This window comes from Psychrobacter celer (genome assembly GCF_016107555.1).
Lineage (GTDB): Bacteria > Pseudomonadota > Gammaproteobacteria > Pseudomonadales > Moraxellaceae > Psychrobacter > Psychrobacter celer.
This window is the reverse complement of the sequence record NZ_JABASU010000001.1, coordinates 115343-230685: the sequence shown is the minus strand read 5'-3', so window position 1 is coordinate 230685 and position 115343 is coordinate 115343. Positions and strand designations below refer to the sequence as shown.

The 115343-nt window shown below is 47.8% G+C and carries 100 protein-coding genes, 1 tRNA gene and 1 pseudogene (2 of these 102 running past the window's edge); 43 read left to right on the top strand and 59 right to left on the bottom strand.

From position 1 onward, the window contains the following. The 7 genes from fghA to ispH form a co-directional block, all read right to left on the bottom strand. Positions 1-812: the 5' portion of an S-formylglutathione hydrolase gene (fghA, locus tag JFC05_RS00955; RefSeq protein WP_198335378.1), read on the bottom strand. 79 nt of this gene lie to the left of the window's left edge; only the first 812 of its 891 coding nucleotides appear in the window; the start codon lies at positions 810-812; the stop codon falls past the left edge of the window. Between the two features lie 94 nt (positions 813-906). Beyond that, the gene (locus tag JFC05_RS00950) at positions 907-2376 is read right to left on the bottom strand and encodes a C13 family peptidase (protein ID WP_198335377.1); all 1470 of its coding nucleotides are present in this window, start codon (positions 2374-2376) and stop codon (positions 907-909) included. Between the two features lie 327 nt (positions 2377-2703). After that, positions 2704-4683, bottom strand: a complete 1980-nt coding sequence (gene htpG, locus JFC05_RS00945) for a molecular chaperone HtpG (protein WP_198335376.1) — start codon at positions 4681-4683, stop codon at positions 2704-2706. Positions 4684-4986: 303 nt separating this feature from the next. Further along, the gene (locus tag JFC05_RS00940) at positions 4987-6513 is read right to left on the bottom strand and encodes a catalase (protein WP_276511250.1); all 1527 of its coding nucleotides are present in this window, start codon (positions 6511-6513) and stop codon (positions 4987-4989) included. A gap of 367 nt (positions 6514-6880) precedes the next feature. After that, on the bottom strand, positions 6881-7696 hold the full coding sequence (locus JFC05_RS00935) for a thioesterase family protein (RefSeq protein ID WP_198335374.1): 816 nt from the start codon (positions 7694-7696) through the stop codon (positions 6881-6883). A 152-nt stretch (positions 7697-7848) separates the two neighbouring features. Beyond that, positions 7849-8100 (bottom strand): hypothetical protein, encoded by a 252-nt coding sequence (locus tag JFC05_RS00930; RefSeq protein WP_198335373.1) that lies wholly within the window; start codon positions 8098-8100, stop codon positions 7849-7851. A 1-nt stretch (position 8101) separates the two neighbouring features. Continuing rightward, positions 8102-9058, bottom strand: a complete 957-nt coding sequence (gene ispH / locus JFC05_RS00925; protein WP_198335372.1) for a 4-hydroxy-3-methylbut-2-enyl diphosphate reductase — start codon at positions 9056-9058, stop codon at positions 8102-8104. 328 nt (positions 9059-9386) lie between these two features. On the opposite strand from ispH, the gene gmk reads away from it, so the two are divergent. From gmk to JFC05_RS00885, 8 genes are all read left to right on the top strand, one after another. Further along, complete coding sequence (gmk, locus tag JFC05_RS00920; protein WP_198335371.1) at positions 9387-10010, top strand: guanylate kinase; 624 nt, start codon at positions 9387-9389, stop codon at positions 10008-10010. A 191-nt stretch (positions 10011-10201) separates the two neighbouring features. Continuing rightward, positions 10202-10462, top strand: a complete 261-nt coding sequence (gene rpoZ, locus JFC05_RS00915; protein WP_068403827.1) for a DNA-directed RNA polymerase subunit omega — start codon at positions 10202-10204, stop codon at positions 10460-10462. A 406-nt stretch (positions 10463-10868) separates the two neighbouring features. Next, positions 10869-13067 (top strand): RelA/SpoT family protein, encoded by a 2199-nt coding sequence (locus JFC05_RS00910; RefSeq protein WP_198335370.1) that lies wholly within the window; start codon positions 10869-10871, stop codon positions 13065-13067. Positions 13068-13347: 280 nt separating this feature from the next. Continuing rightward, a complete protein-coding gene (locus JFC05_RS00905; RefSeq protein WP_075100471.1) occupies positions 13348-13728 on the top strand; it encodes a RidA family protein in 381 nt (126 codons plus the stop codon). A 483-nt stretch (positions 13729-14211) separates the two neighbouring features. Beyond that, the gene (locus JFC05_RS00900) at positions 14212-16488 is read left to right on the top strand and encodes a primosomal protein N' (RefSeq protein ID WP_198335369.1); all 2277 of its coding nucleotides are present in this window, start codon (positions 14212-14214) and stop codon (positions 16486-16488) included. Between the two features lie 311 nt (positions 16489-16799). Continuing rightward, complete coding sequence (locus JFC05_RS00895) at positions 16800-17981, top strand: cation diffusion facilitator family transporter (protein ID WP_198335368.1); 1182 nt, start codon at positions 16800-16802, stop codon at positions 17979-17981. A gap of 402 nt (positions 17982-18383) precedes the next feature. After that, the gene (locus JFC05_RS00890; protein ID WP_192996077.1) at positions 18384-19088 is read left to right on the top strand and encodes a hypothetical protein; all 705 of its coding nucleotides are present in this window, start codon (positions 18384-18386) and stop codon (positions 19086-19088) included. A gap of 73 nt (positions 19089-19161) precedes the next feature. Continuing rightward, the gene (locus JFC05_RS00885) at positions 19162-21048 is read left to right on the top strand and encodes a monovalent cation:proton antiporter-2 (CPA2) family protein (RefSeq protein WP_198335367.1); all 1887 of its coding nucleotides are present in this window, start codon (positions 19162-19164) and stop codon (positions 21046-21048) included. A 115-nt stretch (positions 21049-21163) separates the two neighbouring features. On the opposite strand, the gene JFC05_RS00880 is transcribed toward JFC05_RS00885, so the two are convergent. Further along, positions 21164-22093 (bottom strand): DUF2628 domain-containing protein, encoded by a 930-nt coding sequence (locus JFC05_RS00880; protein WP_198335366.1) that lies wholly within the window; start codon positions 22091-22093, stop codon positions 21164-21166. Between the two features lie 275 nt (positions 22094-22368). Between JFC05_RS00880 and trmB the strand changes: the two genes are divergently transcribed. The 3 genes from trmB (at position 22369) to JFC05_RS00865 (ending at position 26408) form a co-directional block, all read left to right on the top strand. Then, positions 22369-23202, top strand: coding sequence for a tRNA (guanosine(46)-N7)-methyltransferase TrmB (gene trmB, locus JFC05_RS00875; protein ID WP_198335365.1), 834 nt, complete (start codon positions 22369-22371; stop codon positions 23200-23202). Between the two features lie 1064 nt (positions 23203-24266). Then, positions 24267-25325, top strand: a complete 1059-nt coding sequence (gene recA, locus JFC05_RS00870) for a recombinase RecA (protein ID WP_198335364.1) — start codon at positions 24267-24269, stop codon at positions 25323-25325. A 30-nt stretch (positions 25326-25355) separates the two neighbouring features. Then, positions 25356-26408 (top strand): regulatory protein RecX, encoded by a 1053-nt coding sequence (locus JFC05_RS00865; RefSeq protein WP_198335363.1) that lies wholly within the window; start codon positions 25356-25358, stop codon positions 26406-26408. Positions 26409-26437: 29 nt separating this feature from the next. On the opposite strand, the gene JFC05_RS00860 is transcribed toward JFC05_RS00865, so the two are convergent. The 7 genes from JFC05_RS00860 to JFC05_RS00830 form a co-directional block, all read right to left on the bottom strand. Continuing rightward, positions 26438-27895 carry an anion permease gene (locus tag JFC05_RS00860; RefSeq protein ID WP_105244060.1) on the bottom strand — a complete coding sequence of 486 codons (1458 nt, stop codon included), beginning with the start codon at positions 27893-27895 and terminating at the stop codon, positions 26438-26440. A gap of 227 nt (positions 27896-28122) precedes the next feature. Next, positions 28123-28833: a YidB family protein gene (locus tag JFC05_RS00855; RefSeq protein WP_198335362.1), complete on the bottom strand. Its 711-nt coding sequence runs from the start codon at positions 28831-28833 to the stop codon at positions 28123-28125. Between the two features lie 273 nt (positions 28834-29106). Continuing rightward, positions 29107-29565 carry a hypothetical protein gene (locus JFC05_RS00850; protein WP_198335361.1) on the bottom strand — a complete coding sequence of 153 codons (459 nt, stop codon included), beginning with the start codon at positions 29563-29565 and terminating at the stop codon, positions 29107-29109. Positions 29566-29602: 37 nt separating this feature from the next. Continuing rightward, complete coding sequence (locus JFC05_RS00845) at positions 29603-29893, bottom strand: FAD assembly factor SdhE (protein WP_198335360.1); 291 nt, start codon at positions 29891-29893, stop codon at positions 29603-29605. 28 nt (positions 29894-29921) lie between these two features. Next, the gene (gene folP / locus JFC05_RS00840) at positions 29922-30869 is read right to left on the bottom strand and encodes a dihydropteroate synthase (protein WP_198335359.1); all 948 of its coding nucleotides are present in this window, start codon (positions 30867-30869) and stop codon (positions 29922-29924) included. Between the two features lie 197 nt (positions 30870-31066). Beyond that, a complete protein-coding gene (gene ftsH / locus JFC05_RS00835) occupies positions 31067-32962 on the bottom strand; it encodes an ATP-dependent zinc metalloprotease FtsH (protein ID WP_198335358.1) in 1896 nt (631 codons plus the stop codon). Between the two features lie 305 nt (positions 32963-33267). Then, positions 33268-33900 carry an RlmE family RNA methyltransferase gene (locus tag JFC05_RS00830; protein ID WP_075100456.1) on the bottom strand — a complete coding sequence of 211 codons (633 nt, stop codon included), beginning with the start codon at positions 33898-33900 and terminating at the stop codon, positions 33268-33270. Between the two features lie 332 nt (positions 33901-34232). Between JFC05_RS00830 and JFC05_RS00825 the strand changes: the two genes are divergently transcribed. Both JFC05_RS00825 and JFC05_RS00820 read left to right on the top strand, forming a co-directional pair. After that, on the top strand, positions 34233-34544 hold the full coding sequence (locus JFC05_RS00825; RefSeq protein ID WP_075100455.1) for a YhbY family RNA-binding protein: 312 nt from the start codon (positions 34233-34235) through the stop codon (positions 34542-34544). A 311-nt stretch (positions 34545-34855) separates the two neighbouring features. Beyond that, the gene (locus JFC05_RS00820; RefSeq protein ID WP_198335357.1) at positions 34856-35548 is read left to right on the top strand and encodes a DOMON domain-containing protein; all 693 of its coding nucleotides are present in this window, start codon (positions 34856-34858) and stop codon (positions 35546-35548) included. A gap of 124 nt (positions 35549-35672) precedes the next feature. Here JFC05_RS00820 and JFC05_RS00815 read toward each other — a convergent pair whose 3' ends face one another. Next, positions 35673-36401 carry a CHAP domain-containing protein gene (locus JFC05_RS00815; RefSeq protein ID WP_198335356.1) on the bottom strand — a complete coding sequence of 243 codons (729 nt, stop codon included), beginning with the start codon at positions 36399-36401 and terminating at the stop codon, positions 35673-35675. A gap of 240 nt (positions 36402-36641) precedes the next feature. Between JFC05_RS00815 and JFC05_RS00810 the strand changes: the two genes are divergently transcribed. Then, complete coding sequence (locus tag JFC05_RS00810; RefSeq protein ID WP_105244068.1) at positions 36642-37157, top strand: DciA family protein; 516 nt, start codon at positions 36642-36644, stop codon at positions 37155-37157. 298 nt (positions 37158-37455) lie between these two features. On the opposite strand, the gene lpxC is transcribed toward JFC05_RS00810, so the two are convergent. The 12 genes from lpxC to JFC05_RS00750 all read right to left on the bottom strand — a co-directional run bounded on the left by lpxC (position 37456) and on the right by JFC05_RS00750 (position 52982). Then, positions 37456-38373 (bottom strand): UDP-3-O-acyl-N-acetylglucosamine deacetylase, encoded by a 918-nt coding sequence (gene lpxC, locus JFC05_RS00805; RefSeq protein WP_075100744.1) that lies wholly within the window; start codon positions 38371-38373, stop codon positions 37456-37458. A gap of 298 nt (positions 38374-38671) precedes the next feature. After that, positions 38672-39871, bottom strand: coding sequence for a cell division protein FtsZ (gene ftsZ / locus JFC05_RS00800; RefSeq protein WP_198335355.1), 1200 nt, complete (start codon positions 39869-39871; stop codon positions 38672-38674). 275 nt (positions 39872-40146) lie between these two features. Continuing rightward, positions 40147-41439 (bottom strand): cell division protein FtsA, encoded by a 1293-nt coding sequence (gene ftsA, locus JFC05_RS00795; protein ID WP_198335354.1) that lies wholly within the window; start codon positions 41437-41439, stop codon positions 40147-40149. 222 nt (positions 41440-41661) lie between these two features. Continuing rightward, positions 41662-42453, bottom strand: a complete 792-nt coding sequence (locus JFC05_RS00790) for a cell division protein FtsQ/DivIB (RefSeq protein ID WP_075100450.1) — start codon at positions 42451-42453, stop codon at positions 41662-41664. A 405-nt stretch (positions 42454-42858) separates the two neighbouring features. Further along, entirely contained in the window at positions 42859-43827 is a 969-nt protein-coding gene (locus tag JFC05_RS00785; protein WP_227697353.1) for a D-alanine--D-alanine ligase, read from the bottom strand. 168 nt (positions 43828-43995) lie between these two features. Continuing rightward, positions 43996-45435 (bottom strand): UDP-N-acetylmuramate--L-alanine ligase, encoded by a 1440-nt coding sequence (gene murC, locus JFC05_RS00780; RefSeq protein ID WP_198335353.1) that lies wholly within the window; start codon positions 45433-45435, stop codon positions 43996-43998. 97 nt (positions 45436-45532) lie between these two features. Continuing rightward, complete coding sequence (gene murG / locus JFC05_RS00775; protein ID WP_198335352.1) at positions 45533-46618, bottom strand: undecaprenyldiphospho-muramoylpentapeptide beta-N-acetylglucosaminyltransferase; 1086 nt, start codon at positions 46616-46618, stop codon at positions 45533-45535. A 466-nt stretch (positions 46619-47084) separates the two neighbouring features. Then, entirely contained in the window at positions 47085-48056 is a 972-nt protein-coding gene (gene gshB, locus JFC05_RS00770) for a glutathione synthase (protein WP_198335351.1), read from the bottom strand. A 101-nt stretch (positions 48057-48157) separates the two neighbouring features. Next, positions 48158-48865 (bottom strand): orotate phosphoribosyltransferase, encoded by a 708-nt coding sequence (gene pyrE, locus JFC05_RS00765; protein WP_075100446.1) that lies wholly within the window; start codon positions 48863-48865, stop codon positions 48158-48160. Positions 48866-48923: 58 nt separating this feature from the next. Further along, entirely contained in the window at positions 48924-49928 is a 1005-nt protein-coding gene (locus JFC05_RS00760) for a hypothetical protein (protein WP_198335350.1), read from the bottom strand. Between the two features lie 105 nt (positions 49929-50033). Then, complete coding sequence (locus tag JFC05_RS00755) at positions 50034-50870, bottom strand: SDR family oxidoreductase (protein ID WP_198335349.1); 837 nt, start codon at positions 50868-50870, stop codon at positions 50034-50036. Positions 50871-50879: 9 nt separating this feature from the next. Then, positions 50880-52982: an Lnb N-terminal periplasmic domain-containing protein gene (locus JFC05_RS00750; protein ID WP_227697335.1), complete on the bottom strand. Its 2103-nt coding sequence runs from the start codon at positions 52980-52982 to the stop codon at positions 50880-50882. A 151-nt stretch (positions 52983-53133) separates the two neighbouring features. Here JFC05_RS00750 and ampD point away from each other — a divergent pair, with 151 nt between their 5' ends. The 3 genes from ampD (at position 53134) to JFC05_RS00735 (ending at position 56152) form a co-directional block, all read left to right on the top strand. After that, on the top strand, positions 53134-53733 hold the full coding sequence (ampD, locus tag JFC05_RS00745; protein WP_198335348.1) for a 1,6-anhydro-N-acetylmuramyl-L-alanine amidase AmpD: 600 nt from the start codon (positions 53134-53136) through the stop codon (positions 53731-53733). Positions 53734-53880: 147 nt separating this feature from the next. Further along, positions 53881-55431, top strand: a complete 1551-nt coding sequence (gene murJ / locus JFC05_RS00740; protein WP_198335347.1) for a murein biosynthesis integral membrane protein MurJ — start codon at positions 53881-53883, stop codon at positions 55429-55431. Between the two features lie 109 nt (positions 55432-55540). Then, positions 55541-56152, top strand: coding sequence for a hypothetical protein (locus JFC05_RS00735; RefSeq protein ID WP_198335346.1), 612 nt, complete (start codon positions 55541-55543; stop codon positions 56150-56152). A 9-nt stretch (positions 56153-56161) separates the two neighbouring features. Here the strand turns inward: JFC05_RS00735 and JFC05_RS00730 are convergent, their stop codons facing one another. Then, on the bottom strand, positions 56162-56803 hold the full coding sequence (locus JFC05_RS00730) for a GNAT family N-acetyltransferase (RefSeq protein WP_198335345.1): 642 nt from the start codon (positions 56801-56803) through the stop codon (positions 56162-56164). A 301-nt stretch (positions 56804-57104) separates the two neighbouring features. On the opposite strand from JFC05_RS00730, the gene ribF reads away from it, so the two are divergent. Further along, positions 57105-58145, top strand: coding sequence for a riboflavin biosynthesis protein RibF (gene ribF / locus JFC05_RS00725; protein WP_198335344.1), 1041 nt, complete (start codon positions 57105-57107; stop codon positions 58143-58145). A gap of 127 nt (positions 58146-58272) precedes the next feature. Here the strand turns inward: ribF and JFC05_RS00720 are convergent, their stop codons facing one another. The 4 genes from JFC05_RS00720 to JFC05_RS00705 all read right to left on the bottom strand — a co-directional run bounded on the left by JFC05_RS00720 (position 58273) and on the right by JFC05_RS00705 (position 63297). Beyond that, the gene (locus JFC05_RS00720) at positions 58273-58512 is read right to left on the bottom strand and encodes a DUF2789 domain-containing protein (RefSeq protein WP_105244085.1); all 240 of its coding nucleotides are present in this window, start codon (positions 58510-58512) and stop codon (positions 58273-58275) included. 222 nt (positions 58513-58734) lie between these two features. Continuing rightward, positions 58735-59724, bottom strand: a complete 990-nt coding sequence (locus tag JFC05_RS00715; protein WP_172953122.1) for a malate dehydrogenase — start codon at positions 59722-59724, stop codon at positions 58735-58737. Between the two features lie 396 nt (positions 59725-60120). Next, positions 60121-60750 carry a T2 family ribonuclease gene (locus JFC05_RS00710; RefSeq protein WP_227697334.1) on the bottom strand — a complete coding sequence of 210 codons (630 nt, stop codon included), beginning with the start codon at positions 60748-60750 and terminating at the stop codon, positions 60121-60123. Positions 60751-61284: 534 nt separating this feature from the next. Further along, on the bottom strand, positions 61285-63297 hold the full coding sequence (locus JFC05_RS00705; protein WP_420850541.1) for a lytic transglycosylase domain-containing protein: 2013 nt from the start codon (positions 63295-63297) through the stop codon (positions 61285-61287). 451 nt (positions 63298-63748) lie between these two features. Between JFC05_RS00705 and miaB the strand changes: the two genes are divergently transcribed. Then, on the top strand, positions 63749-65242 hold the full coding sequence (gene miaB, locus JFC05_RS00700; protein ID WP_192996141.1) for a tRNA (N6-isopentenyl adenosine(37)-C2)-methylthiotransferase MiaB: 1494 nt from the start codon (positions 63749-63751) through the stop codon (positions 65240-65242). A gap of 126 nt (positions 65243-65368) precedes the next feature. On the opposite strand, the gene JFC05_RS00695 is transcribed toward miaB, so the two are convergent. From JFC05_RS00695 to JFC05_RS00685, 3 genes are all read right to left on the bottom strand, one after another. Continuing rightward, positions 65369-66106: a LysE family translocator gene (locus JFC05_RS00695; protein ID WP_198335341.1), complete on the bottom strand. Its 738-nt coding sequence runs from the start codon at positions 66104-66106 to the stop codon at positions 65369-65371. Positions 66107-66334: 228 nt separating this feature from the next. Next, positions 66335-67570 (bottom strand): acetylornithine deacetylase, encoded by a 1236-nt coding sequence (gene argE, locus JFC05_RS00690; protein WP_198335340.1) that lies wholly within the window; start codon positions 67568-67570, stop codon positions 66335-66337. 57 nt (positions 67571-67627) lie between these two features. Beyond that, on the bottom strand, positions 67628-68281 hold the full coding sequence (locus tag JFC05_RS00685) for a UPF0149 family protein (protein ID WP_198335339.1): 654 nt from the start codon (positions 68279-68281) through the stop codon (positions 67628-67630). A 227-nt stretch (positions 68282-68508) separates the two neighbouring features. Between JFC05_RS00685 and JFC05_RS00680 the strand changes: the two genes are divergently transcribed. Further along, entirely contained in the window at positions 68509-68949 is a 441-nt protein-coding gene (locus JFC05_RS00680; protein WP_192996149.1) for a hypothetical protein, read from the top strand. 65 nt (positions 68950-69014) lie between these two features. After that, the gene (locus JFC05_RS00675; RefSeq protein WP_198335338.1) at positions 69015-69428 is read left to right on the top strand and encodes a cell division protein ZapA; all 414 of its coding nucleotides are present in this window, start codon (positions 69015-69017) and stop codon (positions 69426-69428) included. Positions 69429-69554: 126 nt separating this feature from the next. Here the strand turns inward: JFC05_RS00675 and JFC05_RS00670 are convergent, their stop codons facing one another. The 4 genes from JFC05_RS00670 to JFC05_RS00655 form a co-directional block, all read right to left on the bottom strand. Beyond that, complete coding sequence (locus JFC05_RS00670; protein ID WP_227679921.1) at positions 69555-69869, bottom strand: hypothetical protein; 315 nt, start codon at positions 69867-69869, stop codon at positions 69555-69557. A 323-nt stretch (positions 69870-70192) separates the two neighbouring features. After that, on the bottom strand, positions 70193-72286 hold the full coding sequence (glyS, locus tag JFC05_RS00665; RefSeq protein ID WP_198335337.1) for a glycine--tRNA ligase subunit beta: 2094 nt from the start codon (positions 72284-72286) through the stop codon (positions 70193-70195). A 9-nt stretch (positions 72287-72295) separates the two neighbouring features. Beyond that, positions 72296-73342: a glycine--tRNA ligase subunit alpha gene (gene glyQ, locus JFC05_RS00660; RefSeq protein WP_075100430.1), complete on the bottom strand. Its 1047-nt coding sequence runs from the start codon at positions 73340-73342 to the stop codon at positions 72296-72298. Positions 73343-73848: 506 nt separating this feature from the next. Further along, entirely contained in the window at positions 73849-74061 is a 213-nt protein-coding gene (locus JFC05_RS00655; protein ID WP_198335336.1) for a PspC domain-containing protein, read from the bottom strand. Between the two features lie 709 nt (positions 74062-74770). Between JFC05_RS00655 and nadR the strand changes: the two genes are divergently transcribed. From nadR to JFC05_RS00640, 3 genes are all read left to right on the top strand, one after another. Next, on the top strand, positions 74771-75817 hold the full coding sequence (gene nadR, locus JFC05_RS00650; protein ID WP_198335335.1) for a multifunctional transcriptional regulator/nicotinamide-nucleotide adenylyltransferase/ribosylnicotinamide kinase NadR: 1047 nt from the start codon (positions 74771-74773) through the stop codon (positions 75815-75817). A gap of 166 nt (positions 75818-75983) precedes the next feature. Next, positions 75984-76715: a nicotinamide riboside transporter PnuC gene (gene pnuC, locus JFC05_RS00645; protein WP_198335334.1), complete on the top strand. Its 732-nt coding sequence runs from the start codon at positions 75984-75986 to the stop codon at positions 76713-76715. A 216-nt stretch (positions 76716-76931) separates the two neighbouring features. After that, positions 76932-77378: an Mpo1 family 2-hydroxy fatty acid dioxygenase gene (locus JFC05_RS00640; RefSeq protein WP_198335333.1), complete on the top strand. Its 447-nt coding sequence runs from the start codon at positions 76932-76934 to the stop codon at positions 77376-77378. 205 nt (positions 77379-77583) lie between these two features. On the opposite strand, the gene JFC05_RS00635 is transcribed toward JFC05_RS00640, so the two are convergent. Both JFC05_RS00635 and JFC05_RS00630 read right to left on the bottom strand, forming a co-directional pair. After that, positions 77584-78195 carry a nitroreductase family protein gene (locus JFC05_RS00635; protein WP_100750009.1) on the bottom strand — a complete coding sequence of 204 codons (612 nt, stop codon included), beginning with the start codon at positions 78193-78195 and terminating at the stop codon, positions 77584-77586. A 200-nt stretch (positions 78196-78395) separates the two neighbouring features. After that, positions 78396-79334, bottom strand: coding sequence for a pirin family protein (locus JFC05_RS00630; protein ID WP_198335332.1), 939 nt, complete (start codon positions 79332-79334; stop codon positions 78396-78398). A gap of 212 nt (positions 79335-79546) precedes the next feature. Between JFC05_RS00630 and JFC05_RS00625 the strand changes: the two genes are divergently transcribed. After that, on the top strand, positions 79547-80155 hold the full coding sequence (locus JFC05_RS00625; RefSeq protein WP_227697333.1) for a YceI family protein: 609 nt from the start codon (positions 79547-79549) through the stop codon (positions 80153-80155). Between the two features lie 123 nt (positions 80156-80278). Continuing rightward, positions 80279-80416, top strand: a pseudogene (locus JFC05_RS00620) (transposase); the annotation flags it as partial. Between the two features lie 235 nt (positions 80417-80651). On the opposite strand, the gene JFC05_RS00615 reads toward JFC05_RS00620, so the two are convergent. After that, positions 80652-80726, bottom strand: a tRNA-Gly gene (locus tag JFC05_RS00615). Between the two features lie 378 nt (positions 80727-81104). On the opposite strand from JFC05_RS00615, the gene JFC05_RS00610 reads away from it, so the two are divergent. The 4 genes from JFC05_RS00610 to JFC05_RS00595 all read left to right on the top strand — a co-directional run bounded on the left by JFC05_RS00610 (position 81105) and on the right by JFC05_RS00595 (position 83600). Next, the gene (locus tag JFC05_RS00610) at positions 81105-81917 is read left to right on the top strand and encodes a M48 family metallopeptidase (RefSeq protein WP_198335331.1); all 813 of its coding nucleotides are present in this window, start codon (positions 81105-81107) and stop codon (positions 81915-81917) included. Positions 81918-82199: 282 nt separating this feature from the next. Continuing rightward, a complete protein-coding gene (locus JFC05_RS00605; protein WP_198335330.1) occupies positions 82200-82520 on the top strand; it encodes a BolA family protein in 321 nt (106 codons plus the stop codon). Positions 82521-82623: 103 nt separating this feature from the next. Next, complete coding sequence (locus JFC05_RS00600; RefSeq protein ID WP_192996170.1) at positions 82624-82983, top strand: SirB2 family protein; 360 nt, start codon at positions 82624-82626, stop codon at positions 82981-82983. 215 nt (positions 82984-83198) lie between these two features. Then, a complete protein-coding gene (locus tag JFC05_RS00595; RefSeq protein WP_192996172.1) occupies positions 83199-83600 on the top strand; it encodes a hypothetical protein in 402 nt (133 codons plus the stop codon). A 279-nt stretch (positions 83601-83879) separates the two neighbouring features. Here JFC05_RS00595 and trxC read toward each other — a convergent pair whose 3' ends face one another. Continuing rightward, a complete protein-coding gene (gene trxC, locus JFC05_RS00590) occupies positions 83880-84323 on the bottom strand; it encodes a thioredoxin TrxC (RefSeq protein WP_198335466.1) in 444 nt (147 codons plus the stop codon). Positions 84324-84408: 85 nt separating this feature from the next. Next, positions 84409-85278 (bottom strand): MBL fold metallo-hydrolase, encoded by an 870-nt coding sequence (locus JFC05_RS00585; RefSeq protein WP_198335329.1) that lies wholly within the window; start codon positions 85276-85278, stop codon positions 84409-84411. A 502-nt stretch (positions 85279-85780) separates the two neighbouring features. On the opposite strand from JFC05_RS00585, the gene JFC05_RS00580 reads away from it, so the two are divergent. The 4 genes from JFC05_RS00580 to JFC05_RS00565 all read left to right on the top strand — a co-directional run bounded on the left by JFC05_RS00580 (position 85781) and on the right by JFC05_RS00565 (position 89131). Beyond that, positions 85781-86194, top strand: coding sequence for an ArsR/SmtB family transcription factor (locus tag JFC05_RS00580; RefSeq protein ID WP_420850533.1), 414 nt, complete (start codon positions 85781-85783; stop codon positions 86192-86194). Positions 86195-86296: 102 nt separating this feature from the next. Then, a complete protein-coding gene (locus JFC05_RS00575; protein ID WP_198335328.1) occupies positions 86297-88006 on the top strand; it encodes a SulP family inorganic anion transporter in 1710 nt (569 codons plus the stop codon). A 259-nt stretch (positions 88007-88265) separates the two neighbouring features. Then, a complete protein-coding gene (locus tag JFC05_RS00570; RefSeq protein ID WP_198335327.1) occupies positions 88266-88592 on the top strand; it encodes a protein tyrosine phosphatase family protein in 327 nt (108 codons plus the stop codon). Positions 88593-88798: 206 nt separating this feature from the next. Then, positions 88799-89131 carry a protein tyrosine phosphatase family protein gene (locus tag JFC05_RS00565; RefSeq protein WP_100750024.1) on the top strand — a complete coding sequence of 111 codons (333 nt, stop codon included), beginning with the start codon at positions 88799-88801 and terminating at the stop codon, positions 89129-89131. Positions 89132-89308: 177 nt separating this feature from the next. On the opposite strand, the gene ahpF is transcribed toward JFC05_RS00565, so the two are convergent. Further along, complete coding sequence (gene ahpF / locus JFC05_RS00560; RefSeq protein WP_198335326.1) at positions 89309-90886, bottom strand: alkyl hydroperoxide reductase subunit F; 1578 nt, start codon at positions 90884-90886, stop codon at positions 89309-89311. A gap of 69 nt (positions 90887-90955) precedes the next feature. On the opposite strand from ahpF, the gene JFC05_RS00555 reads away from it, so the two are divergent. Both JFC05_RS00555 and JFC05_RS00550 read left to right on the top strand, forming a co-directional pair. After that, on the top strand, positions 90956-91168 hold the full coding sequence (locus tag JFC05_RS00555; protein WP_198335325.1) for a hypothetical protein: 213 nt from the start codon (positions 90956-90958) through the stop codon (positions 91166-91168). A 128-nt stretch (positions 91169-91296) separates the two neighbouring features. Then, positions 91297-91545 carry an HP1242/YdcH family protein gene (locus JFC05_RS00550; protein ID WP_075100410.1) on the top strand — a complete coding sequence of 83 codons (249 nt, stop codon included), beginning with the start codon at positions 91297-91299 and terminating at the stop codon, positions 91543-91545. 106 nt (positions 91546-91651) lie between these two features. On the opposite strand, the gene JFC05_RS00545 is transcribed toward JFC05_RS00550, so the two are convergent. Both JFC05_RS00545 and ahpC read right to left on the bottom strand, forming a co-directional pair. Further along, complete coding sequence (locus tag JFC05_RS00545) at positions 91652-92518, bottom strand: glucose 1-dehydrogenase (protein WP_198335324.1); 867 nt, start codon at positions 92516-92518, stop codon at positions 91652-91654. A gap of 280 nt (positions 92519-92798) precedes the next feature. Then, positions 92799-93365, bottom strand: a complete 567-nt coding sequence (gene ahpC / locus JFC05_RS00540) for an alkyl hydroperoxide reductase subunit C (protein WP_075100409.1) — start codon at positions 93363-93365, stop codon at positions 92799-92801. 293 nt (positions 93366-93658) lie between these two features. Here ahpC and JFC05_RS00535 point away from each other — a divergent pair, with 293 nt between their 5' ends. After that, a complete protein-coding gene (locus tag JFC05_RS00535) occupies positions 93659-94567 on the top strand; it encodes a hydrogen peroxide-inducible genes activator (protein WP_198335323.1) in 909 nt (302 codons plus the stop codon). 6 nt (positions 94568-94573) lie between these two features. Next, complete coding sequence (locus tag JFC05_RS00530) at positions 94574-95233, top strand: HD domain-containing protein (protein WP_198335322.1); 660 nt, start codon at positions 94574-94576, stop codon at positions 95231-95233. Here JFC05_RS00530 and JFC05_RS00525 read toward each other — a convergent pair. The 7 genes from JFC05_RS00525 to JFC05_RS00495 form a co-directional block, all read right to left on the bottom strand. After that, entirely contained in the window at positions 95214-95816 is a 603-nt protein-coding gene (locus JFC05_RS00525) for a methyltransferase domain-containing protein (RefSeq protein WP_198335321.1), read from the bottom strand. The genes JFC05_RS00530 and JFC05_RS00525 overlap by 20 nt on opposite strands. Positions 95817-95945: 129 nt before the next feature. Further along, entirely contained in the window at positions 95946-96572 is a 627-nt protein-coding gene (locus tag JFC05_RS00520) for a M48 family metallopeptidase (protein WP_244658150.1), read from the bottom strand. Between the two features lie 70 nt (positions 96573-96642). Next, positions 96643-98217 (bottom strand): DUF1513 domain-containing protein, encoded by a 1575-nt coding sequence (locus tag JFC05_RS00515; protein ID WP_198335320.1) that lies wholly within the window; start codon positions 98215-98217, stop codon positions 96643-96645. A gap of 3 nt (positions 98218-98220) precedes the next feature. Next, positions 98221-99369: an imelysin family protein gene (locus JFC05_RS00510; protein ID WP_198335319.1), complete on the bottom strand. Its 1149-nt coding sequence runs from the start codon at positions 99367-99369 to the stop codon at positions 98221-98223. Between the two features lie 95 nt (positions 99370-99464). Then, positions 99465-101126, bottom strand: a complete 1662-nt coding sequence (locus tag JFC05_RS00505; RefSeq protein WP_198335318.1) for a di-heme oxidoreductase family protein — start codon at positions 101124-101126, stop codon at positions 99465-99467. Between the two features lie 272 nt (positions 101127-101398). Next, positions 101399-102859, bottom strand: a complete 1461-nt coding sequence (locus tag JFC05_RS00500; protein WP_198335317.1) for an imelysin family protein — start codon at positions 102857-102859, stop codon at positions 101399-101401. Positions 102860-103160: 301 nt separating this feature from the next. Further along, positions 103161-103817 carry a YiaD family glycine zipper/OmpA-like lipoprotein gene (locus JFC05_RS00495; protein ID WP_198335316.1) on the bottom strand — a complete coding sequence of 219 codons (657 nt, stop codon included), beginning with the start codon at positions 103815-103817 and terminating at the stop codon, positions 103161-103163. A gap of 455 nt (positions 103818-104272) precedes the next feature. On the opposite strand from JFC05_RS00495, the gene JFC05_RS00490 reads away from it, so the two are divergent. The 5 genes from JFC05_RS00490 (at position 104273) to minE (ending at position 109247) form a co-directional block, all read left to right on the top strand. Further along, positions 104273-105238, top strand: a complete 966-nt coding sequence (locus JFC05_RS00490) for an acyltransferase (RefSeq protein ID WP_198335315.1) — start codon at positions 104273-104275, stop codon at positions 105236-105238. A gap of 310 nt (positions 105239-105548) precedes the next feature. After that, a complete protein-coding gene (locus JFC05_RS00485) occupies positions 105549-106646 on the top strand; it encodes a hypothetical protein (protein WP_198335314.1) in 1098 nt (365 codons plus the stop codon). Between the two features lie 135 nt (positions 106647-106781). Next, positions 106782-107618 carry a septum site-determining protein MinC gene (gene minC / locus JFC05_RS00480; protein ID WP_198335313.1) on the top strand — a complete coding sequence of 279 codons (837 nt, stop codon included), beginning with the start codon at positions 106782-106784 and terminating at the stop codon, positions 107616-107618. A 523-nt stretch (positions 107619-108141) separates the two neighbouring features. Further along, positions 108142-108954 carry a septum site-determining protein MinD gene (minD, locus tag JFC05_RS00475; protein ID WP_075100396.1) on the top strand — a complete coding sequence of 271 codons (813 nt, stop codon included), beginning with the start codon at positions 108142-108144 and terminating at the stop codon, positions 108952-108954. Positions 108955-108956: 2 nt separating this feature from the next. Beyond that, positions 108957-109247, top strand: a complete 291-nt coding sequence (minE, locus tag JFC05_RS00470; RefSeq protein ID WP_198335312.1) for a cell division topological specificity factor MinE — start codon at positions 108957-108959, stop codon at positions 109245-109247. A gap of 211 nt (positions 109248-109458) precedes the next feature. Here the strand turns inward: minE and JFC05_RS00465 are convergent, their stop codons facing one another. From JFC05_RS00465 to JFC05_RS00450, 4 genes are all read right to left on the bottom strand, one after another. After that, positions 109459-109986 (bottom strand): cytochrome b, encoded by a 528-nt coding sequence (locus tag JFC05_RS00465; protein ID WP_105244124.1) that lies wholly within the window; start codon positions 109984-109986, stop codon positions 109459-109461. Between the two features lie 121 nt (positions 109987-110107). Continuing rightward, the gene (locus tag JFC05_RS00460) at positions 110108-110614 is read right to left on the bottom strand and encodes a hypothetical protein (protein WP_192994930.1); all 507 of its coding nucleotides are present in this window, start codon (positions 110612-110614) and stop codon (positions 110108-110110) included. A gap of 17 nt (positions 110615-110631) precedes the next feature. After that, the gene (locus tag JFC05_RS00455) at positions 110632-111633 is read right to left on the bottom strand and encodes a chemotaxis protein CheB (RefSeq protein WP_198335311.1); all 1002 of its coding nucleotides are present in this window, start codon (positions 111631-111633) and stop codon (positions 110632-110634) included. Next, positions 111623-115343 carry the 3' portion of an Hpt domain-containing protein gene (locus JFC05_RS00450; RefSeq protein ID WP_198335310.1) on the bottom strand. 3266 nt of this gene lie beyond the right edge of the window, so only the last 3721 of its 6987 coding nucleotides appear in the window; its start codon lies beyond the right edge, outside the window; it ends in the stop codon at positions 111623-111625. Before JFC05_RS00450 ends, JFC05_RS00455 begins: the two co-directional genes overlap by 11 nt.

The following is a 115343-nucleotide window of genomic DNA, read 5'->3' as shown; positions in this document are numbered from 1 at the left end:
TGCCCTGCTTGATAACGTAATGTTAAGGGCTGTTTGGCTTTTTCACAAGCGTCAAGCAACTTATTGGTCTGTAATTGGCCGTCTGCCAAAAAATTGTCCGCCGCGCCTTGATCGACCAAAATACTTGTATACTGCTGACCGACTTTTTCTATCGTTTTTGCTACATCTGCTTGCGCCCACTGCGCTTTATCATCACCAAAGTACTCTGTAAAAGCAGCCTCGCCCCATGCCGACTCGCTGGCGGCGCATACTGGCGACAGCGCTGATACGCTGACAAACTTACTCGGGAATTTAAACCCCAATAGCAGTGCCCCATGACCACCCATCGAGTGCCCTGTCACACCGATGCTATCGATAGGAAACTCTGAGCGTAGTAAGTCATATAGCTCATCTACGATATAACTTTGCATATTAAAATGCTCGGACCACGGTGCCTGTGCAGCATCGACATAGTAGCTGGCGCCCTGCCCGACAAAATAACGCTCATCATTTGGCACATCCACCGACTCACTACTTCTCGGCGAGGTGTCTGGCGCGATAAATATCATCCCAAGCTCGCTGCATTTTTGTTGAAAATGCGCTTTGTGCGTGACGTTATCGGCATTACACGTCAAACCTGATAAATACAAGACAGCTGGACAGCGGCGACCTGCAAGCGCCTCATCTGGCAAGTAGATACTAAATGTCATCGCAGTCTTTGTCGCTGTCGACTGATGGCTATAATAGTGCTGCTCGCCATCAAAACAGCGATTGACACTAAGCTGCGTGAGCTGTGAGCTGGCAGAGAGGCTATGATGATAGGAGTTATTCATAAGTCAGATCCTTTTTATCTAAAATAAAATACTGGTCAAATATATGACGCTTAACGAGAGAATACATGGGCCATGCTGTTTTATATTGATAAGATCAACGTATCTCATCAATAGGGGCGACTGCTGGACGGGCAGCGTTTTTAGGTGCGGTATCGATGCCAGCCCTGTCTATAATGCGTGCCACTGGCGGCCGCGTTTTATCAAACAGCACTTGCTCAAAGGCTGGCAGCGCCGTCTCCATTAGACTACCGATGGCCATTTGCGGCTCAGAGGGCTCAAAGCCCATCAGGTTTTCGCGCTTACTAACCCGCCGCCTTGCGTCTTTAAAGGCCGCCGCAAAGCTGGTATTGCTACGCAAGCTCTCGGCAAAAAACGCCTGCCCAAAGTAAGTCATCTCAGCGGTGTTGGTACAACCAAACGACATCTTGTCAGCAGCTGAGGCGGTAATCACCACTGTAGTCGGCGACGCCAGCTCGTCGATAAATGAGCCTGAGTAACAAGCCGAGAGCACAATCACTCGCCAGCGAATACCAGACGCATCCAGTGCCTCACGCAGCCATGCCGCGTCGAGGTTTTCCATGGCGAGCGGCGGGTTGGCCAATTGTATCAGGTCTTCGGTGCCGTGTGATGAGAGCGTCATAAACAGCACATCTTCATCGGTATTCATCTGTTGGCCAATTTTTTTTAGCCCGCGCAAGATACTAGTCTTGGTCGCCACCGGCTCATCTAGCCAGCTATAAGTATTATTAATCAAAGCAAGCGAGCGACCACTGGTACCAAACCGCACATCAAACAGCTCACGGACTTTATTGATCTCCGAGCGAAATACATTTTGCTCAGAAAACCCCGCCACACCCATAAAATACCAGTCGGTTTTGCCCGTGATACCCGGATCGATACTGTTTAGAGCGTTTTGGAGCAAACGCGGCTGCTTATAGAGCGCCGCCTCCTCTAGCACAGGCTCGATAGGGATTTGTTTAAATATTGGCTGATCAGCGACGTTACGCTGCCAGATAGTCAAAAGCGCCACCGCACCGAGCAGCACAAGGATACGCTCCCACCACGGAATACGCAGACGCCGCGAAAATATCCAAAGCAATGCCAATGTCTGCCACAAAAAAAGCAGCAAAAATAAAATAGGTAAAAACGAATAGCTCCAGTCAGGTAGCCAGCCATGACCGCCCAAAAACTGTACCAAGCTTTGTAGCAGCGCCGATAACGTATCCGCGACCAGCCATAGCACCACGGGCACAAACACCAAGGCTTGATTGCTCGCTCGTCGCGCCAAGATGATACCACCGAGCAAAATAATCATCGGCCAAATAAGATAGCTGACCAGTCCTTGCTCATTAAACACGCTGCCATTTTCGGCTGCCAGCCACGAAAACAGCACATTACTGCCCAGCGCCAATAGCGCAAAAACAGCAAACTGTATAAACGTAGGCTTGACCCAAGAAAACGCCCGCGTTGAGCCTACTAGCATCCATAAGGTTGCAATGATATTGGCCGCGAAATTGAGCGAAAAACGCTGAAGCGATACGGTTTTTAACGACGCAAGTGACAAAGACTTAGACCTCTAGCCAGTCGAGAGAAATAACGCAAATCAAGGATAGCACGCTTTACTGTCAGTGCCACAGTTGAATGTTCAACACGCCCTAATGTTTGTACGGTGTACCGACAGCAGTTTTATTCCTAATTGACGATAAAACAGGGTTAAAAATAAAAAACCCAGCCAAACAGCTTAGCGCGCTAATCTATCGCGATTGTAACGAATTGTCGCCTAAGAGGATAAGGCTGATTTGTAAAATTCGGCTATATTTACATAAAAACATATAAAAAAAGAGGCCTTGAGTACAAGACCTCCTTTATTAGTCACTGATATCAGTCGTGTTTACTTCATCAATAGCTCGTTGACGCGTTTTAGATACGCGGCTGGGTCGTCAAGTTGACCACCGTCGGCCAATAGTGCTTGATCAAAAATCACTTGCGCCAGCTCATCAAACTGCTCGCTGGTTTCTAGTTTTTTGATCAATGGATGCTCTGGGTTGACTTCAAGCGTGGGCTTACTCTCTGGCACCTCTTGACCCATTTGCTTGAGCATCTGAATCATCTGCGGGGAGAGCTCACCTTCGCCGACCACTAAACACGCTGGGCTGTCGACCAGACGCGTTGAGACTTTGACGTCTTTAGCACGTGCGCCTAGGGTCGTTTTTAGTTTGTCAACGACTGGCTTCATGGCCTCTTGCGCCTTTTCCGCTTCCGCTTTTTCTTCTTCGTCTTGCAAATCGCCCAAATCTACCGCACCTTTGGCGATGTTTTGTAGCGGCGTGTCATCAAAGTGGGTCAAGAAGTTCATCGCCCACTCATCAACACGGCTGGTCATCAAGATCACTTCGATGCCTTTTTTCTTAAACAGCTCAAGCTGCGGGCTGTTTTTGGCAGCAGCGAGGTTGTCTGCCGTGAGATAGTAGATGGCTTTTTGCCCATCTTTCATACGCGCTTTATAGTCCTCAAAGCTGGTCTCGACCTTGTCATTGGTGCTGGTGGCATAGCGCAGCAGCTTGGCAATACGCGCTTGGTTGCCCATGTCCTCGCCTAGACCTTCTTTGATGACATCGCCAAACTCGCTATAGAACTGCGCAAATTTTTCTTGCTTGTCGCTGTCCTCGCTGTTGGCAAGGCTCGCCAGCAAAGTCAGTACGCGGCGCGCGTTACCATCACGGATAGATTTTACATCGCGTGACTCTTGCAACAGCTCACGGCTGACGTTCAGTGGTAAGTCAGCAGAGTCGATCACCCCTTTGACAAAGCGCAGATACATCGGTAGTAGCTGCTCTGCTTCATCCATGATAAAGACGCGTTTGACATACAGCTTTAGCCCGTGCTGCTGCTCGCGTGTGTACAAATCCATCGGCGCTTTTTTAGGAATATATAACAGCTGGGTATACTGCACGCGGCCTTCGACACGGTTGTGTGTCCATGTGAGCGGATCGTCCATGTCATAAGTGATGTTTTTATAAAAATCGACATATTCATCATCTTCGATTTCAGATGCTGAGCGTGTCCACAGCGCACTGGCTTTGTTGATGGTTTCCCACTCATCGGTCAAGACCATCTGGCCGCCGGCTGGTGCGTCGCTACTATCATTTTCGTCCGCACCTTCCTCTTTGACATCTTCTTGCCAAACTTCTTTACGCATCTGAATCGGCAAGCTGATGTGATCTGAGTATTTGTTGACCAAACGCTTGATCTTTCCGCGGTCTAGGTAGTTGTCTTCACCTTCACTGTATTCTTCTTTTAAGTGCAGCGTGATACGGGTGCCGCGAGTGTCTTTTGTGATGGTCTCAACCGTAAAGCTTCCCGTGCCATCAGATACCCAGCGAACGCCTTGATTGGCAGGCTCACCAGCTTTGCGCGACTCAACGGTGATGGTGTCGGCCACGATAAACCCTGAATAAAAACCCACCCCAAACTGACCGATCAGCTGACCGTCTTGTTTTTGCGACTCAGATAGCTTATCTAAGAAAGCTTTGGTGCCTGATTTGGCGATGGTACCTAGGTTTTCGATGGCATCGGCTTCATTCATACCGATACCATTATCGATAAAGCTGATGGTTTTGGCCTCGGTGTCGATATCGATGCGAATTTTAAGCTCACCGTCGTCTTCATAAAGGCTGTCATCGTTGGTGGCTTCAAAGCGCAACTTATCACAAGCGTCCGAGGCGTTAGAGACCAGCTCACGAACGAAAATATCGGCATTAGAATATAGCGAATGGGTCACCAAGTGCAGTAGCTGGGCGACTTCTGCTTCAAAACTGTGTTTTTTTACATCAGCGGAACTTTGATTGTCCACTTGGGTCTGCTCACTCATAAAAACTCCTATTATTCATACCAAAGATGCTGTCATCAGCAGCGGTGAATCACAAATTTCCAATACCAACAGTATGGCATCTCTGGCCATAAAGGCTGGGCGATAAATACTGTTAGGCTGGTTAATCAGATAGGGGCACAGGCAAAAATTTCAAGCCAAAATACCGCAAAAACCAAGATTGGCCATAAAAATCGTCCACAAAAAAACCGCCTAAGTTGACTTAAGCGGTTTTTATGATTTTTTAGCATTGAGTGGCATTGCCTCGCTTGCCACCTCTAGGCGCGCCAAGCGATGCGTCGCGGCTTATAGACAGCTTGGCAGATGACGCGCTGGATCAGCGTCACGGGCAGCCATCGCATCTTCGACGCTCAAGCCCAAAGCCTTGGCCACGCCCTCGCCATACGCAGGGTCACACCAGTGGCAGTTGCGAATATGACGATACTGGATAAAGTCTGGCACGCCTGCCATGTTTCTGGCGGTATTATCAAACAAGACCTGCTGCTGCTCAGCACTCATCAAATGAAACAACGCGCGTGGCTGGCTAAAGTAGTCGCTGTCGTCTTCGCGAAAATCATAGTGCGCCGCATCGCCATCAATCTTTAAGGGTGGCTCGGCATAATCAGGCTGCTCCTGCCACTGGCTAAAGCTGTTTGGCTCATAGTGTGGGCGGCTGCCATAGTTGTCATCGACGCGGCCTTGACCATCACGGTGGTTGCTCATCACAGGGCAACGCGGTTTGTTGACAGGGATCTGCTGATGGTTGACACCGACACGGTAACGCTGGGCATCAGCGTAGTTTACCAAGCGGTTTTGGAGCATTCTGTCTGGTGAGACGCTGATACCTGGGACTAGGTTGCTAGGTGCAAACGCAGCTTGCTCGACATCGACAAAATAGTTGTCAGAGTTTTTGTTAAGCTCAAACTCACCCACTTCGATAAGCGGATAATCCCCTTTCGGCCATACTTTGGTCAAGTCAAACGGATGATAAGGGACGGTATCTGCCTCAGCTTCTGGCATGATTTGCACGTACATTTTCCACTTCGGAAAATCGCCTTTTTCGATAGCATCGTATAAGTCTTTTTGATTACTTTCGCGGTCCATACCGACGACTTCACGAGCTTCGTCATCGGTTAAGTTTTTGATGCCTTGCTGCGTACGGAAATGAAACTTCACCCAATAGCGCTCGCCCGCTTCATTCCAAAAGCTGTAGGTGTGCGAGCCAAAGCCATGCATGTGTCTGTACGAGGCTGGGATGCCGCGATCACTCATGACGATGGTGACTTGGTGAAAGGCTTCTGGTAATAAAGTCCAAAAATCCCAGTTGTTGGTCGCTGAGCGCATGTTGGTACGTGGATCGCGTTTGACCGCTTTGTTTAAATCTGGGAATTTGCGTGGGTCGCGCAAAAAGAACACAGGCGTGTTGTTACCGACCATGTCCCAGTTACCCTCTTCGGTATAAAACTTCAAAGCAAAGCCGCGAATGTCACGCTCTGCGTCGGCCGCGCCGCGCTCGCCTGCCACAGTACTAAAGCGCGCAAACATCTCGGTTTTTTTGCCCACTTCGCTGAAAATAGCCGCGCGGGTATATTTGCTGATGTCGTTGGTCACGGTAAAGGTACCAAACGCGCCTGAGCCTTTGGCATGCATACGGCGCTCTGGAATCACTTCGCGGGCAAAATTGCCAAGCTTTTCATTGAGCCAGATATCTTGAGCCAATAATGGGCCGCGCTTGCCTGCGGTCATGCTGTTTTGGTTGTCAGCGACTGGTGCGCCATTACCCATGGTCAATTGGGTTGGGGCGTAAGGACATTTTTTATCACTCATGGTCATACTCCTGTAAAAACAAATGAAAGTGCCAAACTTATACTGAATACGCTTCTAGCAGTACGTCTAGAATCCTCGTCAGTTTGTTTGAAAATCGGTGATTCTTGTTCAGATAAATTTTGTTCATAGTAACCTGCCTGTGCAGTTATCTTACCTAGCCTTTGCTTGATTACTATTACAACTGATTTATATTGTTTTGTATAATCAATTAATCACATTATTTCATTTTATTTTTCAGAACTATGGAAGGCTTTGCGATAATCGGCATGGTTCTGGCTCTGCCTTGCCTTCGTTAATATGATCAGCATAGTTAGCATGGTCGCGAATGCGGCGTATATGCTCGCTTACCTATGCTCGCTTACCTTCCTTTATACTAGCGCGGCATCGGGCGGATGGTCAGTATTTGCTCGCTACGACCAAAGGGACCATGCACATCGTGGAGCACAGCACTGGTCAGCCCGATACCATCAGCGCCATACTGCTGTACCGCCTCGATACCGAGCCAGCGACCTTTAGGGACACGGTACATATGGATTTGCAGGTCTGTATTGGGAAACATCCACTCTAGTTTTGACAGCCCTAAACCCAGTCTTGGTACCACGCCATTGGCAGTATCGACCATGCCCAGCAGATGCACCATATCATCAGTGGGTACGCCCTCTACCATCTCGACCTCGTTGGTTATCCAAACCATGCCGCGACCTTCTCGGCGATCTGGAGCGGCCACCAAGCGCACACTTTCGATAAAGCCGCCCGGCCAGCCTTTCATATCCTCCCAAGCAGGCAACGTTTCAGGCTTATGCTGTGCTGGTTGATCCTCAATGCCAGCGATGGCGCTGGTGTCTTGCGTCAGCAGTCGCCATGCCCTAGCAATAATGGCATCTCGACCACGGCTGCTCATTACCGCCTCGACAAGCTCGATGGTCTTACCTGGGCGAATACAGCGCGTGGTGATGGTAAACTCATCAAGCGGTATCAGCCCCAAAATATCTAAGCTAATACGAGCAATACGCATGTTTTTTTGCGGCGCATACCCTTGCAGCTCAGCGCTCAGTACCCCAGTGGCTGGTGCCATATGTTGCTCGTGCTCATTCCACGCGCCTTGGGCATGCTGGGTCGGCTGATAATGCGCGACACTGACGCCCTCTGCCAATGGTTCGCGTTTGACCAATTTGTAATACGCTGACATAATTTTCCTTAATATTTTCGATTCTCTTTTTTATTTAAAGTACACTATTTATGACCCCAAACTGTCTGGCTGATCTTGCCTGACTTATCGTCGACGTATACCTTATATGAGCTTGGTTGGAGTAACGTGTTGCCGGATTCGATAAGCATACGTTATTTGCTCAATCGTTGTTTTTGCATGGTCAGCAGTATACGACTCTTGACCATGATAAATAGAAAAAACGCCATCACCGCAATCAGTACGCCATATAAGACGCTATAACCCTTTATAAACTGAGCGGTATTGAGTAGCAGCATCAGCACCAAGACGATGGTGACAAAGGTATTGATTTTTAGCTGCTTGTTGATCTCATCTAGCGTGGCTTCTGCTAAGACAAACTTTGTTTTTGGCTGCTGTTGACTCATATCACTTGCCTACTTGAGTGACCGGAATGCGCAGTGCTTTTGGCAGGCTAAACGTCACGTTTTCTTCGATACCCGATAGCTCGCTTGGCAAATCGCCACCCCAGTCTTGTAGCTGCTTTAGTACTTCTTGGATCAGGACTTCCGGCGCTGAGGCACCAGCCGTCACCCCGATACTCTGCACACCCTCCAGCCAGCTTTTGTCCATCTCGCTGGCATTGTCTATCAGATACGCTCGGCAATCCATACGTTCGGCCAGCTCGCGCAGACGGTTGGAGTTTGATGAGTTTGGTGAGCCAACGACCAACACCACTTCACAGCGGCTCGCCAAGTCTTTGACCGCATCTTGGCGGTTTTGGGTGGCGTAGCAGATATCGTCTTTGCGCGGGCCTTGAATACTTGGAAACTTATCGCGCAGTGCATCGATGACGCGCGCGGTATCATCCATCGATAGTGTGGTTTGGGTGACAAACGCTAGGCGCTCAGCGTCTTGGACATTGAGTGCAGCCACATCACTTTCGTTTTCGACCAGATGAATCTGACCGCCATGCCCACGGTTAAATCGCCCCATAGTGCCTTCGACTTCTGGATGTCCAGCATGGCCGATCAGCACAGCATCCATGCCCTCTTGTGCAAACTTTGCCACTTCGATATGCACTTTGGTGACGAGCGGACAAGTGGCGTCAAATACCGTCAAATCGCGGCGCTCAGCCTCATCCTCGACCGCCTTTGATACCCCGTGTGCTGAAAAGATAACGATGGAGCCATCTGGTACTTCATCCAATTCTTCAACGAATACCGCGCCGCGATTGGCCAAGTCTGAGACCACAAATTTATTATGTACCACCTCGTGGCGGACATAAATGGGCGGCTCAAAACGTGTCAATGCTTCGTTGACAATCGCAATAGCGCGATCGACACCAGCACAAAATCCCCGCGGATTGGCAAGATAAATTTGCATAAAAAGGCCTATCATTAGATAATTTGTATTTCAGACTATATAAAACGTCTCACAACAGCTTGGAGTAAGCTTTGATTGAAGGTTTGGGATAAAACCCATGCGTTACTGTAGCATAATTTGCTTTTATTGCCTTTGAAATTCCTGCGCCGGTCACAGTTAGTAGGTGGTAGTCATGTGACTACCGCCTACTGATGGGCAGGTGCTTTATTATGCGTAACAGCTGTTTATCACGGTACCAATCAACCCTGCTATCGCCATAAATGATGGCGATTTTTCTTTTTACCAGCTTTTTATATTTATTAGGGCACTCGCTACTAGGACACACTGTATGACAGGTTCACTATTTATCATCACCGCCGCTTCAGGTACTGGCAAGACCTCACTGGTAAAACAGCTATTGGCTACCACCAATGACTTGACTGTCAGTGTGTCACATACCACGCGCGCGCCGCGTCCAGGCGAGGTCGATGGTCAGCATTACCACTTTACCGATGTCGACAAATTCGTCGCCGCCATCCATGACAATCAGTTTTTGGAGCATGCCGAGGTGTTTGGCAACTATTATGGCACCTCAGAGCAAAGCGTACGGGCGCAGTTAAACGCAGGTGTCGATGTCATCTTAGAGATTGACTGGCAAGGGGCGCTACAAGTCAAAAAAATCTTTACGGACGCGGTGATGATTTTTATTTTACCGCCTAGTATCGACACCCTACGTCAGCGTCTATCGACACGCGCGCAAGACTCGATGGAGGTCATCGAGCAGCGTTTGGCCGGTGCAGTGACGGAAATGGCGCAGTACGTCCATTTTGATTATGTGGTTATAAATGACAACTTTGAGGTGGCATTGACTGAGCTAAAGGCCATTATCGTCGCTGACAGGCAGACCCTAAGCCGCCAGCAGCAGCGCTACCATCGCACCATTGCCAATTTGCTCGGCACTCAGGCAGACTAAAACGTCAGACAAATTAACACATTAAAAGGGCGGCGTGCCAGATTTTATGATGTAGAGATAAAAAAGCAACGACGCGGCGGGGCAAAAAATGCTATAATGTCTAGCTATCCCCCTTTATATATTTTTGATATTATTTTTATTGAGTGGCGGCCATCCTCGCCGCTTAATAAAAACAACCGAGGTAGCTATTTATGGCACGAGTGACGATTGAAGATTGTTTAGATAACGTAGATAATCGCTTTGAGCTGATTTTAGTCGCAAGCAAGCGCGCCCGTCAATTGGCCAAAGGTATCGCTGAGCCAATGGTTGATGTCGATAATGACAAACCAACGGTTTTGGCATTACGTGAGATTGCTGCTGGCAAAATCACCCGCGATATTTTAAATCAGCCAGAGCATAACTTTGCAACCAGCTCATTAGACTTAGCCCTGTCAGGTGATCATAGCTTTTAATCTTTAATCATGGTTTGTTAGACCAACCAGATTAAGGTGGGCTATATATACCCCAAAAGCCGTCATATCATCATGACAAAAGAGACCACAGCATAGGCTGTGGTTTTTTGGTTGTATCAGTTGTAATAACCACTGAGACCCCAAAATATACCACTGAGTGGGAATTTTTAGATTTTTTGCCGCGCGATTTGCTTAGCTGTTGACATTGAATGCGATTTACGATTAATTAGAAGGTGCACGGCGTTCACTCACGTTTTCTATAGCGAGTTCATATTTTGTCAGCCGCCGCTTATCTTGATCGATGATTGATTGTTATCGCAGTTGCCTAGTCATAAAAACTGGCCATAAAAAGCAGCCATAAAAACTGGTCATAAAACCCCGTCATCAAATATAGGATCGTCACTTTATGATTCAAACCTTGCCCAAACTCAGTCATCACCTAGTCGATGATGCTCAATATAACTTATTTCGCTCAGTAGGCTACCTCACTGCCGACGAGCGCCGTGATGTTATTGATGCCTGTGAGTTTGGTGACATCGCCCATATCAAGGATAAGCGCAAATCAGGGGAGCCTTATATCACCCACCCTATTGCAGTCGCTGAGATATTGGCAGGTTTTCGCTTGGATCGAGATACCATCATTGCGGCGATTTTGCATGATACGGTGGAGGATACTGAGGTCACTGATGAGCAGATCGCCGAGCGCTATGGCAAAGCCGTAGCCAGATTGGTCGATGGTGTCACCAAGCTCAAATCCTCGGCACACAATAAACAAGAAAACAAAGCCGCCACTTTTCATAAGATTTTGACCGCGACCCTCGCAGATCCACGAGTATTGATCATCAAGCTGGCAGATCGCCTGCATAACATGTCGACATTGGATGCGGTACGCCCAGAAAAACAGCGCACCACCGCACAAGAAACGCTGGATTTTTATGTGCCCTTTGCGCGGCTAATGGGTCTCAATGACATCGCCGATTATATCGAGGTACTGTGCTATCGCAATCTTGACTCTGAGATGTACAACAAGCTCTCAGATAAGCTGTTGCAGCACGGCTTGGGGCGCAATTTTCAACGAGAAGCCATTCATCGCTATCTGAGTATCGTGTTAAATAACTTAGATCTAAACGGTCTGGTCAAGGTCTTGGACAACCGCGTGGTGATTTACCGACAGTTTTTTCGCAACCGCGGCGAAATCAGTGCGCTATTGCGTCATTATGCGTTTGAGATCGTACTCGACAATATCGAAGCTTGCGATAAGCTCGCCTATTATCTGATCAAAAAATACCAAATCGACGACACCCATATTGCTGATAATATTCGCCGCCCGCTGCCAGGTGGCAATCAGTCGCTGACGCTCATCTACGAGCGCGACAATGACGTGGTCAAAGTTACGATTTTGACCAAGCAAATGCAAAGCGCGGCAAGGCTTGGAGTCATCGGTGCTGAGCACGCCTCTGATGTCAGTCAATCGGTCATTCAAGCGTCCTTGCGTAACATGAAGGACTTGGTCGAAGAAGACAGCTTAAATGATGGCAGTCCTGACTTTTCGGCGGCCGTCTCTACCATTAACGAGCTGATGGATTATCTACACTCTAGCAAAATCATTTGTTATAGCCCCAAAGGCCGAGCCTACGAGCTGCCGCAAGGCGCCACCGCCCTAGACTTTGCTTATGCTGTCGGCCCGATGGTCGGCAACGTCGCTGTCGGTGCCAACATCGATGGCAAAAAAGCCAAACTGGGCACGGTGGTCAAAAATGGCCAACTGGTTGAAATCGAGGTCGATAACCACTCAGAGCCAAAAGCAGAGTGGCTTGGGTTTGTAGCCACCAACAAGGCCCGTGAAGAGATATTGCGCTGGTTTAAGGACTTGTCCGCCGCTGACAAACAGCATCACGGAAAGCAAGCCTTAGATCGCGCGCTTAAGACTTATCAAAAAAGCCTTGACGATCTGACAGACAGCGACTGGAAAAACCTAACTGAATGGCGCGGTTTGACAGAAAAAAACACCTTATTTGAGCAAATCAGCTCTGGCACATTGCTGCCGCAGCTGGTCGTTACCCGTTTATTTAGTGACGAAGTCAACGACCTACACGCGAAAGAGAATAGCGATGACATGACCCAGCCGCAGCAGCTGATCGTCAACGCCTCAGGGGTTGAGATCAACTTTGCCAACTGCTGTCATCCGATCTACGGCGACCCTATCGTCGGTCATTTATCGCGCCACGGTCTGGTCGTCCATCGTCATAAGTGTTTTTCACTTGATGACATTCGTAAAGACAATCCTTATCAGGTCATTCAACTGCGTTGGCGCAGCGATAAAGCTGTCAACCAAAGCGAGGCGGGCGAGACGGGGATCAAAAATAACGGTAAAGTTCGTTTCCCCGCTTATCTTAAACTCTCTATCGCCTTGAGCGATGAGCAAATCAGTGAAGTGATTTATCACTTGCGCCAGCTCAATATAGGCGTCGAAAAAATCGATGTTCGCAGCAGCGATACCATCCTCCATATCGTGGTACGTAGCCGCAACCACTTAGCGCAGGGTATCCGCGAGCTGCGCTCATTACTCGGCTTCCCCAATATTATCCGTCTATATCAGCTATAGCGCTGAGTAGCGGCCAGATGTGTCGCTCTGTCGTCAATCCAAATAAATCAGACACATGGCTATCAAGTCGTGTTTATATTGGATTGACGATCGCACAAGCAGCTTTTGACGGCTTTTGATGACGCGGCAAATTATAAAACGCGGCGCGATGCTCAGAGGTTTTTAGAAAGCAGTAAACAATGCTAAACTGGGCAGCTTGCAGCAAGACAGTACAGGCTGCCACTGTATGCTCAAAACCCAACTGATAAACCCATCTAACAACAGATAACAAGGATATCCTATGACTCGTCAAACCATCCAGACAGACAAAGCACCTGCCGCCGTTGGCACTTACTCACAAGCCGTCAAAGTTGGCAACACTGTCTATGTCTCAGGTCAGCTGGGTTTTGACCCAGACACCATGGAGCTAAAAGAAGGCTTTGAAGCACAAGCCAAGCAAGTATTTGCCAACCTAAAAGCCGTTTGTGAAGCTGCTGGCGGTAGCTTAAGTGACGTGGTGAAGTTCAACGTTTCTTTGACCGATCTAAGCGACTTTGCCGTGCTCAACGATGTGTTTGCCGCCAACCTAAGCGAGCCATACCCAGCGCGCGCAGCGGTACAAGTCGCCGCATTGCCAAAGGGCGGCGTGGTTGAGATCGAAGCCATCATGTATATTGAGTAAGCCTACCTCTCAGATCTGTGTTGTAACGATAAGCTTAGCACCCTGCTAAGCTTATTGGTTTTTAGCAGTGAATAGCTGAATAGAGTCTAGGGCGTGTTGAACATTCAACCATGGCACTGACAGAGACTATTTTTTAGACGATTCGAAGGTAAAAATAGTAAGCTTAGTCGCTCTAAGCGTCTATTTTTACCAAGGAAGCGGCAAAAAAGAGTCCTGTCCCTACGGCTGATGCTAAAATTGCGCCATACTGCGTTGCAAATCTAGCTAAGGCATCTGCATTATCGTCGCTTTGCGCCTTGTCTGGAACAATTTTAGCGATCAGCAGTGCCTATTTGTGAATGTTCAACACGCCCTATTAAATATTCAAATATTTTTGGTTAATGCGGCGTTATTTCGACTTTAGTACCTAACGCTGCCTATGCCGACCATGTAAATCATCGTCTGTGGCAATGATATTTCTCTAATAAGACGGCGACGCCTTTTATGTTGGTACAAGTTGCTCTACCTGTGCCCCTTTACCGGGTATTTGACTATCGTCTGCCAGCAGCTACGCAGGCCACCGCTGAGCCTAGCGCGCGTCCAGCAATCGGTAGCCGTGTCGAAGTTCCTTTCGGTCGCCAGACACTTATCGGTATCGTGGTTGCTCATATCGCTGCCGCCGATAGCAGCGTACCACTAAATAAGCTCAAATCTATCTATCGATGCTTGGATGACGAGCCTATCTTAAACGCGGCGATGCTAAAGCTTGCTTACTGGCTGGCACGCTACTATCACTATCCACTGGGCGATGTGTTTGGCGTGATCTTGCCGACGCTGGTGCGTCAAGGCAAACCGCTAGACCTTTTGATCACGCACTGGCGCATACTGCCGAACATCACTGATGACGACTTTCATCCCAATGCCAAAAAACAAAAACAGCAGTTTGATATGCTCAAATTGCACGGCGAGCGCGGTGCCAGCGAAGACGTTTTATTATTAGAAGGCATGCAGCGGCCTTTTTTAAAAACACTGGAAGAAAAAGGACTCATCGAGCGCTATATCGAGCCAAAACAAGCACCGACGCCTGTCAAACTGGCCAAACTGCCACTTGATCTCAATGACGAGCAACAACAGGCGGTCAGCACCATCATCGCCGCTCACAAAGCTGGCCATTATACTGGTTTTTTATTAAACGGCATTACTGGTAGTGGTAAGACCGAAGTGTATTTACAAGTCATGCAAGCGGTACTTGAGGCGGGCAAACAGGTTTTGATTTTGGTGCCAGAGATTGGCTTGACACCGCAGACGCGCGCCCGTTTTGCCAGCCGTTTTGCCGCAGATATCGTGCTGCTACACTCTGGCATGAACAACACCCACCGCCTGCAGGGCTGGCAAGACTGCCGCATAGGACACGCTCAAATCATCATTGGTACACGCTCAGCAGTGCTCTATCCTTTTGCCGATTTAGGGTTGATTGTCGTTGACGAGGCACATGATGGCTCGTATAAGCAGCAAGACACCCTGCGCTACCACGCCGCAGATGTCGCGCTTTATCGAGGCGTGCAATACAACATCCCTGTCATACTCGGCACCGCCACCCCTTCGCTTGAGCACCTAAAATTGGTCGATGATGGCAAACTCATAGAATGTCAGCTATCGACACGGCCAGGCAATGCCAAACCTGCGCCCATGCAGCTTATCGATGCGCGTCTGCAAAGTACGCACCAGCAGACAACGGACGACGGCGCCCGCTACGATACTGGACTGACAGACGCCATGATTGGGGCAATACGGCAAACCCTAGAAGCTGGCGATCAGGTGCTGGTGTTTTTAAATCGGCGCGGCTACGCACCTGTCTTATTGTGCGAAGCTTGCGGCTGGCAAGCAGATTGTCCACGCTGTGATGCGCATTTAACAGTACACTATAGCCGCCAAAACAGCAGTAATGCCTATCTCAAATGCCACCACTGCGACTGGCAAGCTTACATTCCAGCGGTGTGCCCTGACTGCGGCAGTCAAAACTTGGATGCCAAAGGTATAGGCACGACCAGGCTTAGCGAAAACTTGCACGCGATTTTTGCCAATCCGCAAACCAGCAAAGTCCTATACCCGATTATTCAAATCGATCGTGATACCACAAGGCGCAAAGACAGCTGGGAAAATATTTATCAGCGTATCAATCAAGGTGATCCTGCTATCTTGGTTGGCACGCAGATGGTCGCCAAAGGTCATCACTTTCCAAACGTTACCTTGGTGTGCTTGCCCAACGCCGATCGCGGCTTTTTGTCCGCGGATTTTCGCTCGCCTGAGCATACCGCGCAGCTGATGATTCAGGTCGCCGGTCGAGCAGGACGCGGCGACAAGGCTGGACGCGTGCTGATCCAGACGCTACAGCCTGACAACGCGCTACTGCTAAAGCTGGTAAAAGACGGCTATCTGTCATTTGCGCGGGATCTACTACAAGAGCGCAAAATGATGGGACTGCCGCCTTATACCCATGCCGCGCTGATTCGCTGCGAAGGCAAAACCCTAGCCGCCACCATGCAAGCGCTTAAAGATGCCATCGCTATCTTGCCCAGTAACCACAATTTGGCCGTGCTCGGGCCCATCGATGCCCCTATGAGCAAAAAAAACAGCCGCTACCATGCCCAGCTACTCCTCATCGCCAAAGAGCGCGGACAGCTCCACCAAGTACTGAACCACTGGTGGCAACCCGTACTGGGGCTACCCAGCGCTAAATATCTAAAACTGACTTTAGATATCGACCCTGTCGGCTGGTAGGCTGACACCTCAAACCTATCACCGTTTCCTCTTATTATTCTTAGGCTCCTAAACGTATATATAGTCAGTTCAAAATAACATGGTGATAAATTGAAGAGTGCTACTGGAATGAATGTTGCGCAGCCTCTGTAATAACAGCACACAAGGAAAATTTATACCAGTAGCACGATGTCATTTTTGCAGTGAATCGACCATAGCTTACTGGCTGCATTTTTACCTCGTCGTTACAGCTTCTAATACGCGGCTATGTTAGATTTATCATTAATCCTTGAAGTTATTTACCATAAGTCTTAATAAATTTGAGTAACGTTATGAGTCAAGAAGATGCCAGTCATAAGCAAAATAAGCATTTGCCTCCAAGTGAGCCTATTGATGTCTATAAAAACAACGATAGTAACTATACTGCTGGCAATCAAGACGCTCATGATCATGACACTCACCTAGAGCAAAACACCGCGCCAAGAGATACCAAAGGCTATCAGCGTACGTTACTGATTAGCTTTGTGATCATCACAGGCTATATGTTTATCGAGGCGATTGGTGGCTTACTGACAGGCAGCTTGGCGTTACTCTCTGATGCAGGACACATGCTCAGCGACGCCATCGCCCTTGGTGCGACGTTGATGGCATTTAAAATCGGCGAAAAAGCCGCCACTCATCAAAAGACCTTTGGCTATAAACGCTTTGAGATTATCGTGGCCACCGTCAATGGTGCAACGCTGGTAATTATCGCTTTGATGATTTTTTATGAAGCGATCAAACGTTTTAACTCACCGCCTGAGATTGCTACCCAAGGTATGCTGATTGTGGCAACGGTCGGTATGCTGGTTAATATCTTGGTCGCTTGGCTGATGCATCGTGGTAGTAGCGGCAGCGATGGGCACACCCACAGTCATGGAGCAAATGAAGATAAAGTAAATAAAGAAAAAGCAAATAAAAGCAATGATTCCAAAGAGCCTGTCAACCTCAATATGCAAAGCGCTTACTTGCATGTATTAAGTGATTTGATGGGCTCTGTCGCCGCTATTGTCGCCGCTTTACTGATGATGGGGTTTGGCTGGGTTTGGGCCGATGCCGCAGCGTCGGTGATCGTCGCCATACTTATCTTAGTAAGTGGTTATCGCGTGGTGCGCGACTCAGTACATATCTTGATGGAGGGTACGCCAGAAGGCATATCGCTGGTAGATGTCGAAGACAAGCTGCTTGCTCATCCACAAGTAAAACAAGTTCACGACCTGCATGTCTGGAGCATCACCAGCGGGCTAAATGCGCTATCTTGCCATGTGATGGTCGATGGGGATATGAGAATCTCGGATGCCAGCGTATTGATTGCCAATCTTGAGCAAGGTTTGCTTGCGCTTGGTATTCATCACGCCACCATTCAGGTTGAAAGCTTGCCACACCCGCAGACCAGCGCCCATAGCGATGCATTGGTCTGCGACATATCAGAGCAGCAAAGCTCTGTGAATAACCATATCGGGCACAGTCACTAGGCCGTGTTGAACCTTCAACCATGACACTGACAGAGACTATTTGTGAATGTTCAACACGCCCTAGTTAAAAAAAACAGAAAACGGCGTCAATTAACGATGGTATTTAGACAGTGAGCAAATACCACCGCCAGCACGATCCATTCGAGACATGCCCTCCATTTAATCGACAATCACCTAAATGGGTTAAAAATAACCTACTCTGCTTATCACTTACCCATTACCTCCACCACCGCCAACCCATCTCAACAATTTCTAGCAAAACTTTACTTATCCTATTTAAAAAAAACCTTTTATTGGCGTTTATATGGTTATAATAATTATAAACTGCTATTTACTGATTAATTTGCCATGGCAGATACACTGAGTTGTACTTTTTAACCGATTCCTTGACGATGTGATCTTATGTCTAGACGTTCCGCGCCCTTTGTCGCCCCAGACTATATTGACAACCCAACGTCAAAAGAGGGCAAAAAACACGCCAAAGTTTTGCTATCGACGCTGCAAGACGATATTGCTCAGTTTCGTGACGAGCAGTTTCCACCTGATATCTTGCGTCAGATCCGCGACATGCCCATTTACGAAGGTAACTTAGCCGAGGTACAGGCCTACCAGCAGCGTTGGCAGCCCCTACTTGAGCGCGCGATGGCTTTTTATCCTGCAGCCAACCTACCGCCCGATTATCTGCCACTGCCAGCCAGCCTTGAGATACCGCAGTTTATTTATCATGTACAGCGCCTGCATCTGACCAAAACCCGAGCCAAAGAATCCAAAAGCTTTGGCTCGGTCGGTGCCCTGATTGATAAATGCGGCGATTATAGTGCCGAGGAGACTGCGCGCATGTCAGCAGTATTTGATAACGATGACGAGGCAAGATTGGTGGCGCATCGTGAGTTTATTGACCTACGTGCTTATGTATTTTGCCGCGATAGTAAGGGTGAGATGATGGAGCCTGAGCGCGTACGCTTTTATCGTACCGGTCTTATCGTCCATGCGTTGCCTGATTTTAAAGTGGTCGATAGCAGACAGACTCCGCGTAAGCGCCGTAACGATGCTTACAACAACCCCATCGCCGACAATGGCGTTTGGAAAATTTACCGCAAAAAATAACGCAGGTTTCTGATATTTTTTTGACCACGTTTTTGATTATGTCTTTGACCTTGCCACTATTTGAGGATACCAGATGTTCGCTGCCGCCGCCGGCTCACCAAATTTGATGTTACAAGCTACAATCTTCTTAGGAGCAGCGCTGCTGTTTGTACCCCTTGGTAAACGATTTGGTATCGCGACAGTTTTAGGGTATCTCATTACTGGTTTGATTTTGGGGCCGAGCGGCTTGGATGTGGCAGGTGACGCTGAGAGCTTGCTGCATTTCTCTGAATTTGGCGTGGTCATGCTGCTGTTTATCATTGGCCTTGAGCTACAACCATCGCGGCTTTGGGCACTACGGCGCTCGATCTTTGTCCTCGGTGGTCTGCAAGTTGGCCTCACTGGCATGCTGTTAATGTGGCTTTTGCACCACTTTTTTTCTTTGGCATTAGATACTGCCTTTATCGTCGGTTTTGGCCTTGCGCTCTCCTCCACCGCTTTTGTCTTACAGATACTGACCGAAAAGCAGCAGCTCTCTAGCACTCATGGCCGTGAAGCCTTTACTATTTTATTGTTTCAAGACATCGCCGTCATTCCTTTATTGGCGGTCATTCCGTTTTTGTCAGGGGTGCGCGAGCAAAGCTACGACCTGCTGTATTTTGGTAAAGTGTTTGCCGTATTTGCGGGTCTGATTTTTGCCAGCCGTTATGTGGTACGTCCATTTTTTAAGTTTGTGGCCTCCAGTGGTGCCTCTGAGCTGCTCACGGCGGTAGCGCTTTTTATTGTGATGGGCGTGTCGATTTTGATGGGTCAGATTGGTCTATCAATGGCACTAGGCGCGTTTTTGACGGGCGTATTGCTGGCAGACTCTGAATATCGTCACGAGCTCGAAGCCAGTATCGAGCCGTTTAAAGGCTTGCTTTTGGGCTTGTTTTTTATGTCGGTTGGCATGCTCACAGACGTCAAGCTTATCTTAGCGGAGCCTATTTTTATTATTGGCTGCGCCATTGCGCTGATGGTGATTAAGTTTGCCGTGATTACCGCCATCGCCAAAGTCTCAGGCAATCGCTGGCCAACCAGTATTAGGCTGGGCGTGACACTGGCACAAGGTGGTGAATTTGCCTTTGTCCTCTTTAGCGTGGCGAGCGCCCAAAACGTCTTGCGCTCTGAGGTTGCCAACACCTTAAACCTCATCGTCACCATCTCTATGGCGCTCACACCATTGGCGTTTTTATTGCTAGAAAAAATCGGCGAGCCATTATTTGCCAAAAGCAAGCCCAGCCGTGAGTACGATGCGATTCCTGATCATGAGCACCAAGTCATCATTGCAGGGTTTGGCCGTGTCGGGCAGATTATCGGGCGCGTACTGCGCATGCACAATATCGAATTTACCGCCATTGAACGCTCAGCCAACCGTGTCGATTTCGTGCGTAAATTTGGTAACCAAGTCTATTACGGCGACCCAAAAAACCCTGAAATTCTCCGCGCTGCTGGCATCAAAAAAGCACGGGTGTTTATATTGGCGATTGACGATTTGGAGCGCTCTATCACCACCGCCCAGTATTTGCGCAAAAACTATCCCGATATGATCGTCCTAGCACGAGCGCGAGATCGTCAGCATTATTATCGCTTGCGTGAAGTAGGCGTACGTCATATTTGGCGCGAGACTTACCTGTCGTCGTTAGATATGTCGCGCGAGTCGCTACAGCTGCTGGGTATCTCTCCAGAAAAAGCCCGAGAAACGGTGCAGACATTCCGTGATTACGATGATGACTTGATTGAGCGCCAGCAAGCCATTTATGGCGACGAAGCCAGCCTGATCGAGTCGGCGCAGTCAGCCATGGCAGAGCTTGAGAGTCTATTTGATGAAGATATCGATAAAGCGCGCAAGATGGATTTGACTGACTTTTATGAGCCACTAAAGAGTCAAGCAACGCCTATCGATGACCAAGATGCCAGCGCCGCTGATTCCAAACCCTAAAGCATTGTCATTCTAAAACATTGTCACTTTAAAACATTGTCCTTGACTACTTTGACGACATTGACTGGGATACACGCTCGATAGCACAGCACACCTTTGCTCCGATATCCATGCATCAATCAGCTAGGCAGCTTTTGGGGGCTTGTTTTTTATTGAGTGAGCTGGTGCAAGCCCAATCATCACTATCTGGCAGATGATAAAAAACCAAGGTCTGATCATTGAGATAGCGCACTGGAAATCTGACGTTTTGAATGGTCGCAATGATGGCGCAATCGGTATTGGTCACCCCTGGCGCTTGGGCGGCGACATGCATGCGCACCTGCTGATCCTCGGTACTAAGCGGCAGATTCACAGGACACTGCCCAGTCTGCTGATAGATCAGCGCCACCCGATTTTGGGCGTTTTTGGCGATATCATAAGTATCAAACAGCACCGCGTTTTCTTTTGGTTTGGCAATGATAGGCAAAAACTGCACTTTAATCACCAATAGTGCAAATGCAAAAAACCCAAAGCCAAGCCCCAAACCAAACAAGCTCACGCCGCCTTCTTTTTTTAGGTGCGCCTTTTGCGCCGCCTCATCACGCGGATGGTCATTGATAGCATCCGCAATCTCGCGACGCGCCATACGATAATAATAGGCATCCGTCCAACGCGCCACCATAAACGACCAAAACAGCCAGATAGCCGCGGCAATACCGATACGGGTGGCCATCTGATACGCATCAGGGACATAAGACATCGCCACAAACTCAAACGCAACCAAGACCAGCGCCACATTAAGCTGAATAAACGACCAACCCGCCACACTATAGACAATGGCGTCCATATAGCGCTTGCGGTATAGCAGCCAAGGAAAGGTGACGAAAAATGCCGCCCAGTGCCATTTGGGCGACAAATACCCTTGCTCATCAAATTCCTCAAAGCGCTTTAGATAGTAATGCTGGCTACGATGGCCAATAAACCATTTGTCCAGCTGCCTGCGCTTGGCTGCTGTGAGCTGTTCTTGATAAAACGGTGGTGGCGAATCCGTTTCGATAAATAACATGAAAGTACGCTCTAAGTTTTAAAAAATATCAATCGTTATTATATGATAACGCCAACTGCCCTGCATAGAAAACCCGTGTACACCGATTTGACGTCTTTCGATACTTTAATACCCTTTATCATTGCGATAGTCTTTACTATCGTCTTTGATGTCACATCTATTCTCATCTCCTATAACCGTATAAAACCGCTAAAAACGTATTGCACATTCACAGTCGCAACAATATCACTTATAATGACGCCATCTCACTCACCTAATGAAGCACTGCCCATCTTATGAGTCAACATCCTGATAGTAATGACAATCTCACCAGTACGCCAACCACTGATGAGCAAACCCTAATCGACGTCGACACAGCGAGCGCTGACGTTGATGACAACCAAAGCACGCCTGCCGCGGACAAACACATTCGTATCGTCAACACCTTTATGAAACGGCGTACACACATGAACAAAAACGCCGAGCTGGCGTTGACTGCGCCCGAGTTTGCCGATTATTTGGTCAATAACAGCTTTGGCGATGGCGACTTAACAGGCATCCATGACTTGCGCGCGCTATTTGCCGATAGCCCAAATGGCAGTGACGCACCGCTGACCCTAGAGATTGGGTTTGGCTTGGGCGACTCGTTCATCGAGATGGCCGCCGCAGAGCCGGCGCGCAACTTTGTCGGTATCGAAGTCCATGAGCCAGGCATTGGCAAATGCGCCTATATGGGCGGCACCCAAGGCTTGCGTAACGTCAAGATTATCAATGGTGACGCCATCCAACTACTCAAACAGCTACCAGAAAACCATATCGACCGTATTCAGCTGTACTTCCCTGACCCATGGCAAAAAAAGCGCCACTATAAGCGCCGCTTTGTCAGTCCTGAGCGCATGGCGATTGTGACACGCAGCCTAACCCAAGGCGGCTGGTTTCATACCGCCACTGACTGGGAGCATTATGCTTTTTGGATGCTGGAGGTACTAGACAACTTTGCTGGCCTCACCAACCAAGCAGGCACAGGTAACTTTATTGACAGACCAGACTTTCGTCCAATGACCAAATTTGAGCGCCGCGGCATCGCGCGTGGTCATGGCGTTTGGGATTTGATTTATAGCAAAGACTAACACCAAACAATTAAAAATCTACTCTTAGATAAAGAGCGATAAAGGCGGCTAACAGATTAGCCGCCTTTTTTATGCGCGGCGCTTTGCCAGCGAAGATGATAAAGAAAAACGCGCCTTAACACGGCCGACTAAGTATAAAAAGCTTACCATACGGTCAACTCAGCGCTTCTTGCGACCATTTTGAAGGTTTTATTTTTATAAATATAACTATTTTATGGTGTGAAACGTCGGCAACACAGACTAATTTTTTGAGAAAAATACACACGTGACATCACAAAATCCGCTTTGATCTTTAAGAAGCCATAATAAGCGATTTGCGCAAACATTGATGTTACAAGGGCTTGGTGAGTTCTCCCCATAAGCTGTGGATAACCCTGTGTATAAGTCAGCACTTGACAAGCATTTTCCTAGATATATTAAAGGGTCAGGTAAAATCGTTCATTTTTTGTACAATTTAAAACTATTTAAAAATCAATAACTTGCATCGATATAGAGAAGCTAAAAATTTATTTTTCATATTTTTTAGAAAAACCGAAATCAAAGCCGATGTTTCACAATCAGCGAATTTTTACCGAGGATTTATTGTGGACAACTGCAAACCCTATTGACAAACAATACCATTTTCCTATCCAAAATACTCACTAATTTTGCCAATACTTATATAACTCTAAAAATAATATGCATGCGACAACCGATGTCGTTTAGCATACCTGTACCCTTAGTATGCTATCCAGATTTTGTTATAATACCTTTATCAATCAACCATACACCCCTAACGCTTAGCGAGATGAACAAACGCCTTAATAATGAGAAGGCGCTACTTGTACAAGCAGTGATATCAAACTTTTATTTACTTTTATCCGTCATTAATTTTACTGTATAGTAGAATGATTGCACTCTCGACATCATCGATACGACATCTTATTTGTCTTGCTAGACACTGGCCGTTGCCTACCATTTGGGGAGCCGTCAGTATATATGGCCCATAGCCCTCCTATTACCCGTATTTTATCTATCATCGAATTTATCGTTTTACACTAATGATTGAAGACAAGGAATCCAGTATGGACGACAATAAAGCCAAAGCCCTTAAAGCCGCACTTGGTCAAATCGAAAAACAATTTGGTAAAAATACCATCATGCAACTGGGCGATGACTCTGCAGTCCTCGATGCCGATGTGGTCTCGACAGGCTCGCTAGGACTAGATATCGCGCTTGGTATTGGCGGCTTGCCAAAAGGCCGTATCATTGAGATTTATGGGCCAGAGAGCTCAGGTAAAACCACCATGACGCTACAAGCAATCGCTGAGTGTCAAAAACAAGGCGGTACTTGTGCCTTTATCGATGCCGAGCATGCGCTTGATCCTGTTTATGCGCGTAAGCTTGGGGTCAATACAGATGACCTACTGCTCTCTCAGCCTGATAACGGTGAGCAGGCGCTGGAGATTACCGATATGCTGGTACGCTCGGGGGCGGTCGATATGATCGTGGTCGACTCCGTCGCCGCACTCACGCCGCGCGCTGAGATTGAAGGTGAGATGGGTGACTCGCACATGGGTCTACAAGCCCGCTTGATGAGCCAAGCGCTGCGTAAGATCACAGGTAATGCCAAACGCTCCAACTGTATGGTGGTGTTTATTAACCAAATCCGTATGAAAATCGGCGTGATGTTTGGTAGCCCAGAAACCACAACCGGTGGTAATGCGCTGAAATTCTATGCCTCAGTACGTATGGATATTCGCCGTATCGGTGCGGTCAAAAACGGTGATGAAATCATCGGCAACCAAACCCGTGTCAAGGTCATCAAAAATAAAATGGCACCACCCTTCCGCCAAGCTGAGTTTGAAATCACTTATGGCGAAGGCACCAATCACCTAGCAGAGGTCATCGACTTAGGTGTCGAAATTGGCGCTGTGGGTAAAGCAGGCTCTTGGTATAGCTATGGCGATGAAAAAATCGGTCAGGGTAAAGCCAACTCTGTGCTTTTCTTAAAAGAAAACCCTAGTATTGCTCAAGAAATCGAAGATAAGATCCGTGAAGAAAAGCTTGGTAGCAAAAAAGACGCCAAAGACACTGACGCCTCTCAAAAAGATGAAGACCTAGCGCCTGAGCCAGTACAATAACGGCACGCTTATTTATCGTTATGATTGATTATGAACATTAAAACCTTAGCTGAAATACTCGCTGAATCGGACGCCGACTCAGCGAGCGCCCCTACTAGCAAGCCAAAAAAAACCTCTAAAACCTCCCAAACACCCAAAGCGCTCAGATCGCCTCATGCAGCACGGGTCGATAAAAATACGTCTCAGAAGTCAGCGTCTACAGCCAAACGTAAAAGACGTGAAAAACGCTTTCATCCAGCCGCGAGATTTAGCCCTGAGCCTAACGACGCACCTGCGTATCAGCCACCAAAGGCGCAAAGTATCAAAGAGATGCTGGCCGAGGTAAAGCATCATATTCATGGCCATTCGGACGATAGCGCCCCTACCATCACCGCTGATAGCGATGCGCGCCTAGAGGGTGTAGATCATTTAGAAAGCACAGAAGGCTCAGCGCCACTACTTGGCCCTAAAGCTGCCCATAGTCACAGTACAGACGCGCAAGCGGACAACTTACCTGCTGCTCTAAAAGCGTATCTTCGCACCCCTGAACAAAGGCAAGCTGAGATTGACGCTATCAAGGCAGAGAGTCGCCTGCGCTGGCTGGCTTTTTATTATCTATCGCGCCGTGAGTACGGTAAAGCAGAGCTAAAGCAAAAACTGCTCGATAAGGAGCAAGACCCAGACAAGATTGATGCCTTACTCGATGAATTTGAGGAAAAAGGCTACCAAAGTGATTATCGCACTACCCTTATGCTGATTCGTGAAAACATTCGTAAAGGCCGCGGCCGTCAGCGTATCAAGCAGGAGTTTTATAAAAAGCAAATCACTATGCCAAGCAATATTGATGAGCTCATTGATATGGCAAATGCAGAGTCTGAGGAATTTAGCGAATTTGTCGAGGATGGTGATGACAATCTGGTCGAAGGCGTTGACTGGCTAAAGCTAGCGGTGACCGCTCGCACCAAAAAATACGGCAATACCTTACCCCGTGAGCCAAAAGACAAGGCTCGTCAATTACGGTTTTTGCAGTATAGAGGCTTTAAGAGTGACATCTGCTTTGCCGCCCTTGACTACACGCTTGAGACATTAGATGAGCGATTTTAACCGTGACTCATCTAACACTCAGCTACCTATTAATAATAGCCAAGCACTTTCCACCATATCATACCTGCCCCTATCCAAATCACCAGATTGACCACACTCATGATAGCGCCGATGCCCCACCACTCTTTTAGGGTCACATACCCTGAGTTAAAGATGACGGGGGCGGTACCGGTCGCATAATGAGTGAGGGTCATCATAATGTTGCCCGCTGCTGCCAAAATCAGCGCATATAGCATGGGCGGCGCTCCTAAGCTCAGCCCAACGGCATAAAAGGCGGCAAATAAAGCGGTGATATGCGCAGTCGTACTTGCAAAGAAGTAATGAATGTACAAATACACCAGCGTCAAAATCGCCACGGCACCTACCCAGCCCAGACCCGTCGTACCAATCATCGCTTCGATATTGTCAGAAAACCAGCGAATCAAGCCAAGCTCATTCAGATAAGCGGCCATCATAATCAAGGCACCAAACCAGATGATGGTATCCCAAGCAGATTTTTCTTTGAGAATATCCTCCCACGTCAGCACCCCAGTCAATATCAAAGTCGTCAGACCGATAAAAGCCGTCGTCGTGGCATCGACGCTGTATTGCTCACCCAATAGCAGCGCTGGGATATTGGCCCAGAGTAGTAGCATCAGGCCAAACACACCGAGCATGATTTTTTCTTGGCGGCTGATGCTACCCATGTCTGCCAAATTGTCTTTTGCAAAACCTTTAGCGTCGGGTGTGACTTTGACATCAGGCGGATAGATCAGATAAATCACCAAAGGCATTACCACCAAACACAGGATGCCCGGCACAAACATCGCCACAGCCCAAGTTGTCCACGACAGCTGAATGTTGCCGCCTGTGGCTTTATTTACCAGGTCTACCACTAAAGGGTTGGGCGCGGTCGCGGTGATAAACATCCCTGAGGTAATCGGATTGGCATGGTAATTGACCATCGCCAGATAGCGACCAATTTTATTTTGCGTGCCTTCCTCTGGCGTTGAATGAAAGCTTTGGGCGATAGATTTCATAATAGGATGAATAATACCGCCACCACGCGCGGTATTCGACGGCGTGATAGGCGCTATCATCAGCTCAGCCGCCGTCAATGAGTACGCGACTCCGATGGTTTTTTTGCCAAAGATAGAAATAAAATAATAAGCAATGCGGCGACCAAGACCGGTTTTGATAAGGCCGCGCGATATCATCACTGCGATACCAATCAACCATATCAGCGGGCTTGAATAGCTAGAGAGCGCATCATTGATGGCTTGTTTTGGGCTGTCACTGGTCACACCCGTCAAAGCCACGAGCGTCACGGCGATGACCGCTATCGCCCCGATGGGTAGCACTTTACCAATAATGGCAACGATGGTGGCAATAAATAAAGCCAGCATGTGCCATGCGTCAGCGGTGACGCCCGTCGGTACAGGAATGACAAACCAGATGATAAGACCTACGACGATGGCAATAGCGGCTTGGATCGGCTTAAACGGCATGCGTCAGTATCCTATGCAGTGGCTGATACCCTCATCTTATAAGATTACCAGCACCGTTGCGCATTTGTTCACCATTTTTAACATATCTATGTAGCATGTATTATTGAAGTCCTCAAAATAAAAAAGAGCACGCTATACAAACGTGCTCTTTTGGCCGCTATCAGCTGTCTGCGTAAGTAGCGGCAGACTACACAGCTAAAGGTAGCTATAACACAAACATGGGGCCATTATCGTAAAGTGCCTAGACGGTTGGACAACTGGCTGATGATCTGATCAATCTCTTCGTTAGCCTCCGCTTCAGTATCTAAGTTACCTTTGGGGGTAAGCTGATTTACGACTTCAGGTAGCAGCTCTGCAATGCCTTGGCGCACCTCGGCTTCGTTGGCACCAGTACGCGCTGCCACTTGTTGAATCTCACTTTCATCAAACAATCGATTGACATCGTTTGGATCGAGATTTTCATTGTCTTGCTGATTGCTCATCCAAGAGCGTGCTTGGTTTTCATAGCCCATGCCCGTAATTTTGGATAATGCACCGCTCAGACCGCCATTACGCTTGATCCAGCTGAGCACCATGGGCATAAGCACGGCGATAAGCATGCCTTTACCGCCAAAGCCGCTTTGACTGCGCTGACCACCCAGTACGCTTCCTAAGATATCACCCAAACCACCAGCGCCTGCGCTGACACCACCACGCTGCGCGCCGCCAGTAAGACCGCCGATGATATCATCTAGGCCAAAGCCGTTATCAGGTTTACGGTCATACTGCTGCGGATTATAGCCACCTGCCTGACTGCCTCCCAGCACGCTTCCTAAGATATCACCCAGACCGCCCGTCCGCCTTGTATCAGCCCGCTGATTAACTGGGTTATGCTGGGCGTCAGCAGGATTCATGGCTTGACGAGCCACCTGACTGACTAAATTTCCTAATAAACTCATATTTTTCTCCTTTTTTATCATTATCGTGGTCTAGCGCAGTGTTTTTTTAGCCGTTATTTGTCGGTAGCCATTTTTTAATGCCGCTGCCTCACAACGTACATTATCACCATAATTTTTATAACCATACTTTCTACAACAGTGTTGTTAGTTAGTTGTTAATAAATAGTGCTATTAATATAGCAAGCTTTTTTGACAATCGAGATAGGTACTTTGTTATGACATGTAGGCGCTTGTAAGCCTGCACATCGGTGCAAGGGGAAAGAAGATAAGTATTTAGACCGTATTGCCCGTGCTCATATTGGCCAAAACATTTAGCTCTCGCCACTGCTCGGGGCTGACTTGATCGCGAAAAACTGTCACGGCCAACGAACGCTGATAAGGCTCGATGATATCAAATTCAAAACTGAGCGCCCACTCAAAACGGTGAACGGCTTGTAGGTTTGCCAACCATAAACCCTCCCCCTGCGACGTACGCATCAGAAGCTGCCAGTGTTGATCAAGGCGCTGACTCAGTGGCGGCTGGCTTAGATGTAGCAGGGTCGGCCACGATACGGTCAAATAACCAAACACGGCGGCTGCCACCGCTAAGACCAGCACGTACTGCCAAAGCGCCAAAGACGCCAATATACCAAGCCCTATCATGATACTTGCTAAGCTCAGATGTAACAGCAAGCGCAATCGGCTCTTAGGCTCGATAGCAGTATCAATACGCAGGGCAGTTATCGAATCCATGATATCGCGGTAATCTCATAAGGTGTGTGGTAGCGAATTAGGGCATCAACTCTTTGGTATGACGCCATGTTTTAATTTTATTGACCAGCGCCCAGATTGCATCATCTTCAGGTCGCGATTGATTGGTAAAATAATCCAATAAATCTGGGTCTTCGTGGGTGAGCATTTCGGCAAAGGTCGCCTGTTCAACAGCATCTGCGGTCAAATACCGCTCCTTGACGTAAGGATCGATATAAAAATCCAGCTCTTTTAGGCCGCGGCGGGCTTGATAGATGACGCGGCGCTGCTCATTGGTTGGCTCAGGTTGTTTGTTTTCAGATATGCTCATAGGAAACGCCTTATAGCTAGTAGGTACATTATTTAGTAGACTGATAGTAAGGGTTGTTGGTCGTAATGACAGAGGTTTGATGATACTCGGTTAATTGCTGCCAAAGCGCGGCCGCTTGCTGCATCATCGCTACATTATGAGTACGGATGATACTCGCGCCTTGCTGCAATGCCAACAATCCAGCCGCAGTACCGATCGCATCGCGCTCGCTCGCTTGCGTAGTGGCAACTGCTGTTACACCGCTCTTAGTGAGTATTTGTGCCAAAAAACGCTTACGCGAGATACCAAACATCAATGGCAAACCAAGCGTTTGTAACTTATCAAGCTGGGTCAATAGTGCACGATGATGCTCGTAATCTTTTGCAAAACCAAAGCCTGGATCGATGATGAGGTTTTCACGCTTCACGCCAGCACAAGTCACCTCTTCAATACGAGCAAGCAGCTCGCGACTGACATCACTGACTACCTCATCATACTGCGCCAACTCATTCATGGTCGTGGGCTCGCCGCGCATATGCATCAGCATCACCGGTATATTAAGTTCTGCTGCTAATTGGGCCGCACCATCACGTCTGAGCGCGCGTACATCATTCCAAATATCAGCGCCTGCATCAAACGCTGCTTGCATCACAGTCGGGCTGCTGGTATCGATCGACAGCCAAATATCCTGACCCATTTCACCTAACTGCTGACGAATGGCTGTCACCACTGGCACCACACGCTGCACTTCTTCATCCGTCGCTACAGGCGCGGCATTTGGACGGGTAGATTCGCCGCCGATATCAATAATCGTCGCCCCTTCATTTATCAGCTGTTTACAATGCTGCAGCGCTTTATGTACCGCGGTAAACTGACCACCATCTGAAAACGAGTCTGGCGTCACATTTAATATTCCCATCACCTGCGGCTGCGATAAATCCAACACTTTGTTGCGGCTGCGAATGCGATAAGTCGGTAAAGGCTGAAACAATGACATAGGCCATCCATTATCAATAAAAGGGACTAAAAAAAGGACAATCGGTATTGGCTACCGTTTGCTTATGATACCAGTAAATACCATACGGTTCTAAATTCTGAGTAAAATACGAGCCATAAAAAAGCCCTTTATCAAAAAGGGCTTTTTAGCTTAAACACTGATCTGCCAGCTGTCTTTTGCAATTTTACTTGCTTGCTCTACATCGCTGGTAATGGCGGCGGTGTCGGACCCGTTGTTTTCACATCATTTTTTGACAAGTTCACTTCGTTGGGCTGATACACTCTTGGTGGACGTGGCTCTTCACCTGCCAAGATGTCTTGCAACTGATCCCGATCAATGGTTTCCCACTTCATCAAGGCGTCGACCATCGCATGCATCTTGTCTTGGTTGGCTTCGATCAGCTCGCGAGCGATACCATATTGCTCTTCTAACATGCGGCGCACTTCTTCATCGACTTTTTGCTGTGTGGCCTCTGAAATCGTACGGCTGCTAGAGCCAAAATAACCTTGTGAGCTGTCTTCATCTTCATACACCATGATACCTAGCGCATCAGACATGCCGTACTTAGTGACCATCGCTCGTGCCATTTTGGTAGCACGCTCAAAGTCGTTGGACGCGCCCGTTGACATCTGATTGATAAAGACTTCTTCAGCGATACGGCCACCGAATAAAATAGCAATATCATTGAGCATTTTTGACTTATACATGCTGGTCTGGTCATGCTCAGGTAGCTGCCAAGTCACACCAAGGGCAAATCCGCGCGGCATAATCGTTACTTTATGCACAGGGTCGGTACCTGGTAGTAGCTCAGCAACCAAGGCATGTCCTGCTTCATGATAAGCAGTAGCACGGCGCTCTTCTTCGCGTATTACCATCGATTTGCGCTCAGGACCCATATATAGCTTGTCTTTTGCGTCCTCAAAGTCATTCATATCGACGCTGGTTTTGTTGCGACGGGCGGCAAATAGTGCCGCTTCGTTGACCAAGTTGGCCAGCTGGGCACCGCTAAAGCCAGGCGTACCACGCGCAAGCGAGCTGGCATCGACACCGACAGTATTCGGCAATTTACGCAAATGTACTTTTAAAATCTGCTCACGACCTTTGATATCGGGCAAGCCTACTTGTACCTGACGGTCAAAACGACCTGGACGCAGTAGCGCTTTATCGAGTACATCAGCGCGGTTGGTCGCGGCAATCACGATCACGCCTTCGTTACCTTCAAAGCCGTCCATCTCAACCAATAGTTGGTTCAATGTCTGCTCACGCTCATCATTACCGCCGCCCATACCAGAGCCACGGTGGCGACCAACGGCATCGATCTCATCGATAAAGATAATACAAGGGGCACTCTTTTTCGCTTGCTCAAACATATCGCGCACACGTGAGGCACCCACACCGACAAACATCTCGACAAAGTCAGACCCTGAGATAGAGAAGAACGGTACTTTGGCTTCACCAGCGATGGCACGCGCCAATAGCGTCTTACCCGTACCAGGCGGTCCAACCATCAAGATACCGCGTGGGATGGTCGCACCTAGCTTGGTAAACTTGTCTGGATCGCGCAAGAAGTCAACGACCTCGACCACTTCTTCTTTGGCCTCTTCACAGCCTGCGACATCCTCAAAATTGACGTTGATTTGGTCTTCGGTGAGCATTTTGGCTTTTGATTTGCCAAAGCTCATCGGACCACCGCCCTTGCCGCCAGCGCCGCCTTGCATATTACGCATAAAGAATAAAAACAGACCAATAATCAATAAAATTGGGAAACTGGCTATCAGCAATTGCATCAAGACGCTTTGGCGTTTCGGAGCAGTTCCTTGAACTTCAACCTGATTTTCACGCAACAGCGGCATCAGCTCGTCGTCTGACACAGCGGGTCTAATGGTCTCAAAAGATGAGCCATTTTTCTTTTCACCGGTGATTTGTTCGCCATCGATTTCAACACTGGCTACCTGATTTTCTGACACCGCGGTCACAAACTCAGAGTAGTTAAGGTTATCCGGCTCAGAGGATTGATCAAAGCCGCTAAACACCAGCACCAAAATGCCGATTACCACCAGCCACAATAAGGTATTTTTTACCATGTCGCTCACTAGTTATTCCCATCCCTTACTTATTGGTGTGTTTACTAAACACGTGACGTCCATAAACGTTTGGCTCATTTGACGATATATAAATCTCAACGAGCGTATCGGGCGTTTATTATCAGACGACTTTGCCTAAAACGCATGCTTAAAACAAAGTTAATATACCATGATATGTGGTGTTTCCCTGCATAATTCAAGCAGGTTTCACTTTTATTCAGTTAACGATTGTAGCGGATTTTCACGCATGGTATCCATCTTTTATAATGGCATACTCTCCCGCTTACAATAGCAGTAACTCATTGAAACTAAAACTATTTGATCGCCACCCAAAACATCTCTTTTGATCGTGGTCGTGAGGCAGCGGGCTTGATGCTACGGATTTTACTAAAATCACGCTGCATCTGCTGACGTAATTCTTGTGTACCCTCACCCTGAAACACTTTCATAATAAGCGCGCCACCTTTGGGTAAGGTTGCCAGCGCAAAGTCGACCGCCAGCTCGCATAGGTACATCATACGCGGCTGATCAATCGCGCGATTGCCAGAAGTATTGGGCGCCATATCTGATAGCACCACATCGACCTGCCGATCGCCCACTTCTGCCATAATCGCGTCAAACACCTCAGCTTCACGAAAGTCACCTTGGATAAAGGTGACATCTGGCAACGCATCCATCGGCAAGATATCAGAGGCGATTAAAATACCTTTATCACCCACCAACTGCCCGGCCACTTGTGACCAGCTACCAGGCGCACTGCCTAAATCCACAACCGTCATGCCTTTTTTGATTAGGCTGGTCTTTTCGTTGATTTCTAGGAGCTTATAAGCTGCGCGGGCGCGGTAGCCGTCTTTTTGGGCCTTTTGTACATAATGGTCGTCAATATGCTCTTGCATCCAAGCACTGCTGCTTTTTGACAATTTTTTGTTTTCGATACGCGTGGCCAAAATACCTGCTCCTATTACTCTGCAAAACTTTATGCGCTTTGCTAACGATACACTTTGAAACGCCTGATGCACGCAAGACATAGTACCAATATAGTACCAATGAGGCGATTTATCTATAAATGCGCTTAAATCATCAAATTCTCTTGGTTAAATAACTGTTTTATAAGGCAGTAGCGTTTATAATGTGGTCAAACCTTCAGTTTAACATTTTCGGCACGTAAAATCGTGCAAAATCCTGCCGATCTCATGCAAGTTGGTCATAGATTATCTATAATGATCACTCACTGCTGTTGGCGGTAATATTTTTATTTTTATCAATACCTAGGAATTCTATGCAACTCGATAACGCTACCATCAAACGTCTAAAAGGCATCGGCCATGAGCTAAAGCCTATCGTTATGATTGGCAACAAAGGCATCACTCCCACCATCACCGAAGAGATTGATCGTGCTTTATCAGATCATGAGCTCATCAAGGTAAAACTACCGGCCGGCACCAAAGAAGAGCGTGATACCATCGGGGCAGAGCTTGCGGCGGCGGCAAACGCCACTTTGGTACATTCTATCGGTCGTATGGCCTTGCTACTACGCCAAAACCCAAATGCCAATCCAAAACTCTCTAATCTCACTCGTCACGCCCAGTAGTATGTCGGCGCAAAGAGGCGATGTATATTTAGCGCGAATAAATAAATGGTCGTGCTGTGTATGACCATGCCGCAATACGCCTGCTATCTGCTATAACCCAAAACCGCGCGGCATGTTGCTCGCGGTTTTTTGCATGATGGGTATATAATCAATCTACTATGAAGTAAATACCAGTAGCACTCTGGCACCGCAGTTTTTTTATGTAGGATTAATTATATAGACCTAGCGCAATAGACCTCGCGCAGTATTCATACTACCTATCGAAACGGCTGCCTATCAAAACTAGTGCGTATCGAAACAGTGATTACATCATGAGCCAAGTCTTTCATTTGCGTTTAGCCACCGACAACCTCGCCACCCAGGCGCAGCAATTAGATGTCAGTATCGCTGCGCTATCAGAGATCCGCGTGAGCGTACACGCAGACATCAGCCAGACGTCGCCTTTTTATCTACAGCTTCATTATCAGATCAACATGCCCACACCCTCTATGGCGCACCGACTAGAGTGGCCAGCATGGCAGCCAGACAAGGTCGGTTTTGCAGACTATCTGTGGGAGGAGACCTGCCTTGAGTGCTTTATCAGTGCCAAAACGCCGCAACCTTCTACGCTGGCAGTGACAAAGACACCCTATATCGAAATCAATGCCAGTCCAGACGGTCGTTACGCGCTTTATCAGTTTGATGACTATCGGCACCCAGATACTTTGCCGCCGCCAGCCCTGATGACCGATCTGCAAACCCGTGCCACGCTCGATTGGCCAACATCGAGCGTAAATTCAAGCTCAGGTATAAACTTGGCCCGCTCAGTTGATTTTGAGCGTTACTTGCATATACCAGTGACGCCATTGCCGCATCAGCAATACGCCGTATATGGCACCGTGATTGAGTACCTCCATCCCTGCGTTATCTTATGGCTGGATAAAACAGCGCTATATTTTGCGCCCTCTCACGCTACCCCGCCTGATTTTCACAATCGCCAGCATTGGGGCCAGTTTGTGCTTTAGGTCTCGTGTGCTTCGTGCTATGACAGCACAAATAAAAAAAACTCAGTAACGTCATAAAGAGCATTACTGAGTTTGGAGAAAATCGGTAAATCAGCTCGCTATCAGCTGATTACTAAACAGATTATTATTTGTCTGCCATCGCAAGATAGATACCACGATCTGAGGCATCATCTACGTATTGTGAGTCGCGCCATGTGGTATAACTATGGACACCACTGTATGGGCTGATACCTTTTTGGCGGAAGTCAGATACCCAGTTGGTACCATCAAAAATCTGGATATGACCGTGCGGGCGTCTTGAGCTACGGTCATAGACGATCACATCACCCACCTGATGCGGTGTGTCATTACTGATTTTGGTAAAGCCTGCTTGGGCAAGCGTGCCACGCGTGGCATACTGATACGCTGAAGGATTTGGCGTAAACTCATAGCCTGCTGATTGCAAGGCTTTACGGACGTAGCGGGCACAGTAGCCAGAGCTTCTAGACAACGCCACGCGTGAAGCACGTGCTGCGGCAATGGCAGGGGCTGAGTTGCTATCAGGTACACGGCTTGCTTGCTGCTGGCGCTGCTCATAAGAGAGGCGGCTGGTGAGCGAGGCAAGCTGGTATTCTTTTTGCTTGGCATGAGCACTTAGGTTGTCAATTGCTTGACTGATTTCATCATTACTATAAACATGGGCGCCGCTATTGGTGCTATAGATATTGCGACTAGAACCGTAGCTCACAGAATTAGAGATGTTTGTGACGGTATGACTCAAGGTATTATTTGGTTGAAAGGTCGTTTCGACAGCACCACTCGTCTGTGCTATGCCCATTCCCAATACTGACAAAATTAATAAAGCTTGTTTCATAAATTTACTACCTATGGTTAATACAGGATTGCTCGTCATCCATGACGACGCATCAATTAATTTAGAGGATATTCACATCAAGCAAACATGATAAAATCCTTATCACAACCACTTCTTTTATCGTGACTCACACCGATAGTTTTGGTCTGGTCAACTGCCTCATCACTCACTTGTTATATACTGCGGTTAGCATGTTTATGATAAATATCGTTTGTGTCACCTACTAGATGAGTTATCACGATGTCAAAAAAACAGCCCAATCGGCTTGCCAAACTTATTGATCATCAAGCTTTTGCTGGTAGCGCACTACCTCAAACCCTTGCTGATAATATGCAGTTTTATATAAAAGCGACCAATGAGATAAAAGCGCTACTGGTAGACTGTCTACCTGAGGAAATCCTCAATAGCTGCTGGGTCGTCGGACTTACTGCTGAGCAATTGGTGCTCAGTGTCAGCTCAATGACGGCTGCTAACCATATTCGCTATTTACAGAGCGCGTACTTGCAAGTCCTTAATGAGCAGTCAATTACATTTAAACAACTCAAGCAAATTCGCGTCATTGTAGCCAATACTTCTACTGAAAATCACCTATCAAAATCATCTTCAGGGCTAGCGGCGGCCTCATCAAAATCTCGTAAAGCTAATAAAAATCAGGCTCTTAGCCAAAACACAAAGCGGACTATATCACAGGCTGCAGAGCATGTCACCACTGATGAAAATCTCAAAAAAGCACTTTTGCGCCTCGCAAATCACTAAAAATCATCTCGTTACTATGTAAAGTTATGTAAACAAAAACAGAAAACCACCCCTTGAACGCTGGGTTTTTGTAATATCGCAAACAAAAAAAATCGTCTGTCGCTTTCATTCATTATTTGAATGAAAGCGACAGACGATTATAAAATTATCCACAGCTTTTATATTGTCTAGGTTAGCGCAGAATTGTTAAAGTAAACTACACAATATATTCAAAAATACGAATATTTTATGACTGTAAGCATGGTCGACTTATGTAATATTGCGTAAATGTTTCGATACTTCGTGTATATTCCTGTATTTATCCTTCAACGGCCAAACCATTGAGTGGCAAATATTCGATCGGGCAAGTTACGTTGTCATCAAATGTTACAATTTCAAAGTTATCATGATTAGATAGTATCTCACGTACCAGCAAATTATTTAGAGCATGACCAGACTTATATGCATTAAAACGACCTAAAATAGGATAACCTATCAGATATAAATCGCCCAATGCGTCTAAAATTTTATGACGGACAAACTCATCATTGAAACGCAGGCCTTCTTCGTTAAGTACGCTCATATCATCGATGACAATGGCATTGTCCATACTGCCGCCTAGCGCCAAGTTGTTTTGACGCAACGCTTCGATATCACGTAAAAACCCAAATGTACGAGCCGAGCTGAGCTGCTCGATGAAGTTTTGGGTCGAGAACTGCAATTGGGCGTGCTGAAAGTCTTTGTCGATAGCAGGATGATCAAAGTCAATCTCAAAGTTTAATTCAAACCCCTCATAAGGGCGTAACTCCGCCCATTTATCATCGACTTTTACTCGTACAGGTCGCACAATCTTAATGAATTTTTTGGGTGCTTCTTGCTCACAAAATCCCGCCTCCAGCAGTAAGGCGACAAAAGGCGCGGCACTGCCATCCATAATCGGTATCTCTGATGCCGACACGCGAATCAATAAATTATCAATACCCAGTCCAGCAATCGCACTAAGTAAATGCTCTACCGTACCCACGCGCGTACCTCCAAAGACCAGATTGGAGGACATCATGGTATCTTGTACCAAAAAGGCACTGGCTGGAATCGGTTGGCTGCCGGCGATGTCTGAGCGCTCGAAAACAATACCTGTATCGACTGGCTGCGGATGAAACGCTAAGTCAACAGGCTGACCACTATGGAGACCAGTACCTGTAACGGCTATCGCTGTTTTTATGGTTCTTTGGTTCATGGCTGTCTTCTCACATATTTTGTTACAATTGCCATAGTGTACCATTACCCGCCCCTATTTCGCTATAGTTAAAAGTAGCTAATTTACTTATCTCCTTGATTGATAACACTTATCACTGATTTTTTGCCGTTATCTATGGTCTGTTTTTTCTCTTATATCCGTGCCTGTATCTCAAAATCTGTCATACTTTTTAACACTTAAAGCAGGCTTGTAAACTACAGCAGACACAAAAAAACCAGCAATGTATGCTGGCCTTTTTTTCTATATCTTATATGACAGACAAAATCTGTATGACAAACTACTTGTTTTGCTGACGCTTTAGATAGTCTTGAATACTGTTGGTTTTGGTCTTAGGCTGCTCTTGTATGGTGTTTGTGCGAGTAGTATGGTCTTGATACATTTGCGCTTGTGACTGCTTTTGACTGTTTAACGCACTGGTATGTACGTTAGGATCAACTGGCTGAGTACTGTTTACAGACGGTACTGGCTGCTCTTTCACTTCCGGCTCTTTGCCAGCGTTTTCGTCTAAAGTAAGACCGGTTGCGATGACAGTAACATGCAAATCATCGCCCATTTTTTCATCGATCACAGAGCCGTAGAAAATATGCGCGTCATCGATGTCTGTGATTTCTTCGACGATTTCACTGATTTTGCTCATCTCATCGAGTGATAACGACTCAGAGGAGATAACGTTGACCAACAGGCCTTTGGCGTTTTCTAGGCGTAAATCATCAAGTAGTGGCGATCTGATGGCTTTTTCTGTGGCTTGACGAGCACGATCATCACCGCTGGCGCGGCCAATTCCCATCATAGCGTGACCTTTGGCTGTCATCGCGGTGCGAATATCGTTAAAGTCAATATTAATCATACCTTCGCTGGCGATGGTCTCAGCGATACCTTGAACCGCATGCAATAATACGTCATCGGCTTTTTTAAAGGCATCCTGCATTGAGATGTTGCCATAGACACTCATCAGCTTGTCGTTTGGAATGGTAATAATAGAGTCTACAAAATTGGTCAGCTGCTCGATACCTGCCTTTGCCGCTTTGATGCGTTTACCACCTTCAAATTTAAATGGCGTGGTCACCACAGCAACTGTCAGCACTTCCATCTCTTTTGCGATACGAGCCACCACTGGCGCGGCACCCGTACCCGTACCACCACCCATTCCAGCGGTAATAAACACCATATCTGAATGCTCAAGCAAGCCGCGGATAGCCTCTTCTTCGCTCTCTGCTGCCTCGCGGCCTACTTCTGGGTTGGCACCAGCACCTAGCCCGCGGTTGGTCTTTGCGCCCAGCTGCAGTTTATGCGGCGCTGTCAGACGGTCAAGTGCTTGTTTATCCGTATTGGCACAGACGAAGGTTACACCTCTAATCCCTTGTTGTACCATATGTTCAACCGCATTACCGCCGCCGCCACCCACACCGAATACTGTGAAGCTTGCTTGGCCGTTATTTTGAAGCTGGTTATCATCTGGCATGGTGTATTTTAACATAAGAAAGATTCTCCAGTTGCAGATAGCGTAGTGGTCGATACGTAGTAACGCACTCATGTGGCGCGCTATCGATATACTATATATAAATGTATTTAAATAAAATAGGGTAAATGGCCCAAATAGTTTGGCTAAGACGAAATATTTCGTCTTAGCACGGTATTTACTGCTTAATCTATTGTTTGTCGGTCTCGCTCTTGCCTCACCCCTCTATAAGCCTATATCAGAGTGTCTCGACTAAAAGCATGGCCCAACAGTAACAGCGGCACTTAGCAGCGTCATAGTATCTTTTTTAAGACATTGGCAAAACGCTGGCCTGCGCTCTGAAAAACGCCCGTGACGCGGCTTTTTTTGATGGCTTCAGGCTCGCTTTTTTCACTGCGGCGGAACTGCTCACTTTGACTATATAGTAGTGTACCAAATGCCGTCTGATAAGCGCGATCATTCACTTGGATATTGAGCTGTCTAAACGCTTCGTCATTATCAAAATGATTGTGTGCGCTGATTGCAGGATGAGTATTGGTCAGCACCACCGGCATTTTTAGCAGCTTTTTGGTAAAGGGTATCATGCCTTTGATGGCCGTACCGCCGCCTGTGAGCACGATGCCTTTATCAATATAGCCGATTAGATCAGCCTCATGCAATTGACGCGCCACTTCGGTAAATATCTGTATATAGCGCGCTTCAATAATACGTGCCAGATTATAGGTACCGATATTGATCTCGTCATTCGAGCCTTGTGGCTTAAAAAGAAAAAACGAGCTGGGATCGACGCTATTGACATCGACGGTACCATACGTTTTTTTGAGCTTTTCTGCCTCAATCATCGAGATGCCAAAATCTGCTGAAATGTCCATCGTTACCTCATGGCTACCCGTGGCGATACAGTGGGTAAAAATCAGCTTGTTTTCTTTATAGACACAAATACTGGTCGTACTAGCGCCAATATCCACCAAGCAAACCCCTTGCTGGCGCTCATCGCTCATTAAGCTATACTCAGCACTAGTCACCGCATCAAACACAATATGATCGATGCCGACATCACAGCTTTGCAAAAGTTTTTGGATATTTTGGCGACTAGAAACCGGCATCATCATCATGTGATACATCACGGTGATGTTGTGCGCCATCATCTCAATGGCATCATCGACCATAAAGTCTTGCTCATCGACATAGATACCCTGCTGGCAGCAATGCATCAGATAATAATCTGGCGACAAATCGCGGGATTTGGCATTGGATAGGGCTTGCACCATGTCTTTGGCACGGACCACTTCGTCTTCAACTCGCACCTCACCTGCACTGTTGCTACTGAGGAGCTCTGGCGTGGCAAGCGTAAGCCACACACTATGCACGCGGCAATTGGCCGTGTCTTCGGCTTCTTGAATGGCTTGTTTGATGGCGCCTTGTAGACGTTCGCGGTGTTTGATTTGCCCTTGATAAAAATCGCTGTTTTTAACTTGTCCCACGCCCAGTATGCGAATGTCTGTTGCAGAGACGACATTGCCTATCACGACATATACTGCCGTGGCGCTTAGATGGACAACAACCAGATTTTCAGTATTTTTCATGGTACCAGACAAATTATCGCTAAACAGGAGAGCAGATGACGTCTCCATTAAATCATTAAAACCATCGCTATATTCTTTGTAGTAAATAAACAACTTTTACTAAATAAACAGCATCTATCTATCGGTGCGCTATGACTGGCTGTTTATCAGGTTTGTGCATGACCCCTCATGCTTATCTTTCTGAGCCGGCTTTTATCATTTTTTACTCAGCATCACCACCGATTATGATGAGCGTGCTGGTGGCGCGCTGATATCCCAAGAGATGGTAAAGCCGTTTTTGTAACGCAAGTCCACTGACTGTATCTCATCGCGGCGATCGCTTAATTGATTGGCCAATAATTGACTCAGATTAAGCAGTTTTTGCGCCGTATTTTCGTTATCAACAATCACTCGCAATCCATTATCGAAACGAATCAGCCACGTCATTCTGGGTGATAAGATGATGTCCTCGACCTGTATACCTAGCGGCGCATACCAGTCGTTGACTTGCTGCATCTGCTGCATGATGACTGGCGCTTGTGATATCTCACCTTGCAGCGTTGCAAACCCCTCTTGCGCCAGATCTTTGCTATCAGCAGGCACAAAAACCGCGCCTTTTGCATCGACCAGTCGCTCTGTACCAAAGTTTGCAATCGCTTGTTTGGGCAGTGCCGTCACCACGATACCGCGTTGCCAATCGCGTGAGACACTCACTTGATCGACCCACGCCAGCCCAGTTGCGATGTCTCTGAGCGCTTGCAAATCAGAGGTAAAAAAACTACTGACTTTTTGCTGATTCATCACTTGACTGAGCGAACGATACTGCGTCACGGTCAAGCCCTGATTGCTCACATGAATAGCAGCTGGCGGGGCATCTCGCAGCGCCTTGCCGCCCATCAGTAGTATCAGTACCAACAAACCTAGTACCAAGACCATAAATAAGTATCTAACCGAAGTCGGCACTTGAAAACTAGAGGTCGGGCGACGGGTTTTATCACTCATCAAGTCAGTTGCCTCGTTGACGGTTTGAGCCATAACGACCTTTTTCCCTATATTTGCATAGATTGCTCATGCTGTTTGTTGATATTAATTTTCTCATCGATGTTGCAAACCGTTTGAGTGCAAACCGTGTAAATAGTAGGTTAGCAAATACTTGGGAGAAAACGACATTTATAGTGCGGTCATGCTCTGTTAAATGTAACATTTTTCTTACTTTATGAACGACTTATGACAGCTGCTCATAAAAAACACAAATATCACCAAAACAACCTAATAATTACAATATTAACGTATTTTGTGGTCAAACAATAGCCTAACCCCAAAGAGTGACTATGAATTTACACAAGTTTACATGAAGCTATGATATAGCAGCGCTAGCGATACATTATCCGTTTTCAAACCATGCTGGTTTCCGGATAAAACAGCTTTTGCTAACCTTCACTACACAGTCTGAGATAAAATATGCCAGCACAGCGCGTCAAAATCCATACCGTGCGCTTTTGCGGCCATCGGCACCAAGCTATGACTGGTCATCCCAGGTACTGTGTTGATTTCTAGCAGCCAAAAGTTGCCCGCCTCATCCTGCATGGCATCGATGCGGCCCCAGCCTTTGGCATCGACGGCACGGAACGCGGCAAGGCTCAGCTCTTGTAAATGCTTTTCGTCCGCGGCACTTAAACCGCAAGGGATATAGTAGCTGGTATCGTTGCGATTATATTTGGCTTCAAAGTCGTAAAAATTGGTGATATCGGCAGGCTCAAGGCGAATCACAGGGTAGGCCTCGTCATCGATGATCACGATGGTAAACTCACGGCCAGTAATCCAGCGCTCTGCCATGACCGCGTCACCGCACTGCACGGCTGTTGCATAGGCGGCCGGTAGCTCATCGAGATTGTTGACTTTGGTCATGCCAATGCTTGAACCTTCATGCACCGGTTTGATAATGAGCGGCAAACCCAGCATATTGACCACTTGCTGCCAATCGGTGTCGGCTGTCAATAATGAGAACGGCGCGGTTGATAAGCCGCACCCTTGCCATAACTGCTTGGTGCGTACTTTATCCATACCCAGTGCCGAGGCCAAAATACCTGAGCCTGTCTGCGGAATATCGAACCATTGCAGCACGCCTTGTAGCAAGCCGTCTTCGCCGCCGCGACCATGCAAAACATTAAACACGCGATCATACTGACGCAGCTCGGTGATGTCTTGGTGCTTAGGATCAAAATGGGTGGCATCAACGCCTTGGTTTTGCAAAGCCTGTAATACAGCAGCCCCGCTGTCTAGTGACACGCTGCGCTCATTGCTACTGCCACCATAAACAACGGCTACTTTACCAAATTCACTGGCATTTTTAACTTTAGAGGTCACCGCTTTTGATGACTGCTCTTTGGTTGATTGCTTGTTTTCCATACTGCTCTTCCCTGCTTGTGCCGCTGCTGCGATGACTGGCTCTGGGTTGATGATAATGGTTTTATCCTCAGTGATAGGCTCATCTTGTTTTAGCGTCTCTGCCAGTCTGTCTAGAGTGTCTTGCTGAGTTTGTATCGTCATGAGGATAATTCCTAAAAGTCTTTTAGCTTACTGGATATAAAGGTTGTTTGCGGCCAAGTCGATAGCAATCTGCCCAACATTACCAGCGCCTTGGGTGATTAGCATGTCATTGGCCTTTAATAAACGCTGCATAGCAGGGGCCAGATTGTCCTTATCGATAATCGTCGGCTCGACCTCACCGCGCAGACGGATACTGCGTGCTAAGGATTTGGTATCAGCACCAGCAATCGGATTTTCGCCTGCAGAGTAAACCTCTAATAACAACAACTCATCGACGCTTGAGAGCACTTCGACAAACTCATCATAGCAGTCACGCGTGCGGGTATAACGGTGCGGCTGAAACAGCATCACCAAGCGGCGATCCGGAAAGCTTTGGCGCGCCGCTTTAATCGTCGCATCGACTTCTTTTGGATGATGGCCATAGTCATCAATGAGTAACACATCACCCTCATCGACAGCCACAGCGGCGTGCTGCTCAAAGCGGCGACCAACGCCTTCAAACTTTTGCAAAGCGCGAGTAATCGCCTCGTCATCGACGCCTTCATCGGTCGCCATGGTGATAGCGGCCAGCGCATTGTAGACGTTATGGATGCCAGGGATGTTTAAGGTAAGACGCAGCGGCTCGCGGTCGCGGCGCAATACAGTAAAATGCGTCTTGGTGCCTTCACTCACCACATCGATCGCTTGCACATCATTAAAAGGCTCAAACCCAAAGGTCAATACTGGACGGCCAATATCGTCAATCATCGCATACAGCTCAGGATCATCACCGCAAACCACGGCCAAACCATAAAAAGGCATGTTTTGTAAAAACTGAATATAAGCTGCTTTGAGCTTATCAAAGCTGTTTTCGTAAGTGTCCATATGGTCTTGATCGATATTGGTCACAATCGCTGCCATCGGATGCAAGGACAAAAACGACGCATCTGACTCATCGGCCTCGGCCACCAAATAACGACTGCTACCGAGCGCGGCGTTTTTGCCAGACGCATTGAGTTTACCGCCGATGACGTAGGTTGGGTCTAGCTGCGCCTCTGCCATCATGGTGGTCAATAAGCTGGTGGTGGTGGTCTTGCCATGTGCACCCGCAACCGCGATACCATGACGATAACGCATCAGCTCGCCCAACATATCAGCACGGCGAACCACAGGCAGGCGCGCTTTTAATGCTGCTTTGACCTCAGGATTGCTCCGATCAATCGCGGAGGACACAACGATGACATCGGCGTTGGCGATGTTTTTAGAGTCATGCCCAATCGATATATCGATACCTATCTGCTGTAAGCGGCGCGTCACCACACTGTCAGCAATATCAGAGCCGCTGACCTGATAGCCTTGATTGTTCATCACCTCTGCAATACCGCACATCCCCGAGCCGCCAATACCGACAAAATGCAGATGTTGAATACGGCGCATTTCTGGTATTTCGATCAAACGCTTGGGTAGAGATTTTTCAGAGGTAGACATAAGAGATTCTCTTGGTTAAAGGCAAATAAAATAGGGTGAGTCAAAATAACTGATTAAGACAATCAGCCTCAACGCCTGTCGCTGACAACGATAGAAACTATAACGTTTGCCAAATGATATCAGCAACCTGCTTGCTGGCATGGCGATTGGCAAGCGCGTGGCCTTTTTTGGCCATCTCCAAACACGTCGCGCGATCCAGTGCCGCCAGCTCTTGGCTCAAGCGCTGCGCGGTCAGCTCAGACTGCGGCAATAAAATCGCAGCACCGTGGTCAGTTAACGTGCGGGCATTGGCGGTTTGATGGTCATCCACCGCGTGTGGCAATGGCACAAAAATCGCCGCAATACCGACGTTTTGAATCTCAGTGACCGTCAAAGCGCCGGCACGGCATACAATAACATCTGCCCAATTATAGGCGGCAGCCATATCATCGATAAAAGGCTGTACCACAAACGTGTGCTGGCTCAAATCCTCATGATCGTAGGCCGCTTGCGTCGTTTGTTCATTATTACGGCCGCATTGATGACGCACATCAAACGGCTGATCTAATAGCGCCAAAGCCTTGGGTACATTGGTGTTGAGCGCCTGTGCACCCAGCGATCCGCCTACTACTAATAGCTTTAGGGGCGTGCTGTCGTGGATATCATAGCGCTCAGTAGGCTTTGCGACGCCCGTAATGGCGTTGCGCACAGGGTTGCCCACCGTCTCAAGCTTAGCATCCTGCTGGCTATTGGCAAACGTATCTTCAAACGCTTGTAGCACCTTGGTCGCCATCTTAGACAAATAGCGATTGCTCATACCAGCGATGGCGTTTTGCTCATGAATGATCAGTGGGGTTTTGGTCAAACGCGCTGCAATACCGCCAGGCGCAGTGACATAGCCTCCAAAACCCACCACCATATCGATCTGATTGCTACGAATCACTTTGATAGCCACTATCGTCGCCGAGAGCAGGGTCACCGGCAGCTTTAAGAGACGGCCAACGCCCTTGCCACGCAGACCCTGCATATCGATTGCATGAAAGCGGTAGCCTGTCGGCTCGACCAAACGGTTTTCCATACCAGCGGGCGTGCCCAGCCAATGAATCACCGCGCCGCGTTTGCTCAGCTCTTCACTAACGGCCAGTGCCGGAAACACGTGACCACCCGTCCCAGCAGCCATCATTAGTATATGCGGTGTTTTCATGAACCCCTGCCTATCTTTTTTGTATTTATATGAAGCACTTATTGTCCTATCGTGGTCATGGCCCACCGTCCAAAACGAGCCGCCGAAAGCTGGCATAGTATAGTGTAAATTATGGGCTGATATATAGTACTTTATGCACAGTTCATAACAAAAATCCAAGCCATGAAAAATCACGGCTTGGGCGTTATTAGCATGTGCTTAGAGGCGCATTTTTCGGCCCCATCTTAGCACAAGGTTTTTTTTCTCATTGTGCACATACTTTAGTAATAAATTACGCTATCGTTACTGCTTTGTTTAGGGCGTATCCTCAATTCAATCGATAGCCATCTAAATGGGCTAAAAATGGCCAAATTTTGCCAACCATCGTCAAATAGCTGGCTAATACCTCGATATTATCTGCGCTATTTTCCTTGTTTGGCGGCAATTTATCTCATTTTTATCACCATTTTTAAAATGAGGATACGCCCTAATGAGCGCGCTTGTGCTCGATTGCGATAATCAAATCTGTAGCAATATCGGTGCCACACTGGTCATCAATCTCGCGTACACAAGTCGGACTGGTAACGTTAATCTCTGTGATACGGCCGCCGATCAAATCAAGCCCGACAAACATAAGACCTTTTTCTTTGACGATGGGCGCGACGACCTCTGCCACTTGACGCTCTATATCGGTGAGCGGCATCGCCACCCCACTACCACCGGCCGCAAGATTGCCACGCGTTTCGCCTTTGACTGGAATACGTGCCAAGCTATAATCGACCACCACTCCATCGACGATAAGCACACGCTTATCGCCCTCGGCGATCTCAGGTAAGTAGCGCTGCGCCATGATCGGCAAGGTCTCAAGCTCGGTCAAAACCTCTAACGTCACCCCGATATTTGGGCTGTCAGCGGTCAGTCGAAAAATACCGGTGCCGCCCATGCCGTCTAAGGGTTTGACGATGACGTCTTGTTGCTCGGCGATAAACTGGCGAATGTGTGCCTGTTTGCTGGTCACAATCGTCGGACTCATATAGTCGCTAAACCAAGTGGCAAACAGCTTTTCATTACAGTCGCGAATCGCTTGTGGGTCATTGACCACTAACACGCCTGCCGCTTTGGCATGATCTAGCATATAGGTGGCATAAATGAAACGCATGTCAAACGGTGGATCTTTACGCATCAAAACCACATCATAATCACTGATCGCGCCTGTGGCCTTGTCGCCCAAGCTATAAAAATCTGCCGGATCACGTTTGACGGTCACAGGCTGGGTATCGGCCATCAACTGACCGCGATCCAGCCACAGATCATGAATCTGACAATAGCCAAGCGTATGACCACGGTCTTGAGCCGCCCACATCATCGCCAAGCTGGTGTCCTTTTTATAATTGACCTGCTCGATAGGGTCCATGATGACCAGTATGTGTAAGGATTTTTTTTGATTTTCTTGGCTCATAATAATACTCATTTATATTAGATGGTTTAGGCGCGCTGATATATAGCCGATATGTACACTAGCAACCACAGAGCAGCAGCCACTATAACGATAATGACCAACTATACACCGTACTGGGCGCGGTAATGCTGCATTTTTGCAAGTTGGGTGGCGTCTTTGTACTGGCCGTTTGCCGCTGCCAAATAGCTGATCAGATCGTCGATATCGACCAATGCTCGTACTGGTACGTTTAGCGTCGCGGCCAGCTCTTGGATAGCAGAGTGCTCACCTTGGCCTTTTTCTTTTCGATCAAGCGCCACGATAATACCTGCCACGCTGGCGCCCGCTTGCTCGAGTATCTCGACCACTTCACGCATCGCTGTGCCAGCCGTAATCACATCATCGAGCACCCAGACCGCCTTACCGCTGACATCTGCACCCACCAAGTTACCGCCCTCGCCATGTGTTTTGGCTTCTTTGCGGTTATAGCCCCATTTGGCGTTGATACCGTGATGCTGCCACAACGCTTGCGCGGTGGCAGCAACAAAGGGAATGCCTTTATAAGCCGCACCAAAGATGACCAGCTCTTGCATGTCCGCCTCGTCACTTTTGGTCATTTGTGCCGCCAAAGCATCTGCATAGCCGCGTGCCAGCAGAGACAACATCTCACCTGTCGCCAGCAAGCCTGCATTAAAAAAATAGGGGCTGATACGACCAGACTTTAGGACAAACTCGCCAAACTTAAGCACTTGGTTATCAAGCGCCAGCTGAATAAATTGATGAGAAGAAAAAGAGGCGGTTTGAGCGTCAGCAGTTGCGGCATTTAGCATGAAATATTCCTATTGGCAAAAAAAGGCAAAAAAGTGGCGTTATTGTACGCATTATTGATCAGCTTGACCAACCGTTGATGGCATAATCCTGCATATTGGGATAACGCATCAATAAGCCATTACGCGATGAGAGGTTAAAGTAACAGTGACCGTCATGGCTGACTTGTATGTCCCAGCCCAAATAGTAGGCGGCGACCACGACATGCCCTGCAAATACTCGAATTTGCCGATAAACATGGCGCTGCGCAGGCTCACAGATCACCTGACTGAGCAAATAGCTGCGTACGTACTGGCACACTTGCGCCGCACTATAGCGGTGATTGATGCTTTTACGCGTCTGGCACTGCTTTAGCGCATGAACCGCCGCGCTGCACGCCATGATGTCAGTGGCCAAGCTGCCTTCACCCGTTTCAAACTGCTGCGGCTGCAAGATCACCTGCCAGTCATCAGCATAGGCATCGCTTAGTAACTCGTCAGGATTATAGCGTTTGATAAGGGCGTACAGGGAGGCGGTAGAGGCTTTGGTCTTCTCAGGCAAGCCTGCGCTTGTTTGGTGAGTTTTTACCGAGCGATCAGTAGGCGCAAAACCATAACGATGAAGCGCTGGATACGCGCGCATGGCCTGATGGATATCGGCCATATCCAACAATATCATGTCACCGAGCGGCGATAGTAGCGGCTGTTCGCTGTGGTTTTGATAAAAGCTGTCAGGCAACTCGACAAGCTTTGCTGCCTGTAATAGCGCCAAATGCTCAGCCAACGCCTCAGAGGCAATCAGCGCCCATTTCGATAAACTGCTTGTACAAGGCTGATAGAACCGTTTAGAGTTGCCGTAAAGCCGGCGCAGCTGACCGTTTAGCCGCCGCGCTGGCTCTGGAATATCACTCAGCGGCCGCGCAGGATCGAGCGGCGCTTGGTTTGGATCAAAATTAGGGTGCACGATGGCAGGCTGCTGACTATCAGGCAACGTAGAGGAGCGCTCAGCATTGCCTTCTGCCAGCATGTCGCTTGCTGCGCGCTTTGCAGTAGATAAGCGGCTCTCAGAAGTAGAAGGCTGGGTCATGAAATCTCCATCAATGATAAAAAACGATAAGCGCGAAATAAGGACCGGCTGTGCTGTATCGGTTTTAGAATAACTGAACGATAGGGTTGACGATAGATGGCTATTTTACGCTTGATGGCGCAAAATATCACGGTAACCTACTTGCCAGTCAGGATAGTCAAGCCACGCTAATGGTATATTGCTGTGCAGACGCTTGCCCGTGACGGCGGTTTTTTCGTCCGCTATCGCTGGCGGCGCTTCTCCCACTTGCGCACTGAGCCAAACATCAAGCTCCAAGGTGGTGACTGGCGCATAATCCGTCGCAATATAAAGCGGCTTTGGCGCAGCAATGGTCAAGACATTGACGATGATATTGACCAGATCGCTATCCATAATACGATTGCTCCAGTGGGCAGCGGCGACGGGCTTTTTTTGCGGATCGCGGGCTTGACGCAGGCGCATCAGACGCTCGTGCCCATAGATACCACTCGGGCGAATGACAATGGCGCGATCACCAAAGCCTTGCTGCAGTACCTTTTCTGCTTGCAAGATAATTTGCGAGGCTTCGCGCTCAGGCAGGGTCGGAACCGTCTCTTCGTCTATCCACTCGCCACCATCCTGCCCATAAACGCCCGTTGACGAAATAAACACAACGCGCGTCAGATGTGGTAGTTGCTCGGCCAGCGCGGCTACATGCTGAGCAATCGCCAAATAGCTGTTTTGATAACCGCTGGCTGAATAGTCATCCGGCGTGACGATAATCGCCAAATGGGTAAAGTCCTGCAGCTCATCAGCGCGCAAGCGCAAGGCATCTGCTTGCATAAAGCTTGCTTGATCATTTAAATCATAGTGCTCGCGGGTGCGGCGAGCAAGACCGGTGACTGACAAACCGTCCTGCGCCAGTTTATTGGCCACGGGCAGTCCGATGTCGCCTTGTCCGATAATCAGTAGGTGCATACTCATTTTATATCCTTAAAAATAGCGTCGGTATGACAGCTGTATATTGTCATTGGCATCGATACGCTCCTGCCACTCATAGCTGGCATTGATGCGCACTGCTTGATTTTTATCGATATCGTACTGTAGGCCGACGCTTGAGATTGGCTGCCAATAATGACTGCGAGCGTCTGGGTCGTCACTGCTGCCATGATACCAATATGGCAATTGTAATTGGGCCTGCGCGCGTAACTGATTGTTAATCTGATAGTCACAGCCTGTATTGACCCCAGCACCGATACGAAAGCCTTTATGGATGCCGCGGCCTGCTTGCCCCTTCCCTGACAATAGGGCGTAGCATAGCTGCGGCGGCATCTCACCGCTGCCAGCTTTTGGGCTGCCGAGCGCCCACGACCAGCCCGTCTCATAGCCGGCGCTACCGACCAAGTGATCACGCCCTGATGGTTGCGAGCCATCATTTACGCGGGTCGCCTCGACACTGGCGCCCCAGGTTTTGCCTTGCTTGGCGGTATTGACAGGATTAAAAGAGCGACCTCGTAGTATTGTAAAATTTTCTAAAACCACACGATCTGGCTCATGGTCTTTATTACTGTCTGTTTCATAAAAACGCACGGTCGCAGCCAGTGCCTCTAGATTAAAAAACTGCGGAAATCCTGAAGCGCGATCCAAGGTATCATGGAATCCCAAACGCAATCCCACATCAAGGTAGCCATTATCACCGCGCTGACCTGCGCCAATCTGAGCCACTTGTAATGGATGTCTATCGATTGGGTTGTTGTCCGAGGCAATAATGCCATGATCTATGATGGTCTTTTTATCGCCAGCTGAGATACTCGATGCCACATTGCGCGCGGCTGATTGAATATTACTCGCGTCATCATTGGTGAGGTTTTGATAGCCCAGTGCGGCCGCCTTGGCATTATTTAGCTCGGCTTGACGCACGGTACTGTCAGATGGGGTATAGCGGGCATCTGCCAATAAAGATTCCTCATCAAGCAGCTTGACCACATCGGAGGGGATGACCACATAAGGCAGCTGGCTGAGCAAATCTTGCTCGGGGCGCACCACATCGATCAGACGCAAAATCTCAGAGGCGCAGTTATCCGTGGTAAAATAATAAGGAATCTCTAAATCCTTAGTTTCCCACACATGCAGGATGATTTGCTGCACCTCTGCAGGTGTCAAATCCAACTGATACGTCCACGCATCACGCTCATCGTCTTTGAGATATTTGGTTAGCTTTTCGGGATAAGGGTCGATCTCAATTCTATTATTATAACCGCCGCTGGTGGCTTTAATGGCATAAACAGCGAACGCATCGTCAGGGTCGCCATCGACGGTGTCATTGAGGGCGTAAGCATGGTGAATCTGACTGGGGTCAGCAGCGCTGATCGGTGAGTCGATACGTAGCAGGGTATGGGCGAACGCGGAGATTGGATTGTCCAAGTACTCCTCAGCAAACATAATGGATAGCTGCTCGGGGTTTAGCATCGCCATCCACTCTGTCAGCTCAGGGCAGTTCGCTTGCAAGCTTGAGCTATCAATGCCTAGCCTCTGAGTGAGCCAGTGTGTGCGCGCAGGAAACCGGCAAATAGCGGACTGTGCATCGCTGCTGGGTTTAGACTCAGGCGGTGCGACCATCTGCTCGGCCAAGGCCACTAGCAGCGCATCCAGCTCAGCGCCAGCGTCGTGCTGGCCGTCAGTGCTGAGAAAAAACGCAGGACTATCGATAAGGCTTTTGGACGCGTCTTTATTAAAGAGTGATTTTTTATCATCCAAAAAATACAACAATCGCCGCCAAGTGGTATGCTCAGCCAGACTGTGCGCTTGCACCTGCTGACGCCAGGTGGCTAATAATTGCTCGGCTTCGCTATTTTGACTATGCAAGGTGCCATCAGTCTGCGGCGTTAGGCTCCGGCTAATATCAGCCGTGGTGATTGGCGCAGCCGCCAGCTCGCCTGTCATCACCAAAGACGCAGGCGTCGGCAACACAGCCTGCACTTGCGCTGAGAGTAGCAGCGCTGCCACTGCAAAAGGCAAACGTGCACGCACGCAGCACGCTCGCAGGCGAGTAGCGCTTGAGGTACAATTTACAGAAAAAATCGGCTTTGTAGACATGAGGAAACTCTCGCCCGTTATCATATGAATCATATGAGTGAATATAAATCTAAATAACAACTAAACATGCTAACCACCATCATCGATGCCATACATCTGACATCTGCACTCAACCTATTTATAACGAAAACGACAATATAAAGAGAACATTATGCCCAGCTCAACCATCCCATCATCCATGGCTATCGATGATGGCCTACTATCGGCCGCCACTTGGCTTGCATCACCCAATTTTAATAAGCGACCTGAGCACACCACGATTGATACCATTGTCATTCACAATATCAGTCTACCGCCCAACGAGTTTGGCGCATGCGGCTCTGATGGTGTGCATTATGTCAAAGCACTATTTACCAATCAGTTGGACTGGGACGCCCATCCGTATTTTCAGACTATCAAAGGTGCTGAAGTGTCAGCGCACCTGTTCATAGAACGTGATGGCACAATTACGCAATTTGTCAACTTCAATGAGCGCGCGTGGCATGCTGGCAGATCCAGCTACCTTGGGCGACCTGAGTGTAATGATTATAGCATCGGCATCGAGCTTGAAGGGTCTGATTTTGTGTCCTTTACCGCCGCGCAATACCACACGCTTGCAGCTGTCGTCGCGGCTATATATAGCGCCTACCCCAACACCCGCCGTCACCTCACTGGACACAGCGACATCGCCCCTGGACGCAAGACCGATCCAGGCGAGTTTTTTGAATGGGCGCGGCTGCGTGAGCTTATTGCTCACCAAATGGCAGGATAGCTGCTGCTGGCTGGTAGCATTTTCACAGTCACTCCATTTATCTCGATAACGAAAGTGCTATAATTTGTCAGTTTTTTGACACCCACCACTCAGTAACTTCTTATCAGCAACCCCTTATCAGTAAACAACATAGCAAAACAGGTTCTTATGGCAAAAAGTCGGTTATTTCGCTCTACGATGGTCGTCAGTAGCATGACCATGCTGTCTCGTATTTTAGGCTTGGTACGTGATGTGGTGTTATTGGGCGTGTTTGGCGCAGGTGGCCTGATGGATGCCTTTTTGGTCGCTTTCAAGATTCCAAACTTTTTGCGGCGTCTGTTTGCCGAAGGCGCTTTTAGCCAAGCATTCGTCCCTGTGCTGTCTGAGTATAAAGAAAAATACAGCCTACAGCAGGTGCAAATTTTGGTCAGTCGTACCTCAGGGGCACTGCTACTAGTGCTGTCCATGCTGACGGTGCTGGTGATTTTAATTGCGCCGTGGGTGGTGACACTGTTTGCCCCAGGGTTTGCTGAACAACCCGACAAATTTGCCATCACCGCTGAGCTGCTGCGCCTGACTTTTCCGTATTTGCTGTTTATCTCTATGACCGCCTTTGCCAGCGGTATCCTACAAAGCTATGGCCGCTTTGCCGCACCAGCCTTCGCCCCCGTGTTATTAAACTTATGCATGATTGGTGGCGCGCTGATTTTCGCGCCGATGTTTGATACACCGATCATGGCGCTCGGCTATGCAGTGGCTATCGCAGGATTGCTACAGTTTTTGATACAGCTGCCGCAGCTTTGGCAACAAAAGCTGCTGGTCGCGCCCAAGGTTGACTTCAAACATGAAGGCGTCAGACGTATTCTAAAGCTGATGCTACCGGCTATCTTTGGTGTCTCGGTCACCCAGATTAATCTGCTGCTCAATACCGTCTTTGCCTCATTGATGATAGGCGGCTCAGTCTCTTGGCTCTATGCAGCCGAGCGCATGAGCGAGCTACCGCTTGGGCTCATCGGGGTGGCGATTGGGACGGTGATTTTGCCCAGCTTATCAAAGAGCGAAGCGCAAAAAGACGATGTCAGCTTTAAAAAGACCATCGACTGGGCGGCTCGTCTGATTATTTTGGTGGGCGTGCCAGCGTCGGCGGCGTTATTTATCTTAGCCGATGTGCTCATGCAGGCGCTGTTTTTGCGCGGAGAGTTTACTTTGCGTGACTCACAGATGAGCGCGCTGGCGCTGCGTAGTATGGCGGGCGGTATTTTAGGCTTTATGCTGATTAAGATTTTTGCGCCTGCGTTTTTTGCGCGGCAAGACACCAAAACCCCAGTAAAAATCGGTATTATCTCTGTCTTTGCCAATATGATTTTTAGCGTGGTTTTTATCGGTATTTTTTACTTTTTAGAGATGCCGCTACATGGCGGATTGGCCTTAGCCACCACAGGTGCCGCTTTTGTCAACGCCGGCTTGTTGTATTACTTCTTATATCAGCGTGAGATTTTTCGCTTTGGCAGTCATTGGAAAAAACTGTTTGCTCAGTTTGCGATTGCTACAAGTGCCATGATTGCCGCCCTGTACGTCATGCTGCCTTATTTTCCAACCGATGAGGCGCAGTGGCAGCGTATCATTGCTCTGCTCGTCATGTGTGCGGTGGGCGCAGCGGTCTATGGTGTGGCTTTATTGGCCACAGGCTTTCGTCCGCGCCAGCTCAAACATGGCTAAACGACGCCTTTACCAAACCAAAACAAGCCTTATATGAGAAATGATAGTGCGTGATGCGGATAGTTGTGATAATTGACGTTTAACGAATACATAAATTTTGAGGGTCAATATGACAACAAAACAATCCAGCTTACTACGCTTACCGACCTTACTCACTGCTGGCGTTCTAAGCACCGGCTTACTTGTGAGTGGTTGTGATAATAATGATAATGCAGATACCGCAGCTATTGAAGATAACGCAGCTGTTGCCAAAACCTCTGAGGATGACCTAACGACTTCGGTAGAGACAGTCGATAGCGACAATGACGTAAAGAATGAGCAGATAGCGGCTAATACTGAAGAAAAAACCGCTATCGATAGTGATAGTGTCAATCCTGTCACCGCCTCTGCCAAGCAAAAAAGCTTGGTCACCAATCCCACCCAAGCAGGCACGCCAGAAGATACGGTAAAAAAAGCGCTAGATAGCTTATATTATGGTGATGCCAAAAAATCCGCCTCATATTATGAAGTGGATATGGCAAACTTTGAAGAAGAGCTGGCCAACACGCAGTCAGCGTTTCAACAAACAGTCGATGGCGTCACCATTACGGATACCAAGTATAGTGGTGATAAAACGCGTGCCACCATCACAGGCGAGCTGATGCTAAAAGGCCAAAGTGAACCTGCGCCGCTGACTTATGAGCTGCAAAAGATAGATGGTCAGTGGAAAATTTTGGGCTAAGTTTTTCGCTTATTTGTTTGAAGTGCCCTCTGATGTCACGGCTTTGCCAAGCATCACAACATCTGCGATAAATCCGTCCATATCGCACACTTCTGGCATATAGCCCCACTGCTCAAAGCCAAGCTTATCAAACAGTCCTAAGCTTGGCTGATTGTGCGCAAAGATTAGCGCGACGACATTATGAATACCAAGACTTGGTGCTTGCGTCAGCATCCAGCGTGTCAGCAAACTACCTAAACCCTTTGCTTGATAGTCTTGATGCAGATAGATACTCACCTCTGTGCTGATATGATAAGCCATACGCGCATATAAGTCGCTAAAGCTGCCCCACGCCACGATTGGTGCTGTTTTTTGATTGGTTTGCACCGCTTGCACTGTTTGAGCTGTATCCTCGCTCGCTTGCTCCATCGATTGCACCCTAGCTCTAACGACATAAATAGGCCGCGTCGGACTGTTTATGTGCTCGGCAAACCACGCGGCGCGCTCTTCACAGGTCACGGGTGTCAGCTGCGCTGTGGCTTGTTTGCCAGCGATACTTTGATTGTAAATCGCCACAACCTCGGGCAAGTCCTCTGCTCTAGCATGCTGTACCGACCATACATCATTGAGACGGTAAGACGGGGCCAAAGCAGGTAAAGAAGTAGCAGTCATAGAATGTCCATAGCTAAAAAGCGACACGGGGTATTTGGGGAAATAATACTCACCATCTAGGCCATCATCAACAGACAGTAAAGCCGCGATAGCGCAGATCAGCAAACGCGTTTTTTGCGATGCAGCCATCGCTGACACAAATCGTTTGATACAGGTTCGTTTGATACAGGTATTATCCATAGACCATAAGATGTTAGTATGGCTATTTTACTTTATAATGGCTGGTTTTAGACACCTCAATGTTTTAGCTGGGCGTGTTTTTTCCTTCTTTATTTGGTCTTATTTATCATAGCTGACATTTATGAACACCTATTTTCTTGAGCAACTGATTGCCACACCAAGCGCCCTGCCTGCCCATACTCACCCAGTAGCGCTAGCGCCTTGTGTGCTCACTATCGGTAACTTTGATGGTGTGCATTTAGGCCATCAAGCGATGCTTGCCCAAGTACGCGATATCGCCGATGCGCGGGGGCTTGATGCTGCCGTCATGATATTTGAGCCGCAGCCACGTGAGTTTTTTGCGCCAGCAAGCGCCCCTGCTCGCCTTACCAACTTGGCAGAAAAGCAGGCACTACTTGCAGAGTACGGCGTAGAGACACTCATTGTCGCAGGATTTGACAATGAGTTTCGCTCACTATCGGCGCAGGCATTCGCGGATTTACTGGCACTGCGCCTAAACGTCAAAGCCTTGGTGCTAGGAGATGATTTTAAATTTGGTCATGACCGGACGGGCGACAGTGCGTTTTTGCGCAGCTATGGCTTAGACGTGACTAATCTGCATACTGTCGTCGATGATGGCGGCAAAGCGGCACGTATCAGCTCAACCCGTGTGCGTGATTTGTTATTGGCAGGAGATATTGCGTCGGCCAACGCCTTGCTTGGCCGTGATTATACAATGACAGGCGAGGTCATCGGTGGGGATAAAATCGGCCGTACTCTGGACTTTCCCACCGCCAATATCGAGCTTAAGCGCTTAAAGCCTGCGCTGCATGGTATCTTTGCCGTCGATGTGGTCAGCCTGGATGATAAAGGCGAGATAGTCGCAGATGGTTTAACAAAACTGGCTAATGATGACAATATGGGCATAACAGGTTTGCGTCCGCACAGTTTGTTTGGCACGGCCAGCATCGGCATCCGCCCCTCTGTCGACAAAGCCCACGACTGGCGCTTAGAAGTACATTTTCCCAACCTACAAGCTGACTTATACGGCCTGACGCTACAAGTGCGCTTTTTGCATTATTTGCATGGCGAGCGCCATTATGAGAGCTTAGACGCCCTAAAAACAGGTATCCATAATGATGTCAAAGAACTGATTGCTTGGCGCGCTCAGCAGCCTGACTGAGCAGTATATTCAGATGTGACAGGTGTGAAGCTAAGATGTTTAGACATAAAACCCCCACAGTCGATATTTTACTGTGGGGGTTTTATGCTTTTCTAATACTTCTATATTAGGTTTTTTATATCAGCTTTTAGGCATCTGGATGCATACGGACATTTAACTCATCAATCGTCTCTACCCAAGCGGCGTCTTTTTGCCATTCTTCTTGCAAAAACATACGCTGATTGTCCGTCCAGATATCAGAATCTACCAGTTTTTCATCTTTGGCCAATTTGTTTTTTTCGATAAACTGATTAATCGCCTCATCAGAGCTATCGAGTCCTAACTGGGCAAATAGCTCATTCATATTATATTCAGGTTCACCTAACATACTGTCTCTCCTTAAATGGTGCAGGTTTAATTGTACTTATTATTGCAACGAACCCATTTATTGTAGCAAGCTTTTTTTTGTTCGCTGTTAATCCACGTTTATCTAACGTTATCAATTGTATTGATGAGGGTCTCAATAAATGTCAACGCACAAAAAAGCCCTCAGTTCATCAATGAGGGCTTTTTTTATGGCTGTCTACCATACTTTTAGCAAAGTCATGGCTTATGGTAGTAGGTGTGCTACCGCATCACGCTCTTCGCTCAGCTCTTGCTCAGTGGCGGCCATTTTCTCTTTTGAAAATTCTGATGACACATCAACGCCGTCTACGATAGACCAGTCGCCGTTAGCGCATGTGCATGGGAATGAGTAGATAAGGCCTTCAGCGATACCGTATTCCCCATTTGAATAAACACCCATAGAGACCCAATCGTTCTCGTCAGTACCGAGTGCCCACGTGCGCATATGGGCGATAGCAGCGTTGGCAGCAGAAGCTGCAGATGAGGCGCCGCGAGCTTTAATGATGGCCGCGCCGCGCTGCTGTACTTCTGGGATGTACGTGTTTTCGTACCAATCACGATCAACCAACTCTAGCGCTGGTTTGCCATTGACAGTCGCAGCCGTTAGGTCTGGATACTGGGTCGATGAGTGGTTGCCCCAGATGGTCATGTTTTTGATGTCATTGACAGTGCTGTCAGTTTTTTCGGCCAGCTGTGCCATCGCACGGTTATGATCTAGGCGAGTCATGGCGGTGAAGTTACGTGGATCTAGGTCTGGTGCGTTACGCTGAGCGATTAGCGCGTTGGTGTTGGCAGGGTTGCCGACGACCAATACTTTTACATCACGGCTAGCCACTTCGTTCAATGCTTTGCCTTGTGCTGAGAAAATCGCAGCGTTGGCTTCTAGTAAGTCCTTACGCTCCATACCTGGGCCACGTGGACGGGCACCGACGAGTAACGCGTAGTCAGCATCTTTGAATGCTACATTTGCATCATCAGTTTGAACGATACCTGCCAACAATGGGAATGCGCAGTCTTCTAGTTCCATGACCACACCCTTTAGGGCGTCAAGCGCTGGTGTGATTTCAAGCAATTGCAAAATAACTGGCTGATCTTTACCTAGCATCTCGCCAGATGCAATACGAAATAGCATCGCGTAGCTGATATTACCAGCGGCACCAGTGACGGCAACACGTAAAGGCTGTTTCATTGACATTGAATACTCCCTAATTGATGATTAGATCATTCATGATTGTAATAGATGATTATCTTTTTAGATATCGACTTGTTTGCTGCACAAAGGCAGCGCTAAACCGAGAGCTAGTGTAGCACTTCGTTTGGCAAATCGTCTAGAGACAATCAGAGGCTTGCCGCGGATTCTCACGGATTATATTGTTACATTTTATACAAAATAATCGATGGGGTCACAAAAGCACTGAGGCTACCAGCGTTTAAAAAAACGGATAAAACAAGGTAAAAGACAGCGAGTAAAGGCTAAAACACGGCCATAAACAATCACCAAAGAGAGAGCATAGCAACACAGCCTGCAAAAAAGCAGCGCTCATACCGAAATAGTACAGCGGCCAGTGTCCATGTTGGAGTACAGCAACACCTACTTACCGCCTGAGATGATAAACTTGCTACCGCAATTATTTACCACTTGATAGCACTTCCCAAAATCACTGCCATCATAGCAGACATGGATGTCGGTCAAAATCGACTGACGACGATTGCCAGCCTGACAGATCAGATCAATACCACTGGCGGACAGACCGCTATTTAAGCGTGTCATTTGACTGATAAATCGCGCCTTAGACACAGTATAACTGTTACCCGTATGCAGCTCGTTTGGGAGTTTTAGTGCACCCGCGTAGTTGGTTATTTGACGAAAGTAACTGGCCGCACTCAGAGGGCTACAAGCGCCGTAACGCTGCCATGCCTGACTACGAACCGTGGTATCAGGCATGATACGATTGACGACTTTTAGCTGTAGCGGTGTCAGACGCGGCTCACTGCCCACACCGCAGCGCTCACCATAGCCCATATCTAGTCCCGACACCGTTAAAGAGTAGCCTTCTAGGCATTGACGCATGCGCGCGCGTGTCGGCTGTATGCTGCATAGCGCAGGGGTCATCTCAATCATCAACACCCGCTGTCCTGTCTTGACGGTGCTAGCAGCGTGCGCGGGTAACAACATCACGCCTTGCAACATGATCAGCGCACCTATACTAGATGACGCCATAATGGCTCGGCCAGATGGGCTAAACTTGGACGTCGATTTATAAGACAAGTGCATTTTCATCTGTGATGATGAGGGATGCCTCGTTTTTGATAATACAGACAAGGTAAGATATTTTTTGATCATAGGAGGCTGGAAACATCTAGCAATGACAAAACATGGACTATCACTCAGGGCTGCACAAAGACGTCGATATCGGACATCGCAAGGCTTACTAAGCATAGCGGCAACAAAAATATGAGGGCTTACCAATTGATAAACACAAAACTTTGGCGCTAAACAACAGGCCAATAACCACAACACAATAAAGTCATGGTAGCAAACCGTTTTTTTTAATCTATAGCAGAAACGTAAACATCGGAGCAAGGCGGCAGCAGTAACACCGCCATATATGCGACTCCCTGATAAAGTCATGTCTGTGCCAAAGTGGCAGCGCCACGAGCAATGGCCATGTTGTCGCTACATCTGTCCTAAAATAAGCCACCAAAAGCAAACCATCAAAGACGACGCATTGATGGCTATTAAAGGATAAACGTATTAAAACGCTGCTGGCACGGTGCCCATACGCTGCGAGATCGGCTGACTGCGGCCAAGCAAACTGCTATATACCGTCGCGTTTTCCATCACATGCTTGACATAATTACGAGTCTCAGGAAAAGCTATCGACTCCACATACTGGTCGGCGGCAAGTGAGCCATACACAGGCTGCCAGCGTTTGGCGTTGTTGGGTCCAGCATTATAGCCTGCGGTGGCCAGTACTGGCTGGTAGTTGAGCTTGCCTAAGATATCACCCATATACCATGTGCCATAGCGGATATTGGTGTCGCCGCTGTTGGCACGGCTGGCGCTATAGCTCTCGCCCAAATGACGAGCGATATACTTTGCTGTACCTGGCATGATTTGCATCAAGCCGCTTGCACCAACGTTTGAGCGTGCCGATGTCACAAAACGGCTCTCTTGACGCATGATGCCATAAGCCCACGCAGGATCGATGCCCGCCGACTGGCTATAGCGTACCACTGCGCTCTGGTGCGGCATCGGATGCGATAGCGCCAGACTGTTTACGCTATCGGTATTATCAATCGCATAAATCGCCCGATCCAGCCAGCCCATGTCGTAGGCCTGCCGAGCGGCAGCAATGATGAGACTGTTATCACGATTGTCTCGAGCCTGCTTGACAGCCCAGTTCCACTCGCGGTTGGCGTAGCCGCGACTCGCGTCAGAGTTGTATAGTGCAAATGCACGGGCAAAGTGTGGGTTTTGCATGACGCGGGCGCGATCTGCGGCGCTGACAGTTGGCAAGTTATTGCCGCCCAAACGGCTGGCATCAAAACGCTGACCGACTTTATCTTTTGCTAGCAGGCCATAGTAATCATTACTCTTGGCGATATTTTGATACATTCTTTTTGCTAGGCCGCGTTTACCTGCATCACTTGATTGCTCATAAGCGCGTGCCAGCCAATATTGCCACTGATTGCTTTTTTGGGTTTCGCCATCCATCTTTGAGATGGCTTCGACCACATCATCCCAGCGGCTAAAGCGAATCGCGGCCATGGCATAGTCTTCGGCTTCTTCAAAGTTAAAGTCATCATCTAAGCTATTACGAAACCAGTCCACCGCCTCAGCATTAAACCCATCATCGGTATTATGATTCATACGCTGTACCCCAAGGATACGATAGGCGTAGCGGCGGGTTTCGTCATTGAGCAAGCGTGTCGCGCGCTGATTGTCTTGTTTGATATCAAAGTCCAACTGTAGCGCTGCTTCACGATAAGACTTATCGGCGACGCGGCCCAATGCATATAAGTACAAGTATTGGTTGGTTTGGCTGGCAGGCTCACGACCAAAACGCGTAAAAAACGCTGATGGGTTGAGCTGAATCTCACTCAACGCCGCATAAGCAATGGGCGTCCCTAAACGCGATGACAAAGCCATGATATCGCCCGTCTTGCCTTTACGTAGCATACGCTTGAGGCGTGCGGCGCGATCTTGGTTGCTAATCAAGGCGTTATTGTTCATCTCCATCGCCAGCTGATCACACAGTGCTGGCTGCTTTTTAGTGGTCAGCCATACATCAGACTTGGCCGCCATGGCACGCATGGTATCGCCGCCATTATTAAAGCCAAGCGCCACCGCACAGCGCTCAGAGCTATCGGCATTGGTTATCAGATTGGCCACTTGCCGTACAGCAGCATAGTCATTGGCTGCCGCTTTGGTCTCAGCAAAGTCCGCCACCAGCTTTTCGGCCATGACCGTATTAGGATACTGACGGACAAACTGTGCCACCGCCGCCGAGCTTTGTGAGCCCAAATCCAGATTCATGCGCCAATAGGTCGGGTACATCGCAAACAACCCACCACTCATCAACTGTTCGTAATTATACAGTGCGCTGACATCTCCCCGATCGGCTGCTATCGCCGCCGCCATAAACGAGTCAATGCTGTTGTCTTGTTGATAACTGGGTTTTTGCTCAAAGCGGTCATCCTCGCCCCACGTCAGCTCCGCACAAGCAACTTGTGATAGGCCAAGCGCACCAAGGGCTGTCGCCATGAAGACGCCAAACCGCAGCGTACTGGTGGTTAACCGCGATGGACGGTGTTCTCGATAAACAGAGGCTCTATCCTTGATGCTATGAGCGGCGCGCAACTTTGTCATACTGACTCTCTTTATTATGTCTTTATCAATAGGTAAACAGCGGTTTATCACGTACCGCTAAGCGTATGCCACTTATCATACTATACCCGTTGCACTTTCAACCATCACCTTTACCTTTTGTTAATAAATACGACAGTACGGTGTAACATAAAAGTGATAGTAAGCGGCGTTATTTTGCAAAGTGGTGATCAATCGCAGTAAATAATTGATACTGTTAGAAATAACCCACCCTATCGCCGCTTAATGACCCTTGCTAATTTTTCACATTGGCACAGGGTTGTGATAAAATACGCCACCTGTTAATCGGCTACCCTGCTATATTTTAGTCAATCATGGACTTATCCTTATGAGTGTTACTGTATTTAATCCCCGCCTCGATGACGCTAATGTTACCCCAACAACGGCGAGCGCGCCTACCGTTGCGGCACTCAAAGACTCAAGTTCTGCCAGTATGTCTGCCGATCAAGCCCCGACCAAAAAAGTCTTTGTCACCACGCAAGGCTGTCAGATGAACGTCTATGATTCTGGCAAGATGCTCGATGTGCTCGGTGATTCACACGGTATGGAGGTCACGCACAACATCGATGAAGCAGATGTCCTGCTGATGAACACCTGCTCTATCCGCGAAAAAGCGCAAGAAAAAGTCTTTTCAGAGCTGGGCCGCTGGCGCAAACTGAAAGAAAAACGTCCTGACCTTGTTATCGGTGTCGGCGGCTGTGTGGCCTCACAAGAAGGCGATAACATTCAAAAACGCGCGCCCTATGTCGACATGGTGTTTGGTCCACAAACCTTGCACCGTCTGCCAGAGCTGTATGATCAATCAAATGAGCAGCGTAATATCGCACCCAAAAACCGTATTGGCACCATTGATGTGTCATTTCCGAGTATCGAGAAGTTTGACTTTTTGCCGGAGCCGCGTGTCGAGGGCTACAAAGCATTTGTCTCTATTATGGAAGGCTGCTCGAAGTATTGCTCGTTTTGTGTGGTGCCTTATACTCGCGGTGAAGAGCTCTCGCGCCCGCTCGATGACATCTTGGCCGAGATTGACAGTCTTGCCGAGCAAGGCATTCGTGAGATAAACCTACTTGGTCAAAACGTCAATGGCTATCGCGGCGAAAAAGACGACGGCAGTATTTGCCGTTTTGCAGAATTGCTGCACTATGTCTCGCACGTCGATGGTATCGAGCGTATTCGCTATACCACCAGCCACCCGCTGGAGTTTACTGACGATATCATCGATGCTTATGCCAAGCTGCCAGAGCTGGTGTCGCACCTACACCTGCCGGTGCAAAGCGGCTCAAATAGTATCCTTGCGGCGATGAAACGCAACCATACTATCGATGTCTATATCAATCAGATCAATAAGTTAAAAGCCATTCGCCCCGACATTCACTTATCGAGCGATTTTATCATCGGGTTCCCTGGTGAGACCGATGAAGATTTTCAAGATACATTGAACTTGGCAAAGGCGTTGAACTTTGATCACTCGTACAGCTTTATTTACTCTAAGCGTCCGGGCACGCCCGCCGCTGAGCTGCCTGACGATGTGAGCTTTGCTACCAAAAAAGCGCGCTTAGCAGAATTTCAAAAAGTCATTGTTGAGTCAACGCTAGCCAAGACCCATGAGATGGTCGGCACCACGACGCGTGTCTTGGTCGAGCAAGTGGCCGATCGTCACCCTGATTGCTTGATTGGCACCGCGGACAACACCCGCACGGTGATGTTCCCTTATAATGAGGCACAAATGAACGAGCTACTCGGTAAAATCGTCAGCGTACGTGTGACCGACTTCGTCAGCCCGCACATGGTCAAGGGTGAGCTGGTCGAGGTATTGGCGTAATGTTGCCTGCGTAAATATCAGCCTTCTGCTTCTTAAACGCTCATCAAAAAGCCGCTCTCTACTGAGGTAGGGAGCGGCTTTTTTTAGCAGTGGCTAGAGCGTGTTGAACATTCAACCTTGGCAAGATTAAACCATAAATCCATTTAATACCTCAGCCAATAGTGCTGCTGCAATAAGGATAAATATCACCCCGCAGCCACGGTTGAGCCATGCTAAGCGACTGCCAACATCTAGCCAGCTGGCCAGCTTTTTGCCACCAAGCGTATAGACAATCTGCCAAATCGTCTCACTCAAAAACAGCCCGCAAGTCAGCATAAGATACTGCGGCCATAATGGCGCACTAAAATTGATAAACTTGGGGAAAAAGGCGGCAAAAAACAAAATGGCTTTGGGGTTGGACAACGATACCCATATCCCAGTGCGAAATAACGTCATACTGCTCGGCGAGGCCTTTACCGCGGCGCTAGAGAGCGAACGCGGCCGAGGTGTGTCGTGCGCGGCCAAGGACGGCCAGCTTTCTGGATAATCGGCCGCCACCTCTTCGCTCATCTCGCGCGCATCATTCATCAAACTGCCTACACTTGCATCACGCCAAGAGCTGATACCCAAATAGATCAAATAAGCAGCACCAACGGTCTTAATCAGGGTTAGCAGCCACGGTGACTGACGACTAATCACATCGAGCCCCAGTAGCGTCGATAGCAACAACAAAAACAGCCCAAGGCTCAGACCCGCCAGCGTCCATAGCGTGCGCTTTACCCCATAGTTCATCCCATACTGAAACGCCAGCAGCATATTAGGACCAGGAGTCGCCGAGATAAAAAACGTACTTGCAAAAAACATCGCAAACAGATGCCAAGACATCAGCCAACCCCTACTTTTTTATAAAAATAACTGAATATACCGAAAACGAAGACACGTAAACACCACCATAAGGACGGTGTATTTTATGCCTACTTATATCGAAAACAAGCGACTTTATGCGTCAGACTCGCTATAGGCGAATCCAAATACATCAGATACGTGGCTATCAAGGCACTCCAATGAAACGTTGTGTCGTTTTGTTTTTATATCAAATTGACTGTATTAAACTCACGACTGCGATGTAGCGCTTGCTAATAACTTTTGCAAAAACGCATCACAGCGCGCCATCTCACTGAGCGCGACAAACTCATCAGCCTTATGTGCCTGCTCGATACTACCAGGACCGCAGATAATCGTCGGAATACCACTATTGGTGAACTGTCCGCCTTCGGTGGCATAAGCCACTTTGTGACGGGTGTCATCATCGGTGAGCGCCGCTATCAGCGCTTGTAGCTCGGCACTGTCGTTGTCAGTCATCGCAGGTACGGCCTCCATCTGTAGTAGCTCAATGCCGGTATTAGCAGCACGCGCTTGCATCTGCGCGCTTAGCTCTGCGACCTTGGCTTTGATCGGTACCAAGATATCGTCTTGTGTCATGTGCGGCAGGTTACGATAATCAAAGGTAAACTCACACAGATTGGGCACGATATTGGTCGCAGTGCCGCCTTGTATGGTGCCGACAGACAACGTCGAGTACGGCACATCAAACCACTCATCATTGTCATCACGGCCGCTGATCTCGTCTGCCAGCTCATCGACATAACCAATCAAACGGCTGGCATAGCTGATGGCGTTGACACCTTGCGCGGTCAATGACGAATGCGCCGACTGACCATGTACACGGCAACGATAAACCGCGATGCCTTTGTGCGCGACAACCATCGTCATATTGGTCGGCTCGCCGACGATACAATAATCAGGCGTGATACCGCGCGCCTTGAGATCCGCCAGCAGCAATGGCGCACCCAAGCAGCCAACCTCTTCATCAAACGACAATGCCAAATGCAACGGCCGGCGCAATTGACCGGCGTTAGACAGCTTTACTGCTTGCGGTAATAGTGTCAGCGCGCAAGCAATAAAGCCTTTCATGTCGCAGGCACCGCGGCCATAGAGCCTATCGCCGCGAATGGTAGCAGTAAACGGCGCTGTCGCCCAATCCTGCCCTTCCACTGGCACCACATCGGTATGACCGGACAGCACCAGACCGTGGTTCACCTCATCAGCGTTTGCCCCAGCAGGTACTGTGACAAACAAATTGGCCTTATCTTTGGCGTCATTAAAGGTCAGATCTACGGTCAAACCCAACTGCTCACAGTACCCTTGCACATCCTCAATCAACGCTAGATTTGAGTGGCGACTGACGGTATCAAAGCCAATTAGCCGCGTCAGCCAGTCGATACTATCCGTAGGATAGCCAATGGTGTACGAGTCGTCTTTGCGCTGATCATCACTATGTAAAGTCATAAAACATCCTTATTATGAGGTACCTGTTACGATATAGGCGTCGTCCCCCTTTGAGGTTTAAGAGGGATTATTTTGGTTCATCGCATCCACCACAGGCGGTATTGGTTTTGGCAACTTACCCTCTGCTTGTAGCTCTTTGGTGGTTTTTGCATCGATGGCCAATCCAGCGATTAGCGCGATGTCTTTTACTGGTTTGCGCTTGCGAGTTGCAAAGCTCACGGGCACCATCCGCGCAAACTCGTAAATATACAAATAAGACTCTTCGCCGCCCTCAAAGTCCTCATCTTCTGCCAGACGAATCGCCCCAATCTTGGCCAAATCCGATAGCATCTCGTTTTCATCCCCACTGATCTGACAGTCAGTGATACCAAAGCCTGTCATAAAACCATTGGCCCACTGTTTCAACGCCATCACACGCTCGTATAGATCGTGTTCGTCATCTGGTAGCAGCGGCATATACGCATAAGCATCGTCTTTGTCTTTGAGCTGAAACACCGTGTCTTCTGCTTCTTCTGCGAGCAAAGTCAGCGCCGCTTCAGGCAATGGCGCAAAGCTCAGCTCTTCAAACACCTTTGCCCATACTTGCTCGTCAGGCGCGTTACACGCCGTCATCAGCCCCGTCATCAGACCATGCACCTCACTGATCGATACGTCATTCCAGTCGTCAAATGCGGTCAGCCACGTATTCCAGCCAGAGATATTGTCATTCATAATAATTGTCCTAGTAAAGGGTTGTGACTTATAAAATCAGAAAAATCGCTTATAAAACAAAAAATCAGCTCGATACCACTCATCGCGCTGAGCCAAAAAATACATAGATAAGATTTAGGTATATGTAATTACTTTGTTGATATAGATATTATGCGGTCACCTATGGCATTATTAAATACACAAAACAAAATTCATTCACGCTTACTTGTTAAGGATAAAAACTGACTATGTATGATCAACTTAAAATATTAGAAAAAATGATACTCGACATCAAAAAACAGTATCAGCTTGTCAGTGCTGAACTTAGCAGCCTAAAAAAGCAGCCAACCACAGATCCAAAGCAAATCACCGACTTACAAAACAAGCTAAATACCAGCCATAGCGAGCGTGACGGTGCCAAAAAACAACTGAACGATCTGGATAAACGTTATCAAAGCTTGGCCGAAGCCCATCATATGATCGGTGAAGAGCAAGACAAGTTACAAAAGCAGATCAGCCAATTACAACAACAAAACCGTGAATTGCAGCAGCATAATAATGAACTAAAGCAGCAGTATAGCGATATCAAACAACAAAATAGCGAATTACAGAAAAAAAACCAGTTGGCAGCAGAGCGTACTCAAGTTGTCCTCAAACGCCTCACGCGTATCGACCAAGCCGAAGGTTAGAGTCTTGGTGATCGCTGTAATAGCTGATACCCCCATTTACTGACCCATATATTGTAGGATTTATCATGACTGATGACCATACCAATGCCGCAAACAACTCGCCTAAGCAAGCAGAGCCAAGCGCATCCAAAGCCCCTATCAGCACAACCACGGCAGGTGCTACCAGCAAGCCTATGACACCCGAGTCACAAGTCAAAAAAGTCGATATTGTCATCGCGGGCGTGACCTACCCCATTTACTGTCCGATCCATGAGCAAGAAGAGCTACTATCTGCCGTCTCTTATATCAATAACTACGCGCTGGATCTTAGACGTGAGGCACCCAGCCTGAGCCAAGAAAGCCTGCTGGTGCTGTGCTGCCTTAACTTGTATGAAAAAATCCATGCCAATCAAAGAAGCGAAGAGGATCGCCTGCAGCAAGACAAACAGTCTGAGGCGCTACTCAATAAGATCATGAAAGACGCCCAATCTATTTTGTAGGCCAGCGCATCTTTTGGCCTGCTTGATTCTTTTGGCCTGCTTGATAGATAGGTTAAAAAGAGAGTTTATGAGTAAGAAAAAAAGCGCTTTTTTTATACACTTTTTTTATACTATGGCTAGCCGCCATCATGCATTAGGATCATATACCTTGCCTGCATGATAGTCTGCCTGATGCTCGTAATTGCAAAAAAACAGAAGGTTACTATCCGTCTCCATACTGCCAGCACTTGGCTGTGCAGTATTTGTCGTGACAGATGCAGGCTTGGTTTCGAGGACACCGCGGTACTCAGCCAAGCTATTGCCACAAAAGTCACAGGTGCGCGGCGTGACCACATCGCCTTTTTGCGGCATCATGCTTTTGGGCGGCCGCGGATACATAAACTTATAAAAGGCCCACATCACAGCCCAAATGATAAGAATCACAATAATCACAGCAAACACGGCGGTGCTCCTTTGAAGACGGGTTCAGACATGATAGATGCAGCGCGGCAGCATCGCCCAAAAAGCTGGCAATATAAGGCCAGCTTTTTTATGGGCTAAATAGGCTGGTAGATGCGATATAAACCAGCAAAAACAGGCTGAGAACCTTTGACTATAATAGATATATTCGTTACTAAATAAAAGAGATACACGGTACAAATTCGCTAGACTGGTACAAACTTCTTTGCGTGCGGTGCTGCGCCGATAGGTGCGGCAAAGAACTTATCCCAGTCTCGCTGTATTCTTTTTATATTGACCTGACTATATCTTAGCGACAACGAGCGCTATAGCTGTAATTCACTGATATCAGCCACGGTCAAAAACAGCGCTCGTACTTGCTTGAGCAGCGCCAAGCGGTTGTTTTTTAGCGCCGCATCTTCACTGTTGACCATGACATCAGCGAAAAATTGGGTCAAAGGCGCATCCAGACTTGCCAGCGTTTGCAAAACTTGCGTATAGTCAGCGGTTTCTAGCAAAGGCTTGACCGCTGTCTGCGCTTGTTGAACAGCTTGATATAATTCCTGCTCAGCAGGCTCGGACAATAGCGCCTCGTCGACGTTATCTGCCACGCTGACCTCTGACTTAGCCAATATATTTGCCACCCGCTTGTTTGAATCGGCAAGTTTTTCAGCTTGAGCCAGCTCACTAAACGCTTGTACCGCACGAATACGCTGATCAAAATCCAGCGGCATATGCGGCTGGATCGCTTGCACCGCTTGGATGGTATCGACGCTCACGCCTTGCTCGGTGTACATCGCCCGATAGCGAGAATTTAAGAAGCCCATCACTTGAGTAAAAGTATCACCCATTTTGGCAATCTTACTGCCATCGCTGGTGCTATAGCCTTTAACCGCTTGCTCAACCAAAGCGGCAAGATTGATCGGTAGTTGTTTTTCGATCAAGATACGCAAAATACCAATGGCCGAGCGGCGCAGACTAAACGGATCTTTTGAGCCGGTAGGTGCTTGGTCAATGGCAAAAATACCGACCAGTGTATCCAAACGATCGGCCAATGCCAGACAGATACCAATCGGCGTCTGCGGCAATACATCCCCGCTAAACTTCGGCAAATACTGCTCTTGCAGACTGTCCGCGACCGCCGCAGGCTCACCATTTAAGCGTGCATAGTAGGTTCCGGCGATACCTTGCAACTCCGGATACTCACCGACCAGCGAGCTTGCTAGATCGGCTTTGGACAAGATGGCAGCGCGCACGGTGTCTTCGACCTCGATATCGTGGCCTTGCTGCTGCATCAAAGTGGCAACAAAGGCAGCAAGCTTGGCGATACGCTCAGACTTTTCCCAAATCGTACCGAGCTTGTCTTGGAAAACGCGAGTCTTTAAGCTCTCGGTCAAAGCAAACAATGGCTGTTTTTGATCTTGTAAAAAGAAAAACTCGGCATCAGCCAAGCGCGGCCGCACGACTTTTTCGTTGCCTTCGATGATTTGGTTGGGATCTGTGGACTCAATATTGGTGATAAAAATAAAGTACGGTTGCAACTTACCTGCTTTATCGGTTAAGCAAAAATACTTTTGATCCGCTTGCATGGTGGAGATTAACGCCTCTTGCGGCACTTGCAAAAAGCGCGGCTCAAAGCTTGCTCTAAGCGCAATCGGGAAATCAACCAGCGCGGTCACTTCATCTAGCAACTCTTGCGGTACGATGGCGTCGGCATTGACTTCATCGGCCAGTGCTTTGACTTGGTTTTTGATGAGCATTTGACGCTTATCAAAATCGGCCACCACTTTTAGATCCGTTAGTAGCGACTCATAGTCGGTAGCATGAGCAATCTTACGATAGTCAGGGCTGTGGAAGCGGTGACCACGGGTTTGGTTGTTGGTTTGATGCCCTTGGATAGTGGCATCGATCACTGCATCGTCTTGCATCAAGACTACCCACTGTACCGGACGCACAAACTCTTCTCGGCTGCTACCTGAGCGCATACGCTTGGCAATTGGCAGACTATCTAATGCCGTCTGAAAGATGCTCGGTAGCAGCTCTGTGGTCGCTTGACCGTGAATGGTCTGCTCGTAGCCGACATAATCCCCTTTATCGGTGTTAATCGTTATCAGCTCGCTCGCTTCAATCCCTAAACCCTTAGCAAAGCCCATCGCTGCACGGGTTGGGTTGCCATCGCTATCAAACGCTGCTTTAATCGCAGGGCCACGTTTTTGTTCGGTACGATCAGGCTGCTTGTCGCTAATTCCTGTGATCTGAATCGCCAAACGGCGCGGTGCGGCAAAGGACTTAATGCCATCAAAACTGATATTGGCGTCTTTTAGTTGCTCGGTGACACTCGTTTGCAAGGCATCGCGTAGCGGTTTTAGGCTTTTTGGAGGTAGCTCTTCACACCCCAGTTCAAATAAAATAGTACTCATGGGATGCTCCTATTTGTCGTTGGTAGATTGGTGGTTGTTGGTGACGGCTTTATCGCCTGTCACATCGTCTGCTGCCGCGTCTTCTTCTGGTGCTTTTGGTAGATACTTATCGAGCGCCGCTTGGCGATGTTCTTCATCAGCCAATGGGAAGCCAAGCTTGGCACGCGCTTCGACATACCCAAAGGCCACTTTGCGCGCCAAGGTACGGACACGCAAAATAAAGCGCTGACGCTCCGTCACAGAAATGGCGCCACGAGCGTCCAGTAGGTTAAACGCATGAGAGGCTTTGAGTACCATCTCGTAGGCTGGCAGCGGCAATCCTTCGGCCACAAGCTTATCAGCCTGCTGCTCATAAAAATCAAACATCTGCCCCATCATCGGTACATCGGCGTGCTCAAAGTTATAAGTGGACTGCTCCACTTCGTTTTGATGAAAGACATCGCCATAGGTCACGCGGCCAAACTCACCATCCGCCCAAACCAAATCATAGACGCTATCGACGCCTTGTACATACATCGCTAGACGCTCAAGACCGTAAGTAATCTCACCGGTGACTGGAAAGCACTCAATGCCGCCCACTTGCTGAAAATAGGTAAACTGCGTGACTTCCATACCGTTTAGCCAAATCTCCCAGCCCAGCCCCCACGCCCCAAGCGTTGGCGATTCCCAGTTGTCTTCGACAAAACGCACGTCATGAACCAGCGGATCGATACCGATGGCCCGCAGTGAGTCCAAATACAACTCTTGGATATTGGGCGGGTTGGGTTTTAGTACCACTTGAAACTGGTAATAATGCTGCAAGCGGTTTGGGTTGTCACCGTAGCGGCCGTCTGTCGGGCGGCGTGATGGCTGCACATAAGCTGCATTCCAGCGCTCAGGGCCAAGCGAGCGCAAAAACGTCGCCGTATGAAAGGTACCGGCACCGACTTCCATATCGTAAGGCTGCAAGACCACGCAGCCTTTGTCAGCCCAATAGTTTTGCAAGGTTAGGATGAGATCTTGAAACGTCATCGGTTGAGAATCTTTCGCTTGTGATGTCATAGTTTGGATTGTCATAGTTTGGGGCATCTTAATAAAGCCACTGTGGAATGAGTATTATGAAATATTGATAGCGCTCGTATTGCCTATTCGGCAACGACTCTATTTGCCTGCTCACCTTACTAAAAATTGACCATTTTATCCATATTTACCGCAACTAAATTTATGCTATCTGTCCAAATACCGTGCGCTATGCCCCATATCAAATGCTATCGAAAGTAATTATGTCTATCGAGCAGTGTAGACACAGCACGCACATAAACCCTATACCTGTCGCACCTCTCAACTTATAACCATTTTTTTCAATGACCATAAAGGCAAAAACAAAAAAATACCCAAATGCGTGAGCATCTGGGCAGGAGGAAAAGTATGTCGCTGGTATCCTGATGGGTCAGGCTTTTTATTTTTTTAGTAACGCTTATTTGGTGACGCTTTTTTTGATACAGATTTTAATATAAGTTTTAAGCAAAGCTGGGTAACGAACCGTTTGTATGTCAACCTATAAAATATCAGCCTATCGGGTGCTACTGATAAGACTCATGAGTGGCTTTCGGCATGATAATCCATAAAATAATATAAATTAAGATACCTGGAACCGCCGCACTCAGTGAAGATACAATCACAAACAATACTCTTACCCAAGTAGGCGACCAACCGATGTATTCTGCAATACCGCCCATCACCCCTGCTATCATACGATTGTTTTGCGAGCGATGTAATTTTGCTAATTTAGCCAAATCCAATACCTCTCTATTTTACGTTTTCTATTTCTTGTTATTTGAACCTAGACAAAAGACCGCTGTTTTTGTCTTATATTCTGTGCATTATATTTTTTATCTTGTGTCTTTTAGTTAGGCTAAATCTGTAGCCTTTCTAACTTACAAATCAGTATAGCAACTATTTTCTTATGGTCTGTTGAAGATGTACCAGTGCTTTGTGAGTTTATGCTACCTAAGCTTGCCCTAATCTGTCCTGACCGCCTGTAAACCACTGATTTTAAATAGTTATTTCAAAATGTTTCAGAATTGAGTTTGTTGCCAAAACCTTACTTTTACTGCCTACCTACTTTGAAATACCAAGCACAATCAATCAGATACGCTTATATACTTTTACCGGTTATACTGATGGTTGTGTTTATAGGTTTATAGGTAATCCGATATCAAAACAATACAGCGAGATGACAAGTCGTTTTTTGCAGCCTCTGTGATAACAGTACACAAGGAAAATTTGTACCAATTGCACATTCATAGGAGCGTATCGATTTTATTTCAAACTGACGATACCCTAGCCACATTGCTTTATCGCCACTTAACGCCTGTTTAATAAAAACAACCTTTATCAGCGCTTGTTTACAATAACCTACCTGCAAATCGACCAAAACCTTTATACCATGCAAATTGTATTACTTTTATAAAAACGCTTACTAACAAACCAACAAGGATTGCTATGTACGATACGGGGTTGATGATTGGTCATTTTGAACCACTACATTTGGGGCAAATGCGCAGTATTTTGGAGGCCGCAGGGCAAGCTAAAATACTACATATCGTCATCACAGCGCACCCGACGCCGCATCCAGACTTTAGCATTACGCTACAAGATAAGGCGCGCTGGCTACAGATGGCCTGTGCTGACTTGCCTTTTATTCACATTCATACCACCCATGAGATTGCCCTGCCGTTTCATGACAGCTTTGATGAGGTGCACATCGACATCCCAGCCAGCAATGCCAAGCTGCATCGTCTGAGCCAAACGCTCGCGTTGCCTGCAGAAGCGGTGCTGTTTGTGGTACAAAACCATCCTTTAGCCAAATCCCATATCACAGCACACCTGCAGATGCCCGTGGTAACGACGGCGCTACAGCCAGCGTTTAACTCATCTGCCATCGCTCGCGATCCTGTGGCCCATTGGTCAGCGATTCACCCTCAAGCACGCGGTGATTACACAAAGACGGTCGCGATCGTCGGCGGTGAAAGCTCAGGGAAAACAACCTTGGTACATAAGCTTGCCAACTATTATGGCGCAAGCTTTGCGTTAGAGATGGGACGTTTATACGTCGGTACGGACTTGGGTGGCAGCGAGATTGGGCTACAGTATAGTGACTATGGACCCATCGCCCTCAATCATGCTCAGGCGACTCGAGAGGCCGCAGCCGTAGCGACTGCCCCTGTGACCATTGTCGATACTGATTTTGTGACTACACAGGCGTTTTGTGAAGAGTACGAAGGTCGTAGCCACCCGTTTGTGGCCGCGTGTATCGATGAGTTTCGCTTGGACCATACCATCATGCTAGACAACAATACGCCATGGGTAGATGACGGCATGCGCTCACTGGGCACCCCTGAGGCGCGCGGGCGCTTTGAGCAGCGGCTAGTCGATATCTTTACCCGCCATGGTATCGAGCCGCATTTGATCGATGCGCCTGATTATGATGCTCGCTATCGGCAAGCGTTACGTTTTATCGATCGACATGTCTATAACAAAAACCAATAAACAAAGCGCGGTGAGTCAACGCCAAATAAAAAACAGATAAAGTAAAAAACAAACAAAGTAAAAATACAGAATAAAAACAGCATATTATAAAAGAAGTGGCTTGTAAAAAAGTCAAAACCACAACGGTCAAACAAGCCGCTCCCAACATTTATTTTAGGAAAAACCTATGCGTATTCAGCTATTAGACAATATCACTGGTAAGTGGGCCATGCAGTGGATCATCACTTGGTTTATCTGCGGCGTGATTGCCTTATCAGTAGGCTTTTGGTTGACCACCGATCATACCACCCTAGATTGGTTTTATTTGGCGGTGTCCTTGATCGGCTTGATTTGTGTGGTATCGCTATCATTTCGCAAAAACGTCTTGGGCAATGGCTTTGGCATGGCCGCCACTGCAGGTGAAGTGGTGGTGCAAGCAACCTCGGGCGCGGTGGGTTTGATGCTGGCGCCTTTATTTAACTTTTTTACCCATGTCTATGGCATTTTTTATTGGTCAAAGCACACCGACCCTGACGGCGACATGATACCCAAGTCTGCCAGCAAAGCCGTTTGGCTGATTACCATTGCCTTTATTGTGATTGGTCTGGCGCTATTTCCTACCGTCAACGACCTTTTAGCCAGCTATGGTTATGCGGTGGTTGAAGACGACAACAGTCTGTTTTTAGGCTTCATTTCCTTTTTTTGGATCAATGTCCTTGCCTTTGTACTCTCAATCACCGCCCAAGCCGCCATGATTTTGCGCTATTCGTTTAACTGGTGGCTGTGGATTATCGTCAATTTTGTTTGGCTCATTGTCAATCTTATGTCTGGCAACTACATTTTTGCCATTCAAACCATGATCTATCAAGTCAACTCCTTTATCGGTCTGTATGAATGGCATCGTAGCGAGAGAAGCTAATATACTAAAATAATAGGGCTTAGATGACTCAGACTATTTAGATGGCTTAGACGCCTTTGATAGACCCTATCGCATCTAGGATAAAGCTGACAGAGCTGACTGAACCGTCTATCAGATACCATGGTAGAGAAGTCCAATTAGTGCTACAAATGATACTAGAGGCGCTCTGATGTGGGAGAGGAGTGTCGTATCTTAATGACTAACAAGGAGGTTAGTATGTCTCGTCGTCTGCCCCGCCTGTCAAAACGCACACTTGAGCAGTGGCTCAGTGAGTACTCTGTCAGCCACCAAAACCTAATCAACAAAAAAATCCATTGGCTCTGCGTGCCGACCATCTTTGTCAGTTTACTTGGGATGGGTATGTCGCTATCCGTTTGGTTTACCTTAGTGCTTAGTGCCTTGGTCTTGCTGTTCTACATGCGTTTGTCCACGCCGTTATTTTTGGCGATGGGTATGTTTATTCTTATCTGCCTGTCTGTCATGACCTTACTACCGTGGGGCTTTAAGGTCTGGGCAGGTATCTTTGTTGTGGCTTGGATTGGCCAGTTTATCGGTCATAAAATCGAAGGCAAAAAACCCTCATTTTTTGAAGATTTACAGTTTTTATTAATTGGGCCTGCATGGGTGGCCAATAGCCTGATGGGTGACAAAACCAGTAGCTAACTCTCCGGTGGAGCGCGTTATGTGCTCAGGGCTGGTGTTCTGACGGTTTTTATACCGATTATTTTCGTTTATATGGTTTTATCCTTACTCTAGCCATGCTGTACGACGACAAATCGCTTGATTTCTTCACCCTAAAAAAGCGCCACCCATGAGCTGGATGGCGCTTTTTTGGTTTTTTATCTCTTACACTACCGAGCTTTGGTGCTTATTTACCAAACACCTTCATACGCTCTTCTACTGGCTTAAACTCTTTGTCACCAGCTGGCTGCTCGATGGCACCAAATACCATCTGCGCGTTTAGCTCCCAATCATCAGCGATATTCCAAGTATTGGCAACTTGCTGGTCAATCACTGGATTATAATGCTGCAAGTTGGCGCCAACATCGATACTTGCCAATGCCGTCCAAATCACATACTGATGCATGGCACTGGTCTGGTGTGCCCAGATTGGGAATTTGTCCGCATATAAAGGTGCTGCTTCTTGCATGCTTCTGACCACACCTTTGTCTTCGAAAAACAATATCGTACCAGCACCGGCTTTAAAGCCTGCGATTTTATCTTTTGTACCTTGAAATTTCTCGTCGTCACCCACGATGACCTTCAATGTCTCTTCGGTGATGTCCCACAGTTTTTGATGATCCTCATCGAACAAGACCACGATACGAGCTGACTGAGAGTTGAAGGAGGAAGGCGTGTGTAAAATAGCGTGCTCTACCAATTTTACAATCTCATCCTTAGAGACTGGTAGTTGATCGCTCAAGGCATAGATAGAGCGGCGTTTTTCGGCAAGATTTTGTAAGGTTGTTAGGTCTGACATAATAAGACTCCGTCGGGTTAAGTATTTAGGTTGTATATAAAGTATGTGTTTTAAAATGAGTCGATAGTAAAAATAGTAAAACTTGCTTGATCGTCATTTGATTGTAAAAGTAACACTGACGGATCTATATTCAAATTTTGTAAAAAATCTTCACAATAACGTGAATCATAAAAGATAAATTAACAATCTGTATTATCAAATCATCCTTTAAAACCGTCAGGCAGCGCTGGAGCGGGCAGACGTTTCATATCAGAGTCGACATTACCAAAGCGCTCGTGGCCGTTGTTCCAATCGATGATAGACTGCTCAATCTCTTCTTTATTATCAGCGACAAAGTTCCACCACAGCAGCACTTGATTGTTTAATGGTTCACCGCCGATAAACATCACCCGTGTGCCTTTTTTGGCGACCAGCCTGATGCTTTCGTTATTTTCGACATCACTATCGTGGAAGCGAAATAGCTGGTCTTGCTCACAGATTTTGCCTTCAGACTCAATCTGCCCTTCGCTGACCAAGATACCGTATTCAAAACCAGGCTCTAGCGTTAGGGTGACCTCGCCATCCTCTAGCCAGTACACATCGATACCGACCATTTTGGAGTACTGTATCGTTGGCGCTTCGTAGCGCTCGCCTGTGACGCTGGTGTAGTTGCCCGTGGTCAATATCATCTCTACATTACTTTCCATCCACGTCGGTAGCTCTGGATAGTGATGAAAGCCGCGCTCGATTTTTTGGTCTGTCGGTAGAGCAATCCACAGCTGCACCATACTCAGCGCACGCGCCGCATCTGGCGAGCCGCCTGTATCAGGAAAGACACTTTGCTCGGTATGACTGATGCCTTGGGTCAACCCCGTACCTGCCGTCATGACGTTGACTTGGTTTTTGGTAATTACTTGCTCGTTGCCCAAGCTGTCTTTGTGCAGCACTTCGCCATCTAACATCCAGCTAAAGGTTTGCAAATTGGTATGCGGATGACGACCCACTTGCATGCCAGCCTCACCGTCCTCAAACTCAACAGGGCCTGCGTGATCCAAAAAGCACCACGCACCGATCGGTTTTTTGCCAGTATTAGGTAACAGACGGGCGATAGGAATACCGCCAACATCGGCCAAACGCGGCTCTAGGGTTTTAATACTCATGACTCCCCTCTTATCATACAGCATACAAGTGTTACAAAAAGCAACGAATAGACACATTTATAATAGACATTGGCGCTCAAATGTCCTATTTCTTTGCTAAACTTAACTATAGCACCTATAAGCACTGCTTAACGGAAATAAATGAAAAAACGTTAAGCCAATGCGCTTTTTTCTCTACCATAATTCTCGATCACAAATAAGGATAATGAACCATGATGCTCCCTTCTATCAAACAAGCCAATCGTGCCTTCGCCTTCGCTGCTATCAGCGCCCTTGGCATGATGAGCACTGTCGGTCAGGCAGCGACCTATGAGCTGGACCCTAAGCATACCGCGGTGCGCTTTTTTGTCGATCATTTTGGCACCTCGACCAATGCTGGTGGCTTTTATAACCTCTCAGGCATTCTGGAGTACGCACCCAAAGAACAAAAAGGCTTTATTGGCATCACCATTCCGATGGGCAGCTTGAGCACAGGTATCAAAGAGTTTGATGGTCATTTAAAATCTGCGGATTTCTTTAATGTCAAAGAGCATCCAACCGCTTATTTTAAATCTACCAATTGGCAGTTTGATGGTAATAAAGTCAAATCAGTCACAGGCGACTTAACACTACTGGGTCAGACGCATCCTGTGACACTGACAGCCACTAAGTTTAACTGCTATGACAACCCACTGCTAAACGCTGAATCGTGCGGCGGCGATTTTGAAACCACCATCGACAGAACCAAGTGGGGTATCAATACTTATACCGACGGCGGTATGATGAAAAACATCAAACTGGTCGTTCAAGTAGAAGGCAGTAAAAAGGCCGATCTCAAGTAACGATCGCTTGTCTTATAAAGATCATATAGTCGATTAGAGATAAAACAGATACACGATATGTACTACAATTAAGCTGAGTTTTTAACTCAGCTTTTTTGATGGTATAAAGATTTAGGGGCTGTCCTAAATGGTATAGAGAACTTTTGGAACCAAGCTAAACGGCATCTACGCAAGTTTAACGGGGTTCCAAAAGAGCATTTTCACCTCTATTTAAAGGAATGTGAGTGGCGTTTTAATCACAGTGACCCAAAGTCGCAATGACTACAATTAAAACAGTGGGTTAAACAGGGTTTAAACTAGTTATCTAGGACAGCCCCTATTATTATTTATGATGTCTCGTATGTTACTTAGTATGCGCGCTTACTCTAAAATACGTATGTCAATTCATCCGTAATTTGTAACCGCTTTTGCGTAAGCTTTGACCAGCTGCCAAATTTTACCCATAAAAAAAGCCTCACAATAATGTGAGGCTTTAGTGCTCTAACAGAGCCATATTTGGAGCGGGATAAGAGATTCGAACTCTCGACCCCAACCTTGGCAAGGTTATGCTCTACCACTGAGCTAATCCCGCTAAACATCGAATCGCGTCATTGTTAACAACAACTCCGTCTCGATAGGCTGGCTATTTTAGCAAAAATTCTGAGCCTGTCAACACCTTTTTTGGCATTTTGTGCAAATATTTTCGCCGTCAGCCTTTATTTACCAGCGACTCTGTTATAAACGTTTGATTTTACAATGAGTATTATCAGCCAGTTTTTCTAAAATATTTTAGCAAATAAAGGGCTGTATTTGCTGGGCTCACGGCTATGCATGTCTATCACTGTGTTTGGGCGCGCTGCTTACTTACAATCATAGGGTGTACTGTTACTTTTTCTGTCTTGGTTTTGGCTTATTAACATTATTATACTTTGTGCAACTTTATTTATTATTTACAGTGAGGATGTTTATTATGAAAAAATTACTGACCACAACTGTCATGGCCGCGTCTTTGTCGGCGCTGACACTGACTGGCTGTAGTAGCACCACCAATACTGGCGCGGTGGGCGTTGATCGCCAGCAGTTGCTCTTGGTCTCTAATGAGCAGGTGTTACAGTTATCAGCGCAAAGCTATGCAAAGACCTTGCAAGAAGCAAAAGCTCGCGGTTTGCTCGATACCAATAGATCCCAGCTCAATCGCCTCAAAAACATCTCCAACCGTCTGATCGGGCAAGTCGGCGTCTATCGTCCTGATGCGGCAAAGTGGCCATGGGAAGTACACACGATCAAATCAAATCAGCTTAACGCTTTTGTGATGCCAGGTGGCAAAATCATGTTTTATTCAGGCATCATCGATCGCCTCAATCTGACCGATGATGAAATCGCTGCCATCATGGGACATGAGATGTCTCACGCATTACGTGAGCACTCACGCGAGCGTATCTCTCGCCAATACGCCACTCAAACAGGCATTGGCGTCGCCGCTAGTATCTTTGGTCTCTCGCAAGGTCAGGCGCAGCTGGCCAATATCGCCGGTGACCTAGGCCTGAGTCGTCCGCATGGTCGTACTCAAGAAGCAGAAGCCGACCAGATTGGCCTTGAGCTAATGGCTCGCGCAGGCTACAACCCGCAGGCCGCGATTAGCTTATGGCAAAAAATGCAGCGCGCCAGCCAAGGCGAGCCGCCGCAGTTTTTGAGCACTCACCCAAGCAGCAGCAATCGCATTGCCCAGTTGCAGTCATTGATGCCCAAAGTCATGCCGCTTTACCAAAAAGCACGCCGCTAATCATCATTTAGCATGACTGATTAGATTGACTGTCAAGCAGAGTACAGACCACGGTTTGTATTCTGCTTTTTTTATAAAAGTGGCCATATTCCATTGTCTGCTGAATGATAAGGCTTGCGTATCAGTGTCTGCTACAATCGGCGTCTGCTATAATAGCCTCATGCATCGCCGCAAGACACTAGTACGCCATTGATGCCCATATCTCATCAAACACCACTTTATTAAATAACGCTTTATCAAATACTACCTTATCAAACCATATCGCGTAAAAGGATGCTATCTATGAATACCACGCCTACCGCTGATGCCCTCTATGCTGAGCTACAGAGCTTGCAGCCGCAGCATATCGAGCTGATTAACGAATCGATGAATCATGCAGGCTACTTTGATGGCAAAGAAAGTCATTTTAAACTCACTATCGTAAGCGATGCCTTTGAGGGCAAGCGTTTGGTCGCTCGCCATCAACTGGTTTATGGCTTGGTCGCGCCCCTACTGACCTCGCAAGGTGGCTCGGTGCATGCCTTAGCCATACATGCCTATACGCCAACAGAATGGCAAGGGCAAAGCCCAGACAGCCCCTTGTGTGCTGGTCAAAACAGCTAAGCCATCGACAGAATAACAGAATAATCAACCATGACTGCGCGTCGTATGAACATTGTGACGGTAGCGCTGCGTGATTGGATCACCTCAAAGGGAAGGATATTTAATGAAACACTTACATATGCTGATGGCCGTCCTGACCATCGTTCTGTTTTTATATCAAAGCTATCTGGTATTGAGTGCCAATAGACGCGCTCCAAAGGCGGTGAAGATAGCCACGCACATCATTTATGCGCTTGTCATCGGCTCAGGTGCCATCATGTTGATGCAGCTAATGAGTGCCAACGCTCCTGTACAGTGGGTGTTTGCCAAGATTATTTTGTTAATCGCTGCCATCAGTGCCAGCATAAAAGCCTTTAACAACCATGCAACGCCCGCCCAAAGGAAAACGGGGATTTTGATCTCGGCGATCGCCTATGCAGGTATCGTGATACTTGCTGTGGTCAAACCAGCAAACTTATTTTAAGCCGCTGTTTACGGAGGCTGCGCAAAATTCATCCCAGTAGCGCTTTGGAACTTATGACAGTTTTGTTTGCAACTGACTATAGCTGGCATATTTCATAAATGACATATTTTTCAATATCTTAATCTGTTTATTTTTGCTATCTTAAATATAAACAACGGCGTTTATCACAGATCTTGCTGTTTATACACCCCCCCATCGTGCCTTATGGAGCCACTATGAAAACTCTCTTTTCCGCGACATTACTGGCCTCAGCAGGCATTTTTGCGCTTGCAGGCTGCGCCTCGACTGGCAATATCACTCCGCAGTATGTGCCGCCCAGCACCTACCAAAACTATGACTGCCAAGCGCTGAGCCAAGAGTACAACCGTATCAATCGTTATGTCGAGACTGCGCGCAATCAGCAGTCGACCATCGCTGCCTCTGGCGTGGGGGTCGGCGTCTCAGCGGGCCGCTGGGGTATCTCACCCAATATCAGTTTTGGCCTGGGAAAAAGCAACAATACCAAAGCCCGCGATGCCAAGCTATCACGGCTCTACGGCGAGCGTGATGCCGTTGTTCAGTCCGCACGCATCCAGCGCTGCAGCTTTGCCAATGGCATCAAGATATATGGCGAATAAACAAACTATGGTGAGTTGATAGAGGTCAAATCGATCAAATACCATCGTTGCTCATACGACCATAAAAAAGCCAATACGCGATCAACGTATTGGCTTTTTTGATGAGGATATCTAGGGTGTGTCCTCAATTCAATCGATAGCCATCTAAATGGGCTAAATCTGGCCAAACCGTGTCAAATAGCTGACTAATATCTCAATATTATCTGCGCTATTTTCCTTGTTGACGGCGATTTATCTCATTTTTATCGCCATTTTTAAAATGAGGACACACCCTAGTGATTATGATTGCAATTGTAGGCTTTGTACCCACTGCACGATTTGCTGGCTGGGTAGCGCGCCTGACTGCCGCGCAATCTCTTTACCGCCTCTAAAGGCTACCATCGTCGGTAAGCTGCGTATACGATAAGGCGCGGCGGCTTGTTCGTACTTATCGGTTTGCAATTTGGCAAAGACTACTTGTGGCAATTGACTGGCAGCCTCTTTAAACTGCGGCGCCATCATCAGGCACGGTTGACACCAGCTCGCCCAAAAATCCACGATGGTCAATACCTCATTTTTTTGAATGACTTTATTGACGGTTTGTGCGCTCAGCTCATGCGCGCTGCCTGTCAATAATGGCTGACGGCAGCTACCACAGTTTGGCGCAGCAGTCAGCCGCGCTGCTGGTATACGGTTGGTCGCTTGGCAGTGCGGGCAGACCAGATGCAGATTTTGTTCATTCATCATCAGACTCCTTTTTTAGCCCTTACGATTTTTGCGGCGTATGTGTTTGCTACTTTTAAATATAGCATAACTTTACATGCTGCCATTATCCCAGCGCATTGATGGGTACTTTAAGATAACGGATGCCATTGGCTTCTGGTTGCGGAAAATTCCCTGCATCGATATTGACCTGTACAGCCGGAATAATCAGACGCGGCATCGAAAGCGTGGCATCACGCCGCTCACGCATCTGCACAAACTCTGCCTCGTTGATACCGTCTTTGACATGAATATTGCCCATTTTTTGGGCGGCAACCGTGGTCGTGGGGCAGTGTTTGCGTCCTTTGCTCGGATAGTCATGACACAGATACATGATGGTATCTTCGGGAAGCGCCAGCAACTTTTGGATAGAGTGATACAGAATCTTGGCATCACCACCTGGGAAGTCACAACGCGCCGTGCCGACATCGGGGGCAAACAACGTGTCTCCGACAAACACCACGGTTTTTTCGGCATCGGCTGCTAGATAGGCCATATCTGCACGCGTATGACCTGGCACATACATCGCTGTGATGGTGATCTCACCAAGCGCTAAGGTATCGCCGTCGTCTGTCAAAATGTCGAACTGACTGGCATCGGTACGAAAACTCATGTCAAAGTTAAAAATTTGCTTAAATATTTTTTGCACTTCTGTGATGTGCTGACCGATGACGAGCTGCCCGCCGAGTGTTTCTTTGACATGGATAGCCGCAGATATATGATCGGCGTGGGCGTGGGTTTCGATGATATACACCAGCTCCCAGCCCTGCTCGCGGACAAAGGCGATGATCTCATCGACGCTACTGGTAGCGGTGTGACCAGACTTGGCATCAAAATCTAATACGGGATCGATGATGGCACATAACTTGTGTTGGACATCGGCCAGTACGTGCGTATAGGTCTCAGTATCGCTATGTAAGAAAGAATGAACTTGCATGGCAGCCTCGCTATCAGAATGTTTCATCTATAAATATTTTTAACCTATAAATAATAGTTAAGTATGATATCGAGTCGTATATAATATTTACTCAGTTGCCGACTCATTTATAGTGTTAATATAGCAACTCCTATACATTTTATCAATTTATATAATGTAATTAACGATAACTTGCTATCATTGATGATATCATTGATAATTAACCATATATTTATTAGGGCGTGTTGAACATTCGTAAATAGGCACTGCTGATCGCTAAAATTGTTCCAGACAAGGCACAAAGCGACGATAATGCAGATGCCTTAGCGAGATTTGTAACGCAGTATGGGGCAATTTTAGCATCAGCCCGCAGGGACAGGACTCTTTTTTGCCGCTTCATCGTTAAAAATAAGCGCTTAGAATGACTAAACTTATTATTTTTAACATCGAATCGCCTAAAAAATAGTCGCTGTCAGTGCCATGGTCGAATGTTCAACACGCCCTAATGTCACCGAGATAATTATTGCTACTTTATAAGGAGCTCACTCTGACTACTTCTACTTCAGCATCGAGTGCATCCATTCAGAGTACGAATGAGGATGCATCCACATATCCAGCAGACTTTGTCCCTACCGATCTTGCCAAGCAGATGCAACAAGCCTCTATGCAAGCCAGCCAACTATTAAAGTCGCTCTCGCACCCTGATCGCTTGCTGCTGCTGTGTCAGCTCACCCAAGGTGAATACTGCGTCAGTGAGCTTGAAGGTTTGGTCGGCGTTGGACAGCCCAGCTTGTCGCAGCAACTCGGTATCTTGCGCAAAGATGAGCTGGTCACGACCCGCCGCGAAGGCAAACAGATCTACTATCGTATCGCAAGTGAGGATGCGCTGGCGGTCTTAAATCTGCTGTACCAACGTTTTTGTGCCAAAACCGACTAGCCACAGCCAGTCGATAGCCGTTCACAGACGCGGACGGCCACTATCACTTGATGGCGCTGCTATTTTTTGTTGTCGAAATATTTTTTAAGATGATGTACTGATATGTCTTCTATCGCTGCTCGCCTGACTCCCACGTGGCTACGCCAATACCAGCTAGCCACCTTGCCAACTGACGTCATCGCCGGATTGGTCGTGGGCGTGCTTGTCATTCCGCAGAGCCTCGGCTACGCAGTATTGGCAGGATTACCACCTGTGTATGGCCTATATGCGGCGATTGTGCCAGTCATTGTCTATGCTTGGCTGGGCTCGAGCAATGTCCAAGCGGTCGGTCCTGTCGCCATCACGGCTATTATGACGGCAAGTAGCTTACTGCCCTATGCCGATAAAGGCGCTGAGCAGTACGCCTTGATGGCGAGCCTATTGGCGTTTATGGTAGGAGCGCTGCTCTGGGTAGCCGGACGTCTCAAGCTCGGCTGGATCATGCAGTTCATCAGCCGCGGGGTCTCGGCAGGCTTTGTCAGCGGTGCAGCGGTGCTTATTTTTGTCAGTCAGCTGAAGTATTTGACCGCTATTCCAGTGGCGGGTAGTAGCTTGATTGGCTATCTCTCTAGCCTGCAGATGTACGTGCGCCAGCTGCATCCTCTGACCTTGCTTATCGGTGTCATCGCCTTCGCTCTTTTGGTAGCGAACCGCTATGCCAGCAAGTGGGTCTGGCGTACGTGGCTGTCAGCGTCATCGGCTAAATGGACCGAGCGCTTATTTCCCCTGATTTTGCTCGGTGTGGCGATCATACTGAGTATGGCGCTGCATTGGGGCGCGCTGGGGGTTGCGACCATCGGCAGTATTCCGCAAGGGCTGCCAAGCTTCACACTACCGCATCTGCCCGATGTGCAAGAAGCGCTCAAGCTTTTGCCCACTGCAGGGCTGATGGCACTGATTGTCTTTGTGTCCAGTAGCTCTGTGGCGAGCACTTATGCACGCTTGCGCGGTGAGCGTTTCGATGCCAACCGTGAGCTAACTGGTCTTGGGCTGGCCAACTTATCTGGCGGTCTGTTTCAGAGCTTTGCGGTCGCTGGCGGGTTTTCGCGTACCGCCATCAACGTCGACTCAGGGGCCAAAACGCCAATGGCCAGCCTCGTCACTGTGGTGGTGATGATCGCCGCGCTGATCGCTTTTGGTAATGCACTCGCGCCGCTACCTTATGCGCTGCTAGGAGCGACCATCATGGCCTCTATCATTGGGCTTATCGATATCGATACCCTAAAGTCGGCGTGGCAGCGAGATCGTTTGGATGCCGCTAGCTTTATTGCAGCGTTTGCAGGCGTACTGATATTTGGCCTAAATACAGGACTGGTCATCGGTCTGATGGTGTCTTTTGCCAGCCTTATCTGGCAATCAAGTAAGCCGCACGTGGCGATCGTCGGTCAGTTGGGCGGCACTGGTCACTTTCGCAATATCAATCGTCATGATGTGGTGACTTTTGATAATTTGTTGCTACTGCGTATCGATGAAAGCTTGTTTTTTGGCAACAGCGAATCGGTGCACCTGCGCATTTTAAAGGCATTACAACAATACCCTGAGGCGCGCGAGCTTATCTTAATCATGTCTGCTGTCAATCATATCGACCTGACCGCCCAAGAGATGCTCAGTACGCTCAACAAAGAGCTGGCACAACAACATAAACGTCTGCACTTTAGCTTTGTAAAGGGGCCTGTCATGGATGTCATCGGCCATACACCGCTCATCACCGAGCTATCAGGGCAGGTCTATCTCAGTACACTAGACGCTGTCAACGCGTTGACAGCGCGCTAGCAGGCGGCTGGTATGTATGATTTTATAGTTGCAAGCTGCTGTTTGCCGCTTTTTTTTTACGACATCGCATCAATCACTGGTGTCACTGGCAATAAAATATCGTTATGATAGGATATAAAGCAGGCTGTTTTTTGTATAGACAAATAAATTAAAATGGTAGGCTGTCATCTCCCGCTCACGGAGGGTGCCTGACGCTTTGCCGTCTTATGACAGACCGACTGCCCTATCCCATTTTTCACATATTTAATCAAAACTATTTATGACCGATGACATAACGATTTATAAGCAAATTCATCCCAGCCAGTGTATCAAACTTGCCGAGCTGGGCTATCGCTCTGTGCTCAACATCCGCCCTGATGCAGAAGTGGAGTCACAGCCCAGTAGTGACGAGTTTGCCGATGCCACCGAGCAGGCAAACCTAAGCTATCAGCACCTGCCTTTTGATGATGAGCGTTTGAGTATGCTGACCGTCGAGCAGTTTGCCGCCCTTTATCACGCGCTGCCCAAACCCATCTTGATGTTTTGTGGTACTGGAGCGCGCGCCAAGCTCTTGTATCAAAGTGCCTTGATGCAGGGTTTGTTGTAAGCCTATATAGCCAAGTGCCGCTGGGGTATTTGCTCTGCGCTCTATGACTGTATGGCTTTATGAATGCACGCTATAAGCTATAAGCTATAAGCTACAAACAGCCATCTCTGATTTTTGGCTGATAAGCCATGATAGAGCCCAACAGCTCTATACACGTAAAATGCTGGCGCAAAAACCAGCCCATACAACTAAAAGTAGGAAGATTTATGAGTCATCAAGTTCGTATCACAGGGCAAATCACCCCTGACCAAGTCCCTATGCTCGCCGAAAATGGCTTTAAAACCATCATCAATAACCGCCCTGATGGCGAAGAGCCAGGACAGCCAACCAGCGCAGAGATTGAAGCGGCAGCGACCGAGGCAGGCTTGGCTTACAAAGAAGTGTCTTTTGCCGGTAGTGAGCTCAGCCAACACCACGTCGAAGAATTCGCAGATTTTTTTAATCAAGCTGAGCAGCCCATGCTGATCTTTTGCCGTACGGGTAACCGCTCAACCGGTATCTACGAAGCGGCCAAACGCATGGATTTGCTAGACGACTAGCCTATCATTAAGTCATGCACCCGCCAGATACGCCATGGCAATAACAATAAGTGCCTGTGCTAATGACATTAACAATGCTCAAGACGCTTGGCATAAACGATGAACCATAAAAAACCCCTGAAGCCTATATAGACTTCAGGGGTGTGTTTTATAAAAGATAAGTAATTAAGTAAGAGCTTACTGCATCACCAAGTATTCAAACGCTGATAATGCTGCTTTACTACCCTCACCCATCGCGATATTGATCTGCTTAAAGGGGACTGTGGTCACGTCACCACAAGCAAAGATGCCTTTGCGGTCAGTGCGGCAGCGCTCATCAATTTCAATCTCACCAAAGCGATTTAGATCGACAAAGCCTTTGACAAAATCCGTGTTTGGCACAAGACCAATCTGCACAAACACCCCTGACAAATCGAGCTCATGGGTCTCACCGGTGCTGCGATCTTGATAAACGATAGACGTTACCTTATTGTCAGTCGCTTTGATCTCTTGAGTGGCCGCATTGGTGATAAACTCGATATTGTCTTTTTCTTTGGCTTTATTAATCAGCACCTGATCGGCTTTGAGGTCGTCTGCAAACTCAAGCACCGTCACATGATTGACAATACCCGCTAAGTCCAGTGCTGCCTCGACACCTGAGTTACCACCACCGATGACGGCGATGTCTTTACCTTTAAAGAACGGGCCATCACAGTGAGCACAGTAAGCCACGCCTTGACCGATGTTTTCTTCTTCGCCTGGCACACCAAGCTTGCGCCACTGGGCACCGGTCGCAAGGATAATGCTGCGCGTCTCAAAGCTCTCACCGGTGTTTAGATGAATGCTGTAATTTTCCTCGACCGTCTCACCGATTTCTTTGACACTGACGTGCTCTTTTAGGGTAATGTTGTACTCACGCAAGTGTTTTTCAAAGTTGGCTGACAACTCGTTACCCGTAGTCAACGGTACAGAGATCAGGTTTTCGATGTCTTGCGTGTCTTTTACTTGTCCGCCAATACGGTCAGCGACCATGGTGACTTTGAGGCCTTTACGCGCGGTATAAATCGCGGCGGCAACCCCAGCAGGACCAGCACCGATGATGGTAACATCTTGCTGCTCTAATTGGTCTTCGTCAGCGCCTGCCTCTGCTAGCAAGTCAGGGAACTGCTCTTGCAGTTTTCCGATGAGCTTTGCCGTATCGATCAGACCATTGGCAAATGGCTTACCGTTTAAGAAAACCGCTGGCACGCCTTGAATATTGTTTGCCTCGACCTGCTCTTGGAACAACGCACCATCGATCATCTCGTTGCTGATATCATCGTTGAGTATCGCAAATTGGTTAAGCGCTTGCACCACTTCTGGGCAGTTGTGGCAAGACAACGATACGTAAGTTTGAAAATGCAACGGCTTATTAAAGCGTTTGATCAGTTTTTGAATACCCTCATCTAACTTCAGCGTATGACCGCCCGCTTGCAAGATTGCCAAAACCAGCGAGGTAAACTCATGGCCACCTGGGATACCGCTAAAGACGATACCCGTATCACTTAGCGCGCCATCGATATGGCTATAAATCGCAAAGCTGATCGCGCTTGGCAGGCTGTCGTCAGTGGCTTGTGCATCGAAATTGATTTTATCAGTCGTGCCTGCGATTTTACTCAAAAAATCAATCAACTCACTGCGTTTTTCGTGCTCACCGCTACCCAATACAAAGGTAATCGGACGAGTCATGTTTTCGCTATAGCTTTTGATCGCATCTAATAAATTTTGATCTATCATGTTTGTTCCCCATCATTATTGGATATGTAACGGCAACTGTCGCATTGCCTGTTCAAATACGGTTTTTTTATGGCTGTTTCTGTTATAAAGAAGCGATTGGGCATTTGGTTTATGCCCTTTGATGTCTCTATTATCATGGGTTTAGGCATGTTGGGCAAGCTGAGAAACTCAAACCTTACGTTTTATAAAACCAATCGTAAATTATTAAAAATAATTAATATTAAAACCACTCTTGGCGGATTGCCATGGTATCAAGACGGTTTTTTCGCTACAATCAAATGAGGCGAATGGGAAGGGTTCTTATTTGTCTGCATCAACCTCAAGTCTCACCATTACAGCAATCTTCACGATCATGCGCTCATCTTGCTGGTGTTTGTGGCAAGCTGGCGCTTCATAACAAGGATGACAATATGAGAAAGACTGATACATGGCAAGATAACCGAGAGATCATCAGCGAGCTAAAACAAAAAGACAGTCACTTTGCCAGCATTTTTGATGAGCACACCATGCTGGATCAGCAAATCAATCAGCTGGAAAAAGACACGGTCAAACATACCAGCCGCGAAGACGAAATCGAGCAAATGAAACGACGAAAGCTGCATTTAAAAGATGAGATTTATCAAATCATCGATAAAAACAAACTACAGTCTCAGGCTTAGCACCATACGCCCTAGGGCAAAAACACAAACATTTTTTAATCATATAAACCCCCATCAATTTTTGCTGATGGGGGTTTTGTTTCATAATATAACTAGCGAATAGTTATCAACCGCCAATGATTTCGCCGCCATTGACGTGTATCACTTGTCCTGTCACATAGCTTGCATCATCACTTGCTAAGTACAAGTAAGCAGGCGCGACCTCATTGGGCTGCCCTGCTCGTCCCATCGGCGAGCTTTGGCCAAATGTTTCAATTTCATCGGGTGTGAATGATGCGACGATAAGCGGTGTCCAAATTGGCCCCGGCGCAACACCATTGACGCGGATACCTTTATCATTACTCATCAAATTGTTGGAGAGCGCACGGGTAAAGGATAAAATAGCGCCTTTGGTTGCAGCATAGTCCATCAGATGATCGCTGCCGCGGTAGGCGGTGATGGAGGTAGTATTAATAATACTACTGCCCGCTTGCATGTGCGGCAGGGCAAATTTGCTCAGCCAAAAATGCGGATAAAAATTGGTATGAATGGTCTGATCGAGCTGCTCGGTGCTGATGTCCGTGAGCGTTTGCTGCTCGACTTGTCTGCCTGCATTATTGACCAAAACATCGATTTTGCCAAACTCTTTAACCGTTCTATCAATGAGCGCCTTACATTTGTCTTCATTTGACAAGTCAGAGGCAACCAATAAACAGCGGCGACCATAGGACTCAACGTGATGCTGCGTCTTTTTAGCGTCTTCATCTTCACATAGATAGCTGACCACCACATCTGCGCCTTCTTTGGCAAATAAAATCGCCACCGCTTGACCGATGCCGCTATCAGCCCCCGTTACAATCGCGACTTTGCCAGCCAGCTTGCCATCTGGATAGTCGCGCGGTAGTACCTCAGGGCTTGGATGTTGTTGTTTTTGCGAGCCGGGCAAAGACTGCTGCTGCTGAGGGAAGTCTTTATTTTCTGATTGATGACTCATGATTTTACTCCTTTATTATCCTATTCATTCTTATAATGGTTGTGATTAAATCATCGATGATAAAACAAGCTTTTGAATAATCCACTGCCGCTTATCGTGCAAAGCCTGTTATCAGCATAAATAACCGAAAATAGAATTTGGTAAAATCTGGTGTCAACCTGTGGACGAGATGTAAAAAAAGACCCTATCAACATCTGCTGATGGGGTCTTTGTCTATAATACTGGCCAAATATAATTAATGACCAGTGCTATAAAATTATCTAAATAATGTATCGACTACTTAGATTTTACCAACCAAATCAAGGCTTGGTTTTAGCGTTGCTTGACCTTGCTCCCAAGCGGCTGGGCAAACTTCGCCGTCGTTGTCACGAACGTACTGAGCGGCTTTTACTTTACGGACCACGTCTTTTGCGCTACGGCCGATGCCTAGGTCATGGATTTCAGCTACTTTGATGAGGCCGTCTGGATCGACGATGAAAGTACCGCGAAGCGCTGCGTTGTCTTCTTCGATCATGATGTTAAAACCACGAGTGATTTTACCAGTGCCATCACCTAGCATTGGGAAAGTGACTTTGCCAATCGCTTCTGAAGAGTCGTGCCATGCTTTGTGTACAAAATGCGTGTCAGTTGATACTGAGTACACTTCTACGCCTAAGTCTTTTAGCTCTTGGTAATGGTTTGCCATGTCTTCAAGCTCAGTTGGGCAAACAAAAGTAAAGTCGTGTGGGTAAAACATAAACACAGCCCAGCTGCCTTTTACGTCTTCTGAAGTGATGGTTTTGAACTCACCGTTTACAAACGCTTCTGTTGAGAATTCTGGGATTTCTTGATTGATAATAGCTGCCATGATTGGCTCCTTTTTTGATTACAGTGTTTTAAGTTACATTGTGATGATAGAGTTGGCTGTTTTTACCAAGCCTTTAACTCTCTGAGCTACATGACAAACTATACGCGAATTTCATGGTTAATCCAGTTAAAAGTTTTTAATGTGATGTTTTGTTTTATTAAACTTGTTAAACTATTATCTCTAGTTTTTATCATCAGTGCTGTACGCGTGTATGCTGGCCTGATAGTAAGCAAGTATCCGACATCAATCATCTGACAAGATAGCATTAAAAAGCCCATAAATAGAGAGGTTTTATGATTACTTTACGTCAACTTGAGTTTGCCTTAGCCGTCGCCAAACACCGCCATTTTAAGCGCGCGGCCGAAGAATGTAATATTTCACAGTCTGCGCTGAGTCTCGGTATCGCTGAGCTCGAAAAACAGCTAGATACGCAGATTTTTGAGCGTAACAATAAGCAAGTGCTGATCACCCCGATTGGGCAAGATATCTTGACACGCGCGCAGCGGGTGTTTTCTGAAGTGCGAGATTTGACCACACGCGCCCACAGTCACAAGACCCCGCTTGCATATCCGATGACGGTCGGTATCATTCCAACGATTGCCCCGTACTTGCTGCCTAAAGTACTGCCCGCGCTGCGCGAGCATTATCCTGAGTTTCGTATGACCATCATCGAGCAGCAAACCGAGCGCCTACTCGAGCAGGTACGCTACGGCCATATCGATACTGCTATTATTGCCTTGCCTTATGCGGTCGATGGGCTACACAGTTTTGAGTTTTGGAGTGAGGACTTTTTTGCGGTATTCCCCAAAGATGATGTACACGCCAAGCTTGATAGCATTAGCTCTGATGAGCTAGCGACCGCGAATCTGATGCTATTAGGCGAGGGTCACTGCTTAACCGATCAAACCTTATCCGTCTGTCATTTCGATCGCGCTGAGATGAAATCAAGTTTTTCTGATGCCAGTCTCAATACTTTGATTCAGATGGCACTTGCCAACATGGGAACGACGCTGGTGCCAGAGATGGCCTTAGATCAGCTGCATCTACATAACCAAAACGCGGTCGCTGTGCCACTTTCCGAGGCCGGACCGCATCGTCACATTGCCTTTGTCACGCGTTTAAACTATGCGCGGGTCGATGATGTCAACTTGCTGGGTAATGTGTTTAAACAAGCATTAGAAGAAGCGGCCAATAAGAGCTAAGCAAATATGACCGACCTCTTGCAAACCAGCTCTCGTCTTAGTCAATGCTTTGAGAAGCATCTACTATCGGCTACAAATAGCGATGTTAAGCCTGCGCAAGCTCATGCGCTTTGGCAGGATATCGCCAATCGTTACAATGAGTCTACTCGCGCTTATCATACGCTCACACATTTGCAGCAGCTTTTTTGTCAGTTTGAGCAGATTAATCATAAGCTACAGCAGCCGGCTATTATTGCCTTAGCATTGTTTTATCATGACGTGATTTATGCGCCGATACGTAATGATAATGAGCTAAAAAGCGCTGAGTATGCAGTGCAAGTCTTAGATAAATATTTGACCTCTAAACAGGTTAAACGTATTTACGATCTAATAATGATGACTGCAGATCATCAGCTTACTGACCATGCCGACCGTGACGCTGCCTATTTGCTCGATATGGATTTATCTGTTTTAGGCGCAAGTTGGCCTGAGTATGAAGAATATGCTAAATCGGTGCGACAAGAGTATGCTCATGTTGCAAAAGTGGCGTATCGAGTAGGACGCACGCAAGTATTAAAGGGCTTGCTCGCTCATCCGAGACTGTATTTAACGGACTATTACTATCAGCGCTTAGAAGCTCAAGCGCGTAAGAATATCAGGCGGGAGCTTACTTTGCTTGCAGCTTAATAAATAGCTCTCTGCCTTGCCGTGCCGGATGTGAGTTATAGCAGCGCTCCATAATATCTATATCAAAATGGCTGGCAAAATGCTGCTGATACGCTTCTTTTGTACCACCAAAGGGCGGCTCATCACGGCCAAAATCGACATCAAACAACACGCCAACCAGCTTACCTTGTGGTTTGAGCAGTGAGGCCATTTTTTTGACATAATCGTCGCGGCGTGAAGGGTCAATGGCACAAAAAAACGTCTGCTCAAGTACCCAATCAAACTGATACTGCGCAGGCGATAACTCAAAAAAGTCGGCACAAACTAAATGCTCAGATGGAAAGTCAGGATAGCGCTCGGCAAAGTCATTGATGGGCGCTGGAGCAAAGTCCACCAGCGTCACATTAGTAAAGCATTGCTCATGCAAATAGCCTACCTCGTAAGCATTCCCTGCTCCTGGCACCAAAATAGCCTGCGCCTTAGCAGATTCAGGCAACTGGTCTATATAGGCTTTGAGCGGTGGCGACACTTGCCCCATATCCCAACCGGTACTGTCTTGCTCGTAGCGCTGCTGCCAAAACTCGGCTTGACTGACATTTTCCATATTATATTTATCCTTGATTGCTTATTTTAAATAATACGTTTTGTACTGTTATAGATTATCATATCAGTATTTTAGTCAGTATTATGGTCGATATTATGTCGATATTATATAGGATTGACCATACCATTCTTAATCCAACTGCCCTGTCTTGCCTGCTAGCATATCGTGCCAATACCGGTAGTCTGGCATCGCGGCCGCCACCGTTTGCCAAAACTCATGGCTATGGTTGGCATGATGCAGGTGGCACAGCTCATGGACGATGACATATTCAGTACATTCAAGCGGATAGGCAGGCAGATACACAGATAGCCAAATACGACGCGCGCGTGTGTTGCAGCTGCCCCAGCGCGTATGCATCTTTTTTAGGCGTATCTCATTGGCATAGGCACCGACCACAGGTTGCCATTTGTCAAACAATGACGGCATGATAGCCGCAAGCTGCTCACGGTAATAGGCCAGTTTTTTATCATGGCTGAGTGTGATAGATTGCTCGGCACCCCAAAGTAAAATAGGGCTGTCGGCCGTTGAAGCGTCCGCTAAAGGACGATGTTTACGCTGGTGCTGCTCTAAGACTTGTGCATGATTGTCGATTGCCCAAGACACACGCTTGGCAATGGCTTGCTCGATCTGCGCGGTACTGATAAAAGCCGGTGCGGAGACCATCAATGTGTACGGCTTTAAGCGAAAATTGATGTTTTTGACGCGCTTTTTATGGACTTGCAGCTCTATCCCTGCCTGCGCAAGATGTTGTCTCACCGCATGTAGACTGATGGCCTGTCTCCTTACATACTTATATTCTTGCTTTGTTATTTAGCACTTATCGCCGTTATAGCGCTTGCAAATGATTGTCAAAAGACATTTTATGCCACTTGCTATCGCTCCTCACTTGCCAAGCGGTATCTAGCGATGTGTTGGCTGCTGTCGGTGCCGACTTCACCTCCAATGTCGTTAGCCGCCCTTGCCCATCACTCACGATAAAACCTGCTTTTTTCTCATCAGCCAACACCGACGCGCCCGCACAATCTGGTAAACTGACATCATCGATCAGCTGCTGCGTATTTAGATCATAAATCGCCGCACAGCCGCCAATTGGGGTGGTGACGCATAGTAAATCATGCACACTATCGACGGCGACGCTGGCGATATACTGATGAAAGCGCTGCCACTCATCATTAGGCATGGTGAGCGGCTCGAAGTCAGCATCGCCGCGATGATGCGTCAGTACCAAGGGCACATTGATATGCTTATCTCCTTGAAACTGAATACCAATCATCACCCTGCCATCGTCATGCATGGCGAGATGACGCACGCTCATCTGGTTGTGCGCTGGGACGACCTGCTCTAGCAACGCGCCCGTATGACGATTGAGATACACCAATGACGGGCGCATGCTATCGAGATTTAGCTCTTCGCGTGAGGCACGCTCGGTTTTGATACCGCCATTGGCGATCACCAGTGTGTCGCCATCAGGATGCATCACCAGCTCATGCGGGCCGATACCAAAAGCATCAAATTCTGCGATTTTCTGATAGTCATCAGTCGCATCATAGACACCGATTTTGCCATCGAGGCTCACCGTATCGTTTTCGGTCACATACAAACGCTGGGCATCTAAGCTATAGCAGGCATGACCATAAAAATGTCGATGGTTTGCCGCTTGAATAGCTGTCTTGACCTGCCCTGTGGCAGTATCAAGCACCCAAAACTTCTCACTAGGGCGACGTCCCATCACCACGACATCACGGCGCTGATGATGATTGGTTTTATGGTATTGCATATCGTACTGGGTATCTGTATCAAGCACTCCATCGACAGACGGCTGTACGACGATATCATGGACACGCTCAGGCATGGTGGTCTGCCAAACGATCTGTCTATCAGCGTCAATACCGACGACGCCAAAGTCATTGTCAGACTGGCCATCAGTGTGGTCAGTGTCAGTAAGATTTTTTGGCATAGATGCCACCCCACTTACCCAGCAAACGGGGCGTGCCATCATGGTGGTGGTATGCACAGCAGCCAAATCAGATATAACATTGTTATCAGTGTTATCTGAATAAGGCTGCTGATAGGCTCTCTGCCATGTCACTGTCGCCTGCTGGCAAGCATGGCAAAAGCGTGCTAGCTTTGACCACTTAGGCTGCTCCGACGGCTGTGGCTCTGAGCTACTGCTCAGCTGCCATGTCTGCCACTGCGCACGGACACCGATCACGTAATCTTGCAAGCTCGCATCGGGCTGCCGGCGTTTACGATAATGATGATGGACAGCGACCAGCGCCGCCGTGCCTGTGACGCTAGCGAGCGTCGTCATGACAGCGGACGTCAGTCGCTCGCGGCGAGACTGATTGCTATCTTTCGTTAGTAAAGCTCGGTTATGGGTATCGTCGTTACGCTTACGCATTATTTAATCACCATCGGTACTATTAAAGCCCACACGGATACCGAGTGCCGGTATCAGCTGGCGCTTAATAATACGAGTAATAGTGGTCATATGGTCATACAATTCTTGCTGCGTTGCTTTATCAGCCGTGGCGATATCTTCTGGCATCTGCGCCAATAGCGTGGTGGCATCTGCTAAGGCAGTCGATAGCGTATCAGCGACGTTGTTTTCATTATTACTGCCGAGGATTGCCGTCAGGACAGGGTCGGTCAGCGCCTCATTTAACGTGGCTAATTTGGCATTAATAATGGCGCGGCTTTGGCCAGCGGTGGCGGCTGGCACATGACCTTTGGCTTTGCCGGTCAGTCCCAAAGGCTGGTCAATGGCGTTAGATTTCATGGTCTCAACCAATGACAATAACGAATTGAACCATTGGTTTAAGCCCTGATCGCTATCAGCTGTTTTATCAATCGCCAACAGCATTGTCGCATTTTTTTGCCAGTCTTTTTCGATGTTTTGTAGGCGCGTACTCAAGGCGTCACTGGCGCTTAGCACATAAGCACACTGCCCCGCATCCAAGCGATCATTGGCGTACAGGGCTTCTTCTAGCCCTGGCACCCCTTGCACGATAGCACTCTCATCAGCGAGCTGCGCTGCGGTGAGCTTTGGATTGGCTGCGATCAAATCAGCCACACCGCTATGCACCAGCCTGCGCTCATCAGGATAGTAGTTGATATATAGGTTGCTCATGCTAGCGGTGGCAGGCCCAAAGTTGATCATCTCAGCGCGCGCCCACGCTTGTGCCAGCACCAGCCACTGATCCCGCAGCGCTTGCAGCTCATCACCACTGACTGCGTCTGACTGACAGTGCTTTTGTGCCAGCTCATGCAGCAGCTCACTTTGACGCGCCGCATCGGCATAGGCAGGAATGACGAGGTCATCTGCCACATGGGTCAGATAGGTCTTTTCTGTCTCAGCGCTGATATCGACAGCAGCGATACGCTCTGTACTATTATTTTTGTCATCTACAGAAGGCGTAGCAGCGCTATCTTGCGCGACTTCTTGACCCTCAGAGTTTGGCGCTTTTTTTTCATCTGCAGGTTTAACGCAGCTGATCAGCAGGCCCGCACTCAAAGCAGACAGTGCCATTGCTACAGCAGGGTTTATTTTCATAAGTTTCTCGGTATTTGTATGAGTGGTTTTATCAATTGTTTATTAGTCGTTTGCTAAGAGCGCACTCTTTGCCCACACGCCTTTGGTCAAACAATTTATAGCGACTGCAAGAACGCTGTCAATTCAGCTCGTCCTTGCTTATCTAACTGTAGGACTTTTTGTTTTTGTTTTTCGGCCTCGCCGCCATGCCATAGTACTGCTTCCATCAAGGTGCGTGCACGGCCATCATGCAAAAACGTCGCTTGCGGATCGACCGTTTGGGCAAGACCAATACCCCATAAAGCCGGCGTTCGCCACTCATAAGAGTTGGCCAAAAACTCTACTTGCGCGTCTTTGGGCGGCAGCTTACCAGCAATCGTCCGATCGGCAAGCTCGTCGCCCATATCATGCAGCAGCAAATCAGTATAAGGATAAATCACTTGTCCGTGCTGCTCAAGATGGTCGTCGTCGGTTTTTGGCAACTGATAGCGCGGGGTATGACAGCTTTGGCAGCCCATATCATAAAAGCGTTTTTTGCCAGCAAGTACCAGCTTATCCTCGGCATTGCGGCGATGCGGGACGGCCAGATTGCGTGTATAAAACTCCACAAACTTGGCCACCTCGTCATTGACTTCCACCGGCGGCTTACCACCGCCTTGCTCATCAGCGCCCGTGGTTGCATTGACACACGCCGTTTGCGCAGGCATGCAGGACTCATGAGGACGGATGTTTGAGGTCAGCCCCATGTCTTCATTAAAAGCACTTTGGTTCTGTGTCAAAAGCTTGGTTTGTCCTGCTTTCCAGCCAAAGCGTCCCAACGCGGTTTTGCCCGTCTGTGGATCCATGACCCAGTTAAACTTGCCACTGATATCAGCGCTGTCATTATCGACGGCTTGTTTCTTGATATCGTCATCAGGTATTTGTTCCAACAGTCCAAGCCCAATCATCGGCAAGGCCACGCGCGGCGATACCATCATCTCATCATCAAACGCCCCATAGCCAGGGTTGGTTAGATGAAAGGTGGGCGCGCGCAGGGTTTCGACGTGACCATCAGCGAAAGTGACGGGCTTGTCTGTCCACTGCACCGCGATTCTTGCTTCAGCAGGCACGCCCTGAATACCGCGATCTTGTAGCTGGCCGCCATACATCGGATGCACGACTTTTTCGATCAGCGAGTTTTGCAGCTGCGCTCGCTCCTCATCGGTGGTCGCTGGCATCGCCAAACGAATCAGCAAGCTATCGGCATCGTCCTCACTACTCATCGGTGCGTGGCCACGGCCATCCTTGATATGACAAGACTGACAAGCCGCGACGTTAAACAATGCTCCCAGGCCATCACGGCTATCGGTACTGGCAGGTGCGACCACCCACGGCTGACGAAAAAACGCATTACCAATAAAAAAACTGCCCTTACGTGAGGCCGACAGATTGGATGAGGGTTTGGAGTAACTCTCGCTACTGGTAATGCTAATGCCCGTGTCGCCGCCTTGTTTGATCTCTTGCGGGTCAAATGTCACCAGCTGCTGCATCGGCACGCCAGCCAGCGCTTCCACAGTTTGCGTACGTTTGGGCGTCAAAGCGGACGCGCCTTCGCCACTTGCAACGGCAGTGTCATTGGTGTTTTTATTGGTCGATGCGCTGTCTGACGTGCTATCCGTGGGCTGACAAGCGCTGATGGCGATTGCACCTGCGACGGTGATCGCAAGTTTCAACGATGTACCTTGTAAGCTTGAAGAAAAGAAAGGGAAAGCAGAGGGTTTGGCAGGAATGACGCTCATAGGTGTTGCCTTAGTTCTCAAGTAGAACCATTAAAATGACTGGCTATAACAGTATTTTTTCTTATCAATATAACGGTATAAAAATACATCGACGCTATAAGTCAACGTCTGAACTATTTTATTGCACGTAAAAATACGTTGCTAACGGTCGTTAACAACGCATGTATTATATATAACTTGTCCTTTTACAAACATATCTTCCGTCAGCTTTTCATGACTTGTAAAACATAATCGACATCATGAAATTATTCTATGTGAGAGAAGTCAATCGCTTAAAACTGTGAGCCAGCGTCCGCGTCTAAGTTATCGATACCGACTGCATTTGCCGCATTTTCGATACCATCTGTTAGCGCTTGCAGACTTGTGATACCCGCCTCGATCCAGCCGCGGCGTTTGTTTTGCTCTTCTGCTGAGATGTCATGCTTGCTCGCTTGACCGACCGTTGCAATCATCTGATCGACCTTGATGCCTTCTTTTTCGCCTTTTTCTACGATGACATTAAAGGCGTCTTCGACCTTTTTAAAGTCAGCAGTCAGCTTATCAGCCGCTTCTTGATGACCACTATCGATCAGATAGTTTTTGACACCGTAGCCACCGATGGTTTTGCCAGCGACAGTCTTATAGCTGCCATTAAAGACGTTTTGGATGCCGCGTGCGTTATTGGCATAGCTTAGGTGAGTTAAGTCACTAAAGCACTCGTGCTCATCTTCAGTAGAGCCCGTCACAAACGCGACCTGCATGCGCTCAGAGGCCAGCTCACCTAAGGCCAAGCTGCCCATTTGATACATGATTTGACGTAGGCCATTGTCGTATTTACGCGCCATCAGATCGCTACGTAGAGTGTTTTCGCTCTCAGGCTGCCACTCAGCTTCCATCGCTGTGAGGTCATCTACCAGCAACTGCGCTGCCGCTTTTAAGAACTCGCCGCGACGCTCACAGATACTGACGTCTTCATTGACTGTATCACCGCTGGTACATTGTCCAGCTTCGGTGACATAGTCAGTCACAGGGCGCTCGCCTGCCCCTGCGCTGACACCGTTGGTGTCTTGACCCCATAGCATAAACTCAATCGCATGATAGCCTGTGGTGACATTGGCTTCACTACCGCCGATCTCATTCATATCTGCCAGTAACTCAGGTGTAATATTGCTGGTATCTTGTTTGACACTACCGACCGTGATGCTGTCGCTATTGATGATATTGTCTTGGCTGTTGTACTCGCCTTCGTAGCTATCGCTGACATAGTCGATCAAAGCTTCATCAAGTGGCCACGCATTGACCTGACCTTCCCAGCCATCGACACTACCGATGGCGCGCTTATCATTGGCCGTCACAAACCCTTCATCAAAACGGAAAACTTCTGTCTGAGAGTATGGCTGACGCGCCGTTTTATAAGCTGCTTTTGCCGCCTCTAGATTGGCTTCAGTGGGCGTCTCTACATAGGTCTCTACCGCCTTTTGTAGCGCTTTAGCCGTTTCAAGTGAGTCTTTGTAGGCGGCATGAGCCATATTGGCATAGCTGATTACCAATCTGTCGGTATGTGCCCGATCGGTCGCCGATAGCTCGCCGCTGTCCACTGACTCTGCGCTTTGTACTTCTGTTTGACTCTCTGCACTTGTCTCGGCATTTTCGTCGGTTTGTTTGGTGCAACCCGACACCATTAATAACCCTGCCAGCGCAGCAGCCAAAGCGGTGGGGAAAATCTTACGGCTCGTTCCTATGGTAATCGTCATACACATCCTCAAAGATATTACAAAAGAAAAAATCGTCGTCAGTGCCACAGCACGTACTGAATCTATATATCATAATGTAGATAAAGTCAGTATCGGTTGTTGCGCTTATGTTACGGCATTTATCTAAAACCTCTATGAATTATAGGGTTATTGATAATCATTATCAATATTTAATTTTACATCAGCATTCACGGCGATGGTGATAGTCTGATATTAGGCATAAAAAAAGCCAGCAATTCGCTGACTCTTTTATGATCGATCTACTTATTATAACTATTTTACTTATCGATAGAACGATAAATTAGTTAACGCTCTGTGGCGAGTTGATGGTCAACTCAACGCGGCGGTTTTGCTGGCGACCATAGTCAGTGCTATTGTCCGCAACTGGGCGAGACTCGCCGTAAGCCACTACATTGATACGATTGGCAGACACACCGCGTGCTGTTAGGTAGTTGGCTACTGAATAAGCGCGGTCACGTGATAGACCCATGTTATAAGAGGCTGAACCGCGGCTGTCTGTATGACCTGCGATGTTTACCGTGGTCTTGTTATACTGGTTCATGGTCGAGGCCAGCTTATCAAGCGTTGGCTTGAAAGATGAGCTTAGGGTCGCATCATCAAAAGCAAAAGTAATGTTGCCTGGCATGACAAGGTCGATGTTACCTGTAGTTGGGTTTTGCTCAACCGTCACGCCTGTACCTGCCATTTGCTGCTCAAGCTGCTTGGCTTGACGCTCCATGTAGTAACCGACGCCAGCACCCAGTGCAGCACCGATAGCCGCATCACGGCCAGTCTTCTCACCGCCTGTTGCTTTAGAGATTACCGCGCCACCTGCTGCACCTGCTAGAGTACCTAAAGCAGTTTTATTTAGACGCTGCTGTCCGGTGTTTGGATCAGTAGTACAGCCGCTTAAAGCTAGACCTGATGCTACTGCTGCAATCATAAGTTGGTTACGCATAATATTTCCTCTTAAATTTAAACCAGTAAAATGACAAATAAATTGTGCTTTTTATAAAGATTTTTCCATTAATCTCATTTAGGTGCTTGTATACACTCATCATTATTATGGCAATTACAATCTCATTATGTGTAATATTTTGTCACACCTATGTATGAAAAGTGCAGAAGATACTATTAAAAAAGACAGGACTTTGTGCGGTTTTCTTCTGCTACGATATCTTTTACTCATGAGCCCTGATAATCATAAAAAAATTCTTTACCCACAAAACCACTCGCTCTCACGCCGACTCTCAGTCTCATCTCAAAACTTGTTATCGCAAGTCACGTTTACACTCGTACACTATGAGTGCTTTCTGCTAAAATCACTTCGTATATGAACTTACTTCACCATACCCTTTGTCTTAAGCGGTGGACCATAAATATCCCAACAATACCGATTGAAAAGGATTTAGCATGCGACTGACATCTACTATCAAAAAAATACATAAGCGCAGCCCAAAGCTCGGAAAAGCGGTCTCGCTTGCGACGGCGACAGGCGTCATTGCAGCCAACAGCTTCGTTGGTAGTATTCCTTTATGGTTAATGGGCGTGGGCAAAATCATCACCGGCGCGCCGATCGCCGATAAAACCGTCATCAAAATCACCAACCACTGGATCAGTAGCAATAATGCCTTGATTGATAACATGTTGCCGCGTAAGGACTGGCGGATCAGCCTGCCCGACGACGTCAATACTGAGGGCAAATATCTGCTCATTAGCAACCATCAGTCTTGGGTCGATACCAGCATTGTCCAATACATCAGCGAAAAACGCTTGCCGCTCACACGGTTTTTTACCAAGTTTGAGCTGATTTATATCCCAATCGTGGGTCAGGCGTTTTACTTTTTAGACTTCCCAATGATGCGCCGACATTCAAAAGAAGCAGTGGCAAAAAACCCCGCCCTAAAAGGCCAAGATATCGAGGAAGCCAAACGTGCCTGCGCGTTGTTAAAAGACAAGCCCTTCACGTTGTTAAATTACCTAGAGGGCACGCGCTTTACCCAAGCCAAACACGAACAGCAAAAATCTCCTTATACACATTTGCTCAAACCACGCGCAGGCGGACTCTCTTTAGCCATCAATGCACTGGGCAGTGAGATGGATGGCCTGCTGGATATGACCATCGTGTATCCTGATGGCGTCCCTACCTACAGCGATCTGTGGAAAGGCAATATCAAACGCTTAGGCGTTGACGTCAGATACCTAGACATCCCAGCTGAGCTGTTTGCTGGGATTAAACGCGGCGGCTACGAAAACGATGAGCAAGTAAAAGCACAAATGTTTGCGTGGATTGAGCAAGTTTGGCGCGACAAAGATCAGCGCATCAGCGACATGTTAGCAGATTTTGAGCACAACCCTGCCGCTGACCATACTTCATAATACTTGAGTACTTCATAATACTTGAGTACTTCATAATACTTGAGTACTTCATAATACTTGAATGCTGCATGAGGGCTAAATAGCAGCCAAATCACTGGTGGCTGGTCTTGCGCGGCGAGCCACGCTATCGGCATTCACGTATCGTTTTTATTGCAAGCGACCGATATCATAAAAGATGGGTTGTTTTTTAGTCCTATTCATTGATAATGTGAGTCATGATCCGCTGATGGTGAGGATGTATGTATCGTACACCGTCTATCTCACCTATGCTTTGTACCGTTTATCATTTCATCATTAATAAGGTCTGACTGTGCCCGCCTCATCTACTCCTAGCTCGCAGCTGAACACAGCCTCTGTGCCCAATCAGTCGACTCGGCTACCTGATCATCCGCCGCCCAGTCGCCCCAATCGGCCAAAGCCAAACCGCGCAAAGCTGGCTTATGACATTGTGATGATCGTGGCCATCAGTATTGATCTGTTGTTGATCAGTATCGATGCGATTTTGATGAGCAATTTTAGCAGTCATGTCGCAGAGTGGCTGCGCATCAGTGAGGCGCTGCTTTGGTATCAAAACACCTTACACGACCCCTTGCGTACCGCTGGTGGGTTTTTTACGATATTTTTGATCGCAGAGCTGTTGCTACGCTGGGCACTTGCAATAAAAGACAACGTATATTATCGCTGGTTCTTTTTTCCTTTTGTGCATTGGTATGAAGTGCTTGGCTGTTTTCCGCAGCTGCGCGCGCTGCGCTTGTTTCGTGCTGTCATCATTGGCCGCCGTCTGTATCAGCTTGGCTATCAAGTACTGCCGCAGCCTTGGATCAATCGTATCAAGTTTTATATTGACCTCTTATTAGAAGAGCTGTCTGATCGCGTGATACTGACCACCATCCAAAACTTTCGGCAGCAGCTGACCAATCCTGAAACACACAAATCCTTTATCGAGTCCACGATAGCGCGCAATCGTCGTGAGATAGAAGCTGCGGTACTCTCCGTCCTGCGCACAGAGCTGGTGCCCAAACTACAGGCACTGACTGCAGCCTCAGGCGGCGGCAGCATACTCGCCCGTGAGATGGGCGGCGCTATCGAAGAAGGCTTGGCCAATACGCCTGAGCTGCGTCGTTATCTGCGCATGATACCCATCGCTGGCAGCCTGATTGAGTCGCAGCTACAGCATGTCGGGCACAATATTGGGGAAAACGTCGTGTACGCTCTCAATAAACGTCTGCTAGACCCTGAACGCTTAGATGAGTTGATGGTGGCCATTGCCAGTGGTATTGCGCAAATAGACACCGACAACAGCGCACTGGACGCTTTAGTCTCTAGTATTATCGACGACAGTTTGACGGAGTTTGAAGCACAGGTAAAAGTCCAGCAGTGGAAACATCAAGACATGCTCAACCTTTGAGCGATACATTTGACCATCAACCCAATGCCAGATAAAGACTGGTATCACACAGCATCACTGAGTCATACAGCGTATGATATGACAATACATAGTACGGTAAAGACAGCGACAAGATTATCTCTTGAGGATTGATATATGACAGTTTTAGATAATGGCACCCAAGGCGCAAGCGCCGCACCAGCGTTGGCGTTTTATGGCAAGATGCTGACCTTTTCGCGTTTGCAGTTTGGCACAGATGAGCTCAGTGCTATCGAAGCTCAGCTTGCAGCCACACTCAGCGGTAAATCGAGCAATATCCCAGTCCTTATCGATAGCGAGGTCGAGCAGGATCTCTCTGCTTTGGTAGAGCTGCTATGGTCGTGGGGACTACAGCCCATCGGTGTCGTCACAGGTTTGCTGGATGCACAGGCGCGTGAGCTGCGTTTGGCCATTTTTCCTGCTGATGGCAAGCGTATTGAGCGCATCTTACCGACCAAAAAACCAGCGACCCAGCGTCAGCAAGTCATCGCAGACCAACCTGCTGAATCAAGCGCGGCCAGCAGTCCAGAAGACAACGCCGCGACAGATAGCACCGCTACCACTGAGACAACGCTCGCTGATGTTGCCGCTGAGACATTGGTCAGCGCTGAGCAAATCACCAGCCTTATTTATGACCAAATGCTACGCTCAGGCCAAAGCCTCAATCATGTGGGCGGCGATTTGATTTTGACCAATAGCGTCAATAGCGGCGCTGAAGCCATCACTGACAACAGCCTACACGTATATGGTCGTGCGCAAGGCCGTCTGGTAGCAGGTGCCACCGGCGACAAAGACGCGCGTATCTTCTGTCAAGTCTTTAACCCCTCATTGGTATCGGTCGCTGGCACTTACTGCCTGCGCGACAACCTACCTGAGCACGTGATCGACAAATCAGTACAAGTGCGGTTTGTCGAAGGAGAAGGTTTAGTATTTACAGTCATGGATGATGTATAGCGCTCGTAGACAAAAGTGCCAGCCGCAATACCAGCAGCTCTGGCTTGTAAACGTCTGCGCAAATAAAAACATGGCTGGCGACAAATAATGCTACGATATTGGCAGTCTCGCTATAGATAATGACCGCTTTAATAGTACTGTAAGTTTATTTAACAAAACTGCTCTATGATGAATTGCTGGCTCTGCCACTATTTACCCTATTCATCAGCGCTCGTTATATCATCTGTTAAGGCGTTTATGTTACGCCGGTCTATAGGCTATAGAGAGGTGCCATAGCACGAGTCATACTAGTATTGATGTTGGTATTGAACTCGGTATCGTCGTTTAGATATAAATACACTGGCATCTGATGGTGTGCAGGGCGACTGATACAGATTGTTTACTGCCGTATAGACCTGCTATAAATTTTTGTTTATTTATGCTAGGCTACTTTCGCAGGTAGTGCTTATATTTACAGTGAACGATATAAGCGTGCGCTATTTTTTATAATAGATATCCCATTGATTCATAGGAGTGTGCCATTGTGGCGAAGATAGTTGTCATCACTTCAGGTAAAGGCGGCGTGGGCAAAACCACGACAAGTGCCTCTTTTGCCGCCGGTTTAGCATTGCGTGGTTATAAGACGGTCGTTATCGATTTTGATGTGGGTCTACGTAATCTAGACTTAATCATGGGTTGCGAAAATCGAATCGTGTACGACTTTGTCGATGTGATCAACGGCAATGCCCGTTTGTCGCAAGCGCTTGTCAAAGACAAACAGCTTGAAAACTTGTATATCCTTCCTGCCAGTCAAACGCGTGATAAAGACGCTCTGACAGATGAGGGCGTGAGCGAGGTCATGTCTGAGCTGTCTAAGCAGTTTGACTATATCATCTGCGACTCGCCTGCTGGTATCGAACGCGGCGCGCAGCTGGCCATGTATCATGCTGATGAAGCCATCATCGTCACTAACCCTGAGATTTCCTCGGTTCGTGACTCAGATCGCATTATTGGTATTTTGCAAAGCCAAACAAAAAAAGTTGCAGAAAACCAAGGCTCCGTCCGTGAGCATTTGGTCATCACGCGCTACAATCCTGAACGTGCAGCAGCAAATGAGATGATGGACATTGACACCATCTCTAATGATATTTTAAAAGTGCCATTGCTCGGTGTAGTGCCAGAAAGCCACTCCGTCTTAGAAGCCTCTAACCATGGTGAGCCTGTGATTCATTATGGCGATTCGGTTGCTGGTCAATGTTATGATGACATCGTTGCCCGCTTTTTGGGTGAAGAGCGTCCGCTGCGTCATATCGATGTGAAGAAAAAGAGTCTACTACAGCGCTGGTTTGGGAGTTAATAATGAGTAAGAAAAAAGGATTTTGGAGTAGCCTATTTGGTACTGATGACAGCAGTAGTGCTGGTAGCGCCAACCTAGCCACTGAGCGTCTTAAGGTCATCGTTGCAAGCGAAAACCGCCTAAACAGTCGTCTCACCGCCGATCGCATCGAAAAAATGAAGCGTGAAATACTAGAGGTGGTCAATAAATACGTCAATGGTGTACAGATTGATGATGTCAATATCAATCATCGCTCCGAAGACAGCTTAGACGTCTTAGAAATGAACATCAATTTGCCTGAGCACAAAAGATAAGTCTGGCAGTACAGCGCCTCTTATCAGCGATTTTGTGACGCATACGAAAAAGCCCTAAGCATCTTACTTAGGGCTTTTCTATGTGGCAATCTGATGGGTGACTTTTAGCAAGTGATATGAACATTACTCATATGAGACGGGCTTCTATTATACCTCGATGTGTCAGTCCATCGCCTACGCCGCATACGCTTAATATCGATACTCAGTGCGCTTATTTCATACGAGCGAGCAGGTTGTCTTTTTTGACAAACTGATGATACAACGCTGCAGCGATATGTAGCAATGTAAAGCCGATAATCATCGGCCAAATGATATCGGTATGCATGTCATTAAAAAAACGCGCCAAGCTTCTATCTGGTGTGACAAATACTGGAATCTGAAACAAACCAAAAATATCTACCGGTCTGCCACCATATACAGACATCAACAAACCCGCCAACGGCATCGCGATCAATGTGGCATACAAGGCAAAGTGCGACAGTTTAGAGACCCACAACTGCCAAGCTGGCATGGGCAGTGCTGGCGGCGCTTTGGTAAAAACACGGTTAATCACCCGCGCGATCATCCAAAACAATAAACTGACCCCAAACGCCTTATGCAAGCCGATATAAAGATTGCTATCGAGGTTTTCGTATAACAATATCAGAATCCAAGTGATTAGCAACAAAACCGCACTAATCCAATGAAACACGCGACTAGTGACTGACCACTTGGACATATTTGACTGTGTGTTATTCATGAGCTGCTCTATTATCCTTATCGCTATTTATGGCAGTGATTGGTTGGCAATGCACACAAGGAAAATGAATAGCCGTAGGTTTGTATCTATTCTAAAACAGATTAACGATACCAACCGAACGCTAGCTGTCCATCTCAACCAACTGATGCGCGATTTTTTCTAAATCAGGCACCACATAAACGGTGTCCTCAATCATCACCGTTTGAAAAAGGTAGGATAGCATACCCTCTGCCGTAAAGCGTCCCTCAGCGGTAATTTTATCCGTGCTGTCAGAGTCGGCAAAATACGCCTGCCTATCTGTATCTTTCACATCAGAGATACCCACTTGGCGCTGATACAATTGACCTGACGTCTGGAGCGCCATGCGGTGCTCTATGGTGTTACCTTCTAGTATAATCATCTTATCAGGCGTTTGTTCTTGCGTGAGCAGATCAAACACAGGCAATACTTGCTGCTGCCAATGATAGCTGGAGGCGCGCTCATGCGTGTCTTCAATGCTCAAAATCAGACCGCTTGGAATAATCCAATCAGGCTGATTAAAAGCGGGAATAAAAGTGACATCCAGCATACCGTGGTTTGTGGTCAGTAAGCTGACTGCTTCAAACGAGTGTCGTAAAATTTGTTTCATACATCGCTCACAGTAAGTTAACGCAAAGAGGCCGTCGCCTTTTCACCAATATAGTCGGTAAGTTTTTGTGCCAATTGAACAGGGCTGCCGACAAAATCACAATAACCTGAATCAATGATGGCTTGTGGTTGGCTCGGACAAGCACTCAAGTTTGGCTCTTGTGCCCATAATTGGCTGTCATTATCTTGAATAAGATCCAAGTATTGCGAGCCATCATCACCCATACCTGAAAATATGATGTTGATAAGCTCACTGCCGTACACATCGCTGGTGTTTTTTAAAATCTGGCCAATAGCTGGTTTGTATTCACCATCCCAAGGCTGCTCTAGCAGTATCACCCGCCCAGTAGAGTCACAGACTATCTGCTTGTCTATAGGGGCTATCAGACATTGACCAGCTCGCAGACGCTGCGATGAGGTGATGACCTGACAGCGCCACTCGTTGTGGCGATTTAAAATACGGGGCAGCGTACCAATCATGGTTTGGTTAAAATGATGCGCGAGTAAAATACAAATCGGTAGCGTGGGCGATAAGTTATCCAAAAACTCTTTTACCGCGCTCGGCCCGCCCATAGAGGCACCCAAAAACACCACATAATGCCAGTCGTTATCAGTATCATCGCTTTTATAGACAGGCGTATGCACCAACACGGGCAGTGCCAGCATCTGCGCCAGCTTACGCTTTAGCTGACGCTGCCATTTAGCATACAGCTGCGCTTCATTGAGATAAGGGGCTTGACTAAATCCCACCAGCACGGCGGCAGGTTTGGAGGCAGCCGTTACCGTCGCCATATCATCATCATAGTCGCTATCGATCAGCCAAATGTCTATTTCGGCCTCAAAAAGTGCGGTTTTTTTTTGTAATTGCGCACGCGACACACAGTCTATCAGCGCAAAACCGCAGCTACGAACTGTGTCTGAAAACGCCATGCGCTGATGATGGTCTTCGGCCACCACCAGCACCTTTATATTTGCTTTTGCCTTCCCTGTTAGTGCCAAAATACCTGCATTATCCTTCATAAGTTAAGCTGACCTCATCACCCAGCAGCCTCTGGATTTTATCGAGCAGCTGTTTTTCTTGGAACGGTTTGCCCATATAGTCATTTACCCCAATCTCTAAGGCGCGCTGACGATGCTTTTCACCAGTACGCGAGGTGATCATAATGATTGGAATATGCTGTAAGCGCTGATTGTTTCTGACTTGCGTTGCCACCTCAAAGCCATCCATCCGCGGCATCTCAATATCGAGCAATATCATATCTGGCGTGGTTTCTTGTAGTATTTCGATAGCATCGATACCATCTCTGGCAAGCGCCACATTGAAGCCTTGACGCTCTAAGAAACGAGAGGTCACTTTACGTACCGTGACTGAGTCATCCACCACCAGTACCGTCGGTTTTGACTGAGTGCCGCTAGGTTTGGTCACGTTTTTGACTCTTGGAGCATTTCGCATTAGGGCAATCAAGTCCAAAATCGGCATGACCGAGCCATCACCCATGATGGTCGCCGCCGAAATGCCTGAGAGGTTGGATAGCTGCTGTCCCAATGGTTTGACGACCACTTCAATACGTGAGCCTGCAATCTGATCGACCTGTAAGGCGATGTTTTGTCCCGTGCGGTTTTTGATGATGATCAGTGGTAGGCTAGTGTTGGTATTGACCATCAGCTCGTTGAGCTTATTACCCGAGAGAATCTCGTTGAGATAACGTACGCGGTAATCATTCCCTTCAAACGCTAACGTGGCGTCGTTGGACTGATAATACTCATAAAGTTTTTCTGGGTTGATACGCACCACACGCTCGATCTGTACCAGTGGAATAGCATAGTAGCGATCGGCTGCACGTACGACCAGCGCATCAGACACTGCAACTGTCAGTGGTAAGCGCATGGTAAAGCGTGACCCTTTGCCCAGCTCCGACACCACAGTGACCGCCCCGCCCAACTGGCGAATCTCACTGATCACTACATCCATACCAACGCCGCGGCCTGAGATTTGCGTCACTTGCTTACTGGTACTCAAGCCGGCATTAAAGATATATTGCATGATATCGACATCAGTCAGGCTATCGTCATTGGCATCGATAAGGCCTTGAGAGATGGCTTTGTTGCGTACGGCTTCTACATCGATACCGCAGCCATCATCCGATAACTGAATGACGACCTCACTCCCTTCGCGGTGCACCTCTAAAGTGATATGACCGCTACGCTCTTTGCCTGCTTTGAGTCGAGCCGAGGTGTTTTCGATACCATGGTCGACAGCGTTTCGCAGCATATGCTCAAGCGGTGAGGTAATCCGCTCCAAAATGGTTCTATCCATCTCATCATCAGCATTGATAATGGTCAATTCTACAGATTTATTAAGCTCGTTTGCAGTCTGACGGACGACACGCTCCAGACGCGGGGTCAAGCGCGTAAACGGCACCATACGCGAGTTCATCAAACCGTCCTGTAGCTCGGTTTGTGTACGTGCCAGCTGCAGCAGCAAGCTTTCGCTATCACGGGTTTTTTCTAATAAAGTGTGGTTGATATCGACCAAATCCGAGGCCGACTCTGACAATGATTTGGACAACTGATTGAGTGACGAGTACTGATCCATCTCCAATGGATCAAAACCTTCATTATTAATCAGCTCGTCATCGATTTGCGACAATATCTGTGCTTCAAGCTCCGTCTCCATACGGCGCAGCTGATCGGCCAAGCGCTGTACGGTAATGCCCATCTCTTCGATACTGTTGGTCAAGCTGCTCATACCCATATCGATACGAGCACGGTTGATCGCAGACTCACCCGATAGGTTGATCATATGCTCAATCAAGCCACCTGAGATACGAATCATCTCATTGCTGCTGGCACTCTGCTCTTCCTCATCGGTCTCTGCAAACATCGACGGCATCTGACTGATGTCTTTTTCTAGATATTGTGAATCCTGTGCTTCTTTTGCCAGCAAGATCGCTGTACGCTGTGCTTGCAGCGACTCTTTTGGTACTTGTTTTAGGCTATTAGGGTTTTTACCAAACTGCTGGAGCGCTTCAATCAGTAGCGTCGGCGTTGGCGGGTTGACCTGTAGACCTAGCATAAATACCGCATCTGCCAGCCAGTCGTGACAAGCAACAATCAATGCTTGAGCTTTTTCGGTTGCAGGACGGCGACGGCTGGCAAAGTTTTTATACGTCGCTTCTAGCTCATAAGCCAAGTCAGCGATGCCGCTGGCGCCGACCATTTTGGCACCACCTGTGATGGTATGCAGATCACGCTGTAGCGACTGTAACGCCACGGTATCTTCGGCATCTTGCAAAAACACTTGCAAGTGTCGGTTTTGGTTGGTCAGCTCTTCTGCTTCTTCTAAAAACACCGCCAAAAGATCAGGATCAGGCAAGCCATTGGCCCATGATTGCTTGATCATGGTATCTAAGCTGACCGTGTCTGCTACTTCATGGCTCTGCTGGGTATTGTCAGCCTGTGCTTGGGTGTCGGCGTCGAAGTGGTTAGTCGGTGCTGGTATGATCAGCTCAACCACCGCTGGCAATGTGTCTGCTTTTTCAAACTGTTGTAACTGCTCAATCAATTCTGTAGCAAAAAACGACTGCTGATGACGAACGATATGCATGACTTGCAATGACATGGTGTCCTGCACCATTTGCATAATCTTTAGCCACTGCGCGGTTGGTGTTTTCCTGTTTTCTACAAAGGCTTCATAAATGCTCTCCGCCTCATGGGTCAGGTCGCCAATACTGCTAATGCCCGCCATTCTTGCGCCACCTTTGATAGTGTGTAGGTGACGCTGCAATACTTTAAGCGCGTTGATATTGGTGATATCGGCACGCCACTTACTAAAGCTTTCATCCAGCGCGTCATCTAGCTCTTGCGCTTCTTCTAAGAAGATCTCAAGCAGCTCTACATCGGTATCGATCGACTCAAGCTGCAGCTCGGGTGCAGCAACCGTGCGAACCATCGACTCGGCATCATCGCCGTCATCGAAGCCAGCAAGCGCCTGCAACTCATGTAGCACTTGCGGGTCGACTTTTAGTGAAGTGCTGCCAGCGAGCGCATCAAACAAGCCGACCAATTGCGCGTGGCCAGCGAGTAATACCGCCTGCACCTCTGCTTGTTTTGCCAATTCTGGATGCCGCTGTAGATAAGCGTAAGCGTGCGCCAAACCGCCAAGGATAGCAGTGAATTTTGGAAATTCTTGGGCTTTATTGGTGAGGTGTTTGATTTGGCTAAGTTGCTGCTCTATATAGCGCTGAGCCTGCGAGATATCCCCCTGACTTAGCGCCTCCTCTAGCTCCCACTCAGCGTCTAATAACTCATCAATATTGTCATCCAACAACTGCTCAATCGTTGGCTTATTGTCGGAGGCTGTCTGATCGTCATGGATGAGATACTGCTCACCAAGCATGGCTTGCAATGACGCAATATCTTGCTGGCTTTGGGCATCTTCCACCGAAACATCAGGTTGTTGGACGTTTTGCTTATAATTCGTTAGATAACCATTGATCAGCATAGCTGACCGTGCCAACGCCTCTAAATGCAGCGGCGTCATCGCGGTATCTTGCTGTTGTAGCAGCTCTAAACTATGCTCTATCGTCGCACTCACGTCACTGATAGCCGCTAACGCACTAGAGCCTGATGCGCCGCGCAGCGTATGAAAGGCTCGTACAATCTCATCGGTCACCTCAATCTGAGGCTGATCTCGATGCGTGGCAACAAACTGCTCAATGTCTTGTAAT

Excerpts from the sequence above, each read along its gene's own strand:
- JFC05_RS00895 (WP_198335368.1), top strand. The coding sequence starts at position 16,800 with ATGAGTCAAGAAGATGCCAGTCATAAGCAAAATAAGCATTTGCCTCCA.
- JFC05_RS00635 (WP_100750009.1), bottom strand. The coding sequence starts at position 78,195 with ATGTCAGACCTAACAACCTTACAAAATCTTGCCGAAAAACGCCGCTCT.
- argE (WP_198335340.1), bottom strand. The coding sequence starts at position 67,570 with ATGACTTTACATAGTGATGATCAGCGCAAAGACGACTCGTACACCATT.
- JFC05_RS00910 (WP_198335370.1), top strand. The coding sequence starts at position 10,869 with ATGATTCAAACCTTGCCCAAACTCAGTCATCACCTAGTCGATGATGCT.
- JFC05_RS00880 (WP_198335366.1), bottom strand. The coding sequence starts at position 22,093 with ATGTTATTTATCGAAACGGATTCGCCACCACCGTTTTATCAAGAACAG.
- JFC05_RS00820 (WP_198335357.1), top strand. The coding sequence starts at position 34,856 with ATGAGCCAAGTCTTTCATTTGCGTTTAGCCACCGACAACCTCGCCACC.
- JFC05_RS00755 (WP_198335349.1), bottom strand. The coding sequence starts at position 50,870 with ATGAGTATGCACCTACTGATTATCGGACAAGGCGACATCGGACTGCCC.
- JFC05_RS00860 (WP_105244060.1), bottom strand. The coding sequence starts at position 27,895 with ATGCCGTTTAAGCCGATCCAAGCCGCTATTGCCATCGTCGTAGGTCTT.
- ftsA (WP_198335354.1), bottom strand. The coding sequence starts at position 41,439 with ATGAAAAATACTGAAAATCTGGTTGTTGTCCATCTAAGCGCCACGGCA.
- JFC05_RS00680 (WP_192996149.1), top strand. The coding sequence starts at position 68,509 with ATGTATGATCAACTTAAAATATTAGAAAAAATGATACTCGACATCAAA.
- JFC05_RS00730 (WP_198335345.1), bottom strand. The coding sequence starts at position 56,803 with ATGACTGCTACTTCTTTACCTGCTTTGGCCCCGTCTTACCGTCTCAAT.
- rpoZ (WP_068403827.1), top strand. The coding sequence starts at position 10,202 with ATGGCACGAGTGACGATTGAAGATTGTTTAGATAACGTAGATAATCGC.
- JFC05_RS00710 (WP_227697334.1), bottom strand. The coding sequence starts at position 60,750 with ATGGCGTCATCTAGTATAGGTGCGCTGATCATGTTGCAAGGCGTGATG.
- murJ (WP_198335347.1), top strand. The coding sequence starts at position 53,881 with ATGGCAAAAAGTCGGTTATTTCGCTCTACGATGGTCGTCAGTAGCATG.
- minE (WP_198335312.1), top strand. The coding sequence starts at position 108,957 with ATGAGTAAGAAAAAAGGATTTTGGAGTAGCCTATTTGGTACTGATGAC.
- JFC05_RS00890 (WP_192996077.1), top strand. The coding sequence starts at position 18,384 with ATGTCTAGACGTTCCGCGCCCTTTGTCGCCCCAGACTATATTGACAAC.
- murC (WP_198335353.1), bottom strand. The coding sequence starts at position 45,435 with ATGTCTACCTCTGAAAAATCTCTACCCAAGCGTTTGATCGAAATACCA.
- minC (WP_198335313.1), top strand. The coding sequence starts at position 106,782 with ATGACAGTTTTAGATAATGGCACCCAAGGCGCAAGCGCCGCACCAGCG.
- JFC05_RS00640 (WP_198335333.1), top strand. The coding sequence starts at position 76,932 with ATGTCTCGTCGTCTGCCCCGCCTGTCAAAACGCACACTTGAGCAGTGG.
- JFC05_RS00530 (WP_198335322.1), top strand. The coding sequence starts at position 94,574 with ATGACCGACCTCTTGCAAACCAGCTCTCGTCTTAGTCAATGCTTTGAG.
- JFC05_RS00705 (WP_420850541.1), bottom strand. The coding sequence starts at position 63,297 with ATGGCGACAGCCCTTGGTGCGCTTGGCCTATCACAAGTTGCTTGTGCG.
- nadR (WP_198335335.1), top strand. The coding sequence starts at position 74,771 with ATGTACGATACGGGGTTGATGATTGGTCATTTTGAACCACTACATTTG.
- JFC05_RS00550 (WP_075100410.1), top strand. The coding sequence starts at position 91,297 with ATGAGAAAGACTGATACATGGCAAGATAACCGAGAGATCATCAGCGAG.
- JFC05_RS00810 (WP_105244068.1), top strand. The coding sequence starts at position 36,642 with ATGTCAAAAAAACAGCCCAATCGGCTTGCCAAACTTATTGATCATCAA.
- JFC05_RS00535 (WP_198335323.1), top strand. The coding sequence starts at position 93,659 with ATGATTACTTTACGTCAACTTGAGTTTGCCTTAGCCGTCGCCAAACAC.
- JFC05_RS00885 (WP_198335367.1), top strand. The coding sequence starts at position 19,162 with ATGTTCGCTGCCGCCGCCGGCTCACCAAATTTGATGTTACAAGCTACA.
- JFC05_RS00845 (WP_198335360.1), bottom strand. The coding sequence starts at position 29,893 with ATGAGCATATCTGAAAACAAACAACCTGAGCCAACCAATGAGCAGCGC.
- JFC05_RS00545 (WP_198335324.1), bottom strand. The coding sequence starts at position 92,518 with ATGAGTCATCAATCAGAAAATAAAGACTTCCCTCAGCAGCAGCAGTCT.
- ribF (WP_198335344.1), top strand. The coding sequence starts at position 57,105 with ATGAACACCTATTTTCTTGAGCAACTGATTGCCACACCAAGCGCCCTG.
- JFC05_RS00695 (WP_198335341.1), bottom strand. The coding sequence starts at position 66,106 with ATGTCTTGGCATCTGTTTGCGATGTTTTTTGCAAGTACGTTTTTTATC.
- JFC05_RS00455 (WP_198335311.1), bottom strand. The coding sequence starts at position 111,633 with ATGAAGGATAATGCAGGTATTTTGGCACTAACAGGGAAGGCAAAAGCA.
- pnuC (WP_198335334.1), top strand. The coding sequence starts at position 75,984 with ATGCGTATTCAGCTATTAGACAATATCACTGGTAAGTGGGCCATGCAG.
- ispH (WP_198335372.1), bottom strand. The coding sequence starts at position 9,058 with ATGCAAATTTATCTTGCCAATCCGCGGGGATTTTGTGCTGGTGTCGAT.
- JFC05_RS00940 (WP_276511250.1), bottom strand. The coding sequence starts at position 6,513 with ATGACCATGAGTGATAAAAAATGTCCTTACGCCCCAACCCAATTGACC.
- JFC05_RS00930 (WP_198335373.1), bottom strand. The coding sequence starts at position 8,100 with ATGAGTCAACAGCAGCCAAAAACAAAGTTTGTCTTAGCAGAAGCCACG.
- murG (WP_198335352.1), bottom strand. The coding sequence starts at position 46,618 with ATGAAAACACCGCATATACTAATGATGGCTGCTGGGACGGGTGGTCAC.
- JFC05_RS00865 (WP_198335363.1), top strand. The coding sequence starts at position 25,356 with ATGAACATTAAAACCTTAGCTGAAATACTCGCTGAATCGGACGCCGAC.
- JFC05_RS00855 (WP_198335362.1), bottom strand. The coding sequence starts at position 28,833 with ATGAGTTTATTAGGAAATTTAGTCAGTCAGGTGGCTCGTCAAGCCATG.
- JFC05_RS00505 (WP_198335318.1), bottom strand. The coding sequence starts at position 101,126 with ATGAGCGTCATTCCTGCCAAACCCTCTGCTTTCCCTTTCTTTTCTTCA.
- JFC05_RS00905 (WP_075100471.1), top strand. The coding sequence starts at position 13,348 with ATGACTCGTCAAACCATCCAGACAGACAAAGCACCTGCCGCCGTTGGC.
- JFC05_RS00685 (WP_198335339.1), bottom strand. The coding sequence starts at position 68,281 with ATGAATGACAATATCTCTGGCTGGAATACGTGGCTGACCGCATTTGAC.
- JFC05_RS00610 (WP_198335331.1), top strand. The coding sequence starts at position 81,105 with ATGAAAAAATTACTGACCACAACTGTCATGGCCGCGTCTTTGTCGGCG.
- JFC05_RS00460 (WP_192994930.1), bottom strand. The coding sequence starts at position 110,614 with ATGAAACAAATTTTACGACACTCGTTTGAAGCAGTCAGCTTACTGACC.
- JFC05_RS00900 (WP_198335369.1), top strand. The coding sequence starts at position 14,212 with ATGTTGGTACAAGTTGCTCTACCTGTGCCCCTTTACCGGGTATTTGAC.
- JFC05_RS00555 (WP_198335325.1), top strand. The coding sequence starts at position 90,956 with ATGGCTGTTTCTGTTATAAAGAAGCGATTGGGCATTTGGTTTATGCCC.
- JFC05_RS00720 (WP_105244085.1), bottom strand. The coding sequence starts at position 58,512 with ATGTTAGGTGAACCTGAATATAATATGAATGAGCTATTTGCCCAGTTA.
- JFC05_RS00570 (WP_198335327.1), top strand. The coding sequence starts at position 88,266 with ATGACCGATGACATAACGATTTATAAGCAAATTCATCCCAGCCAGTGT.
- JFC05_RS00715 (WP_172953122.1), bottom strand. The coding sequence starts at position 59,724 with ATGTCAATGAAACAGCCTTTACGTGTTGCCGTCACTGGTGCCGCTGGT.
- htpG (WP_198335376.1), bottom strand. The coding sequence starts at position 4,683 with ATGAGTGAGCAGACCCAAGTGGACAATCAAAGTTCCGCTGATGTAAAA.
- JFC05_RS00850 (WP_198335361.1), bottom strand. The coding sequence starts at position 29,565 with ATGGATTCGATAACTGCCCTGCGTATTGATACTGCTATCGAGCCTAAG.
- folP (WP_198335359.1), bottom strand. The coding sequence starts at position 30,869 with ATGTCATTGTTTCAGCCTTTACCGACTTATCGCATTCGCAGCCGCAAC.
- JFC05_RS00525 (WP_198335321.1), bottom strand. The coding sequence starts at position 95,816 with ATGGAAAATGTCAGTCAAGCCGAGTTTTGGCAGCAGCGCTACGAGCAA.
- JFC05_RS00575 (WP_198335328.1), top strand. The coding sequence starts at position 86,297 with ATGTCTTCTATCGCTGCTCGCCTGACTCCCACGTGGCTACGCCAATAC.
- gmk (WP_198335371.1), top strand. The coding sequence starts at position 9,387 with ATGACAGGTTCACTATTTATCATCACCGCCGCTTCAGGTACTGGCAAG.
- JFC05_RS00790 (WP_075100450.1), bottom strand. The coding sequence starts at position 42,453 with ATGGCTCAAACCGTCAACGAGGCAACTGACTTGATGAGTGATAAAACC.
- JFC05_RS00605 (WP_198335330.1), top strand. The coding sequence starts at position 82,200 with ATGAATACCACGCCTACCGCTGATGCCCTCTATGCTGAGCTACAGAGC.
- JFC05_RS00495 (WP_198335316.1), bottom strand. The coding sequence starts at position 103,817 with ATGCGTAACCAACTTATGATTGCAGCAGTAGCATCAGGTCTAGCTTTA.
- JFC05_RS00825 (WP_075100455.1), top strand. The coding sequence starts at position 34,233 with ATGCAACTCGATAACGCTACCATCAAACGTCTAAAAGGCATCGGCCAT.
- JFC05_RS00935 (WP_198335374.1), bottom strand. The coding sequence starts at position 7,696 with ATGTCAGCGTATTACAAATTGGTCAAACGCGAACCATTGGCAGAGGGC.
- JFC05_RS00815 (WP_198335356.1), bottom strand. The coding sequence starts at position 36,401 with ATGAAACAAGCTTTATTAATTTTGTCAGTATTGGGAATGGGCATAGCA.
- ftsZ (WP_198335355.1), bottom strand. The coding sequence starts at position 39,871 with ATGTTAAAATACACCATGCCAGATGATAACCAGCTTCAAAATAACGGC.
- JFC05_RS00675 (WP_198335338.1), top strand. The coding sequence starts at position 69,015 with ATGACTGATGACCATACCAATGCCGCAAACAACTCGCCTAAGCAAGCA.
- JFC05_RS00760 (WP_198335350.1), bottom strand. The coding sequence starts at position 49,928 with ATGACCCAGCCTTCTACTTCTGAGAGCCGCTTATCTACTGCAAAGCGC.
- gshB (WP_198335351.1), bottom strand. The coding sequence starts at position 48,056 with ATGAGCCAAGAAAATCAAAAAAAATCCTTACACATACTGGTCATCATG.
- JFC05_RS00510 (WP_198335319.1), bottom strand. The coding sequence starts at position 99,369 with ATGAAAATAAACCCTGCTGTAGCAATGGCACTGTCTGCTTTGAGTGCG.
- glyQ (WP_075100430.1), bottom strand. The coding sequence starts at position 73,342 with ATGACAATCCAAACTATGACATCACAAGCGAAAGATTCTCAACCGATG.
- JFC05_RS00500 (WP_198335317.1), bottom strand. The coding sequence starts at position 102,859 with ATGACGATTACCATAGGAACGAGCCGTAAGATTTTCCCCACCGCTTTG.
- JFC05_RS00750 (WP_227697335.1), bottom strand. The coding sequence starts at position 52,982 with ATGTCTACAAAGCCGATTTTTTCTGTAAATTGTACCTCAAGCGCTACT.
- miaB (WP_192996141.1), top strand. The coding sequence starts at position 63,749 with ATGAGTGTTACTGTATTTAATCCCCGCCTCGATGACGCTAATGTTACC.
- trxC (WP_198335466.1), bottom strand. The coding sequence starts at position 84,323 with ATGAATGAACAAAATCTGCATCTGGTCTGCCCGCACTGCCAAGCGACC.
- JFC05_RS00515 (WP_198335320.1), bottom strand. The coding sequence starts at position 98,217 with ATGCGTAAGCGTAACGACGATACCCATAACCGAGCTTTACTAACGAAA.
- lpxC (WP_075100744.1), bottom strand. The coding sequence starts at position 38,373 with ATGAACCAAAGAACCATAAAAACAGCGATAGCCGTTACAGGTACTGGT.
- JFC05_RS00595 (WP_192996172.1), top strand. The coding sequence starts at position 83,199 with ATGAAAACTCTCTTTTCCGCGACATTACTGGCCTCAGCAGGCATTTTT.
- JFC05_RS00585 (WP_198335329.1), bottom strand. The coding sequence starts at position 85,278 with ATGCAAGTTCATTCTTTCTTACATAGCGATACTGAGACCTATACGCAC.
- ahpF (WP_198335326.1), bottom strand. The coding sequence starts at position 90,886 with ATGATAGATCAAAATTTATTAGATGCGATCAAAAGCTATAGCGAAAAC.
- JFC05_RS00565 (WP_100750024.1), top strand. The coding sequence starts at position 88,799 with ATGAGTCATCAAGTTCGTATCACAGGGCAAATCACCCCTGACCAAGTC.
- JFC05_RS00465 (WP_105244124.1), bottom strand. The coding sequence starts at position 109,986 with ATGAATAACACACAGTCAAATATGTCCAAGTGGTCAGTCACTAGTCGC.
- ahpC (WP_075100409.1), bottom strand. The coding sequence starts at position 93,365 with ATGGCAGCTATTATCAATCAAGAAATCCCAGAATTCTCAACAGAAGCG.
- recA (WP_198335364.1), top strand. The coding sequence starts at position 24,267 with ATGGACGACAATAAAGCCAAAGCCCTTAAAGCCGCACTTGGTCAAATC.
- JFC05_RS00785 (WP_227697353.1), bottom strand. The coding sequence starts at position 43,827 with ATGGAAAACAAGCAATCAACCAAAGAGCAGTCATCAAAAGCGGTGACC.
- JFC05_RS00490 (WP_198335315.1), top strand. The coding sequence starts at position 104,273 with ATGCGACTGACATCTACTATCAAAAAAATACATAAGCGCAGCCCAAAG.
- ampD (WP_198335348.1), top strand. The coding sequence starts at position 53,134 with ATGCCCAGCTCAACCATCCCATCATCCATGGCTATCGATGATGGCCTA.
- JFC05_RS00625 (WP_227697333.1), top strand. The coding sequence starts at position 79,547 with ATGATGCTCCCTTCTATCAAACAAGCCAATCGTGCCTTCGCCTTCGCT.
- JFC05_RS00630 (WP_198335332.1), bottom strand. The coding sequence starts at position 79,334 with ATGAGTATTAAAACCCTAGAGCCGCGTTTGGCCGATGTTGGCGGTATT.
- JFC05_RS00600 (WP_192996170.1), top strand. The coding sequence starts at position 82,624 with ATGAAACACTTACATATGCTGATGGCCGTCCTGACCATCGTTCTGTTT.
- trmB (WP_198335365.1), top strand. The coding sequence starts at position 22,369 with ATGAGTCAACATCCTGATAGTAATGACAATCTCACCAGTACGCCAACC.
- glyS (WP_198335337.1), bottom strand. The coding sequence starts at position 72,286 with ATGAGTACTATTTTATTTGAACTGGGGTGTGAAGAGCTACCTCCAAAA.
- pyrE (WP_075100446.1), bottom strand. The coding sequence starts at position 48,865 with ATGCTAAATGCCGCAACTGCTGACGCTCAAACCGCCTCTTTTTCTTCT.
- JFC05_RS00735 (WP_198335346.1), top strand. The coding sequence starts at position 55,541 with ATGACAACAAAACAATCCAGCTTACTACGCTTACCGACCTTACTCACT.